This window comes from Streptomyces sp. BR1 (assembly GCF_052373795.1).
Taxonomy (GTDB): domain Bacteria; phylum Actinomycetota; class Actinomycetes; order Streptomycetales; family Streptomycetaceae; genus Streptomyces.
Genome location: NZ_CM126252.1, coordinates 5,706,882 through 5,819,633, shown reverse-complemented (window position 1 = coordinate 5,819,633; position 112,752 = coordinate 5,706,882). Strand labels below are relative to the sequence as shown.

General features: G+C 71.3%; 98 protein-coding genes and 2 pseudogenes (2 of these 100 running past the window's edge). 41 read left to right on the top strand and 59 right to left on the bottom strand.

The annotated features are described in order from the left end of the window. Window positions 1-904, top strand: the 3' portion of a protein-coding gene (locus ACT1U9_RS25405) for an acyl-CoA dehydrogenase family protein (RefSeq protein WP_444534962.1). The gene continues 311 nt to the left of window position 1, outside the view; the window shows 904 of its 1,215 coding nt (coding positions 312-1,215); its start codon lies beyond the left edge, outside the window; the stop codon is at window positions 902-904. A 5-nt stretch (window positions 905-909) separates the two neighbouring features. Here the strand turns inward: ACT1U9_RS25405 and ACT1U9_RS25400 are convergent, their stop codons facing one another. From ACT1U9_RS25400 to ACT1U9_RS25390, 3 genes are read right to left on the bottom strand one after another with little or no spacing between them, the layout of a single operon-like run. After that, window positions 910-1,503 (bottom strand): TetR/AcrR family transcriptional regulator, encoded by a 594-nt coding sequence (locus ACT1U9_RS25400; protein ID WP_188275151.1) that lies wholly within the window; start codon window positions 1,501-1,503, stop codon window positions 910-912. Between the two features lie 55 nt (window positions 1,504-1,558). Beyond that, window positions 1,559-3,211, bottom strand: coding sequence for a class I adenylate-forming enzyme family protein (locus tag ACT1U9_RS25395; RefSeq protein WP_444534961.1), 1,653 nt, complete (start codon window positions 3,209-3,211; stop codon window positions 1,559-1,561). Beyond that, window positions 3,208-3,972, bottom strand: coding sequence for an SDR family oxidoreductase (locus ACT1U9_RS25390; protein WP_444534960.1), 765 nt, complete (start codon window positions 3,970-3,972; stop codon window positions 3,208-3,210). The genes ACT1U9_RS25395 and ACT1U9_RS25390 overlap by 4 nt, the downstream gene beginning before the upstream one ends. A gap of 165 nt (window positions 3,973-4,137) precedes the next feature. On the opposite strand from ACT1U9_RS25390, the gene ACT1U9_RS25385 reads away from it, so the two are divergent. From ACT1U9_RS25385 to ACT1U9_RS25375, 3 genes are all read left to right on the top strand, one after another. Next, on the top strand, window positions 4,138-5,388 hold the full coding sequence (locus ACT1U9_RS25385) for an exo-beta-N-acetylmuramidase NamZ family protein (RefSeq protein WP_444534959.1): 1,251 nt from the start codon (window positions 4,138-4,140) through the stop codon (window positions 5,386-5,388). A 75-nt stretch (window positions 5,389-5,463) separates the two neighbouring features. Then, window positions 5,464-6,786: an erythromycin esterase family protein gene (locus tag ACT1U9_RS25380; protein ID WP_444534958.1), complete on the top strand. Its 1,323-nt coding sequence runs from the start codon at window positions 5,464-5,466 to the stop codon at window positions 6,784-6,786. A 119-nt stretch (window positions 6,787-6,905) separates the two neighbouring features. After that, complete coding sequence (locus ACT1U9_RS25375) at window positions 6,906-8,222, top strand: serine-threonine protein kinase (RefSeq protein ID WP_444534957.1); 1,317 nt, start codon at window positions 6,906-6,908, stop codon at window positions 8,220-8,222. Window positions 8,223-8,329: 107 nt separating this feature from the next. Here ACT1U9_RS25375 and ACT1U9_RS25370 read toward each other — a convergent pair whose 3' ends face one another. Beyond that, window positions 8,330-11,107, bottom strand: a complete 2,778-nt coding sequence (locus tag ACT1U9_RS25370) for a penicillin acylase family protein (protein WP_444534956.1) — start codon at window positions 11,105-11,107, stop codon at window positions 8,330-8,332. A gap of 278 nt (window positions 11,108-11,385) precedes the next feature. Between ACT1U9_RS25370 and ACT1U9_RS25365 the strand changes: the two genes are divergently transcribed. Beyond that, window positions 11,386-11,997, top strand: a complete 612-nt coding sequence (locus tag ACT1U9_RS25365) for a hypothetical protein (RefSeq protein WP_444534955.1) — start codon at window positions 11,386-11,388, stop codon at window positions 11,995-11,997. A gap of 48 nt (window positions 11,998-12,045) precedes the next feature. Here the strand turns inward: ACT1U9_RS25365 and soxR are convergent, their stop codons facing one another. Further along, window positions 12,046-12,546, bottom strand: coding sequence for a redox-sensitive transcriptional activator SoxR (soxR, locus tag ACT1U9_RS25360; RefSeq protein WP_444534954.1), 501 nt, complete (start codon window positions 12,544-12,546; stop codon window positions 12,046-12,048). A 128-nt stretch (window positions 12,547-12,674) separates the two neighbouring features. On the opposite strand from soxR, the gene ACT1U9_RS25355 reads away from it, so the two are divergent. After that, complete coding sequence (locus tag ACT1U9_RS25355) at window positions 12,675-13,136, top strand: MaoC family dehydratase (RefSeq protein ID WP_444534953.1); 462 nt, start codon at window positions 12,675-12,677, stop codon at window positions 13,134-13,136. 6 nt (window positions 13,137-13,142) lie between these two features. Here ACT1U9_RS25355 and ACT1U9_RS25350 read toward each other — a convergent pair whose 3' ends face one another. The 3 genes from ACT1U9_RS25350 to ACT1U9_RS25340 all read right to left on the bottom strand — a co-directional run bounded on the left by ACT1U9_RS25350 (window position 13,143) and on the right by ACT1U9_RS25340 (window position 15,359). Next, window positions 13,143-13,775, bottom strand: a complete 633-nt coding sequence (locus ACT1U9_RS25350) for a TetR/AcrR family transcriptional regulator (RefSeq protein ID WP_444534952.1) — start codon at window positions 13,773-13,775, stop codon at window positions 13,143-13,145. Between the two features lie 67 nt (window positions 13,776-13,842). Further along, complete coding sequence (locus ACT1U9_RS25345; protein ID WP_444534951.1) at window positions 13,843-14,130, bottom strand: YiaA/YiaB family inner membrane protein; 288 nt, start codon at window positions 14,128-14,130, stop codon at window positions 13,843-13,845. Between the two features lie 77 nt (window positions 14,131-14,207). Continuing rightward, window positions 14,208-15,359 carry an acyl-CoA dehydrogenase family protein gene (locus ACT1U9_RS25340; RefSeq protein ID WP_444534950.1) on the bottom strand — a complete coding sequence of 384 codons (1,152 nt, stop codon included), beginning with the start codon at window positions 15,357-15,359 and terminating at the stop codon, window positions 14,208-14,210. An 83-nt stretch (window positions 15,360-15,442) separates the two neighbouring features. Between ACT1U9_RS25340 and ACT1U9_RS25335 the strand changes: the two genes are divergently transcribed. The 3 genes from ACT1U9_RS25335 (at window position 15,443) to ACT1U9_RS25325 (ending at window position 17,963) form a co-directional block, all read left to right on the top strand. After that, window positions 15,443-16,138, top strand: a complete 696-nt coding sequence (locus tag ACT1U9_RS25335) for a TetR/AcrR family transcriptional regulator (protein WP_444534949.1) — start codon at window positions 15,443-15,445, stop codon at window positions 16,136-16,138. Window positions 16,139-16,156: 18 nt separating this feature from the next. Then, entirely contained in the window at window positions 16,157-16,882 is a 726-nt protein-coding gene (locus ACT1U9_RS25330) for an ArsR/SmtB family transcription factor (protein WP_444534948.1), read from the top strand. Window positions 16,883-17,003: 121 nt separating this feature from the next. Next, window positions 17,004-17,963: a DMT family transporter gene (locus ACT1U9_RS25325; RefSeq protein ID WP_444534947.1), complete on the top strand. Its 960-nt coding sequence runs from the start codon at window positions 17,004-17,006 to the stop codon at window positions 17,961-17,963. On the opposite strand, the gene ACT1U9_RS25320 is transcribed toward ACT1U9_RS25325, so the two are convergent. From ACT1U9_RS25320 to ACT1U9_RS25295, 6 genes are all read right to left on the bottom strand, one after another. Next, window positions 17,960-19,042, bottom strand: coding sequence for a zinc-binding dehydrogenase (locus ACT1U9_RS25320; RefSeq protein ID WP_444539244.1), 1,083 nt, complete (start codon window positions 19,040-19,042; stop codon window positions 17,960-17,962). The two genes, ACT1U9_RS25325 and ACT1U9_RS25320, sit on opposite strands and share 4 nt — an antisense overlap. 66 nt (window positions 19,043-19,108) lie before the next feature. After that, window positions 19,109-20,506: an aldehyde dehydrogenase family protein gene (locus ACT1U9_RS25315; protein WP_444539243.1), complete on the bottom strand. Its 1,398-nt coding sequence runs from the start codon at window positions 20,504-20,506 to the stop codon at window positions 19,109-19,111. A 115-nt stretch (window positions 20,507-20,621) separates the two neighbouring features. Continuing rightward, window positions 20,622-21,374, bottom strand: a complete 753-nt coding sequence (locus ACT1U9_RS25310; protein WP_444534946.1) for a class F sortase — start codon at window positions 21,372-21,374, stop codon at window positions 20,622-20,624. A 16-nt stretch (window positions 21,375-21,390) separates the two neighbouring features. Beyond that, the gene (locus ACT1U9_RS25305; RefSeq protein ID WP_444534945.1) at window positions 21,391-22,026 is read right to left on the bottom strand and encodes a hypothetical protein; all 636 of its coding nucleotides are present in this window, start codon (window positions 22,024-22,026) and stop codon (window positions 21,391-21,393) included. 127 nt (window positions 22,027-22,153) lie between these two features. Further along, on the bottom strand, window positions 22,154-24,379 hold the full coding sequence (locus ACT1U9_RS25300; protein WP_444534944.1) for a molybdopterin oxidoreductase family protein: 2,226 nt from the start codon (window positions 24,377-24,379) through the stop codon (window positions 22,154-22,156). 103 nt (window positions 24,380-24,482) lie between these two features. Continuing rightward, entirely contained in the window at window positions 24,483-25,097 is a 615-nt protein-coding gene (locus tag ACT1U9_RS25295) for a TetR/AcrR family transcriptional regulator (protein WP_188275250.1), read from the bottom strand. A 98-nt stretch (window positions 25,098-25,195) separates the two neighbouring features. Here ACT1U9_RS25295 and hmgA point away from each other — a divergent pair, with 98 nt between their 5' ends. From hmgA to ACT1U9_RS25280, 3 genes are all read left to right on the top strand, one after another. Beyond that, window positions 25,196-26,515 (top strand): homogentisate 1,2-dioxygenase, encoded by a 1,320-nt coding sequence (hmgA, locus tag ACT1U9_RS25290; protein WP_444534943.1) that lies wholly within the window; start codon window positions 25,196-25,198, stop codon window positions 26,513-26,515. 65 nt (window positions 26,516-26,580) lie between these two features. Further along, on the top strand, window positions 26,581-27,333 hold the full coding sequence (locus tag ACT1U9_RS25285; RefSeq protein WP_444534942.1) for a GntR family transcriptional regulator: 753 nt from the start codon (window positions 26,581-26,583) through the stop codon (window positions 27,331-27,333). Window positions 27,334-27,433: 100 nt separating this feature from the next. Next, a complete protein-coding gene (locus ACT1U9_RS25280; protein ID WP_444539242.1) occupies window positions 27,434-28,591 on the top strand; it encodes a type ISP restriction/modification enzyme in 1,158 nt (385 codons plus the stop codon). A gap of 154 nt (window positions 28,592-28,745) precedes the next feature. Here ACT1U9_RS25280 and ACT1U9_RS25275 read toward each other — a convergent pair whose 3' ends face one another. Further along, window positions 28,746-29,009, bottom strand: a complete 264-nt coding sequence (locus tag ACT1U9_RS25275; protein WP_361421320.1) for a hypothetical protein — start codon at window positions 29,007-29,009, stop codon at window positions 28,746-28,748. Between the two features lie 377 nt (window positions 29,010-29,386). On the opposite strand from ACT1U9_RS25275, the gene ACT1U9_RS25270 reads away from it, so the two are divergent. Further along, entirely contained in the window at window positions 29,387-31,063 is a 1,677-nt protein-coding gene (locus tag ACT1U9_RS25270) for a serine/threonine-protein kinase (RefSeq protein WP_444534941.1), read from the top strand. Between the two features lie 32 nt (window positions 31,064-31,095). Here the strand turns inward: ACT1U9_RS25270 and ACT1U9_RS25265 are convergent, their stop codons facing one another. Further along, a complete protein-coding gene (locus ACT1U9_RS25265; RefSeq protein ID WP_444534940.1) occupies window positions 31,096-31,905 on the bottom strand; it encodes an SGNH/GDSL hydrolase family protein in 810 nt (269 codons plus the stop codon). A gap of 249 nt (window positions 31,906-32,154) precedes the next feature. Here ACT1U9_RS25265 and ACT1U9_RS25260 point away from each other — a divergent pair, with 249 nt between their 5' ends. From ACT1U9_RS25260 to ACT1U9_RS25240, 5 genes and pseudogenes are all read left to right on the top strand, one after another. Next, a complete protein-coding gene (locus ACT1U9_RS25260) occupies window positions 32,155-32,583 on the top strand; it encodes a hypothetical protein (RefSeq protein WP_444534939.1) in 429 nt (142 codons plus the stop codon). A gap of 436 nt (window positions 32,584-33,019) precedes the next feature. Beyond that, window positions 33,020-33,799 (top strand): glycosyltransferase family 2 protein, encoded by a 780-nt coding sequence (locus ACT1U9_RS25255; RefSeq protein ID WP_444539241.1) that lies wholly within the window; start codon window positions 33,020-33,022, stop codon window positions 33,797-33,799. Then, a complete protein-coding gene (locus ACT1U9_RS25250; RefSeq protein ID WP_444534938.1) occupies window positions 33,796-34,923 on the top strand; it encodes a glycosyltransferase family 2 protein in 1,128 nt (375 codons plus the stop codon). The genes ACT1U9_RS25255 and ACT1U9_RS25250 overlap by 4 nt, the downstream gene beginning before the upstream one ends. Before the next feature lie 20 nt (window positions 34,924-34,943). Then, window positions 34,944-35,711 (top strand): polysaccharide deacetylase family protein, encoded by a 768-nt coding sequence (locus tag ACT1U9_RS25245; protein WP_444539240.1) that lies wholly within the window; start codon window positions 34,944-34,946, stop codon window positions 35,709-35,711. Between the two features lie 111 nt (window positions 35,712-35,822). Continuing rightward, window positions 35,823-37,037: pseudogene (locus tag ACT1U9_RS25240) on the top strand (lipopolysaccharide biosynthesis protein); the annotation flags it as partial. A 1-nt stretch (window position 37,038) separates the two neighbouring features. Here ACT1U9_RS25240 and ACT1U9_RS25235 read toward each other — a convergent pair. After that, window positions 37,039-38,412 (bottom strand): xylan 1,4-beta-xylosidase, encoded by a 1,374-nt coding sequence (locus tag ACT1U9_RS25235; protein WP_444534937.1) that lies wholly within the window; start codon window positions 38,410-38,412, stop codon window positions 37,039-37,041. A 161-nt stretch (window positions 38,413-38,573) separates the two neighbouring features. Here ACT1U9_RS25235 and ACT1U9_RS25230 point away from each other — a divergent pair, with 161 nt between their 5' ends. Next, window positions 38,574-39,668, top strand: a complete 1,095-nt coding sequence (locus ACT1U9_RS25230; protein ID WP_444534936.1) for a DUF5925 domain-containing protein — start codon at window positions 38,574-38,576, stop codon at window positions 39,666-39,668. A gap of 116 nt (window positions 39,669-39,784) precedes the next feature. On the opposite strand, the gene ACT1U9_RS25225 is transcribed toward ACT1U9_RS25230, so the two are convergent. Continuing rightward, window positions 39,785-40,159, bottom strand: a complete 375-nt coding sequence (locus ACT1U9_RS25225; RefSeq protein ID WP_444534935.1) for a GntR family transcriptional regulator — start codon at window positions 40,157-40,159, stop codon at window positions 39,785-39,787. 77 nt (window positions 40,160-40,236) lie between these two features. Here ACT1U9_RS25225 and ACT1U9_RS25220 point away from each other — a divergent pair, with 77 nt between their 5' ends. Next, window positions 40,237-41,175, top strand: a complete 939-nt coding sequence (locus ACT1U9_RS25220) for a GNAT family N-acetyltransferase (RefSeq protein WP_444534934.1) — start codon at window positions 40,237-40,239, stop codon at window positions 41,173-41,175. After that, the gene (locus ACT1U9_RS25215; RefSeq protein WP_444534933.1) at window positions 41,156-41,656 is read left to right on the top strand and encodes a DUF402 domain-containing protein; all 501 of its coding nucleotides are present in this window, start codon (window positions 41,156-41,158) and stop codon (window positions 41,654-41,656) included. Before ACT1U9_RS25220 ends, ACT1U9_RS25215 begins: the two co-directional genes overlap by 20 nt. Before the next feature lie 35 nt (window positions 41,657-41,691). Here the strand turns inward: ACT1U9_RS25215 and ACT1U9_RS25210 are convergent, their stop codons facing one another. Together ACT1U9_RS25210 and ACT1U9_RS25205 are read right to left on the bottom strand one after the other, a co-directional pair. Next, entirely contained in the window at window positions 41,692-42,372 is a 681-nt protein-coding gene (locus ACT1U9_RS25210; RefSeq protein ID WP_444534932.1) for a class I SAM-dependent methyltransferase, read from the bottom strand. Window positions 42,373-42,401: 29 nt separating this feature from the next. Continuing rightward, entirely contained in the window at window positions 42,402-42,980 is a 579-nt protein-coding gene (locus ACT1U9_RS25205; RefSeq protein ID WP_444534931.1) for a carboxymuconolactone decarboxylase family protein, read from the bottom strand. Window positions 42,981-43,137: 157 nt separating this feature from the next. Here ACT1U9_RS25205 and ACT1U9_RS25200 point away from each other — a divergent pair, with 157 nt between their 5' ends. Continuing rightward, complete coding sequence (locus ACT1U9_RS25200) at window positions 43,138-43,491, top strand: winged helix-turn-helix transcriptional regulator (protein WP_444534930.1); 354 nt, start codon at window positions 43,138-43,140, stop codon at window positions 43,489-43,491. Here ACT1U9_RS25200 and ACT1U9_RS25195 read toward each other — a convergent pair. Then, complete coding sequence (locus ACT1U9_RS25195) at window positions 43,434-43,949, bottom strand: GNAT family N-acetyltransferase (RefSeq protein ID WP_444534929.1); 516 nt, start codon at window positions 43,947-43,949, stop codon at window positions 43,434-43,436. The genes ACT1U9_RS25200 and ACT1U9_RS25195 overlap by 58 nt on opposite strands. 178 nt (window positions 43,950-44,127) lie before the next feature. On the opposite strand from ACT1U9_RS25195, the gene ACT1U9_RS25190 reads away from it, so the two are divergent. After that, window positions 44,128-45,180, top strand: a complete 1,053-nt coding sequence (locus ACT1U9_RS25190; protein ID WP_444534928.1) for a lytic polysaccharide monooxygenase auxiliary activity family 9 protein — start codon at window positions 44,128-44,130, stop codon at window positions 45,178-45,180. Between the two features lie 76 nt (window positions 45,181-45,256). Here the strand turns inward: ACT1U9_RS25190 and ACT1U9_RS25185 are convergent, their stop codons facing one another. Both ACT1U9_RS25185 and ACT1U9_RS25180 read right to left on the bottom strand, forming a co-directional pair. Continuing rightward, window positions 45,257-46,135, bottom strand: a complete 879-nt coding sequence (locus ACT1U9_RS25185) for an esterase/lipase family protein (RefSeq protein WP_444534927.1) — start codon at window positions 46,133-46,135, stop codon at window positions 45,257-45,259. A 264-nt stretch (window positions 46,136-46,399) separates the two neighbouring features. Beyond that, a complete protein-coding gene (locus ACT1U9_RS25180; protein WP_444534926.1) occupies window positions 46,400-47,074 on the bottom strand; it encodes a TetR/AcrR family transcriptional regulator in 675 nt (224 codons plus the stop codon). A gap of 87 nt (window positions 47,075-47,161) precedes the next feature. On the opposite strand from ACT1U9_RS25180, the gene ACT1U9_RS25175 reads away from it, so the two are divergent. Then, the gene (locus tag ACT1U9_RS25175) at window positions 47,162-47,899 is read left to right on the top strand and encodes an SDR family oxidoreductase (RefSeq protein ID WP_444534925.1); all 738 of its coding nucleotides are present in this window, start codon (window positions 47,162-47,164) and stop codon (window positions 47,897-47,899) included. A 41-nt stretch (window positions 47,900-47,940) separates the two neighbouring features. On the opposite strand, the gene ACT1U9_RS25170 is transcribed toward ACT1U9_RS25175, so the two are convergent. Together ACT1U9_RS25170 and ACT1U9_RS25165 are read right to left on the bottom strand one after the other, a co-directional pair. Continuing rightward, the gene (locus ACT1U9_RS25170) at window positions 47,941-49,134 is read right to left on the bottom strand and encodes a DNA polymerase Y family protein (RefSeq protein WP_444534924.1); all 1,194 of its coding nucleotides are present in this window, start codon (window positions 49,132-49,134) and stop codon (window positions 47,941-47,943) included. Then, window positions 49,131-52,640: a DNA polymerase III subunit alpha gene (locus tag ACT1U9_RS25165; RefSeq protein WP_444534923.1), complete on the bottom strand. Its 3,510-nt coding sequence runs from the start codon at window positions 52,638-52,640 to the stop codon at window positions 49,131-49,133. Before ACT1U9_RS25165 ends, ACT1U9_RS25170 begins: the two co-directional genes overlap by 4 nt. A gap of 171 nt (window positions 52,641-52,811) precedes the next feature. Between ACT1U9_RS25165 and ACT1U9_RS25160 the strand changes: the two genes are divergently transcribed. Then, window positions 52,812-53,849, top strand: a complete 1,038-nt coding sequence (locus tag ACT1U9_RS25160) for a DUF3533 domain-containing protein (protein ID WP_444534922.1) — start codon at window positions 52,812-52,814, stop codon at window positions 53,847-53,849. Window positions 53,850-53,905: 56 nt separating this feature from the next. On the opposite strand, the gene ACT1U9_RS25155 is transcribed toward ACT1U9_RS25160, so the two are convergent. Beyond that, entirely contained in the window at window positions 53,906-54,805 is a 900-nt protein-coding gene (locus ACT1U9_RS25155; RefSeq protein ID WP_444534921.1) for a slipin family protein, read from the bottom strand. 215 nt (window positions 54,806-55,020) lie between these two features. Here ACT1U9_RS25155 and ACT1U9_RS25150 point away from each other — a divergent pair, with 215 nt between their 5' ends. Continuing rightward, window positions 55,021-55,890: an alpha/beta fold hydrolase gene (locus ACT1U9_RS25150; RefSeq protein WP_444534920.1), complete on the top strand. Its 870-nt coding sequence runs from the start codon at window positions 55,021-55,023 to the stop codon at window positions 55,888-55,890. Between the two features lie 103 nt (window positions 55,891-55,993). Here the strand turns inward: ACT1U9_RS25150 and fxsT are convergent, their stop codons facing one another. From fxsT to fxsA, 5 genes are read right to left on the bottom strand one after another with little or no spacing between them, the layout of a single operon-like run. Then, window positions 55,994-59,929 (bottom strand): FxSxx-COOH system tetratricopeptide repeat protein, encoded by a 3,936-nt coding sequence (gene fxsT, locus ACT1U9_RS25145; protein WP_444534919.1) that lies wholly within the window; start codon window positions 59,927-59,929, stop codon window positions 55,994-55,996. After that, window positions 59,913-61,253 (bottom strand): FxsC protein, encoded by a 1,341-nt coding sequence (gene fsxC, locus ACT1U9_RS25140; protein ID WP_444534918.1) that lies wholly within the window; start codon window positions 61,251-61,253, stop codon window positions 59,913-59,915. The genes fxsT and fsxC overlap by 17 nt, the downstream gene beginning before the upstream one ends. A 60-nt stretch (window positions 61,254-61,313) precedes the next feature. Continuing rightward, window positions 61,314-62,129, bottom strand: a complete 816-nt coding sequence (locus ACT1U9_RS25135) for an aminoglycoside N(3)-acetyltransferase (protein WP_444534917.1) — start codon at window positions 62,127-62,129, stop codon at window positions 61,314-61,316. Further along, window positions 62,122-64,359 carry a radical SAM/SPASM protein FxsBH, inactivated beta-hydroxylase extension form gene (gene fxsBH / locus ACT1U9_RS25130; protein ID WP_444534916.1) on the bottom strand — a complete coding sequence of 746 codons (2,238 nt, stop codon included), beginning with the start codon at window positions 64,357-64,359 and terminating at the stop codon, window positions 62,122-62,124. Before fxsBH ends, ACT1U9_RS25135 begins: the two co-directional genes overlap by 8 nt. A 27-nt stretch (window positions 64,360-64,386) precedes the next feature. Next, window positions 64,387-64,542 carry an FxSxx-COOH cyclophane-containing RiPP peptide gene (fxsA, locus tag ACT1U9_RS25125; RefSeq protein WP_444534915.1) on the bottom strand — a complete coding sequence of 52 codons (156 nt, stop codon included), beginning with the start codon at window positions 64,540-64,542 and terminating at the stop codon, window positions 64,387-64,389. A 255-nt stretch (window positions 64,543-64,797) separates the two neighbouring features. Here fxsA and ACT1U9_RS25120 point away from each other — a divergent pair, with 255 nt between their 5' ends. After that, window positions 64,798-65,703: a DUF4231 domain-containing protein gene (locus tag ACT1U9_RS25120; protein WP_444534914.1), complete on the top strand. Its 906-nt coding sequence runs from the start codon at window positions 64,798-64,800 to the stop codon at window positions 65,701-65,703. A gap of 37 nt (window positions 65,704-65,740) precedes the next feature. On the opposite strand, the gene ACT1U9_RS25115 is transcribed toward ACT1U9_RS25120, so the two are convergent. The 7 genes from ACT1U9_RS25115 to ACT1U9_RS25085 all read right to left on the bottom strand — a co-directional run bounded on the left by ACT1U9_RS25115 (window position 65,741) and on the right by ACT1U9_RS25085 (window position 74,103). Then, window positions 65,741-66,220 carry a hypothetical protein gene (locus ACT1U9_RS25115; RefSeq protein WP_444534913.1) on the bottom strand — a complete coding sequence of 160 codons (480 nt, stop codon included), beginning with the start codon at window positions 66,218-66,220 and terminating at the stop codon, window positions 65,741-65,743. Window positions 66,221-66,383: 163 nt separating this feature from the next. Continuing rightward, window positions 66,384-67,289 (bottom strand): S1 family peptidase, encoded by a 906-nt coding sequence (locus ACT1U9_RS25110; protein WP_444534912.1) that lies wholly within the window; start codon window positions 67,287-67,289, stop codon window positions 66,384-66,386. Window positions 67,290-67,484: 195 nt separating this feature from the next. Next, window positions 67,485-68,273: a DUF1684 domain-containing protein gene (locus ACT1U9_RS25105; protein ID WP_444534911.1), complete on the bottom strand. Its 789-nt coding sequence runs from the start codon at window positions 68,271-68,273 to the stop codon at window positions 67,485-67,487. Continuing rightward, window positions 68,270-69,559 (bottom strand): NtaA/DmoA family FMN-dependent monooxygenase, encoded by a 1,290-nt coding sequence (locus ACT1U9_RS25100; protein ID WP_444539239.1) that lies wholly within the window; start codon window positions 69,557-69,559, stop codon window positions 68,270-68,272. The genes ACT1U9_RS25105 and ACT1U9_RS25100 overlap by 4 nt, the downstream gene beginning before the upstream one ends. An 8-nt stretch (window positions 69,560-69,567) precedes the next feature. Then, window positions 69,568-70,578, bottom strand: a complete 1,011-nt coding sequence (locus ACT1U9_RS25095) for an LLM class flavin-dependent oxidoreductase (protein WP_444534910.1) — start codon at window positions 70,576-70,578, stop codon at window positions 69,568-69,570. Window positions 70,579-70,625: 47 nt separating this feature from the next. After that, window positions 70,626-72,437: an FAD/NAD(P)-binding protein gene (locus ACT1U9_RS25090; RefSeq protein ID WP_444534909.1), complete on the bottom strand. Its 1,812-nt coding sequence runs from the start codon at window positions 72,435-72,437 to the stop codon at window positions 70,626-70,628. 373 nt (window positions 72,438-72,810) lie between these two features. Continuing rightward, complete coding sequence (locus tag ACT1U9_RS25085) at window positions 72,811-74,103, bottom strand: DUF5685 family protein (RefSeq protein WP_444534908.1); 1,293 nt, start codon at window positions 74,101-74,103, stop codon at window positions 72,811-72,813. 310 nt (window positions 74,104-74,413) lie between these two features. Between ACT1U9_RS25085 and ACT1U9_RS25080 the strand changes: the two genes are divergently transcribed. Beyond that, window positions 74,414-74,848, top strand: a complete 435-nt coding sequence (locus ACT1U9_RS25080; protein ID WP_444534907.1) for a cell division protein SepF — start codon at window positions 74,414-74,416, stop codon at window positions 74,846-74,848. Between the two features lie 26 nt (window positions 74,849-74,874). Here the strand turns inward: ACT1U9_RS25080 and ACT1U9_RS25075 are convergent, their stop codons facing one another. Next, complete coding sequence (locus ACT1U9_RS25075; protein WP_444534906.1) at window positions 74,875-76,065, bottom strand: acyl-CoA dehydrogenase family protein; 1,191 nt, start codon at window positions 76,063-76,065, stop codon at window positions 74,875-74,877. An 88-nt stretch (window positions 76,066-76,153) separates the two neighbouring features. Next, entirely contained in the window at window positions 76,154-77,800 is a 1,647-nt protein-coding gene (locus ACT1U9_RS25070) for an MFS transporter (protein ID WP_444534905.1), read from the bottom strand. Between the two features lie 583 nt (window positions 77,801-78,383). Here ACT1U9_RS25070 and ACT1U9_RS25065 point away from each other — a divergent pair. Continuing rightward, window positions 78,384-79,373 (top strand): phosphatase PAP2 family protein, encoded by a 990-nt coding sequence (locus ACT1U9_RS25065; protein WP_444534904.1) that lies wholly within the window; start codon window positions 78,384-78,386, stop codon window positions 79,371-79,373. 129 nt (window positions 79,374-79,502) lie between these two features. Here ACT1U9_RS25065 and ACT1U9_RS25060 read toward each other — a convergent pair whose 3' ends face one another. After that, window positions 79,503-79,718, bottom strand: coding sequence for an I78 family peptidase inhibitor (locus tag ACT1U9_RS25060; RefSeq protein ID WP_188275207.1), 216 nt, complete (start codon window positions 79,716-79,718; stop codon window positions 79,503-79,505). A gap of 487 nt (window positions 79,719-80,205) precedes the next feature. Here ACT1U9_RS25060 and ctaD point away from each other — a divergent pair, with 487 nt between their 5' ends. Then, a complete protein-coding gene (gene ctaD / locus ACT1U9_RS25055) occupies window positions 80,206-81,915 on the top strand; it encodes an aa3-type cytochrome oxidase subunit I (RefSeq protein ID WP_444534903.1) in 1,710 nt (569 codons plus the stop codon). 4 nt (window positions 81,916-81,919) lie between these two features. On the opposite strand, the gene ACT1U9_RS25050 is transcribed toward ctaD, so the two are convergent. Next, entirely contained in the window at window positions 81,920-83,194 is a 1,275-nt protein-coding gene (locus ACT1U9_RS25050; RefSeq protein WP_444534902.1) for an ABC transporter substrate-binding protein, read from the bottom strand. Next, window positions 83,172-83,690: a hypothetical protein gene (locus ACT1U9_RS25045; protein ID WP_444534901.1), complete on the bottom strand. Its 519-nt coding sequence runs from the start codon at window positions 83,688-83,690 to the stop codon at window positions 83,172-83,174. Before ACT1U9_RS25045 ends, ACT1U9_RS25050 begins: the two co-directional genes overlap by 23 nt. A gap of 104 nt (window positions 83,691-83,794) precedes the next feature. On the opposite strand from ACT1U9_RS25045, the gene ACT1U9_RS25040 reads away from it, so the two are divergent. The 3 genes from ACT1U9_RS25040 to ACT1U9_RS25030 are packed head-to-tail and all read left to right on the top strand — an operon-like array spanning window position 83,795 to window position 87,320. Then, window positions 83,795-84,178 carry a hypothetical protein gene (locus ACT1U9_RS25040; RefSeq protein ID WP_444534900.1) on the top strand — a complete coding sequence of 128 codons (384 nt, stop codon included), beginning with the start codon at window positions 83,795-83,797 and terminating at the stop codon, window positions 84,176-84,178. Between the two features lie 3 nt (window positions 84,179-84,181). Further along, complete coding sequence (locus ACT1U9_RS25035; RefSeq protein ID WP_444534899.1) at window positions 84,182-86,638, top strand: ABC transporter permease subunit; 2,457 nt, start codon at window positions 84,182-84,184, stop codon at window positions 86,636-86,638. Window positions 86,639-86,660: 22 nt separating this feature from the next. Further along, complete coding sequence (locus tag ACT1U9_RS25030) at window positions 86,661-87,320, top strand: ABC transporter ATP-binding protein (protein ID WP_444534898.1); 660 nt, start codon at window positions 86,661-86,663, stop codon at window positions 87,318-87,320. Window positions 87,321-87,371: 51 nt separating this feature from the next. Here ACT1U9_RS25030 and ACT1U9_RS25025 read toward each other — a convergent pair whose 3' ends face one another. Further along, window positions 87,372-88,085, bottom strand: a complete 714-nt coding sequence (locus ACT1U9_RS25025) for a transglycosylase family protein (RefSeq protein WP_444534897.1) — start codon at window positions 88,083-88,085, stop codon at window positions 87,372-87,374. A gap of 530 nt (window positions 88,086-88,615) precedes the next feature. Here ACT1U9_RS25025 and ACT1U9_RS25020 point away from each other — a divergent pair. Both ACT1U9_RS25020 and ACT1U9_RS25015 read left to right on the top strand, forming a co-directional pair. Further along, entirely contained in the window at window positions 88,616-89,389 is a 774-nt protein-coding gene (locus ACT1U9_RS25020) for a hypothetical protein (RefSeq protein WP_188275215.1), read from the top strand. Between the two features lie 320 nt (window positions 89,390-89,709). Then, on the top strand, window positions 89,710-90,120 hold the full coding sequence (locus ACT1U9_RS25015; protein ID WP_444534896.1) for a hypothetical protein: 411 nt from the start codon (window positions 89,710-89,712) through the stop codon (window positions 90,118-90,120). Window positions 90,121-90,152: 32 nt separating this feature from the next. Here the strand turns inward: ACT1U9_RS25015 and der are convergent, their stop codons facing one another. The 4 genes from der to ACT1U9_RS24995 form a co-directional block, all read right to left on the bottom strand. Next, entirely contained in the window at window positions 90,153-91,610 is a 1,458-nt protein-coding gene (der, locus tag ACT1U9_RS25010) for a ribosome biogenesis GTPase Der (RefSeq protein WP_444534895.1), read from the bottom strand. 71 nt (window positions 91,611-91,681) lie between these two features. Further along, entirely contained in the window at window positions 91,682-92,365 is a 684-nt protein-coding gene (locus ACT1U9_RS25005) for a lysophospholipid acyltransferase family protein (RefSeq protein ID WP_444534894.1), read from the bottom strand. Beyond that, entirely contained in the window at window positions 92,323-93,030 is a 708-nt protein-coding gene (gene cmk, locus ACT1U9_RS25000; RefSeq protein WP_444534893.1) for a (d)CMP kinase, read from the bottom strand. Before cmk ends, ACT1U9_RS25005 begins: the two co-directional genes overlap by 43 nt. Before the next feature lie 85 nt (window positions 93,031-93,115). Then, window positions 93,116-94,201: a prephenate dehydrogenase gene (locus tag ACT1U9_RS24995; RefSeq protein WP_444534892.1), complete on the bottom strand. Its 1,086-nt coding sequence runs from the start codon at window positions 94,199-94,201 to the stop codon at window positions 93,116-93,118. Between the two features lie 146 nt (window positions 94,202-94,347). Here ACT1U9_RS24995 and ACT1U9_RS24990 point away from each other — a divergent pair, with 146 nt between their 5' ends. From ACT1U9_RS24990 to ACT1U9_RS24980, 3 genes and pseudogenes are all read left to right on the top strand, one after another. After that, window positions 94,348-94,665: a DUF952 domain-containing protein gene (locus tag ACT1U9_RS24990; protein ID WP_444534891.1), complete on the top strand. Its 318-nt coding sequence runs from the start codon at window positions 94,348-94,350 to the stop codon at window positions 94,663-94,665. A gap of 94 nt (window positions 94,666-94,759) precedes the next feature. Next, window positions 94,760-95,173, top strand: coding sequence for a Rieske (2Fe-2S) protein (locus tag ACT1U9_RS24985; RefSeq protein WP_444534890.1), 414 nt, complete (start codon window positions 94,760-94,762; stop codon window positions 95,171-95,173). A gap of 66 nt (window positions 95,174-95,239) precedes the next feature. Continuing rightward, window positions 95,240-95,707: pseudogene (locus tag ACT1U9_RS24980) on the top strand (nucleotidyltransferase domain-containing protein); the annotation flags it as partial. On the opposite strand, the gene ACT1U9_RS24975 reads toward ACT1U9_RS24980, so the two are convergent. The 11 genes from ACT1U9_RS24975 to ACT1U9_RS24925 form a co-directional block, all read right to left on the bottom strand. Further along, on the bottom strand, window positions 95,676-96,689 hold the full coding sequence (locus ACT1U9_RS24975; RefSeq protein ID WP_444534889.1) for an ADP-ribosylglycohydrolase family protein: 1,014 nt from the start codon (window positions 96,687-96,689) through the stop codon (window positions 95,676-95,678). The pseudogene ACT1U9_RS24980 and the gene ACT1U9_RS24975 overlap by 32 nt on opposite strands. Next, window positions 96,686-97,426, bottom strand: coding sequence for an NUDIX domain-containing protein (locus tag ACT1U9_RS24970; protein WP_444534888.1), 741 nt, complete (start codon window positions 97,424-97,426; stop codon window positions 96,686-96,688). The genes ACT1U9_RS24975 and ACT1U9_RS24970 overlap by 4 nt, the downstream gene beginning before the upstream one ends. Before the next feature lie 144 nt (window positions 97,427-97,570). Then, window positions 97,571-98,740, bottom strand: coding sequence for a pseudouridine synthase (locus tag ACT1U9_RS24965; protein ID WP_444534887.1), 1,170 nt, complete (start codon window positions 98,738-98,740; stop codon window positions 97,571-97,573). Next, on the bottom strand, window positions 98,740-99,459 hold the full coding sequence (scpB, locus tag ACT1U9_RS24960) for an SMC-Scp complex subunit ScpB (RefSeq protein ID WP_444534886.1): 720 nt from the start codon (window positions 99,457-99,459) through the stop codon (window positions 98,740-98,742). Before scpB ends, ACT1U9_RS24965 begins: the two co-directional genes overlap by 1 nt. Continuing rightward, entirely contained in the window at window positions 99,384-100,412 is a 1,029-nt protein-coding gene (locus ACT1U9_RS24955) for a segregation and condensation protein A (protein WP_444534885.1), read from the bottom strand. The genes scpB and ACT1U9_RS24955 overlap by 76 nt, the downstream gene beginning before the upstream one ends. A gap of 66 nt (window positions 100,413-100,478) precedes the next feature. Beyond that, window positions 100,479-101,003, bottom strand: coding sequence for a hypothetical protein (locus tag ACT1U9_RS24950; protein WP_444534884.1), 525 nt, complete (start codon window positions 101,001-101,003; stop codon window positions 100,479-100,481). Next, the gene (locus ACT1U9_RS24945) at window positions 100,988-102,109 is read right to left on the bottom strand and encodes a ParA family protein (RefSeq protein WP_188275230.1); all 1,122 of its coding nucleotides are present in this window, start codon (window positions 102,107-102,109) and stop codon (window positions 100,988-100,990) included. The genes ACT1U9_RS24950 and ACT1U9_RS24945 overlap by 16 nt, the downstream gene beginning before the upstream one ends. A gap of 402 nt (window positions 102,110-102,511) precedes the next feature. Further along, a complete protein-coding gene (ald, locus tag ACT1U9_RS24940; RefSeq protein ID WP_444539238.1) occupies window positions 102,512-103,627 on the bottom strand; it encodes an alanine dehydrogenase in 1,116 nt (371 codons plus the stop codon). Window positions 103,628-103,772: 145 nt separating this feature from the next. Continuing rightward, complete coding sequence (locus tag ACT1U9_RS24935) at window positions 103,773-105,848, bottom strand: tetratricopeptide repeat protein (RefSeq protein ID WP_444534883.1); 2,076 nt, start codon at window positions 105,846-105,848, stop codon at window positions 103,773-103,775. A gap of 142 nt (window positions 105,849-105,990) precedes the next feature. Further along, window positions 105,991-106,617 carry an NUDIX domain-containing protein gene (locus ACT1U9_RS24930; protein ID WP_444534882.1) on the bottom strand — a complete coding sequence of 209 codons (627 nt, stop codon included), beginning with the start codon at window positions 106,615-106,617 and terminating at the stop codon, window positions 105,991-105,993. A gap of 76 nt (window positions 106,618-106,693) precedes the next feature. After that, complete coding sequence (locus tag ACT1U9_RS24925; RefSeq protein WP_188275233.1) at window positions 106,694-108,355, bottom strand: CTP synthase; 1,662 nt, start codon at window positions 108,353-108,355, stop codon at window positions 106,694-106,696. A gap of 419 nt (window positions 108,356-108,774) precedes the next feature. Between ACT1U9_RS24925 and ACT1U9_RS24920 the strand changes: the two genes are divergently transcribed. The 3 genes from ACT1U9_RS24920 to ACT1U9_RS24910 all read left to right on the top strand — a co-directional run. Then, window positions 108,775-110,577 carry a glycoside hydrolase family 15 protein gene (locus ACT1U9_RS24920; RefSeq protein ID WP_444534881.1) on the top strand — a complete coding sequence of 601 codons (1,803 nt, stop codon included), beginning with the start codon at window positions 108,775-108,777 and terminating at the stop codon, window positions 110,575-110,577. A 121-nt stretch (window positions 110,578-110,698) separates the two neighbouring features. Next, window positions 110,699-112,078 (top strand): FAD-binding oxidoreductase, encoded by a 1,380-nt coding sequence (locus ACT1U9_RS24915; protein WP_444534880.1) that lies wholly within the window; start codon window positions 110,699-110,701, stop codon window positions 112,076-112,078. 70 nt (window positions 112,079-112,148) lie between these two features. Beyond that, window positions 112,149-112,752: the beginning of a PucR family transcriptional regulator gene (locus ACT1U9_RS24910; protein ID WP_444534879.1), read on the top strand. Its footprint extends 1,028 nt past the window's final position; the window shows 604 of its 1,632 coding nt (coding positions 1-604); its start codon is at window positions 112,149-112,151; its stop codon lies beyond the right edge, outside the window.

The window sequence follows — 112,752 nt, the reverse complement described above, 5'->3', positions numbered from 1 at the left end:
CGGCAACATGGAGGTGCTCGCCCAGTTCGGCACCGACGAGCAGAAGAAGCAGTGGCTGGAGCCGCTGCTCGCCGGGGAGATCCGTTCGGCGTTCGCGATGACCGAGCCCGAGGTCGCCTCCTCGGACGCGACGAACATCGAGACCCGTATCCGGCGCGATGGCGACGAATACGTCCTCACCGGCCGCAAGTGGTATATCTCCGGCGCGATGAACCCCGACTGCAAGGTCTTCATCGTGATGGGCAAGACCGACCCGGACAACGAGGACGTGCGCCGCCAGCAGTCGATGGTCCTGGTGCCGCGCGACACCGACGGCGTCGAGGTCCGGCGCGCCATGCAGGTGTACGGCTACGAGGACCACGCGCACGGCGGCCACGCCGAGGTCGTCTTCCACGGCGCGCGCGTGCCGGCCGCCAACCTGATCGGCGAGGAGGGCGGCGGCTTCGCCATCGCCCAGGCGCGGCTCGGGCCCGGCCGGATCCACCACTGCATGCGGCTGATCGGCATGGCCGAGCGGGCCATCGAGCTGATGTGCCGACGGGCGGTCGGGCGTACCGCGTTCGGCAAGGCGATCGCCCAGCAGGGCGTGGTCCAGGAGTGGATCGCGGACGCGCGCGTGGCCGTCGAGCAGCTGCGCCTGCTGGTGCTGAAGACGGCGTGGCTGATGGACACCGTCGGCAACCGCGGCGCCCACACCGAGATCCAGGCCATCAAGATCGCGACGCCCCGTACGGTCGTCGACATCATCGACAAGGCCGTACAGCTGCACGGCGCCGGCGGTGTCGGCCAGGACTTCCCGCTGGCCGAGCTGTGGGCGGGCGCCCGCACCCTGCGCATCGCGGACGGCCCCGACGAGGTCCACCAGCGCTCGCTGGCGCGGCGCGAGCTGAAGAAGTACCTGTAAGCGGCTTACGGGCGCAGCGCCCTCAGCAGCAGGTCGGCGAGGTGGTCGGCGACCTGCTGCGGGGTGAGCGGGCCGTCCGGCCGGTACCAGGTGGACAGGTGGTGGACCGAGCCGAAGTGGTAGTCCACCACCAGGTCCGCGGGGGTGGCCGTGGAGAAGACGCCCGCGGCCTGGCCCTCCTCGATCAGGGCCCGGAACCGCTCGTGGTAGCGCCGCCGTTCGACCCGTACCTGCTTGTTCTTCTCGGGGCTCAGATGGTGCATCGAGCGGAAGAAGATGGCCGCGTCGTCCAGGTTCTCGATGGTGGTGACGACGACGTCGGCGGCCGCGTCGCGCAGCCGCCGCTCGACGGGCGCGTCCGCGTCCGCGAAGGCGTCGAGCCGCTCCTGCTGGAGGCGGAGCACGCGCGCGTACACCTCCTGGAGCAGGTCCTCCTTGGAGCCGAAGTAGTGGTAGAGCGCGCCCTTGGTCACGCCCGCCGCCTCGACGATCTCCTGGACCGAGGTCCGGTCGTAGCCGTTCTCGGCGAAGAGGCGGGTGGCGGCGGCCAGCAGCCTCTGGGGGACGGGGGTGCCGTTCCCGTCCGTCGTCCTGGCCATGCCGTCGCCACCTCTCCTGTCGTTGAAGGCGCTCTTTTGCGCCGTTCTCGTCGCTCTAGTGGCGGGAACGCAGTTCCCGCCTCAGGATCTTCCCACTCGCCGTCTTGGGAAGTTCCGGCAGGATCTCGACCACCCGGGGATATTTGTACGCCGCGAGCCGCTCCTCGCAGTACGCGGAGAGCTCCTCGGGCGCGGCTTCGCAGCCGGGGCGCAGACTCACGTACGCCTTGACGTTCTCGCCCCGGTAGGCGTCCGGGACGCCGACGACGGCCGCCTCGCGCACCGCCGGGTGGGTGTAGAGGACGTCCTCCACCTCGCGCGGCCAGACCTTGAAGCCCGACGCGTTGATCATGTCCTTCTTGCGGTCGACCACATAGAGCCAGCCGTCGCGGTCCATGAACCCGATGTCGCCGGTGCGCAGTTCACCGTCCGGGAAGGTCTCGGCGGTGGCCTCCGGGCGGCGCCAGTACCCGGGCACGACCTGCGGCCCGCGCACCAGGATCTCGCCCGGCTCGCCGAAGTCCACCTCCTTGCCCTCCTCGTCGACGATCCGTACGACCGTCTCGGGACCGGGCAGACCGACCGACAACGTGCCCGAGACCGGGTCGACCGGGGCCTCCTTCTCGGGCGGCACGGCGGCGCAGGGCGCGGTGCACTCGGTGAGTCCGTAGCCGTTGCGGATGTACGGGCCGAACGCCTCGCGGAACTTCTCCACCAGCGCGGGCGGCACCGGCGCGCCGCCCGAGGAGATCACCCGGAAGGAGGCGAAGTGGTCGCGGGTGACGCCGGGGGTCGCCGCCAGCGCCATGAAGGCGGTGGACGGGCCGACGGTGTACGCGGGCCGGTGCTCGGCGAAGGCGTCCAGGACGACGCCGGGGTGGAAGCGGTAGGCGAGGACCAGCGTGCCCGCGTTGGCCACGCACGCCGCCAACTGGCAGACCATTCCGGTGATGTGGAAGAGCGGGGCCAGCGCGAAATAGCTCGCGCCCTCGGGGACGGGCAGGCCGGTGCGCTGGCGCTCGGCGTTGTAGGTGATCCCCCGGTGGGTGTTCATGGCGCCCTTGGGGGTGCCACTGGTCCCGGAGGTGTAGCTGATCAACGCCGTGTCGTCCGGATGGAGTTCCCGGTCCTCGGGGGCGGCCAGGCCCTGGCGGGCGACGGCCAGCAGGTCCTCGGTGTCTCCCGGCACCGGCAGCCGCTCGAAGGCGAGCACGCGCGCGTCGTCGCGGCTCTGCAGGTCCAGCTCGCAGGCGGTGAGCGCGATCTTGACCGGCGAGGCGGCGGCGGTGTCCCGCAGATACGCCTCCCACGCCCGGTCGGCGCAGATCAGCGCGGTGACCTCGGCGTCCCCCAGGACATGACCGACCTCGGCCGACTTGTACATCGGGTTGAGCGGGACGACGGTCGCGCCCGCCTTCCAGGCGCCGAGCAGCGCGATCACGAAGTGCGGGGTGTTCTGGAGCATGATCGCGACCCGGTCGCCGCGCCGCAGCCCCCGGGCGGCGAGATGGCCCGCCACCGAGTCGGAGAGCGCGTCCGTCTCGCGGTAGCCGAGCCGCCCGTCGAAGTAGGCGAGCGCGGTGCGGTCGGGGGCGCGCAGCACGGCGGCGCGGAAGGCGTGCACCACGCTCGCGGGCGGGTCAATGGGAGCCCGCTGCGCCTCGCTCAGCTGCCCGAGCCACGGCTTAGCCGCGTATATGGAGGTCATTCGCCGACCGCCTCCCACTTCTGCTGAAGGTGGTTCATCGAGGTCAGCCAGCGGTCCGGGGCGGACGCGCGGGCCGTGTAGTACTCGGCGACCTCCGGGTGCGGCAGCACCAGGAAGCGCTCCTTCGCCATCGCGTCGAACAGCGCGTCCGCGACGGCCGGCGGCTCGATCGCGGTCGGGACCAGGACGAGGTCCCCGGCCGAGCCGGTCGCCTCCAGCATGTCCGTGCGCACGCCCTGCGGGCAGATCGCGTGGACCTGGACACCCCGGTGGCGGTAGGTGAGCGACAGCCACTCGGCGAACGCCAGCGCGCCGTGCTTGGTGACGCTGTACGGGGCCGCGCCGATCATGGTCAGCAGCCCGGCCGCCGAGACGGTCGAGACGAACCGCCCGCTGCCGCGCTCCAGCCACTCGGGCAGCAGCTCATGGGCCGCGCGGACATGGGCCATCACATTGACGTCCCAGGCGGCCGCCCACACGTCCTCGGACGCGGCCTCCGAACCGGCCGAGGCCAGGCCCGCGTTGGCGCAGTAGATGTCGATGGCGCCGCCGAGCGCCTCGCGGGCCGCCGGTACGACGCCGGACGCGTCGCCCGGGACGGCGATCGCGCCGATCTCCTCGGCCGTCGCGCGCGCCTTGGCCGCGTCGAGGTCGTTCACGACGACGCGGGCACCCTCCGCCGCGAATCTACGGGCGAGGGCCGCGCCGATACCGCCGCCCGCCCCGGTGACCACCACTGCCGCGCCCTGGACCGTACCCATCGAGAATCCACCTCTCCGCATGCCGACTGCTGAGCAGACTAACCAGTCGGTATGTACGGACGGAAGGGGCCGTGCACAACCGTCCCGTGCGGCGCGTTCCCCGCTGACGGCTCGCGCGCTAGCGTGCGTGGCCATGACACCCGCAGCGGTCCGGGAGGTACGCCGATGAGCCTGTCCCGACGCGGCCTGCTGGCGGGGACGGGGACGGCGGCGGCGATCAGCGCCATGCCGGCCTCTGCCTCGGCCACCTCCCGCCGCCGCGACCCCCGACCGGTCCGTACCGGCTTCGACCGGCTCGCCGCCGACGGCTACCGGGCGCTGGCGGGCCGCAAGGTCGGCGTGGTCACCAACCCGACCGGCGTGACCCGGGACGTCCGCCACATCGTGGACGTCATGCACGCCGACGCGCGCGTGCGGCTCGTCGCGGCGTTCGGCCCCGAGCACGGCTTCCGGGGCACGGCCCAGGCGGGCGGCTCCGAGGGCCGCACCACGGACCCGGCGACCGGCCTTCCGGTCTACGACACATACGGCATCAGCGGGCAGGCGCTGGCCGACATCTTCACCGCGTCCGGGGTGGACACGGTCGTCTTCGACATCCAGGACGTGGGCGCGCGCTTCTACACGTACATCTGGACGCTCTACGACTGCATGGAGGCCGCCGCCCTCGCCGGAAAGCGGTTCCTCGTGCTCGACCGGCCGAACCCGATGACCGGGCGGGCAGCGTCAGGCCCGGTCCTGGACAAGGCGTTCGCGACGTTCGTGGGGCGCGAGCCGATCGCGCAGGCGCACGGGATGACGGTGGCCGAGCTGGCGCGGCTCTTCAACGCAGAATTCCTGGGCGAACGCGTGGAGTTGGCGACCATGACGATGTCCGGCTGGCGGCGCGAGGACTTCTACGACGCCACCGCGCTTCCCTGGGTCCCGCCGAGCCCGAACATGCCGACCCCCGACACCGCTCTGGCGTACGCGGGCACGTGCATGTTCGAGGGGACCAACCTCTCCGAGGGGCGCGGCACCACCCGGCCGTTCGAACTCCTCGGGGCCGAGGGCGTCGACGCACGATGGGCCGCCGCCGCCAACGCCCTCAACCTCCCCGGCGTCCGCTTCCGCGAGGCGTACTTCACGCCCACCTTCTCCAAGTTCCAGGGCAAGACGGTCGGCGGCGTCCAACTCCACGTACATCAAAGGGAGTTGTACGACCCGGTACGTACCGGCATCGCGCTGCTCGTGACCGCGAAACGGGTGTGGAGCGGGTTCGCCTGGCGGTCCGACCACTGGATCGACAAGCTCACGGGGTCGGCGACGGTCCGCACGATGATCGACGCGGGCGCGGACACCGATGAAGTCGTGCACGCCTGGCAGGACAAGCTCGCCGCCTTCCACGAGACGCGCGGGAAATACCTGCTCTACCGCTGAACGGGGGTAAACCCCCGCTACGGAAGGTGGCTGGCGGGATGGGCAAGTCCCCCGGCCGTTCGACACGCTGGCCCCATGCACCTGTTCACCGACACCCACCGCCGTTTACGGCAATCCCTGCTCCTCCTGCTCGGCCTGACCCTGGGCGTCTTCACCGCAGCGATCCCGGGGGCACGGGCGCAAACCCCCACACCTGACGGGCAGTTGGCACGATCGGCCCAGCCGTTCACCGATCTGGGCCCGCTCGGACGGATGACCGGCTCGGCGAAGATCGTGGGTCTGGGCGAGGCGACGCACAACTCGCACGAGTTCTTCGCGGCCAAGCACCGCGTCTTCCAGTACCTCGTCGAGAAGAAGGGCTTCACCACCTTCGCCCTGGAGACGTCCTGGTCGTCGGGGATGCGGATCAACGATTACGTACGCCACGGCAAGGGCGACCCCGAGCGGATCGTGCGCGAGGAGTTCCAGAGCTCGTACGCGATATGGGACACCCGGGAGTATCTGGACCTGATCCGCTGGATGCGCGGGTACAACCTGCACCACACCCGCCAACTCCAGTTCATGGGCGACGACATGGGGTACGCGGGCACGGAGCTGTTCGACAAGGTGACCGCGTACACGGCCCGGCAGTACCCCGCGGTGCTCCCCCGCGTCACCGCGCTCTACAAGGAGTCCCGGCCCACGGCGGGCGTCGGCGACACCATGTCGGTCCGACTGACGCAGCCGCTCGACCAGCGCCGGCGGCAGGCCGACGACGTCCGCAAGGCCTACGACCTGCTGAGCGAGCAGCGGCCGGGCCCCGACCGCGCGGAACACGACCGGGTTCTCCAGTACGCGCGGACCATCGCGCAGACCGGCACCATGTGGTCGTACGACTTCTTCGACGACGCCCAGCTGCGCGAGTCGCGGCGCTACCGGGACGAGACGATGGCATGGAACACGGTGTGGTGGCAGCGCCACACCGGCGACAAGATGCTGCTCTCGGCGCACAACGGCCATGTCGGGTACGCGCCGACGCTGAGCGCCGAGTACCCCAAGACCCAGGGCGCGTACATCCGCGAGCTGGTCGGCACGGCGTACACGACGATCGGATTCACTTTCGGCCAGGGCTCGTTCAACGCCATGGACCTGAACGACCCGGCGGAGCCTATCCGTAAGTTCACGGTCGGCCCGATGGCACGGGGCAGCAACGAGGAGGTTCTGGAACGGGTTTCACCGCGCGACTACTACCTCGACATGCGTACGGTTCCGGCCGCCGCGAAGAAGTGGTTGGACGCGTTCCGCCCGACGCGGTTCATCGGCAACTCCTGGCCGGAGCCCATCGATCAGGTCCGGCTCGGAGCCTCGTTCGACGTACTGGTGCACCTGCACCGGGTGACGGCCGCGCACCGGCTCTGACCTCCCCGGATCACCTCGTTCCTGTTTCTGTCCAACCCCTGGTCACCCCTCCGGTCCGGCGGGACCATATGAGGCCCAGCGTGTCTCATTGCCGTCCGAACGGACCGGAGGCCCCAGCCATGGTGGACATCGGAATCGAGCCGTACCGCGAGATCACCTTCGACGCGGACGGCGACGCCGATCCCGCCGAGCGCGCGGCCCTCGCGGATCTGGACGTCACGGACCTGGTGATGTTCTCGCACGGCTGGAACAACACCCCGTCGGTCGCGACAGCCCTGTACGCCCACTTCTTCCAGCCGTTCCCGGGGCTGCTCGCGGCCTCGGGGGCGGCGGCCGCGGAGGTGCGGCTCGGGTACGCGGGCATCGTCTGGCCGTCGATCCGGTTCACGGACGAGGAGATCCCGGACTTCCCGCACACGGTGGCCGCGGATCCGGGCCCGGGCCTGGACGCGGCGACGGTGGAGGCCCTGAAGGGAACGTTCCCGGGCCGGGACGACACGATCGACCAGCTGGCGGCACTCCTCGCCCAACAGCCGGACTCCGAGGACGAGTTGCGCCACTTCGGCGAGCTGACCCGGGACCTCGTGGCACACGACGACGGGGCGGCGGGCTTCGGCGCCGACACCCTCGACGACGGCTCGGACGGCGTCGCCGCGCTCCTCACCCAGGACACCCTCGGCCTGTGCCGGGAGTTCATCCTGGCCCTGTCCGACACCGGGATGGACGTCGAACCCGGCCCGGCCGGGCCGTCGTTCTCGATCGGCGACTCCCTCAAGCACCTCTGGGACGGCGCGAAGGAGGTCCTGCGCCAGACGACGTACTACGAGATGAAGCGCCGCTCCGGCAAGGTCGGCCAGCTGGGTCTCGGCCCGCTGATCGGCGAACTCGCCCGTACGAAGCCGTCGATGCGGATCCATCTCGTCGGCCACAGCCAGGGCGGCCGACTGGTCGCGTTCGCCCTGAAGGGCCTCCCGGACGGCGCCCGCAACGTCAAGTCGGTGACCCTGCTGGAAGGAGCCTTCTCGCATTACGCATTCGCCGAACAGCTGCCGTCCGGGCTGAGCGGCGCGGGCGCACTGGCCGCACTCCAGAGCCGAGTCGACGGCCCGGTGGTCTCCTGCTACTCCCGCTTCGACACAGCACTCGGGGTGATCTACCCCCTGGCATCGAAGCTGGCCTGCGACTACCAGGGCCTCCTGGAACTCGACCGCCGCTGGTGGGCGATCGGCCACGACGGCATCCAGTCGGTGACGCCCTGCACCGAACTGACCCTGGCGGAGGTACTACGAGACGGCGTCCCGGACTCCGGCTGCGTCAGCGTGAACGCGGAAGCAGTGGTCCGATCAGGCGGCCCCCCATCGGGCGCCCACAGCGACATCTGCCACCCGGAACTGGCGAGGGTGGTACTGGCGGCTGGACGTATCGGCTGCGTATGACGGGAACCCCGCGCCCCTAGGAGGGCCCGAAGGGCCCACTAAGGGGCGCGGGGAACTGCGCGACCAGCCCAAGACGGCCCGCAGTCAAACCACTTCCAGCGCAGCTGCTATCGATGCGAAGCGAATTCGACCACCTGCTGATAGGTAGGCCGATTCTGCCAATTGATCGAATTCTGGCTGATCCCACCCAGCGGCCGCTGAACAACAGAGTCGGCACACCACTGATCCCCGGCGGAGCACACCGCATCGCCGGGATACACCTGCGCCGCAGTCTTGCCCGCGGCCTGCCCCAGCGAAGCCAGCAGCACATCGCGGCACGCGGACAACCGCCCGCCCCCGCAATACGCCCGCGCGAGCGGACCCTGCACCGGCTGACCGAGAACCGTCCGCAGATCCTTGTCCGCGTAACTCCACCACCCGTACTGGAACGAGGACCCGGCATGCGCCCCGGTAGGCCCGTGCCCGGCCGAGGGCGCCTCGTCGGTGGACAGGTTCGCGGTCAGAGAGGAGTACAGACCATCCCCGAGCCCCGGCTTGAACTCGGCCTCGACGAGCAGCGGCCACCACGCATCCATCAGCCGCACAGCCTCGGGATGGGTGTAGGTGTGCGACCCTTGCGCGGTCTCCCGCCGCTGCGCACCATCCGCCTTCCAGGACTCCAACTGCTGTACGGCGGTGGCCAGTTGCGGATCGGTGACAGGCGCACTGCGGATCACCTGAAGCAACTCCGGCAGCACATCCTCCCCCCGCAGATCGGTGACGGCGGCCTGCGCCATCGCCCGGGTGAGCGCGGAACGCGTCACCCCGCCCTGCGCGACCAGCGCCTTCACCCGGTCGTCGAGAAGGTTGGCCCGGTGCACCGAGCCGTTGCCGAACCCGGCCGCCGTATACCCCTTGGCCTGCTTGTTGTTCCAGGAGATGTAGTAGTCCTGCCCGACCGACTGCGGGTGCTGGGCGGGCGGCGTGTAGTCGGCGGTGTTGTACGCCGGGTCGAACCCCTGCCACTCATACACGCGGTCGGCCGTGATCGGCAGTGACGGATCGACATCGGGGTTCCGCACCGGGTTCTTGCCGCTGTTGTAATACGCGGCCGTACGGGAGTCCGCGTAGAACCAGTTGAACGCGTAGTCGACGTGCTGCGCGGCCTGCTGGAAGGTGGCCGCGTCCTTGACGTACGTCGGGTCGTTGAACATCTGGAAGCCGATGATCGAGTCGGCCTCGTGGCGGTAGGTCGAGCGCAGTGAGGTGTACGCGACCTGCTTGCCGCCGACCGTGGCGCGGGCGGTGACGATGCCGTAGTTCGTACGCCAGACCTGCATCCGGTAGGACCCGGCTGCCGTGTTGTCGGCCGTGGTCGGCTTCCAGGCGTTGGTCTTCTCCAGCTTCTCCATCGGGGTGCAGACGCCCCGGTAGAGATAGTGGGCCGCGTCCTGGCAGAGCTCGACGGCGTACGTGTCGGTGATGTCCTGCCCCGCGGAGGTGGCGGACCAGGCGTAGTCCTGGCCCCGGCCGAGCTGCACGTACATCCCGACCCCGGCGAAGGAGGCGCCGCGCGCGCTGATGCCCGGGCCCTGGATCTCCTGGAGCATCAGCAGCTGTGGCGCGAAGTAGCCGGTCTGCGGGCCGAAGACGGCCACCGGGTTTCCACTGGCGGTGCGGCTGCCCGAGACGACCAGGGCGTTGGACATGCCGCGCGGCTTGCCGATGTCGAAGCCGGGCATCGCACCGTTGTTGAAGATGCCCTTGAGCGGCTTGAGTTGCGCGGGGACGCGCACATCGGCCTTGGCCTTGGTGAGCGCCGAGCCGGTGCGGTCGTAGACGAGCTGCTCGGGGACGACCGTGCCCGGGTCGGGCATGGCCGTGCCCTGCGCGTTCACGGGCTTGGTCGCGTACGGGAAGCTCGTGCCGTCGTGGACGGTGAGCGCGGCCTCGGGGTCGTCGCGCTCGCGGAACGACTCCCACACCTTGGTGCCCTCGGCGACGCCGTACTTGGCCTGCGCGGCCTGGAGCGACAGTGCGGCCTGCACTTCGCCGCCACCGCCTCCGCCGAACAGTCCGCCGACGACGGAGGCCAGCGCGATCAGGTCGGTGAGCTTGAAGGGCTGGATCTCGCCGATGTTGGTGATGGCGTCGATCTTGCCGGTGAGGACGTACTCACCGGGGAAGTAGCGGCCGTCCTTGGACTGCTTGGCGTAGGCGTTGATGCCGTCGACGTACGCCTGGGCGTCCGCCATGGCCTGTTCGCCGCGTGCGCCGTTGGTGGTGCGGATGCGGTCGACCTGCGCCTGGAGGTCGGCCTCGGTGTACGGGGCCTGCGGCCAGAACTCCTGCTCAAGGCCCTGGTTGGCGAGCGCGCCGCCCGCGAACGAGGTGAGCTCGCCGCGCCCGATGTGCCGGAACAGATCCATCAGCCAGAGCCGGTCCTGGCCCGCCGCGTACCCGGCGCCGTACTCCGTTCCGTACCGGGTGGTCCCCTTGATGTGGGGGACGCCGGTGGCCTTGTCGCGGGTGATGGTGACGTCGGGGCGCGGGGAGCTGGTGGACGCGACCTGGCCGCCGGGGACCCCGAAGGAGGCGTCGTTGAAGAACGAGTTGAGCTTGTCGTCGGTGAGCGAGGACTGTCCGGCCACCAGCGCGTCGTACTTGCCGAGCTGGTCGTCGCTGTGCGCGGGATGGGTGCCGAACATCTTGTTGCCGAGGATGTCGACGAGGGTCGCGTTGCCGTTCTCGCCGGGCGGGAGGATGTCGCCGCACTGGCCGAGGCAGTAGTCGTCGTTGGGCACCTCCGCCGCGCCGGCCTGGCCGACGGGGGCCAACAGGGCTGCGGACAGGGCGATCACAGTGGCGGCGGTGGCGGTTCTGAGCCGTGCGGTGGGTCGTCGCATGCGTGCTCCTAGTGAGGACCGATGCGGCGGAGGTTACTGAGGGGTACCCGACGAGGGAAGATGAGCATGCGTCACCTTTCCCGAATCATCACAGAGTCGGGTCCGTACGCCCGTGGATCCGTGCGCCCGGAGTGCGGCGGGGGGCGCGCGGCACGGTCCCGGACGCGCCACCTGATGGCCGCCATCGAATTTTCGATGGAGCCGGATTGGGTAGTCGTACGTCCATTCCTCGACGCCGAAGCATTCACCGAAGTACGAGCGACGGAGGTGGCAGGGCCATGGCTGGTTTCCGCAGTCTGGCGAGACAGGTGCGCGATCCGGGGAACGATCTCGCGCTGCGCCGGTATTCACTGCGCAAGTGCCTTGAGCGGTTCGCCCCATACGGGCACCGGGCGACCTGGGACCATCTGTGCGCGAGGCACAGCATCGGGCCCGAGGACCGGGCCCCCGATCCGGCGCGGCTGGTGGCCGCGCTCGACGAGCTGGAGGCGGCACGGGCCGTCTGGCTCGCCTACGAAGCGGAGTTCGCGGCCCGCAGGAAGCGCGAGAAGCACGCCGGCCTGCGGATCCCCGGCTCCTTCGACGACTGGCACCGGCGCACCTGGGGCGGGTTCGGGGTGGCCTGGTGCGAGGACCCGTCGGTGCACCCGGCGCGGCCCCTGGCCGAGGTGCTCGGGCGCATCATCGCGGCCCTGCGGACCGTACCGGGCACGGACTGCCCGGTGTGCGACGGGCAGCGGCTCGTCTGGCGACAGGACCTGGCCCACGACCCCTGGTGCGGCCCGGTCTGCACGGCCTGCGGAATCCTGGTCCCGCAGCCGGTACTGACCACCGAGGCCCTGACCCGGTCCAAATCACTACGGCGCGGAGCACTGGCATCAGCGGCATGAGACGCGCGGGGGCGGCACGGCCCCGCCCCCGCGACGTCGGGTTTCTGCTCAGCAATCCGCGCACGACGCCACGTTGGTCGCGCCCCGCTTCTTCTTGCGCTCCGGCAGCAGCCGGGACCCGGTGAGGATGTCGCCCGAGATGTCGTCCGGGTTGGACAGCACGCACGTCTCAAGCGACAGACACCCGCACCCGATGCAGTCCGTCAGATGGTTCCGCAGCCGGTCCAACTGCCGTATCCGCTCGTCGAGTTCGGACCGCCACGTCTCGGAGAGCCGGGCCCAGTCCTCCCGAGTGGGCGTGCGCTCCTCGGGCAGCTCCGCGAGCGCGTCCCGGATCGTGGCGAGCGGGATGCCGACCCGCTGGGCGGCCCGTACGAACGCGACGCGGCGCAGCACGTCACGGCTGTAGCGGCGCTGGTTGCCCGAGGTACGGCGACTGCTGATGAGGCCCTTGGACTCGTAGAAGTGCAGCGCGGACACGGCCGCCCCGCTGCGCGCGGACAGCTGCCCGACCGTGAGTTCATGGACCTTCTCTGGAATCTGCGGCACCCCTCGAACCCTACTGCTCAGGACCCCTCACCGTTGACAGCGGGCACCGCCCCCAGCATGCTGAGCAAGCGCTTGGAAACCATGAGCCGCAGAGCAGCGGGAGCATGCGAGAGAGGCAGGAACCGGGCATGGCAGAGCCGAGGATCTTCACATCCGCCGAGGAGCTGAGGGCCGGGGTGGGCGAGCCGCTCGGGCACAGCGACTGGCTGGAGATCGAGCAGAAGCGCATCGATCTGTTCGCCGACGCCACCGGGGACCACCAGTGGATCCACGTCGACCCGGAGCGCGCCGCGAGCGGGCCGTTCGGGACGACCATCGCGCACGGCTATCTGACGCTCTCCCTGCTGCCGACGTTCGTCCCGCAGATCCTGCGCGTCGAGGGCATGCGGATGGGCATCAACTACGGCACCAACAAGGTCCGTTTCCCCGCACCCGTGCCGGTCGGCTCACGGCTGCGCGCCACCGCCGTACTGACCGAGGTCGAGGAGGTCGGCGGCGGTGTGCAGGTGACCGCGAAGGTGACGGTCGAGCGCGAGGGCGCCGACAAGCCGGTGTGCGTGGCCGAGTCGGTGTCGCGCTACTTCTTCTGAGGCGCGCTACTTCGCCGGGGGCTGGGCCCCCACCATCCGCAGCACGAGGTCGGCGTAGAGCGCGCCGACCTCGTCCGGCGTGCGGCGCCCCTGCGCGTTGAACCAGCGCGCCACGTCGATGCAGAGCGAGAGCACGGCGAGCGTGGTGCCCGGCACGTCCGGCACGTCGAACTCGCCCGCCGCCACGCCCTCGTTGAGGATGCGCCGCACGGCGGCGTCGCTGCGGCGGCGCAGCTCCACGATCTCGGCGCGGTGCTCGTCGCCGAGCGCGTCGAGTTCGTACTGGACCACGCGCGCGGTCATGTGGTGCCCGGCGTGCCAGCGTACGAAGGAGCGTACGGCGTCGGTGAGGCGCTCGGCGGCGGTGCCGTCGGCGCCCGCCGCCGTCTCCAGGATCTCCAGGGCCTTGTCGTGGCCGATCCGGCTGATCCGGTGGAGCAGCTCTTCCTTGGTCTTGTAGTGGATGTAGAGCGCGGCGGGGCTCATCCCGGCGCGGCCCGCGATGTCCCGGGTCGTCGTCGCGTGGTAGCCGCGCTCGGCGAAGGCCTCCACGGCGGCGAGGAGCAGCCTCCGGGCGGCCTCGGGCGTGACCTCGCCCCACGGCTTCTCGTCGCCCGCCATCTCGTCAGCCGCACCCATCGCCCGCTCCTTCTTCCTTCGGACGAACACCATACCCCGAAGGTGAGCAAGCGCTTAGAGCCTGCGGCTAGAGCTTCTGGAAGGGGTCGTGCTCGGCGAGGATCTTCTCCAGGCGGGCCTGGTCGACCCGGCTGGCGATCTGCCCGGCCTCCTGGCGGTCGCGGACCACCTTGGCGAGGGTGAAGGCGGAGGTGACGAGGTAGAGGACGGCGATGCCGAGGAAGGCGCGGACCCAGGCGTCGGCGTGCAGGCGGGTGATGCCGATCGCCGTGGCGCCCAGGGCGATCGAGAAGGACGCGACGGCCTGCCCGTAGTACGCGGCCGTGTTCTGCTGCTTGACCGGTGTCTCACTCATGCCGGACAGCATGCGGCCGATATGGTGCGGCCCACATCCGCTCGCGTACTCAGTACGTACTCAGGTTCTGCATGCGCTCAGAAGGCCGAGACACCCGTCTCGGCGCGGCCGATGATCAGCTTCTGGATCTGGCTGGTGCCCTCGTACAGCGTCATCACGCGCGCGTCGCGGAGCAGCTTGCCGACCGGGTACTCGTCGATGTAGCCGTAACCCCCGTACACCTGAAGGGCGTTGTTCGCCGCGCGCACGGCGGCCTCGGAGGCGAAGAGCTTCGCCTTGGAGGCGGCGGTGGCGAACTCCTGGCCGCGGTCGATCAGATCGGCGACCCGCCAGGTCAGCAGCCGCGCCGCGTCCACGTCCACCGAGATGTCGCTGATCAGCTCCTGCACCAGCTGGTAGTGGGCGATGGAGCGGCCGAACTGCTCGCGCTGCCCGGCGTATCCGACGGCCGCGTCCAGGGCCGCCTGCGCGATACCGACGCAGCCCGCCGCGACCGACATCCGGCCCTTGGCCAGCGCGGACATCGCGATCGAGAAGCCCTTGCCCTCCGGGCCGAGCATGGCGCCCGCCGGTACGCGCACATCCTGGAGGACGAGTTCGGCGGTCGCCTGGCCGCGCAGGCCGAGCTTGCCGTGGATGGGGCGGCGGGTGAGGCCGGGGGAATCGGTGGGCACCAGGAACGCGGAGACACCGCGATGGCCCGGGGTGTCGTTGGTGCGGGCGAAGAGGAGCACCACATCGGCCCAGGTGCCGTTGGTGATGAACATCTTGGAACCGTTGACCACGTAGTCGCCGCCGTCGCGGACGGCCCGGGTCGCCAGGTTCCCGGCGTCCGAGCCGGTGCCGGGTTCGGTGAGACCGAAGCATCCCAGGGCCTCGCCGGAGGTGAGCCGGGGCAGCCACTCGCGCTTCTGCTCCTCGCTCCCCCAGTGCGCGAGGGTCTTGGCGACCAGGCCGAGCGAGACCGAGACGATGCCGCGCACGGAGGAGTCGCCGCGTCCCAGCTCCTCGGTGACCAGGCAGTACGCGAGATGGTCGCCACCGGAGCCGCCGTACTCCTCGGGGATCGTGAGCCCGAGGAAGCCGAGCGCGCCCAGCTTCTTCACGATTGACCGGTCGACGCTCTCGGCGCGGTCCCATGCGACGGCGTTCGGGGTGACCTCGCGGGCGACGAAGTCCTCGGCGAGCCGCCGGACGGCGGCCTGCTCCTCACTCAGCTCCAGGTTCACACGGACTCCAGGTTCCTCATGGGGGTCGCACCCCGGTCGCAGCTTTAATTACCACTGCTAGTTTTACGGGCGCAGGCCCTACTATGTGCCGCATGGCCCGACCGCGCAAGCCCCTCCTGAACACCGACCGCATCGTGGCGGCGGCGAGCGCGCTGGTGGACTCCGAAGGGCTCGCGGCCGTCTCGACCCGGCGTCTCGCCGCCGAGCTGGGGGTGAGCGGGCCGTCCCTCTACAACCACTTCCGCACCAAGGACGAGATCCTGGAGGCGGTGGCCGACGCGACCTCCGCCCAGGTCGACCTGTCGATGTTCGAGGCGGCCGACTCCCGCGACTGGCGCACCGCGCTGCACGACTGGGCCGTCGCCTACCGCGCGGTCCTCACCCGGCACCCCAACATCGTCCCGGTCCTGGCCCAGGGCCCGGGCCGGCGCCCGGCCGGACTGCGCCTGGCCGACGCGGTCTTCGGTGCGATGGTCGCGGCGGGCTGGCCGCCCGCGCAGGCCACCCATATCGGCGCCCTGATGCGGTACTTCATCATGGGCTCGGCCCTCGGCTCCTTCGCGGGCGGCTTCGTGGACGACGAGAGCGCGTACGACCCGGCCGACTATCCGCATCTCGGCCAGGCGCACCTCCTCGCCGAACGCCAGGAGAAGATCGACGAGGGCGCCTTCGAGACGGGGCTGCGGGCGCTGCTCGACGGCCTTGCGGCGCAGTACGACGCCCTGCCCGCCGACGTACGCCACAGCACCGCCCATGGTTCGGTACCGGCCGAACGGTGATCGCGGCATGCTGGAGGCATGACCACCGCATCGGGTTCCGGCACATCACGGTCCGGCACATCGGGTTCCGGGCTCGCCGCGTTCGCCTCGCTGCTCGCCGACGAGACCCGGGCCGCCTTCTGCCTGGCGCTCCTCGACGGGCGGGCCTGGACGGCCGGAGAGCTCGCGCGGTACGCGGGGGTCGCGCCGTCGACGGCCAGTGAGCATCTGGGCAAGCTCGTCGCGGGCGGGCTGCTCGGCGAGGAGCGGCAGGGCCGGCACCGGTATCTGCGCCTCGCCGACGCCGGGGTCGCCCACCTCGTGGAGGAGTTGGCGGCCCACACCGCGCCCGCCCGCCCCCGCACCCTGCGGGCCGCGTCCGCGAGCAGCGCGATGGCGCGCGGGCGGACCTGCTACGACCATCTCGCGGGCCGGCTCGGCATCGCGATCACGGACGCGATGACCGTACGGGGGCTGCTCAGCCAGGACGCCGGTTTCGCGCTGACCGCTCAGGGCATCGGCTGGTACGGGGAGTTGGGGATCCCGCTCGAACCTCGTGGCAGGCGCCCGCTGGTGCGCTCCTGCCTGGACTGGACCGAGCGCCGCCCCCACCTGGCGGGCACGGCCGGAGCCGCACTGTGCGCGCACGCGCTGGACGAGAAGTGGTGCGTACGGATCGGATCCGAGCGGGCGGTACGGGTGACGCCGACGGGGGTGGAGGCGCTGGGCGAGCTGCTGGGGATCGAGAAGTCGAGTTTGCGGTGAACGCGGCGGCGGGGCGGGGAGGCTTGCAGCTGAGTGCCGGGACCCGCCCCGGCCCCGCCCCTCCCATGAGGCCCCCGATAATTCGGTGAACGACGAACTGTTTCGCGCTTACCTTCACCTCATGACCAACTCCTCGCACCCCGCCCGCAGTTCGCAGCGGCTCGCCCTCGGCGCCGTCGGAATCTCCGTCGTGCTGTGGGCCTCGGCGTTCGTGTCGATCCGCAGCGCCGGTGCCGCCTACTCCCCCGGCGCGCTCGCGCTCGGGCGGCTGCTCGCGGGCACGGCGGTGCTCGGCGCGGTCCTGGTGTTCCGCCGTGAAGGGCTGCCGCCGCGCGCGGCCTGGCCGGGGATCGCCGTTTCGGGGCTGCTCTGGTTCGGCCTGTACATGGTCGTGCTCAACTGGGGCGAGCAGCAGGTCGACGCGGGTACGGCCGCGATGGTCGTCAACATCGGCCCGATCCTCATCGCGCTGCTCAGCGCCCGGTTCCTCGGCGAGCGGCTGCCGCCCCGGCTGGTGGCGGGCATGGGCGTCTCGTTCACGGGGGCGGTGGCGGTCGGCCTGTCGATGTCCGGCGACGGCGGCGCGTCCGTGCTCGGCGTGGCGCTGTGCCTGCTGGCGGCCGTGACGTACGCGGCCGGTGTCGTCGCGCAGAAGCCCGCGCTGCACCACGGCAGCGCGCTCCAAGTCACCTTCTTCGGCTGCCTGGTGGGCGCGGTGGCCTGTCTGCCGTTCACCGGACAGCTGGTGTCCGACGCCGCCGACGCACCGCTCAAGGCCACCCTGAACATGGTGTACCTGGGCGTGTTCCCGACCGCGCTCGCCTTCACGACCTGGGCGTACGCCCTTGCCCGTACGACGGCGGGACGGATGGGCGCGACCACCTATGTGGTGCCCGCGCTCGTCGTCCTGATGTCCTGGCTGATCCTGGACGAGGTGCCGGGCTGGCTCACCCTCGTCGGCGGCGCCCTGTGCCTGACGGGCGTGGCGGTCTCGCGCTCCCGCCCCCGTACGACATCAGGGAGCGGATGCGTCTCGGCACCCGCCGACGGGCCGACCGTGGAACCGGAGTCGGTCGGTTAGAAGACCACCAGCGCCCGGCCGCCCTTGCCCGCCACCATGTTGTCGAATGCCGCCGGGATTCCGTCGAGCCCGATCCGCTCCGAGACCAGTGCGCTCAGGTCGAGGCGGCCGGCCCGGATGTGGTCGGCCAGGACCGGCAGGTCGCGGGCCGGGTCGCTGTTGCCGTACACGCAGCCGGAGAGCGTACGGCCCCAGTGGAAGATCTCCAGGGCGTTGAACGAGACCTGCTGGTCCTTGCCGCCGATGCCGACGACCGTGGTGCGGCCGCCGCGCCGGGTGGACTCCCAGGCGGTACGGATGGTGACCGCGCGGCCGACGCACTCGACGGCCACATCGACACCGTTTCCGCCGGTCAGCTTGCGGATGTCCTTCGCGGTCGTCTCCGAGGCGATCACGAAGTCGGTGGCGCCCGCCCGGCGGGCCAGCTCCTCCTTGGCCGGGGAGACGTCCACCGCCACGATCCGCGCGGCGCCAGCGATCCGGGCCGCCTGGAGCGTGGCGAGGCCGACGCCGCCGACGCCGAACACCGCGACCGTCTCGCCCTCGCGGACCTTCGCCGAGTGGTGGACGGCCCCGTAACCGGTGAGGACCGCGCAGCCGAGCAGCGCGGCCTCCGCCAGCGGGATGCCCTCGGGCAGCGGCAGCAGGCAGTTCTCGGCGACGACCGTCTCCTCGGCGAACGCGGCGACGTTCAGACCGGGGTGCAGGTCGCGCCCGTCGGCGGTGCGCGCGTACACGGAGGTCGCGCCGCCCAGCGCGTTGAGGCAGAGCCACACCTCGCCGAGCGAGCAGGGGTGGCAACCGCCGCACGAGGGCGCCCAGTTGAGGACGACGCCGTCGCCGGGTGCCACCGAGGTGACGCCCTCACCGACGGCGACCACGGTGCCCGCGCCCTCGTGACCGAGGACGGCCGGGACCGGGACCCGCATGGTGCCGTTGGAGAGCGACAGGTCCGAGTGGCAGACCCCGGCGGCGGCGATACGGACCCGCACCTGACCGGGGCCGGGCTCGGGGAGCTCTATCTCGGTGACCTCCAGCGGGGACCCGATGGCGGGAAGGACTGCGGCGCGGACCACGATGATGCTCCTGGGCTGGGAGTGACGGAACGGGAACGTCAGGACTGCTCAGAACGGCTCAGAAACGGCTCAGAACTGCAGGGACTTCGTCTGGAGGTACTCGGTCAGGCCGTGCGGGCCGAGCTCGCGGCCCACGCCCGACTGCTTGTAACCGCCGAACGGGGCAAGGGGGTTGAAGCGGCCGCCGTTGATGTCGACCTGGCCGGTCTCCATCCGCCGCGCGAACGCCACCGCCTCGGCGTCGTCCCCGGCCCAGACCGCGCCCGCGAGCCCGTACACCGTGCCGTTGGCGATCCGCAGCGCGTCGTCCTCGTCCGCGTACGCGATGAGCGAGACGACCGGGCCGAAGATCTCCTCCTGGGCGATGGTCATCTCGGGGGTGACGTCCGCGAAGACGGTGGGCGCCACGTAGTACCCCTCGGCCAGCGGCGCCTCGGGGCCGCCCGCGACGAGCCGGGCACCCTCCTCCACCCCCTTCTCGATGTAACCGCGCACGCGTGCCTGCTGCTTGGCGCTGACCAGCGGGCCCACCCGGTCGCCCGCCGGGTACTTGGCGACAGCGGCCTTGGCGAGCTCGACCGCCTCCTCGTACCGGTCGGCGTGGACCAGCATCCGGGTCCAGGCGCTGCACGTCTGGCCCGAGTTGCTCATCACATTCGCGATGCCGACGTTGACCGCCTTGGCCAGGTCGGCGCCGGGCAGGACGACGTTGGCGGACTTGCCGCCCAGTTCCAGGGCGACCCGCTTGACGGCTCCGCCCGCCGTCGCGCCGATCTGGCGGCCCACGGCCGTCGAGCCGGTGAAGGAGACCAGGTCGACCCCCTCGTGCGCGGCGAGCGCCTGGCCCGCGACCGGGCCGAGGCCGGTGACCAGGTTGAACACACCGGCGGGCACACCGGCGTCGTGCACCGCCTCGGCGAAGAGCTGCGCGGTCAGCGGGGTGTCCTCGGCGGGCTTGAGGACGACCGTGCAGCCCGCCGCGAGAGCGGGTGCCACCTTGGCAACGATCTGGTGCAGCGGGTAGTTCCAGGGCGTGATCGCGCCGACCACACCGACCGGCTCGTGGAAGACCGTCGAGTTCCCGATCCGCTCCTCGAAGGCGTACGCGGCGGCGAGTTCGGCGTACGAACCGGCGACCGCGATCGGCAGGCCCACGTGCACCTGCTGCGCGAACTGCTCGGGCGCCCCGAGCTCGGCGGTGACCGTGCGGGCGATCTCGTCCTTGCGCTCGGCCAGCCGGTCGCGCAGCGCGGCGATGTGCGCGGCGCGCTCGGCGGGCGCGGTCGCGGCCCAGCCCGGCAGCGCCGCGCGGGCCGCGCGCACCGCCGCGTCCACGTCCTCGGCGGTACCGGCCGGGATGTGCGCGATGACCCGCTCGTCGGCCGGGTTCACGACCGGAAACGTGTCGCCGCCGGCGGCGGACGTCCACCGACCGCCTATGTACATCCCGTCCTGGGCCGCGTACATCCCGTGGGCGTCCATCGCACTCCTCCTGAGCCTCGGCTTCCGGGGACCCAAACTAGCGCCGGTAGTTTTCCGGCACCAGGGGCCCCGGCGTCAGGAGGAGGTTAAAGGCTCGCGATTACGGACTGGATCCCGGACCGCGTACGGCGGTCAGGTGGGCGAAGACGACGATGTTGCTCTCGTAGCCCGCCTTGCGGTCGAACTTGCCGCCGCAGGTGATCAGCCGCAGCTCCGGCCGGCTGCGTCGGCCGTACACCTCTTCGTTGGGGAAGTGCGCCTTGTCGTACTTCTTGACCTCGTCGACCGTGTACACCGCGACCTTGCCGTCCGCGCGCCGGGCCTCCACCAGGCGGCCGGGCTTCAGCGCGTACAGGCCCGCGAAGACGGCGGGCCCGGTGCGGGTGTCGCGGTGGCCGACGGCGACGGCGGTGCCGTTCTCGCCCGGCGTGGGACCGCCCGCGTACCAGCCGACCGGCTTCGGGTCGTCGACCGGCGGCGTGGCGAGATGGTGCGACGGGTCGAGCCCGAGGCCGACGACCGGCGCCTTCAGACTCAGATACGGGATGGCGAGACCGATCGCCCTGGACGGCGGCAGCGGCGCGGGCGGCCGGGCGGCGGGCGCGCCCCGGCCGCCCCGGGCCGAACGGCCGCCGGGGCCGGGCGACTTGGCGCCCCCGGCCGCCCCCGGGGCCTGCTTGTCCCCGTCGGCCCCCGTGGGGGCCGAGGGCGCCACCGCGCCCCCGGTCCCCGTGGCGCCCATCGCGACCGGTGCGACCGACCCGTCGTCCTGGGACCACCAGACGCCGCCGACGACCAGGGTCACGGCGAGCGCCGCCGTCCGCGCCAGCCGGTAGCCGCGCGTACGGTGCAAGGGCCTGGGGGAGCCGTTACGCGGCGCCATGGGGGCGACGGCGCAGCCGGCGCAGGAAGAAGATCCCGGAGGCTCCGACCAGGCCGAGGGCCGCGAGACCGCCGACGGGCGGGATGCCGTCTGTGAGGCCGCCGCCGGTCCCGGCCAGGCCGCCGCCACCCGCGGGCACCCCGCCGTTGGGGCCGCCGGTGCCGCCGCCCGCCGCACCGCCGGACGCGGTGCCGACCGGGGCGCAGTCGACCTTGAAGACCTTGTGCTTGTCCGCGCCCTTGCCACCGGTGATGTTCCAGGTGAGCTTGTACTGCCCGTCCGGCAGCGTCAGCGGCACGGTGTGGCCGATACCGGTGGCGAGCGTGATGGAGCCGTTGAGCGCGGCGCCGCCCGCGCGGAGCGGCTGGGTCTGGATGGACCAGGTGATGCCCTGCGCGACGTCGAAGTTGAAGGCGTCGAGGTAGAAGCTGCAGACCTTGGGCTCGTTGCGCTGGTCGGTGAAGGCGGTGCCGACGTTGTGGATCTTCACGTCGCCGTTGTCGCCGGGCGCGGCGTGGGCGGCCGGGGCCCCGGCCAGGAAGGCTCCCGCGAGGACCAGGGCCGCACCGGCGGTGACGGCCGGGCGGTGGAGGGCGGGGTGCGGGGGTGGTGAGGCAGGCATGCGCGTTCCTTTGTGTCAGATTGTCATATAAATCGACCTTTCCTCTGACTCTCTGTCATACCTGTACGGGAAAACGGCGGCGCAGCGCCGAAGGGGCGACCGGATACCGCCCGTCCGGCGCAACGCGTCAGCGCAGCGCGACCAGCTCGACCGGGAAGCCGTTGAGCACCGCCGTCCCCGACAGCGGGTCCAGGCGGGAGCCGTCGAGCAGCTGGTTGACGTTGACGCCGGGCTGTTCGGCGGCGACCCCGAGCCGGGTGCCGGGACGGCTGTGGCCCCATCCGTGCGGCAGGCTGACCACGCCCGCGCGGACCGCGTCGGTGATCTCCACGGGCGCCGCCACCTCCCCGCCGTCGGCCTTGACGCGTACGGGGTCGCCGTCGGCGAGTCCGAGCCGGGCCGCGTCCTCGGGGTGCACATGGAGGGTGCAGCGGTTGGAACCGCCGTTCAGGGACGGGATGTTGTGCAGCCAGCTGTTGTTGGAGCGCAGATGGCGCCGCCCCACCAGGACGAGACCGGCCGGGCGCTCGTCCAGGGCCGCGCGCAGCCGGGGCAGATCGTCGGCGATCGGCCCGGGCAGCAGCTCGACCCGTCCGCTGCGGGTCCTGACCACCTGCGCCAGGCGCGGCCGCAGCGGCCCCAGGTCGATGCCGTGCGGATGGTCGAGCACGCGCTCCAGGGTCAGCCCGTCCGGGTCGGCGCCGAAGCCGTCGCCGTACGGCCCTAGCCGCAGCATCATGTCGAGCCGCTGCTCCGGGCCGTTCTCGCCGGTCAGCCGCGCGGCGAGCGCCTTGGGGTCCTGTCCGTACACCGCCGCGTGCGGATCGGCGACGGCCTTGCCGAGGGTGCGCTCGACGACCAGCGCGTCGACGGCGTCCGCCGGGGCGCCGTGCATCCCGGTCGCGGCGAGCACGAGGCGGGCATGGATCTCGCACTCGTCGAGCCTGCCCTCGGCGAGCGGGACGGCGGCCCGGGTGTAGCGGACCTGGTTGCGTACGGCGAAGGTGTTGAAGGCGAAGTCGAAGTGCGCGCTCTGCGAGGGCGGCGGCGGGGGCAGCACCACATCGGCGTGGCGCGAGGTCTCATTGAGATACGGGTCGACGCTGACCATGAAGTCGAGCCCGGCCAGCGCCCGGTCGAGCCGGTCGCCGTCGGGGGCCGAGAGCACGGGGTTGGCGGCGCTGACGAGCAGCGCCCGGATCTGCCCCTCCCCCGGTGTCTCGATCTCCTCGGCGAGCGCGGCGATGGGCAGTTCGGACTTGGCCTCCGCGTGTCCGCCGACCCGGCTGTGCCAGCGGCCGATCGCGAACCCCTTGCCGGGGCCGGGCGGATGGGGCGCCTTGTCGGTGGCGGAGAGCGGGAAGAGCGCGCCGCCGGGCCGGTCGAGGTTGCCGGTGAGGATGTTCAGCACATCGACGAACCAACTGGCGAGGGTGCCGTGCTCGACCGTGCAGCTGCCGATGCGGCCGTAGACGGCGGCACTCGGCGCGGCCGCGAGCTCCCGGGCGAGGGTACGGATCTCGTCCGGGTCGAGCCCGCAGGCCGCCCCGGCCGCCTCGGGCGTGAACTCACGTACGGCGTCCCGCACTTCGGACAGTCCGTCGACCTGTTCCGCGAGGTCCCCGAGCGAGGTCAGCTTCTCCTCGAAGAGTACGTGCGTGAGCGCGGCCAGCAGCAGCGCGTCCGTGCCGGGGCGCGGGGCCACGTGCCGGTCGGCCAGCTTGGCGGTCCGGGTGCGGCGCGGGTCGACGACGGTGAGGGTGCCGCCGCGCCTGCGCAGGGCTTTCAGCCGCCCCGGGAAGTCGGGCGCGGTGCACAGACTCCCGTTGGACTCCAGCGGGTTGGCCCCGAGCAGCAGCAGATGGTCCGTACGGTCCAGATCCGGCACCGGGATCGCGAACGGGTCGCCGAAGAGCAGCCCGCTGGAGACATGCTTGGGCATCTGGTCGAGGGTGCTCGCGGTGAACAGGTTCCTGGTCCGCAGCCCGCCGAGCAGTACGGGCGGATAGAGCGCCCCGGCCATCGTGTGGACATTGGGGTTGCCGAGCACGACCCCGACCGCGTTCGCCCCGTACTCCTCGACGAGCGGTCGCAGCCGGGCGGCGACCAGGTCGAACGCCTCGTCCCAACTCGCCTGCTCAAGCACGCCGTTGCGGCGCACCAGCGGTGCGGTGAGCCGGTCGGGGTCGCCGTCGACCTCGCCGAAGGAGGCGCCCTTGGGGCAGATGAAGCCCTGGCTGAACACATCGTCCCGGTCGCCGCGGGCACCGGTGACCCGCGTCCCCTCGACGGTCAGGGTCAGCCCGCAGGTGGCTTCGCAGAGCGGGCAGATGCGGAGGGCTGTGCGGGACATTCGTCCTCCCCAGGGCGGCGGTGGCGCACGGGCGGTCCCGAGCATACCGACCGGTAGGCATGGAGGCCAGAGAGGTGCCGGGCCAGGAATACGCGGGGTGCGCTCAGCCCAGCGTCCGCGCCAGATACGCGTGCAGCAGCTCCCGCGTCTCGGCCACGATCCCGGGATCCCCTTCCGGATCCGTACGGAAGGCGAGCCGCAGCAACGCGTCGGCGGCCTCCACCGCGACCAGGATGGTGCGGCGCAGCTCCGCGTCGGGGGCGCGGCCGAACTGGGCCGGGAGCAGCTCGGCGAGGCGGTCGGCGAGCAGGTGGTTGGCGTCGGAGGCCGGGTCGGCGACCGGCTGCGGCCCGCCGAAGTCGACGAGGTTGAAGCCGGGCACGGTCTTCTTCAGGACCAGGTACTCGTCGAGCACCGCGTCGATCGCCCCGCGCCAGTCCTCGGCCTCGAACGCGGCGAGCCGGGCGCCGACGATCTCGGCGAACCGATCCAGATTGCGCGCGGCCAGGGCCTCCGCCATGGCGCGCTTGTTGCTGAAGAAGCGGTATACGGAACCGATGGGCACCCCGGCCCGCTGGGCCACGGCCCGGGTGGACAGCTCTTCGTATCCGGTCTCGTCCAGGAGCTCGGCGCAGGCGTCGAGGATGCGGCTGAGGCGCTGGGCGCTGCGCTGCTGCACCGGTGCGCGGCGGAGGTTCGCATGGGGCACGGGGCCCATCATGCCGCGCCCGGCCGATTTTGCCGTTGACGTGGTCGAATCGGAATCCTACGGTGGCCCATAGGATTCCAGGATTCCTTCGGCGGCGGGAGCGGACGATGACCACCAGCAGCGAGCAGGCCAGGAAGACGGCGGAGGCGCTCGCGTACTCCTCCGGGTTCGGCAACGAGCACAGCTCGGAGGCGGTTCCCGGCGCCCTTCCGGAAGGCCGGAACTCGCCGCAGCGCGCCCCGCTCGGCCTGTACGCGGAACAGCTCAGCGGTTCGGCGTTCACCGAGCCGAGGGCGCACAACCGCCGCTCCTGGCTCTACCGGATCACGCCGTCGGCCGCGCACCCCGCGTTCGTACGGACCGACAACGGCAACCTGCGCAGCGCGCCCTTCACGGAGTCGACGCCCGACCCCAACCGGCTGCGCTGGAACCCGCTGCCGGAGCCCGCGGCCGGGACGGACTGGCTGGCGGGCCTGTGGACGCTCGGCGGCAACGGCGACGCCACCCAGCGCACGGGCATGGCCGTGCACCTCTACCACGCCAACACCCCCATGGACCGGGTCTTCAGCGACGCGGACGGCGAGCTGCTGATCGTCCCCGAGCGCGGCGGACTTCTGCTCCGCACCGAACTCGGCCTGCTCGCCGCCCGCCCCGGCGAGGTCGCGCTGATCCCGCGCGGCGTGCGCTTCCGGGTGGAGCTCCTGGACGAGACGGCCCGCGGTTACGTCTGCGAGAACTACGGCCAGCCCTTCCAGCTCCCCGACCTCGGCCCGATCGGCGCCAACGGCCTCGCCAACGCACGCGACTTCCGGGCGCCGGTGGCGGCGTACGAGGAGGTCGAGGGCCCGGTCGAGGTGGTCAACAAGTTCTGCGGCAACCTGTGGAGCGCGCAGTACGACCACACTCCGCTCGACGTGGTCGCGTGGCACGGCAACCACGTCCCGTACGTCTACGACCTGCACCGATTCAACGTCATCGGCACCATCTCGTACGACCACCCGGACCCTTCGATCTTCACGGTCCTCACCTCCCCGTCGGACACTCCGGGCCTTGCGGGCGTGGACTTCGTGGTGTTCGCGCCGCGCTGGCTGGTGGGCGAGGACACGTTCCGGCCGCCGTACTTCCACCGCAATGTGATGAGCGAGTACATGGGCCTGATCGAGGGCGCGTACGACGCGAAGGCGGAGGGATTCGTCCCGGGCGGCGGCTCGCTCCACAACATGATGTCGGCCCACGGCCCCGACTGTGAGACGTTCGACAAGGCGAGCGCCGCCGAGCTGAAGCCGCAGAAGATCGACGACGGCCTCGCGTTCATGTTCGAGACGCGCTGGCCGGTCACGGCGACGGAGCAGGCGGCGTCGGCGGATCACTTGCAACGGGGGTACGACGAGGTGTGGCGGGGCATGGAGCGCCACTTCCGCCCCTGACGTTCCGGCGCCCCACCCCTGAGCAGCGTCTTCCGCTTCCGCCCTTTGCCTGATAGGGAGCCACTGTGACCTCCTCCTTCGCTCCCGACTCGCTGGTCCTGAACCGCAAGCTGCCGCTGTGGTACCAGGTCTCGCAGTCCCTGCGCGCCTCGATACTCGGCCGCACCCCGGACGCCTCGCTGCGGCTGCCCACCGAGGAGCAGCTGGCCGCGCACTACGGGGTGAGCGTGCTGACCATGCGGCAGGCGCTGAAGGAGCTGGAGGAGGAGGGGCTGATCACCCGGCACCGGCGGCGCGGCACGTTCATCGAGCCCGCCGCCCGGCGCGGGGCGCCCGTCCGGCTGCTCGGCTCGATCGACGCGATCGTGGCCCAGCAGTCGGGCGAGCCGACGACGGTCCTGGGCCACGGTCCCGAGCCGGTGGCGGGGGAACTCGCGGAGTACTTCCCCGACTGCGCCTCCGTCGTCACCTACCGCCGCCTGCGCCGCGACGGCAAGACCGGCGAGCCCACGAACTGGGCGGAGAACGCGGTCCGCCCCGAACTGGCGGCATCCATCGAGGTGTCCGACCTCGAACGCTGGCCGATGACCAAGGTCCTGCGGGACGCGGTGGGAGTCCGCATCAGCCGCATCACGGACACGGTGGAAGCCCGCCTGGCGGACCCGGCCACGGCGGAACTCCTCCAAGTCCCGCTCCTGTCCCCGATCCTGCACTACACGGGCGTCACGTACGACGAGACGGGCCGCGTCGTGGACGTCGCCCGGATCCGCTACCGCGGCGACCGGTTCTCGTTCTCGGTGACGGTGGAGGCGCGGTGAGGTGGTGTATCGGCCGCTGCCGGTGACACTGTCTTCACCCACCCCCGGCCGCCTACCATGACCCCCCGTGAGTGACGACTTGCATCTGCTCGATGATCTGATGCCCTGGGCCGTCGCGCCGCTGCGGACCGGGCGGGCGTGGGTGGTCGGTCCGGACGAGCGCGCGCTCAGGGCCCGTTGGGACGCCCTCGTCCGAGCAGAGGGCGACGAGCGCGAACGCCTCTTCCGCCCCAGCCGCACCCGCACACTCCGCACCACCACCCCCGCCCTCCCCGGCGCTCCCGCCAACACCGGCCCCCTCGGCCGCGAGACGGGCCCCTGCCCGGCACCCCGCCGCATCACCCACGGCCCCTTCGACCACCAGTGGCTGATACCGGACCACCGCCTCCTCGACGCCGCCCGCCCCGAACTGTGGCGCGTCGCCGACGAACGGCAGCTGTTCGCGGTCGAGCAGGGCCATGTGCCCCAACCGGCCGGGACGGGACCGGCCCTCACCGTCTCCGCCCTGCTCCCCGACGGCCGCTCCCCCGCCGGCCGCCCCGGCCGCATCCGCCCCCTCTACCGCCGCCCCAACGCGACCGAGCCCAACATCGCCCCCGGCCTGCTCGCCTTCCTCGGCAAGGCGTACGGACACGACGTCGACCCCGAGGACCTGCTCGCCTGGACCGTCGCCACCGCCCGTGCCACACCCGCCGGCTGCGCACTCCCCCTCACCGCCGACCCCCAACTCTGGGCCAGCGGAGTCGAGTTGGGCCACCGCGCCATCGCCCTGATGCTGCGCGGCACACGCGGCGGCGAGAAACCCCGGCTGCCCGGCGGACGCAGGCCCTACGTACGGGCCGCGATCCCGGCCCGCCCGGACGAGCTGCGTTACGACGCGGAGGAAGAGGCGCTGTACCTCGGCGAGGGCCGCATCTCGCCCGTACCGTCCGGCGCCTGGGAGTACCGGGTCAGCGGCGTACGCGTACTGGAGCTGTGGTTCGAACGGCGTACGGAGAGCGGTGAGCCGGGCACTCTGGAGGCGATCCGGCCCGCGTCCTGGCCGCAGGAGTGGACCTCCGAGCTCCTGGAGCTGATCACCGCGCTTGCCCTGCTGAGCGAACTCACCGCAGGGCAGGACGCGTGGGAGGGCGACCGCCTCACCCCCGCCGACCTCATCGACGCGCGCGTGCTGCCCGTACCGCCCTCGGCCCGCCGCCCCGCATCCGTACTGGACCAGCCCGAGGAAGGCCCCGACGGCCAGCTGTCCCTGCTGTGACATCACGGGCCGCTGACGGCGATTGCGTCCGGGCACACCGAAGCGCTGCTGTGAGCCCTGGGGATGACAGAGGAGCTGACAGCAGCGCTGCGCCGGGACGGCGTGAACGCCTGCGCGCGTTTAGGAAGTCACTGGTCGTGAGCTGTCGTGGGATTCAGCCGCGGCTGCCGAAGAGCGAGCGGCGCAGGCGCCGCAGCGGGGCGAAGAGCGAGACGCGGGCGCTCTTGCTCCTCCGGCTGTGCGCGAGGTCACGCGAGGTCAGTTCGCGCATCAGCAACGTCGCCTCGGCCGCCTCGCGCTGCGGGACGGCAGGACCGCCCAGCACCGAGAGGTGGCGGTCGAGCCGCGAGCTGGTCGCACTGCTCCCGCAGGTGATGGCAGGCACTCTCGCCCTGCTGCGCATTGTTATCTGTTCCATGTCACTCCCCACCCATACGAGGGCACCCGGCCCCGGGCAGGGTAACCCTATCGCCCTCGCATCACACTCGTGTATCCCGGTCGCGGGATTCACCTCTCCCGGGGAATGTTGACGATTGACCGATGGCTACTCTCCGAATACGCATGGTTCCAGGGCGAGTTGGACAAGAGGCAGATGGGCACGCTCCCACCGCGCCAAGTGCCGGGCGGGGCGGGCCCGGTGATCCCGCGTCCGGTTCTCACAGGCCGTCACACGCTCACCGAGCGTGACCGATCGGCATCACAGGTCGGTACGCAGGGGGCTGCGGATGCGGTCACCTGAGCTAATTTGGAATGGATTCGCCGTTGTGGTCTCGCCGTCATGGAGGAGGCTCGCCAGTGAGCGAAGTGCCGGGCAGTGAGCAGCGCGTTGTCGCGGGTCGCTACCGACTGCTGTCCCCGCTCGGCCGTGGCGGCATGGGCGAGGTGTGGCGGGCGCGCGACGAAATTCTGGGGCGCGAAGTAGCGGTGAAGGAAGTGCGCGCGCCGGTCGGGCTCGATACGACGGACGAGCACCGGCTGTACAGCCGTCTGGAACGCGAGGCCTGGGCGGCCGCCCGCATCTCGCACCGCAATGTGGTGACGGTCTACGACGTGGCGACCGAGGACGGGCGTCCCTGGATCGTGATGGAGCTGGTACGCGGGCTCGCGCTCTCCGACGTACTGGAAGCGGAAGGACCGATGCCGCCGCAGCGGGCCGGGCACATCGGCGCCGAGGTCATCGCCGCCCTGCGCGCCGCACATGAGGCGGGGGTGCTGCACCGCGATGTGAAACCCGCGAATGTCCTGCTCGCCAACGACGGCCGGGTGGTGCTCACCGACTTCGGGATCGCGACGGTGGCGGGGACGTCCACGCTCACCATGACCGGCGAGGTCGTCGGATCGCCCGAATTCCTCGCCCCGGAGCGGGCCTTGGGGCGCACGCCGGGACCCGCCTCGGACCTCTGGTCGCTCGGCGTCCTCCTGTACGCGGCGGTCGAGGGGAATTCACCGTTCCGGCACGACACCCCGCTCTCCACCCTGCGGGCGGTGGTCGACGAGGAGCTGCCGCCGCCGCGCCGCGCGGGCCCGCTGACCCCGGTGATCGAGGGCCTGCTGCGCAAGGACCCGGCCGAACGGCTCTCCGCCGAGCAGGCCGAGCATCAACTGCGGGTGGTGGGCGCGGGCGGCTCCGTGTACGGCCCTCCCCCGCCGACTCCCGGCTCGTACGGCAGCCCGTACAACAGGACGACGATCATGGCCGGAGCCCCGGACGCGGGCCGGACGCCGCCGCTGCCGAACCCGGTGCCCTCGGGTCCGTACGGCTCGGACACCTCGACGACGACCCAGGAGCCACCGGAACGCAAACGGCATCCGGGGGCCGTGCTGTTGGCGGGCGTCGTGGTCCTGCTGCTCGCGCTCGGCGGGCTCGCGTGGGCGCTGGCGCGCAGCGACGGCTCCAGCGGGTCGGGCTCGAACACACCGCCTGCCACCGGTCAGGGCACGATTACCGCGAGCCGCAGCGACACGGCCACCGCGAGCCACGGCGGCGCGGGCGCCACCACGGCCACCACCAACACCACTGCTCCCACCAGCCACAGCCCCACCACATCGGCACCGCCCGCGCAGTCCGTGAAGGTCTCCCTCCAGTCCGTACGCGGGAGTTACTCGGGCAGCTGCCCGCCACCGGACGGATCGGCTCCGGCCGTGCTCGCCGTGTTCACCGTGGGGCGTACGCCGGTGGACGTCCAGTACCGCTGGGTAACGGCGAGCGGCGAGTCCTCCGACCCGGGCTGGAAGACGCTGAGCTTCGGGTCGGGCGACGCGAAGACCAAGCAGGTGTCGCACATCGAGTCGGGGTACCAGGCGGGGAAGACGGTCCACAACGCGGTGCAGCTGGAGGTCCGCTCCCCGGTCTCGGCGAGCTCCAACTCGGTTTCGTACACGGTCACTTGCACGGAGGAGACCCCGACGGGCGGGGCCTCCTCGTCGTACTCGGCGCCGGCGGGTGGCGGCTCCGCCTCACCCGCCGGCTGAGATGCGCTCGTACCGAAGTGCGCCCGTACGGATCAGGCCGCGGACGCGAAGGTGGGCAGATAGCCGCCCGACTGCCCGGCGGCGGTCGGGTGGTAGGACTCGCCTATGTTGGTCCAGACCAAACTGTTCAGCCACGGGCTGCCGGAGCAGATCTCATGACCGGTGAAGGCCGGGACGACCGAGGCGAAGGTGAAGCCGTGGTCGGCCGCGCGCTTGGCGGTGACCGTGTTGAGCTCGTCCGCCGCACCGTTGATCGCGGCGCGCGAGGTGTCGCTCAGACCGAAGAAGCAGTTGCCACCGATCTTGTAGAAGTGCGGGTAGCCGATGACCACGACGTGCGCGTTCGGGGCCTTGGCTCTGATCGAGTCGTAGACGGAGTCGAGCTTTGCGGGCAGGACGTTGTCGGCGTAGTCGCGCGCCTGGTTGATGCGGTTGATGCAGGTGGACTGCGAGTTCAGCACGCAGGTGGTCATGACGTCGGAGAACCCGGCGTCATTGCCGCCGATGGTGATCGAGACGAGGTCGGTGGCGTCACTGAGCGGGCCGAGCTGATTTGCCGTCACATCGTCGGTCGTCGCGCCCGAACAGGCGGTGAAGGCGAACGAGGCGGGAGCGTTGGCCGCCGCCCACAAGGACGGGTACGCCTTGGGTGAGCGCTTGCAGGAACCACTGGAGCTGTCGTACGTACCGGTTCCCACTCCCGAGGAGTAGGAGTCGCCGAGCGCCACATAGTCGGTGCCTGTGGCCTGGGTCGCGGCGTTGGCCACGCCTGCCCCGGTGAGGGCGAAGGCTGCGGCCAGGAAGATCGACGACACATAGGCCGTCATACGGGAGAGCTTCATGTGGGGGCCTCCTAGTGCGGGGTATCCGCCACAGATGTGGTACCAGCGAGTAGGGATCACCGGAAGTGGACATGCCAAGAACTTTCAGAAATCCGCTCCATCGGGGGAAACCCTGACTCCGAGATCCCGTCAATTGACCTTCACCGCAGGGAACTTCACTGCACGAGTCTTGTCTTGACGACCCCGATGGGCTGCGCCACATTGGAGCCCCGCCGCACGCGGAGGCTCCAGTGCACGCGGAGGAACGACGTGGCCAGTAGGCCGACAACCCCATTCCGCCCAGGAGATGACGGACCGTCGGCTCGCGACGACCTCGCGGCCGCGCTGAGCGGCGCCGCGCTCACCGTCTCGACGGTCGGCGCCGTCATCGCCTACATCCCGGTCGAATCCCCGCTGCGCGCACCGCTCGGGCTCTTCTTCTTGATCGCCGCACCGGCCGAGGCATTGGCTTTCGCTTTGCGCCGGTGGGAACCGCTCACGCGCGCGGTGGCGTCTTTCTCAGGCACGGTACTCATCAATCTGTTGATCGCCGAAACAATGGCGATCTCTGAAGTCCGGTCCGTACGCGGCGAGATCATGACGGTCGCAGTGATCAGCTTTCTTCTTTTCCTTACGGGAACGGGAGTAAAACGCTCCGCAACCGACCGGTCGAGAATGGTCAAAAACCCAAAAACGTGAGGCCACGTTCCAGGTCTTGCCATACAGGCCCAATCATCAATACCGTCTTACATCCGCCCGCATCGGCCCATCATGCAAAGCGGCTCTAGGGGAGGGCTCAAGCGCCGCGAGGGGCGGCCGGGGCGGGACGCGCTAGGGGGGTACCGTGCTCGGTCTTCGTGCGTTCTCGACCGGTCACGGGCCGCGCGGCCAGCAAAGCCAGCTCACCTCAGCACGGAATGCCAGACCGTCATGACCGGGGTGAGGACCCCCCTTTCGTAACCGGAAACCATCCGGACCGCCCGGGGGCGGGCGGTCCACCGGACGAGAGGGACAGAGACTCGTGAGCTCTTCTGTGCGCCCGGCGAGCCGGGAGCAAGATCTATTCATCGTGCCACCGGACGGTGGTACGAACAGCCCGTCGGACGGCCCGGCCGCCGACGGCGAGGCCACTCGAATACCGGCCGATTCCGCGCGCTACCGCGCGGTCTCGCCGAATCTCGCGATCGCGCCGCCGGTGAGCGTCGTGATCCCCGCCATGAACGAGGCGGAAAACCTCCCGTACGTCTTCAAGACACTTCCGGAGTGGATCCACGAAGTCGTCCTGGTCGACGGGAATTCCACCGACGACACCGTACGCGTGGCCCGCGAACTGTGGCCCGAGGTCAAGGTCGTCAAACAGGTCGGCAAGGGCAAGGGAGACGCCCTCATCAGCGGATTCGCCGCCTGCACCGGAGACATCATCGTGATGGTCGACGCGGACGGCTCGGCCGACGGCGAGGAGATCGTCAGCTATGTCTCCGCGCTGGTCGGCGGCGCCGACTTCGCCAAGGGCTCCCGCTTCGCCAACGGCGGTGGCACCGACGACATGACGCCGATCCGCAAGCTCGGCAACTGGGCGCTGTGCTCCATCGTCAACCGCAAGTTCGGCGCCCGCTACACCGACCTCTGCTACGGCTACAACGCCTTCTGGAAGCACTGCCTCGACAAGATCGTCCTCGACTGCAGCGGCTTCGAGATAGAGACCCTGATCAACATCCGGATCGTCAAGGCCGGACTGCGGGTCCAGGAGGTGCCCAGCCATGAGTACAACCGGATCCACGGCGTCTCCAACCTGAGCGCCGTGCGCGACGGCATCCGGGTGCTCAAGGTGATCGTCAAGGAGAAGTCCGTGCCCCGGGCGCACCGCCGCCCGCAGATGACCGGCCTCAATGCCCGCCGGGGGGAACTCTCTTGACCGACCGTCACAGCCGTGAGTTCTCCGTGGTGATCTGCGTGTACACCCAGGACCGCTGGGAGGACATCCTCGCGGCGGTCTCCTCCGTACGCCATCAGTCACGGTCGGCCCTGGAGACGCTGCTGGTCGTGGACCACAACCGGCCGCTGCTCGAACGGCTCGGCGAGGAGTTCAAGGAGTACGCGGCCGACGGGGAGGTACGGGTGCTCGCCAACGCGGGCCCCCGTGGCCTCTCGGCCGGACGCAACACCGGAATCGCCGCCGCCCGGGGCGAGTTCGTGGCGTTCCTCGACGACGACGCCGTGGCCGAACGCGACTGGCTGCGGTACTTCGCCTCGGGATACGACAACCCCCGGGTCATGGCGGTCGGCGGCCGCACCATGCCCGCCTGGTCCTCGGGCCGCCGGCCGGCCTGGTTCCCCGAGGAGTTCGACTGGGTGGTCGGCTGTACGTACCGGGGCCTGCCGCCCGGACGGGTGCGGGTCCGCAACGTCCTCGGCGGCAACGCCTCGTTCCGCCGCACCGCCTTCGACGCGGCCGGCGGATTCGCCACCGGCATCGGCCGCGACGGCGACAAACGGCCGCTGGGCTGCGAGGAGACCGAACTCTGCATCCGGCTCGCCCGCGCCCTGCCCGACGCGGTCCTGTTGATCGACGACCGCGCGGTGATCCACCACCGCGTCCCACCCGCCCGCGAACACTTCGCCTACTTCCGCACCCGGACCTACGCCGAAGGCCTGTCCAAGGCCCTTGTGTCCCGAAGTGTCGGCGCGGACAAGGGCCTTGAATCCGAACGCCGCTACACGACCCGGGTGCTTCCGGCCGGTGTCGTACGAGGAGTACGGGACGCGGCGCTCGGGCGGCCGGACGGGGCGGGGCGCGCGGGAGCGGTCGGGCGAGCGGGCGCGATCGTGGCGGGTGTCGCGATGGCTACCTGCGGCTATCTGCTCGGCACGCTCCGGGCGCGCCGGGGCGGGGTCGTGTTCGAGGTGGCGCCGATCGCTGCTGGTGGGGAGCGGCCGGGCGGGGACGAGTCGGGCGGGCAGCGGCCGGGCGGCGAACCTTCGCGCCAGCAGCAGCCGGGCGGGTCACCTTCGGATGCGGAGGAGGGGGAGGCCGCGTGAGCGCGCCCGTACCGATCCTGATGTATCACGCGGTGGGCCACCGCCCGGCCAGGGCGGCCTACGGCCTCTCCGTCTCGCCGGACGCCTTCGCCGACCAGATGGCCCTGCTCGCCGACCGGGGCTTCACCCCGCTGACCACCTCCCAACTGGCCCACGCCTGGCGTACGGCGGGAGCGCTTCCACTGCGGCCCGTCCTGATCACCTTCGACGACGGATACGAGGGCGTGCACCGCCACGCGCTCCCCGTCCTCACCAAACACGGCTTCGCCTCCACCCTCTTCGTCTCGACCGGCTGGCTGCGCGGCGCCCACGAGGAGAGCGGCGCTCTCGACACCATGCTCGACTGGGACCAGGTACGGGAACTGGCCGCCGCCGGTACGGAGATCGGCGGCCACAGCCACACCCACCCGCAACTGGACCAACTCCCCGACGAACAGCTCTGGTTCGAGACCCTGCGCTGCAAGGAGATCGTCGCCGAGGAGCTCGGCGCCCGCCCGGTCTCCTTCGCCTATCCCTACGGCTACTCCAGCCGCCGGGTACGCCGAACCGTCCGGGCGGCAGGCTTCACCCAGGCGCTGGCGGTCGGCAACGCACTCGCCCGCCGCCACCAGGGCCCGTACGCCCTGGAGCGGGTGACCGTCCGACGCGGTACCGGTATCGACGAGTTCGCGCGACTCGTCGATGGCCGTGCCATCGCCCGCATCTTCGCCCGGGACCGCGCGCTCACCAAGGGATACGCCCTGGTCCGCAGGGGACGCCAGGCCGGGCGCGCACTGGCCGGAAGGTGAGCGGTGACGGTGACCGAGACGACGTCCGGGGCGACCACCGCGCGGGAGCGAAGAGCGCAGGCCCGGCAGAAACGTGACGGCACGCCGCTCTTCCGCAACGCCTATGCGTTGATGGTCAACACCGGTATCAGCGCGGTCCTCGGCCTCGGGTTCTGGCTGGTGGCCGCGCGGTACTACTCGGCGGACGCGGTCGGGCAGGGCTCGGCGGCCATCGCGGCGATGAAGTTCCTCGCCGGGATCACCGCACTCACCCTGACCGGCGCGCTCTCCCGCTTCATCCCGGTCTCCGGCGCCGGAACCGGCCGACTGGTCTTCCGTACGTACGCGGCCAGCGCCGTCGTCGTCGCTCTCGCAGCCGTGGTCTTCCTCCTCACTCTGAACGTCTGGGGTCCCTCCTACCGCTTCCTGCACGGCCCGCTGCACGGCCTGGGCTTCATCACCTCCGTCATCGCCTGGGCGATCCTCACCCTTCAGGACGGGGTGCTGACCGGGCTGCGCAGCGCGTTCTGGGTCCCGATCGGCAACACCGTCTTCTCCACGGTGAAGCTGCTGCTCCTGGTCGCCATCGCCACCTCTCTGCCCACCACGGGCGTCTTCGTCTCCTGGGTCGCGGCCATCGCCGTCTCCGTACTGCCACTGGGATGGCTGGTCTTCCGACGCCTTGTCCCCCGCCATATCGAGCTGACCGCAGGGTCGGCGCGCCCGCCCGGCTACCGCGAGCTCGGCCGGTTCCTGGCCGGCGACTACACGGGCTCGCTCTTCGCCCTGGCCGTCGTCTATCTCGTACCGGTGATCGTCGCCTCCCAGGTGAGCTCGTCGGACAACGCGTACTTCTACATCACCGCCACCATCGGCGGCACGGTCGAACTCCTCGCCATCAACATGGGCGCCTCCCTGACCGTCGAGGGCGCCCACGACCCGAGCCGCCTCGGCCGCAACGCGCGCGCCGCGCTGATCCGGATGACCAAGATCGTGGTGCCGATCTGCGCCACGCTCTTCGTCCTCGCACCGCTGGTCCTGCGCGTCTTCGGCCAGGGTTACGCGGACCACGCCACGCCCCTGCTGCGCCTGCTGGTGACCGGAGCACTGCTGCGGGTGGTGATCGAGCTGTACTTCGCGGTCCTGCGCGCACAGAGCCGTACGGCCGGACTCGCCTACCTCCAGGGCGCGTTGTGCGCCCTGGTCCTCGGCTCGACCCTCGCCCTGCTCCCGCCGATGGGCCTGACGGGCGTCGGCATCGCCGAAGCGTCCAGCCTCGCCGTGATCGCAGCGATCGCGGCGCCGAGGCTTTACGGGGTGCTGCGGGGGTCGGCGGCGGATGCAGTCGTCAACGGTTGAGCCAGCGCACCTCGTACGCGGTCATCGGGAACGACTGGCCGTCGACCCGTGCCCGGGTGGCATGGTCCAGCGTGTTGACGACGAGGACGGTCCTGTCGCTCGCCAGCACCCGCAGGTCGGGTATGTCCTCGGCGGTCGAACCGAGGGATGCGTACCGGGTGCCGGGCGGGAACTCCTTGGCGAACCGGGAGATCAGCCCGTACATCGGCAACGGGGTTCCCCCGTCGGGGAGTTGTGTGGCATTCCACAGGCAGCCGGCGCACTGGGCGGTGGTCTGCTGCGGGCTCCAGTAGAACCCCGTGGTCGCCCCGCCCCGGACCATGGCGATCATCGCGGCGGCCTGCGCAGCGACCCGGCGGTCCTCGCCCCACCCGGAGCTCTCGGGCTCCACGTAGTACTCCGACCACCACAGCGGCAGCCCGCCTGACTCCTTGCGCAGCCAGCGGCCGACATCGGTGAACTTGTCGAGTGCGGTGAAGGGATCGGGCAGCATCTGGTTGTCACGGGTGAAACCGGCACCGTCGACCGCCACGAAGTCGGCGCCCTTCTTGTGTGCGTTCCAGTACCGGAAGGCGTCGAGCACCCGCTGGTCGACCGATCCCCAGGGCCCCTTGAGGTCGGAGGCGAACTGTTTGTCCTGCGGCCCGTAGCTGTCCATCACCAGATAGGGCCCGCCGACCTGGTTGTCCCTGTTCACCTTCTTCACTTCGTCGTAGACGAGGTTGTAGAGCCGGGTGTACCCCTCGTAGTTCCACCGCTGACTGCTGTCGTCGAAGAACCCCTTGAACTCGTTCCACACCACGAAGTGCCGTACGTCCGGATAGCGCTTGGCGACCGTCGCGGCGAGGTCGGCGAAGTCCTGGTAGTGGGTCGGAAGGGGCGCCGACTCGAAGGACTTGAGGCTCCAGTCGGTGTTCTGCTCGCCCGGCTTGCCGCCCTTCATCCAGTCCGGCGCGCAGCAGAGCGTGATCACGGGCGTGGAACCGGTCGACCGGATGAACGCGATGCGCCGGTCGAGATCCCCGAAGTCGTACCTACCCGGCGACGGCTCCGGGTTGCCCGCGCCCCACCCCATGATGGCCTGGTCCTGCGGCATGGGCTGCCCCGCGAGGAGCTTGCGGGCGCGCACGACGGCGTCGGGCAATCCGCTGTCCGCGCTGTACTGCGTGTGCGTGAAGCCCCAGCCGAGCTCGGTGTCACTACGGGCGGGACCGGTGGGCCCGCCGGAGGTGGCGCCGTCCTTGCCTTCGGCGGCATTGCCGTCGGACGAGCCGGTCGTACCGCCGCTCATGGCGAGGACCACCGTGAGCGCGGCCGCGACCAGGCCGAGCAGCACGATGGAAGCCCCCACATGACGACGCATCACGATCCAGCCTATCTACGAGAGTTGCCTTTCGAGTCTTTTTCAACCGAACACTGATGGAACGTCCCACACCCCGCCCCGGTTCCCGGTTCCGTCGACGGCCCGGTCCAACGGGACAAAACACCGTGCGCGGAGGGGAATGTTGCCGGATCATGGGCGCCATGTCCGCGAACCCTGAAGCCACGCTGCCCATCCGGCTGAATGTGGACGACAGCGATTCCCCGTCCGATGTCGTCGACGCGCTGTTCCTCGGGCGATTCGCCACGGGCGAGCAGCCGTTCTCGCACAGTTCTTCCATAGACCGGGTCAAGAAGGGCGTCAGCCTGCTGCCCCCGGGCGCCAAGGTGCTGCGCGCCGCCCGGGACGACGACCGCAGCGCCACGCTCGCCGAGGGCGACGGCTGGACGCTGCTCGTCTCGCGCTGGAACCGGGGCGCGGACGTCACGGTGACCGCGACCAGCGAAGACCTGGCCGAACGCGTTCTGAAGCAGGCCACGGAAGGCGCCGAGGACGAACCTGCACCGGTGCCGGAGAACGTCACGATGGGCTTCTGGTACGTCTCCCCGCGCCGGGGCCCGCACCGCACCACCCGTCAGATCGCCGCCGGTACCTGGGACGAGGTGCGCCCCAACTACACGGCGCCGGTCGCCGAGGCGATGGACCGCCTGATGAAGGTGACCCCCGACGACATCGCGGGCCGCCTCCTGCTGCTCCACGGCCCGCCGGGCACCGGCAAGACCTCGGCCCTGCGCACCCTGGCCCGCTCCTGGCGCGACTGGTGCCAGGTGGACTGCGTCCTGGACCCGGAGCGCCTGTTCAACGACGTCGGCTATCTGATGGACATCGCGATCGGCGAGGACGACGGCACCGCGAAGGGCCGCTGGCGGCTGCTGTTGCTGGAGGACTGCGACGAGCTGATCCGGGGCGAGGCCAAGCACACGGCGGGCCAGGCCCTTTCGCGTCTGCTCAACCTGACGGACGGCCTGCTCGGCCAGGGCCGCAACGTTCTGGTCGGCGTCACCACCAACGAAGACCTCGAACGCCTCCACCCGGCCGTCGTCCGCCCCGGCCGCTGCCTGGCCCGTATCTCCGTGGGCCCCATGACCCGCCGCGAGGCCGTGACTTGGCTCGGCACGGAGGAAGGCGTCGGCCGCGAGGGCGCGACCCTGGCCGAACTCTTCGCCCTCCGCCGCGGCTCCGCACCCCCCAGCGTCCCGGACCCCCGGGAGGACGTGGACGCGGGGCTGTATTTGTAGTTCGCGGGGCGGAACGGGCGGAGCGCGTTGGTGGGGCGAACACTCCTGGCCGGATCGGGGTTGTGGGGGTGAAGCGAGCACTCCTGGCCCCAGGCGCCCGCCCACGCGGGGGCGATTCAGTCGCCGTATGCCGCCCGTACCGCGTCCTCCACCGCCGCCAGCGCCGCGTCACGGCTGAGTCCCAGCCGTCGTACCTCCTCCGTGTAGGCCTGCGCGGCTGCTGAGGCACGGCGTTCCGCCGCGTCGCCCGCCGCCGCGACGAACGTCCCGTTGCGGCCGCGCGTCTCGATCACCCCGTCCGCCTCCAGCGCGCGGTAGGCCTTGGCCACGGTGTTGGCGGCGAGCCCGAGGTCCTCGGCGAGACCGCGCACCGTGGGCAACTTGTATCCCACGGGCAGCACCCCCGCCCGCGCCCGCTCGGCGATCTGGGCCCGCAGCTGCTCGTACGGCGCGCTCGCGGCTTCCTGGTCAATGGCGATCTTCAGGGTCACAGCCCGATTCTCCCCCTCCCCCGCGCCCGGCGAAAATGGGAGGCACCCGCCTCGCCGCGCGCGTAGCGTGCGACCACATGACTGTGACCGTCCGAGCTTTCCGGCCCGAGGACCCCCTCGACGCCGAATCCGTGGTCCGGATACGCCGTGCGGTGGCCCCGCATCTGGTGACGACCCCGCAAGCCGTCGCGTTCAACGTGGCCCGGGCCAACCCGGCCCAGCACTACCTCCTCCTGGTCGCCGAGGAGAACGCCACCGTCATCGGCACGGCCCGTATGGGCATCGTCTACGACAGCCCGCTCCCCGGGCAGGCGTTCCTCTCGCTCCAGGTCCACCCCGACCACCGGGGCCGTGGCGCCGGCACCCTGCTCACCCGCAGCGCCGAGGAACACCTGGCGACCGCGGGCGCCACCAGGGTGCATTCCACGGTGGACGACACACCGGCCACCCGCGCCTTCGCCGAACACCGTGGCTACCGCCCCTCGCGGACCGCCCACTGGCAGCGCGTCGACCTCACCAACGGCGCCCTCCCTTCTCGCCTCCCGCCCGAGGACCTGCCCCCTGGCGTCGAACTGCGCACCGCCGCCCACTACATCGACGACCCTCGCCCTGTCTTCGAAGCCGACGCCGAGGTCACCGCCGATGAACCCGGCGATGTCGACGTCGACTTGACGGACTACGACGACTGGCTCGGCCACACCTGGCACCATCCCTGCCTGGACCGCGACCTCACCATGGTCGTGGTGGCCGACGGCAGGGTCGCCGCCTTCACCGCCGCCCACACCGACGGCGCCACCCGCTATCTGTCCGGCATGACGGGCACCCTGCGGGAGTTCCGCGGCCGGGGCCTGGCGAAGCTCGCCAAGAACGAATCCCTGCACCGCGCCCGCACCGCCGGCTACACCGATGCCTTCACCGCCAATGACGCGGAGAACGCCCCGATGCTGGCGATCAACCAATGGTTCGGCTACGAAATCTGCGCCACGGAGATACAGCATGTCCGCGAACTCGATTGACCCCGGCACCCTCCTCTCAGTCACTCTGGTCAAGTCAGGCCGTACGAAGATCAGTTACCCGGCGTCGGCGGTGTCCGACGACGGCACCCGCCTGACGGTGCAAGCGGCCTGGGCGGGAGACGGCGTCCGCGACTTCGGCTTCGTCCGGTTCGAGCCGGGCGACGTCTTCACCGAGCACTACTGGCGGGACCGGTGGTACTCCGTGAAGGAAGTACGGGCAGCCGACTCGTCCCTCAAGGGCTGGTACTGCGACATCGCCCGCCCCGCCGTGGTCCGCGACGACGAAGTGGTCTCCGACGACCTCGACCTGGACCTCTGGGTCTCCGCCGACGGCGCCACCGTGCTCCGCCTGGACGAGGACGAGTTCCTCGCGAGCGGCCTCGCCGCCCGCGACCCGGACGCGGCATCCCGCGCCGAGGAGGCCCTGGACGAGCTCGAACTCCTGGCCAGGCTGGGCAAGTTCACGGCATTGATCGACTGACAGCTGGCCGTTTCCGGCCGACTGGCTGCTCCCGGTCAGCCGATCTCTGCCTCCCCCGCGACGGCCACCACCGCGTACCGCTCGTCGTCCACCTCGCGCCCCCACAGCCGGGCGTCCCCGGACAGCCGCTCGTACCGCACCTGTCCACCCAGCGGTGCGAGCACGTCCGTGAGCCGCCCGGCGGGTATGCCGACGGATCCCCAGACCCCCTCGACCAGGATGAGGCGCCCGCCGGGCCGCAGCATGGACCACCAGTGCCGCAGCGCCCCGGCCGGGTCGGGCAGCGCCCACACCACATGCCGGGCCAGCACCACGTCGAAGCTCCGCCCGTCCACCGGCGGCCGGGCCGCATCCCCGGTCAGCACCTCGGCGCCGGTCCCGGCGAGCTTGGCGCGGGCGCGCTCGACCATCCTGGGCGCGAGGTCGACGGCGGTCACCCGGTGCCCGCGCCCGGCCGCGAGCAGCGAGAGGCTTCCGGTGCCGCACCCGAGATCGAGCAGGTCCCCGGGGCTTTCCGGCAGCCACGCGGCCAGCCGCTCGGCCCACGCCGCGCGCACGACCGGATCGAGCAGCCCGTGGTCGGGCTCCTCGTCGAAGGCGTCCGCGGCCTCGTCCCAGTCGATATCGATGGTGTCGCAGGCGTCGTTGGCAGGGGTCGAGTCGACGGCGTCGTTGACGTCGTTGGCAGGGGTCGCGTCGATGCGGTCGATGTTCATGCACCGATCGTGACACCCACCACTGACAGTCACCCCTGCGAGCCGCCCGACGGGCGGTCCGCCAAGGCTGGAGCCCCCGGCTCCGGTTCCAGCCGACTGGCCCGCGCCACAAAGCTCACGGCGTGGTACCAACCGCAGAGCACCAGCAGGTCGAGAAGCTGCTCATCGCCGAAGTGCCCGGTCAGCCGTGCCCACAGCGCGTCGTCGACGTCGGCGGTGTCGCACAGCGAGTCGACGAGCTCGATGAGCAGCCGGTCGCGCTCGCCGGTCCAGCACACGTCGTCCACCCCACCCCCGGCGAGGGAGGCCACTTGCCCTTCGTCGAGCCCGACGCGGTCCGCGAAGTGCGCGACATGGACGCCCCATTCGTACGCGCAGCCGCGCCGCGCACAGGTACGGAGGATCACGATCTCCCGCTCGCGCCGCCCGACGCTCAGGCCGCGCCCCAGCACGTACGAACCCCACTCCTGCATGGCTTCGGCGAGCGGGACATTGCGTACGAGCGCGCGGAAGAGGCCGATGGGCTCGGAGCCCGGCATCATCCGGTGCAGCAGAGCGGCGGTCTCCGGCTCGTACGGCGGTTCAAGTGGCGTGATGCGGGCGGTCATTGCTCCTCCAGGCAGGCCAGCACAGCAGTGGCGAAGGATGCTTCTAATTCAGAAGCACCGAGATACCACGGTACTGTTTCTGAATCCGAAGCGCCAGAGAGGCGGGCGGCGAGTGGTGAACAGTCAGCGACGAACGGCCGGTGCCGGGGAGGAAGCCATGACCACACCCATGCCGGGGCGCGAGGTTCGCGGCTCGACTACCGGCCGGCCACTGATGGCCGCGCTCGACCTCTTCGGCCGCCGGTGGATCCTGCGCATCCTGTGGGAGCTGCACGAAGCGGGCCCCCTCGGCTTCCGGCCGCTCCAGCAGCGGTGCGACGGAATGTCCTCCAGCGTGCTGCACCAGCGGCTCGCCGAGCTGCGCGAGGCCCGCCTCGTCGAACAGGCCCCGGGCACCGACTACCGGCTCGCGCCGCTCGGCCGCCAGGCCTGGGCCGCGCTCGCCGGACTGAGTCAGTGGTCCGAGGCCTGGGCCGCCGAACTCGACGGCGAGGAGAGCACCTTGCGGTAGTGGAACCGGTCGTACGGCCCTTCCACCCGCCGCTCCACCACCTCGTATCCGTATCGGGGATACATCCGCCGGTTCTCCCACATCTTGGCGTTGGTGTAGAGCCGCACCTCGGCGAGACCCAGCCGTCGGGCATGCTCCTCTACGTAGTAGAGGAGCCTCTTGCCGAGGCCCGAGCCCTTGGCGTCCGGGTGCACGGCGATGGAATCCAGGAAGAGATGGCCGACCTCCGGGACCAGCACCAGGACACCGACGACCGGCTCGCCCGTCACGAACACCAGCCCCGCCGCCACGTTCGCCGCATGGTCGGCCTCCATGGGCGCGGGCACGAGCCCGATGCGCTCGATGTAGTGGTAGTAGGCCGCGTCGGTGACCGCCTTCACGCGCGCGACGTCGGCGTCAGTGGCGGGCCTGATGTCATCGAACACATCGTCATGGATGTCGTTGTTCCTGAGGATCATGGCCCCACCGTACGGCCGGTGCGGCCCGTTCTTAATCGCCTCTCAGTGGCCCCTTAACAGCGCCATAAGGATCACCGTCACCCGTCCTCAGCAGGCGATTTCGCGGTTTCGGACGGCTAGCGTGCTGCACGCCCACCCCCGTGGCACCACCCTCGTGCAGCACCGAAGGAGAACCCCGATGACCTTCCCCAAGCTCTCCGCCGCGTACGAGCAGGGGGCATCCCGTCGTCGCAAGGCCGTCACCGTCACCTCCCTTGCGGTGGCGCCGCTCGCGCTGACCGGGCTCGCGGCCGGTTCGGCGGCCGCCCACGGCTCGATGACGGACCCGGTCAGCCGGGTCTCCGCCTGCTATGCCGAGGGTCCGGAGAGCCCGCGTTCGGCCGCGTGCAAGGCGGCCGTCGCCGCGAGCGGCACCCAGGCCTTCTACGACTGGAACGCGGTCAACATCGCCAACGCGGCGGGCAAGTCGAAGCAGATCATCCCCGACGGCAAGCTCTGCAGCGCGGGCAACGACAAGTACAAAGGCCTCGACCTGGCGCGCGCGGACTGGCCGTCCACCAAGCTGACCGCCGGCCACCACACGTTCCACTACAAGGGCACCGCACCCCACAAGGGCACTTTCGAGCTGTACATCACCAAGGACGGCTACGACCCCACCAAGCCACTGAAGTGGTCGGACCTGGAGTCCACGCCCTTCGCCAAGGTGACGAACCCGGCGATGCGGAACGGCGATTACGTCTTCGACGGCACCCTCCCCGCCAAGTCCGGCCGCCATCTCGTCTATTCGATCTGGCAGCGCTCGGACAGCCCCGAGGCCTTCTACACCTGCTCGGACGTGGTGTTCGGCAAGGACAACGCCGGTTCCGCCCCGGCCCCGACGGCCTCCGCGCCGACCGAGCAGCAGGTCGAGGACGGCGCCGCCAAGTCGACCGTGGAGCACCACGGCCACGGGGGCGACGACGCGAAGACGGGCGCGGGCGCACCGGCTCGGCCGGCCTCCGAGAAGTCCGGCGACACGGCCCGCCCCGGCAACCAGCCGCAGCCGGACGGCGTGGCCGCCGCTCCCGCCGGGGCGGACTCGGGCAGGACCGAGAACCTCGCCGAGACGGGCGGGGACGGCTCCACCACGTATCTCGCGATCGGCGGCGCGGGCGCCCTGACCGCCGGTGCCGCGGTCCTCTTCGCCACCGTTCGCCGGAAGGCCGCCATGGGCAGCCGCCACAGCGGCTGATCCCGCGCGACAACAACGCGGCTCCCTCACCTACTTACGTAGTAAGTGAGAGAGCCGCGTTGTGTTCAGAAGGAACTCAGCCGATGACGGACGCGCAGGTCGTGGGCGTCGCGTGCGCGGGGTCGAGCGCGTTCCCCACTTCGTGATAGGTGATGCGGTCCACCAGCCCCATCGCCACATGCTCGGAGAGGTCGAGGACGCACTTGTCCTGGATGAGGACGTTGTTGACGTCGGGCCCGTTCAGGAACTGCGAGCGGTACGGGGTGACGACCTCGTCGAACTTGCTGGAGATGACGGTGTAGTGCACCCCGGGGACGGTGTCGCCGCCCTCGTTGAGCTTGGTCAGGAAGGGCGACCCGGCGATCTGGTCGGCGAGGCCGGGAGTGGTGGCCTTGAGCAGGTCGCCGGCGCCGGGGAAGTAGGGCAGCAGCGCCGTGAGGCCGTCCAGGGTGGTGCCGTGGTTGTCGGGCGCGATGCCCACCAGGGTGTTCACCTTGTCGGCGCCGCCGAGGAACTTCAGATACCAGCGCGGCATCATGCCGCCCTGGGAGTGACCCACCAGATCGGCCTTGGGGGCGCCGGTCGCGGCGAGCACTTTGTCTACGAAACCGTCGAGCTGTCCGGCCGATTTCTCGATCGGGCCGAGCCCGTTGAAGAGCGGCACGCCCGGCAGTTGCCCGTAGTCGAGCGAGAAGACGCAGTACCCGCGCTGGACCAGGTACGGGGCGAGGGCCAGCCAGTTGTCGACGGAGTTCCCGAAGGTCCCGTGGACGAGCACGACGGGGCGGGGGTGGGCGGCGGAGGGCTTGCACGAGTAGTCGTTCCAGCCGCTGCTGGGGGCGGACTGGGCATGCGCGGCGGTGGCGGGAAGGGCGGTGACCGAGGCGGCGAGCAACACCGCGGCCAGCGGTCTGATCACACGTTTCCGGGGATGGCGGGGCTTCCAGGGCAGCATCGGGCGATCTCCTTGCGGCTCAAGGGGAGTTGCGATGACACGCATCCTGTGATCCGGACCACAAGTGCAGTTCGCCCGCCAAATTACGCACCAGTAGCCTGAGAGTGAAGTTACGCGTCAGTAAAAACTGTCGTGTCGGCACTCACGACCACTACGCGCAGCACTACGGCGACCATTGGCCACCACCGCAACCGCCCGTCGAGCCCACCTCATGGCCCGCAACCGCCTGCCGCGCCCCACCCAGCGGCTCGCAATCACCCCTGATCAGCCGTGATCGACCGAGGCGACCTCCCCGCGACTCCGATCACCCCCGTCAGCCGAGAGCAGCCTGCACACCGCCACGGCGAGCTCGGCCGCGAGCGCGTCGTCGACCGGGGCATGGCGGCTGAGCAGCCGATACCACATCACGCCGAACGCGAAGTCGACCGCGAGGTCCAGCGAGGCTCCGCCGGTCTCGCTCAATTCGCCGCGCCGCACCCCGCGTTCGAGGATCCGGCGCAGCACCTCCCGGCGCGGGCCGATCACCGACTCCTGCAACCGCCGGGAGAGCTCGACGTCGCCCTGCGCGTCGGCCATCAGCCCGACGAGGGCCCGGCCGGTGACGCCCTGGGTCAACTGGAAGGTGTAGCGGAGCAGTTCCTCGACGTCGTGGCGGACGCTGCCGGTGTCGGGGAACAGCCGGTCCGGGGTGCGGTGCGGGAGCTCGACCAGGACTTCGAGCAGAACGTCCTGCTTGGTCGGCCACCAGCGGTAGACGGTCTGGCGCCCGACACCGGCGACGTCGGCGATCCCCTTCATCGTCAGTTCCTGGTAGCCGTCGCGCTGGCACAGCTCCAGCGCGGCGTCCAGCACGGCACGGCGGGCGGTCTCGCTGCGGGGCCGCCCGCGGGGCGCAGACCCCTCGCCCGCCTTCTTCGAGGAATTTTCCGGATTCTCCATGAGGCCACTTTACAAGACACCGTGCATCGGAATACTCTTTACGAGACACGGAGCACCGGAAATCATTCAAAGCGTGGAAGGCACGTCATGAACGAGCGAGTTGTGATCATCGGCGGCACGTCCGGCATCGGCCTGGCCACCGCCCGGCGCCAGCTGACCGAGGGCCGGGACGTGGTCGTCACCGGCCGCTCCCCTGAGCGGCTGGAGGCCGCGCTGGCCGAGCTGAGCGCCCTGGAGGGGGCGGTAGGCACAGCGACGGGCGAGGTCGTGGACGCCCGGGACGAGGCGGCCACCCTGCGGTTCTTCACCGACCTGGGGCGAGCCGACCATGTGGTCGTGGCCGCCACGGGTTCCACGGCGGCGGGACCGTTCCGGTCGGTGACCACAGATGCCTTGCGCGAGGCGTCCGAGGGCAAGTTGATCTCGCACAGCCTCACGGCCCGGGCCGCCCTTGAGGTCCTCTCCCCCGGCGGGTCCCTCACCTTCCTGACAGCCGCGTCGGCAGGCGCCGCGATGCCCGGCACGGCGGGTCTCGCCGCGGTCAACGCCGCGGTGGCGGCGATGGTTCCCGTCCTCGCGGTCGAGCTGGGCCCGGTCCGGGTCAACGCGGTCTCGCCGGGCATCGTGGACACGCCGTGGTGGGACTGGATGGATGCGGACACCAAGGCCGAGACCTTTGCCTCGTACGCCAAGTCCACCCCGGCCGGCCGCTGCGGCGCCCCCGAGGACATCGCGGACGCGATCGCGTTCCTCATAGGCAACAGCTTCACCACGGGCGTGGTCCTCACCGTGGACGGCGGCGCGCGACTCTCGTCCGGCGCGTAGGGCGTAGTACGCGAGGGGGAACGGGGTGAGGCCGGGGCGGGTCAGGCGGCGTCGGCCAGCCCCGACTCGGCCACCACGTCGAGCTCAGCCACCACACCCGGTTCGGCTACCGCAGCCACGCCCGGCTCGGCCACCGCGTCGGGCTCGGCCACCACGCCCAATTCGGCCCGCGTGCGTGGCTCGGCAGCCACGCCCGGCTCCGCCAACGCCCCCGGGACGACCGCGTTCTGGCCGAACTTGGCTCGGGCCCGGTCGGCCACCGCCTCGATGCGGCGTACCCGGTCGTCCGTCGGGTCGAACGTCAGCTGCCGGGAGGCGCGTCGGGCGGGCATCAGCCCCTCGGCCCGCAGGGAGATGCCCCGGACGCGGGCGCGTTGGAGGCCGAGCGAGTCGTGGATGGCGTACGCCAGCGCGGTGAGCGCGGGCGAGTGGGCCGTGGGTTCGCGCAGGGTGCGGCCGCGTGTGGTGCTGGACCGGTCGGCGTACCGCACGGTCAGGGTCAGGGAGCGGCACACCTGCCCGTCCCGGCGCATCCGGACGCCCAGTTCCTCGGTGAGGGAGAGCAGCGCACGGCGTCGGCGCTCCGGGTCCACCTCGTCGCGGGGGAAGGAGCGTTCGGCGCCGAGGGCGGGGGCGCCTCCCGGTGACAGCCAGGGGTGCGCGGCGGTGCTGGGTACGACAGTTGTGCGGTCGATGCCCAGGGCCCGCTCGTGGAGCTCGCGCCCGGCCCGCGCGCCCACGATCCGCTGGAGGGTGGCGAGCGGCGCGGCGGCGACCTTGCCGACCGAGTCGAGCCCGTACGAGCACAGGGTGCGGGCGGTCGCGGGGCCGACCCCGTCCAGCGCGACGACGGGCTTCTCCGCGAGGAACTCCGTCACCTCGTCCGGGGACAGCACCAGGGTCGTGCCCGGCCGGGCGGCGCGGGCGGCCATCCTGGCCAGCATGGGGTTGGGCCCGGCGCCAATGGTGCAGCCCACTCCGCAGTGCGCGAGCGCCCTGACCCGTAGGACGGAGGCGAGTTGGGCCGCGCTCCATCCGAAGTACCGCTCGGCGCCCCGCACATCGACGAGTGCGGAGTCCGGCGGGAGGGCCTGAACGGCGGGGGTGAGGCCGTCGAGCAGCCCGAACAGCGCGGGAAGCACGGCTTCGACCCCACTGCCGCCCGCACGCGGGGCGCCCTCCCGTGCCGCACCACCATCACCAGGAGGTATATGGAATCGCACGCAGAGGATCATCCCGCGCTCCCCGGGCTCTGATGCCACAACTTCCGTCCGGTGGCGGCTCGTTCGCCGGCGGGCTGGAGGTCGGCCCAGGGGTTCAGTTGGTACCCCGTGGACAACTCGATACGACGGCCGTCGCCCCGATCGGTCCGGCTCCCTTCCTTGTTGTCCTCCCGGTCACCGCTCCCCTCATCGGACGACGCTTCGGATGACGGTTCCGACGGCTTCGACGGGGTCGACAGGCGGGCGGAGACCGCGTCCAGGCCGCCCTCGCGGCGCAGTTCGACCAGTTCGGCCAGGTTCCAGGCCGCGGCGCCCACCACGCTGAGGCTGCGTGGGCCTCGGCGCTGCACCACCCCTCGTACCAGCAGGAGCCAGGAATGGAAGACAGTGTGAGCACAGGCGGCGTGGCTGTCGCCGAAGAAGGCGAGGTCGACCAGGCCGGTGCCGTCGTCGAGCGTGGTGAAGATGACCCGCTGGCCGGACCGGATCGGCGGGGTCTGGGTGGCCGCCTTGGCGCCCGCGACCAGGACGGTCTCACCATGCACGGCGTCCCGCAGCCGCTCGGCCGAGACCACGCCGAGCTCCTTCAGGAACGTCTCGTGATCCACCATCAGATGGCGGGAGGTGTCCATGCCGAGGACACCCAGCTCGGCGCTGAGCCGTTCCGCGTCGTCGAGGTCGGGCAGTCCGGCGCGGGCCGTCCGCCGCCCGTCTGCGAGCGGGAGCTGGCCGCCGCCGGACCCGACCGCCCGCTGGGCGCGGTGGAGTTCGGCCAGGTGCAGCAGCAGGTCGCGCCGGTTGGCGCCAAACGCGTCGAGCGCACCGACCTGGGCGAGCCGCTCGGCGACGGGGCGGCTCGGCCTGGCCCGCTGCCAGAAGTCGAGCAACGAGGCGTAGGGCTGCCCCTGTTCGATACGGGACGCCTCGGCCTCGCTGATTCCCTGGACGTCCGCGAGGGCGAGCCGGAGTCCCCAGACCCGAGTATTGGACACCAGTTCGATTTGATGAGCGACCGCGGACCGGTTCACATCGACCGGCAGGATGGGCACCCCTCGGCGGCGCGCGTCCGCCAGGAGCAGCCGCTTGGGGTACATCCCGGGGTCGTGGGTGAGCAGTCCGGCGTAGAAGGCGGCCGGGTGGTGGGCCTTGAGCCAGGCGGACTGGTAGGTCGGCACGGCGAAGGCGACGGCGTGCGCCTTGCAGAAGCCGTACGAGCCGAACGCCTTGATGATCTCCCAGGTGCGGTCGACCACTTCGGGCGAGTACTTGCGCAACGCGTGCTCGGCGAACCAGACGCGGGCCTTCTCCTGCGACTCGGGGTCGGAGAGCCCGCGCCGCAACCGGTCGGCCTCGCCGCGGCCGCAGCCGGTCATGAGGTTCACCATCTCGATGATCTGCTCATGGAAGACGACCACTCCGTAGGTCTCGCCCAGGACGTCCGCCAGGTGCTCGTGCGGGTAGCGCACCGGGGCGCGGCCGTGCCGGGCCTCGATGAACGGCCGGACCATGTCGGCGGCGACCGGGCCGGGCCGGAAGAGCGAGATGTCCACGACCAGGTCGTGGAAGGTCGAGGGCTGCAGCCGCCCGATCAGATCGCGCTGGCCCGGCGACTCGATCTGGAAGCAGCCGAGCGTCTCGGTGGACCTGATGAGCCGGTAGGTCGGCAGGTCTCCCTGCGGCACCTGGCGCGGGTCGTCGAGGTCGAGGCGGCGGCCGGTGGTGCGGCCGATCTCGGCTACCGCGTGCGCCATCGCCGACTGCATCCGCACCCCGAGGACGTCGAGTTTGAGCAGCCCGAGGTCCTCCACGTCCTCCTTGTCGAACTGGGACATGGGGAACCCCTCGCCACTGGTCGGCACCACGGGGGTGCGGCGCAGCAGCGAGGCGTCCGAGAGCAGCACTCCGCAGGGGTGCATGGCGATCCCGCGCGGCAGCGAGTCCAGCGCCTCGACCAGCTCCCACAGCCGCCCGTGCCGTCCCTGCTCCGCCGCGACCTCGCGCAGCTCGGGCAGTTCGGCCATCGCGGCGCGGGCGTCGCGGGCCCGGATGTGCGGGAAGGACTTGGCGATCCGGTCGATCTCGGCCGGGTCCATGGACAGGGCGGCGCCGACGTCCCGTACGGCGTGGCGGACCCGGTAGGTCTCGGGCATGGAGACGGTGGCGACCCGTTCGGCGCCGAAGCGGTCGATGATCGCGCGGTAGACGTCGAGGCGGCGGGCGGACTCGACGTCGATGTCGATGTCGGGCAGCACGAAGCGCCGGGTGGAGAGGAAGCGCTCCATCAGCAGGCCGTGTTCGACGGGGTCGGCGTGGGCGATGCCGAGGAGGTGGTTGACGAGCGAGCCCGCGCTGGAGCCGCGCGCGGCCACCCGGATGCCCATCTTCCGTATGTCGTCGACGACTTGGGCGACGGTGAGGAAGTACGAGGCGAAGCCGTGGTGGGCGATGATGTCCAGCTCGTGGTGCATCCGCTCCCAGTACGCGCGGTCGTGGTCGTGGCCGCGCAGCACCATGCCGGCGGCGGCCCGGGAGGCCAGGACCCGCTGCGGGGTGCGGTTCGCCGCGCCGACGAGGTACGGCTCCGGGAAGTAGCTGTACTTCTCGATGCCCAGTTCCTCCGCGGGGTCGACCAGGCACGCGGCGGCGGTGTCCTCGGTCTCGGCGAGCAGCCGGTGCGCGGCGTCGCGGCGCAGCCCGGCGGCCTCGGCGACCAGTTCGGCGGTGTGCGCCATGGCGGCCGGGTCCTTGAGCCAGCGCTCGCCGCTGTCCAGACCCTTGCTCGGGTCGACGGGGAGGAGCCGACGGGCCGCGTCCAGGACGTCGGCGACCGGGCCGAGCCCGGCGTCCGCGTACCGTACGGCGTTGGTCAGCACGGCTCGTACGCCCTGTTCGGCGGCGAAGCCGAGCGTGCGGGCGGCGAGGCGCAGCGAGCCGGGGCCGGTGCCCTGGAGGCCGTGGTGGACGACCTCCAGACGCAGGGCGTCACCGTAGAGCTCGCGCCAGGGCGCGAGGAGGTGCGCGGCGCGGTCCGGGCGGCCTCCGGCGAGTGCCCGGCCGACCTCGGAGTCGGGTCCGAGCAGCACGGTGAGCCCGTCGGCGGGCAGCGCGGACCAGGACAGCACGGGCCGGTCGGCGGTCGTGTGGGCGGCGGTGATCAGCCGGCAGAGTTCCGCCCAGCCGGTCGCGCCGTCACGGACGAGGAAGGTGGCGCGCGGCGCCGACTCGTCGACGAAGGCGCCGCCCCGGACCGGGGTGCGCTGCCGCTGGGCACGGGGGGTTTGCCGGGTGCCTTCGAGGAGGTGTTCCGGGACGGCGAGGTCGGCTCCGAAGAGCGGGCGCACCCCCGCCTTCGCGCATGCCTTGGCGAAGCGCACGGCACCGGCGAGGGTGTCCCGGTCGGTGAGAGCGAGTGCGTCCATCCCCCGTTCGGCGGCGCGTTCGGCCAACCGTTCCGGGTGGGAAGCCCCGTACCGCAGGGAGTACCCCGAAACGGTGCGCAGATGCGTGAAACCGGGCATCCGCACCTCCTGGACCAGTCGTTCTCACGTTCCCCCTCCTTCACCATAAACCATTTTTCGAACATGCGTACGACATCCGTTCGAGCGACTTGTTCGAACGGCCGGGACGGCTGTCAGCCATTCGGCCCACCCCTGACTGCGCGAGCCCCGCCCGCCCCGGAGCGTGAGGGCATGACCTTCCTCGACGAGGTGAAGAACGCCGTCACCGTGCGGGCCGCGCTGCTGGTCATCGGGGTGCTCGGGCTGATGGTCGCGTTCATCACGTCCTACGCGGGGGCCTTCCACAGCCCCAAGCCGAAGGATGTCGCGTTCGGGGTGGTCGCACCCCCGCCGATCAGTGCCCAGGCCGTGCAGCGACTGAACGCGGTGCCCGGCGGCGCCCTCGACGCCCGTGCGGTCGCCGACCGGGCCGCGGCGGTCAAGAAGCTGCGCGAGCGCGACCTCGACGCCGCACTGATCGTCGACCCGGCCTCCACCACCGACACCCTGCTCGTCGCGAGCGGCGGCGGGGCGTCCCTCTCGGGAGCCGTCGAGCTGGTCATGACGGCGATCGAGAAGGCCGAGCAGCGCACCCTGAAGGTGGAGGACGTCGCCCCGGCCGATCCTAAGGACACCCGTGGCCTGTCGTCGTTCTACCTGATCGTCGGCTGGTGCGTGGGCGGCTACCTCTGTGCCGCGATCCTGGCGATCAGCCATGGCGCACGGCCCGCCAACACCCAGCGGGCGGTGATCCGCCTCGCCGCGCTCGCGGTGTACGCGATCGCCGCCGGGCTGCTCGGCGCGCTGATCATCGGGCCGGTGCTCGGCGCGCTGCCCGGCAGCTACCTCGGGCTCGCGGGGCTGGGCGCGCTGGTGGTGTTCGCCGTCGGTGCCACGACCCTGGCCTTCCAGGGGCTCGCCGGGATCGTCGGCATCGGGCTCGCGATCCTGGTCATCGTGGTCCTGGGCAACCCGAGCGCGGGCGGCGCCTATCCATATCCGCTGCTGCCGCCGTTCTGGAAGGCGATCGGGCCCGCGCTGCCGCCGGGCGCCGGTACCTGGACGGCGCGCTCCATCGCGTACTTCAGGGGCAACGCGGTCACCGGGCCGCTCCTGGTGCTCTCCGCCTGGGCCGTGGGCGGCGCCCTGGTCACGATGGTCATGGCCGTGCTGCGCCAGCGGGGCGAGCATCCCGAGGACGAGGCACTGGAGGTCGGAGCGAGGACGTAACGACCCATCCAGCATACGGCAATTGACATGCCGTCAGCGAAATCGCACTCCGGCACTCACGGCCCCTCGGGTCCCTCGGGCCCCTCGATGGAAGGCGGCTCGCCGGCCGGGCCCTCCACCTGCTCCTCGACCTCGAACTCCAGGCTCGAATGCGCCTGCGCCGCCGGGGGTTCGGGGGCGGTGGGCTGCACGCCCTGCGGAGCCGCGCGTTCCAGGAAGCGCAGCAGTTCCACCGGGAACGGCAGGACCAGCGTCGAGTTCTTCTCGGCCGCGACCGCCACCACCGTCTGGAGCAGGCGCAGTTGAAGCGCTGCGGGCTGCTGCGACATCACGCCGGCCGCCTCGGCCAGCTTCTTCGACGCCTGGAGCTCCGCGTCCGCGTTGATGACCCGGGCCCGGCGCTCCCGGTCTGCCTCGGCCTGGCGGGCCATCGAGCGCTTCATCGTCTCCGGGAGCGAGACGTCCTTGATCTCCACCCGGTCGATCTGCACGCCCCAGCCCATGGCCGGGCTGTCGATCATCAGCTCCAGGCCCTGGTTGAGCTTCTCGCGGTTGGAGAGCAGGTCGTCGAGGTCGCTCTTGCCGATGATCGAGCGCAGTGAGGTCTGGGCCATCTGGGAGACGGCGAAGCGGTAGTCCTCGACCTGGATGACCGCGTCGGCCGGGTCGACCACCTTGAAATAGATCACCGCGTCCACCCGGACCGTGACGTTGTCGCGCGTAATGCCGTCCTGCGCCGGGACCGGCATCGTCACAATCTGCATGTTCACCTTGTGGAGCCGGTCGGCGAAGGGAAGGATCAACGTGAACCCGGGGCCGCGCACCCCGTCCCTGAGCTTTCCCAGCCGGAAGACCACACCGCGTTCGTACTGTTTGACGACCCGGGCCGCCGCCAGTACGTACACGAGCCCGGCGGATCCGGCAGCCACTGCCGCCGCCACCAATGCCTCGACCATCACGGCCCCCAAGGGTCCGAATCGGACGTGTACTTCGACGGTAACTCCGCTTCCGCCCCGGGGGGAGTCCCGGTCACACTCCACTGAATGGGTAAAGCACGGGCGGGAGGGGAATGCCGCAACAGTCAATGCCTGCATACGGCAATCGATACGGCCGGTGGGACGAGGGGCCAGCCGGCGGCCGGTATCGCGATCCACGACCGGAGGGGGCACGAGTGCGCGGTCGGGTGCGCGCGGCCGACGGGCGGCATCTGATGGTGGAGCGCTTCGGTGACCCGCGGGGCAGGCCGGTGTTCCTGCTGCACGGCACCCCCGGCAGCCGCCTGGGCCCCGCGCCGCGCGGCATGGTGCTCTACCAGCGCCGGATGCAGCTGATCGCCTACGACCGGCCCGGCTACGGCGGCTCCGACCGGCTGGAGGGCCGCAGCGTCGCCGATGTCGTCCAGGACGTACGGACGATCGCGGACAGTTACGGGCTGGAGCGCTTCGCGGTCGTCGGGCGGTCCGGCGGCGCCCCGCACGCGCTGGCCTGCGCCGCTCTGCTGCCCGAGCGGGTCACCCGCACCGCGGCCCTGGTCACCCTTGCACCCCGGGACGCGCCCGGGCTCGACTGGTTCGAGGGGATGACGGCGTACAACGTCGAGGAGTACACCACCGCGAGCGTCGACCCCGAGGAGTTCGCCGCCCGGCTCATCCCGCGCTCCGACGAGATCCGCAGAAACCCGATCCAGCTCCTGGACGAGCTGCGCCGCGATCTCACCCACGCCGACCGGATGGTGGTCAAGGACGCGGGCGTGCGCTCGATGCTGCTGCGCAACTACCAGGAGGCGCTGCGGAATTCGGCGTACGGATGGATCGACGACGCGCTCGCGCTGAGCAGCCCCTGGGGGTTCGACCCCGCCGACATCACCGGTGAGGTGCTGCTCTGGCACGGTGTGAAGGACGTGTTCTCGCCCGTCGGCCACTCGCGCTGGCTCGCCGAGCGCATCCCGGGCGCGACGGCCGTACTGGAGCCGACCGCCGCCCACTTCGACGCCCTGCACGCGCTCCCCGACATCCTCACCTGGCTGATCGAGGAGGACTGACCGCGAGGAACGGCTGGCCGGACGGCGGGAACCGGTGCGATCACTCCAGTCGCACCGGCCGTCCCGTCACTCCGGTCGCCGCCTCACCCGGCAGCCGCCCGGTTCACACCGCCAGCGGCTCCAGGTCACGTTGTACTCTGCGCTGTTCCCTGGCGATCCGTACGAACGCGTGCTCGTCGCCGAGGAGCCGCTGGAGCTCGTCCACGGTCTCCGCCCGCAGCTGGGTGGCCTCCTCCTTGCGGCCGAGCCCGTCCAGCGTCACCGACAGGTTCGAGGCGCAGGCCAGCGTCTCGGGGTGATGCGCGCCAAGGACCTCGCGCAGCCGCGCGACCGCGTTGCGCTCGATCTCCAGCGCGGCCTCCAGATCGCCCATGTCGGCCTTCACATTGGCGAGGTTGACCGTGGCGAACAACGCGTGCGGATGGTTCTCGCCGAGTATGTCGCGCATGGTCCGTATGGTGTTCTCCAGCATCGAGTCGGCGGCGTCCAGCGCCCCGCAGCCCCACTGGTAGATGCCCAGGTTGTTCACGGCCGCCAGCGTGTACGGATGCCGCTCCCCCGGCACCTTTATGTACTGGTCGACGACCTCCTGCGCGGTCTCCCGCGCCGCCGTCGAGTCCCCGGCCGCGAACAGGTCGGCGGCCATGTTGAGGTCACAGGCCAGCCAGTCCGGGTTGGCGGAGGTGTACTTGGCGCGGTAGCGGTTGCGGGTGGCCGTGGTCAGCCGCCGCGCGTCGTCGAGCCGGCCCGCCCGGCGCAGCGACACGGCGAGGCTCTTGGCCGCGGCGAGCGTGCCCGGGAAGGCCCGGCCCAACTGCTCCTTGTACAGGTCGTAGGTGCGGCTGAGCAGCGCCACCGAGTCCTCGTACCGGCCCACCTCGCGCAGGTCGCGCGCCAGGTTCATGGCCGAGGACAGGGTGTACGGGTGCTCCGGGCCCAGCACCTCGGTGCGCCGGTCGTAGACGTCCTGGTCGAGCTCGCGGGCCCGGGCGTACTGGCCGAGCATGCGCATGTTCAGGGCGAGGTTGTTGGCGGCGGCCAGCGTACGGGGGTGCGACTCGTCGAAGATCTGCCGGAACCCCTCGTGCGCCTCGGTCGCCAGCTCCATCGCCTTGCTGTACTGGCCGACCGCGCCGAGGTCCATCGCCAGGGCGCTGGTGGTCATGTACGTGTGCGGATGCGAGGCACCGAGCACTTCCGTCTGGCGGGCCAGAGTCTCCTCGTCCAGCTCCATCGCCTCCACGTAACGGCCGCGCGAGCGAAGGATGTTGGAGAGATGGAAGCGCAGGTACAGATACTGGAGGTCGTTGGGCCCCAGCTTCTCGCGCCACTCCTCGCGCAGGTCCTCGGCGAGGTTGGCGGCCGCGTTGAAGTCACCGCGCTTCCAGAGGTAGCGTACCCGGTCGATGAGGAGCCGACGGGTCTCCGGGTCGTCGCAGAGCCGGGCTCCCGACGGGGTGAGATGCGGCCAGATGGTGCCGAACTGCGGCCAGGTCTCCGGGTTGTCGATCGGCTCGTCGGCGTCGGGCCGGGCGCCCGCCAGGATGCGGTGGACGGCGTGCCGCGCGTCCATCTGCTCCTGGTCGCTCAACTGCGCCCGGATCACGGCCTGGACGAGCCGGTGCACCTGGATGGAGGAGCCGACCTGGTCGACCTTGGCGAGGGCGAACCGGCCGATCTCGCGGATGACCCGGCCGAGCACCAGCTTCTCCTGGAGCGTGGCGTCGTACGGCTTGAGCGCGTCGATCATCTCCTTGCTGTAGAGGAGATTGGCCGAAATCGGCTCCGGCGCGAAGAAGGCGCACAGTTGGAGCAGCCGCACTGCCGCCGGTGAGCGCTGCTTCAGCCGTTCGATGGAGACGTTCCAGGTGGCGGCGACCGGCTCCGGATATCCGGCGGGCTGGTTGAGCGCGAGGACGGTGGGCGCCTGCTGGGCCAGCTGCTCCAGATAGGCGGCGACCGGCGTCGCGGTTTCGGCGATCCACGCCGCCGCCTGCTCGACGGCGAGCGGCAGGTCACCGACCGCCATCGCGACCTGATCGGCGTCGTCCGCGGAGAGCCCGGGGGCACGCCGCTGGAGGTGCTCGACCGACTCCTCGCGCAGGAACACGTCGACCGGCAGCGCGTCGCCGTACTGCGACCAGGTCTGGTTCCTGGAGGTCACCAGGACGTGGCCCGGGCCGCCCGGCGGGAAGAACCGCTTGATCTGCTCGGGGTCGTCCGCGTTGTCGAAGACCAGCAGCCAGCGCGAGGTGGGCACCCCGCGCCGCAGCCGGTCGATGGCCTCGCGGGAGGCCGCGTTCATGTCGTCGCCGCCCTGGACGCCCAGCCGTACGCCGAGTTCGGCGAGGCCGGCCACCACGTCGTCCTGCTGCTCGGCGGACATCCACCAGACCAGGTCGTAGTCGGCCATGAACCGGTGGACGTATTCGAGCGCGACCTGGGTCTTGCCGACGCCGCCGAGTCCGTACAGGGTCTGCGGCTGCGGCAGGACGACGGCGAGGCCGCCGCCGAGCTGGTCGCGCATCCGCTCCAGGACCAGCGAGCGGCCGGTGAAGCCCGGGTTGCGCGGCGGCGCGTTCCAGATCTTCGGCACGGTGCCGGGGAACCTGGGGCCGGGCGCCACCCCGTCGCTGATCTGCACCGGCCGCTCAAGAGCGCGCAGCAGCGAGGTCGTCGCGTGCACCTCGTCCAGGCGGAACAGGTCCACCGGGTTGCGGTCGATGTAGGGCGCGGTGAGGCGGACGTCGCCGACCCGCAGCGGCAGCAGCTGGCGGCGCGCGCCCGAGGGGTCCTCGGCGGCGGCACGGGACCATATCTCCACGGCCCGGGCCGACTTGAGGTAGGCGCTGGAGAGCAGCACCACGGTACGGGCCGCGCTCTCGGCGGCGACCGCCTCCCCGTCGGCGGCGCTGGGCCCGGCCGACACGTCGCGCGGTACGACCCGGAATCCGGCCCTGGTCAGGACGGACTCGATCCAGTCGGCCCACATCCGGTTCTCGGCCACATAGCTGAGGAACAGATCGGCCGGCAGGGCGGGCCTGCGGCGGGTGAAGGCGTCCCGGATCCGCAGCCTGATCTCCTCGTTGACGGCCGGCATCGCGGTGATCCGGCCCTCGGTGACGACGGAGGCGAGGCGTTCGAAGGCGGAGAGCAGCGAGTTGGAGAGCCCGGCCTCGTCGCCGAAGGTCGCCAGCGTCTCCTCGTAGGCGTAGTACGGCTTGTACGGGATCTCCACCGCGCCCCAGTAGGAGGTGAGTTCCTCGCCCGAGAGCCCGGCCGGGAAGCGGTCGAACTTCAGCCGGGCGAGCCCCCGGCCGGCGTCCGCCTTCTCCTTCTCGCCCTCGTCGATGCGCATCGGCACCGGCAGGATGCGGATGTTCTGGCCGCTGTAGCGCTCGTCGATCTGGCGGGCCACGGAGGCCGCGCCGTCGATGGACTGGTCGCTCAGGGTGAAGCAGTCCACCAGGATGTCGGGCAGGTGGACGGTGCAGATGTCGGCGATGTCGCTGAGGCCGGTGCGGCTGTCGATCAGGACGTAGTCGTAGTTCTCCTTCATGTCGTCGCGCAGCGCGTCGAAGAAGTGGCCGCCGCCGAGCCGGTCGTAGAAGTTGTCCCAGTCGAAGGTGGAGACGGTCGCCGAGTACTCGCGGTTCTGCCGGCCGGCGGAGACGAAGTCGAGCGTGCCGCCGTCGGGGAACTGCCAGCCCAGCGCCTCCGGGGTGAGGGAGACGGCGTGCGGCTGGATGCGCGCGTAGTCCCGGTGCCACTCGTCGGAGCGGGGCACGGGGCTGGTCGCGGCCCAGGCGTACTCGGTGATCAGGTCGATGACCCCGGTGGTGGCGCCGAGCGTCGAGGGGTCCAGGAACGGGTGGAAGAAGCGGTGCAGACCCGGGGCCTCCAGGTCCCAGTCCACCGCGAGGACGCGCTTGCCGTTGGCGGCAAGGATCCAGGCCGTGTTGGCCAGGGCCATGGTTCGGCCCGTACCACCCTTGTACGAGTAGAACGTGACGATGCGTCCGTCACGACTGGCTGTCATCCGTCTCCTCCGCATCGGGCGCGTGATCGAGCCTGTCGGGGATGTACTGCGTGATGCCGAAATCGGTGCCCATCGGCCCGACCAGGCGCGGCCGTTCGGTGTGCCCGCCCCCCGCCGGCGGATAAACCGTCGCGTGTCTCAGATACTGCTGTGCGGCCGCCTCCACTACCTGGGGCAGGATCTGCCCGAAGGCCTCCATGCTGGGGACGCCCTTGGCGGCGGCCCGGCAGGCGGCCCGTCCCTGGCGCATCTTGGACGGCATGGTCGACTCCAGACGCTCCGACAACTCTCCTTCCGCCGCTCTGCTCTGCTGGTCGTCGCGGTTCCAGGGGACGACCACGCTCACCCAGGGCCGGTGTTCCGCGTCGAAGGCCGCGAGCCGGGCCCGGCGGTCCGGGTCCTCAAGCGCCCAGCGGTCCACCAGCAGGACCTCGGGCCGCGACGGCGGCTGTTTGCCGTCGAGGTGCAGCACCTCCTCGTCGAAGGAGGAGACCGTGGTCTGGTAGTTGAGCGAGCGCACCATGTCCTCGGCGACGAGCGCCAACGGCCGTGCGGAGACGGGGTGGTAGGGGTTCCAGTCCAGCGGACTGTCCCCGTAGTACACGTCGTCGCGGCCCTCGGGCAGCTCATGGCGGGTGGGTGCGGCGACCGTGACGTGCATGGGGCGGGGACCTTCACTGGCGGCCGCGCCGAAGGCGCTGGGGGCCAGCCGGTAGTCGACGTGCCGGCCGGGGCGCACCGCGGTGGCGTCGGCGACGCTCACGATCCGTTTGGCCAGTTCGTAGACCGCCCGCTCGTACTCCTCGGCGAAGATCCTGAGCTTGATCAGTCCGTAGAGCCCGTCGGTGACGTAACGGTCGCCGAAGGCCCGGTGGTTGAACTGCAACCGCTCGGCCGGACCGGGTAACTGCTCGGGCGGGACCGGTACCCACAGCGCCGGCACGATCGCCTCGGCCGGGCGGTTGGTGTACGCCTGGTGCTGGATGGTGCGCTGCTCGAACGCGTACCACTCACGTCCGCACATCTCGCTCGCGAAGTAGCGCGGCGAGAACAGCGGCACGAACACCCGGGTGGAGGCCAGGACTTCGCCCAGGCGCTCCGACCAGCCCTCGCCCGAGCGTATCTCCCGGTCCATGAAGCCGGCGGGCGCACCGGCGGGCAGGTCGGTCATGGCCATCACATGGCCGCAGAGATCACGGAAGAGCCGCTCCACCCACATGTCGGGGTCCGGGCCGCCCGCCCCGTACCTCGGCGTGTGCGCGTAACTCAGAAAGAAGTAGGGCCGATGTTGGTCGGCCGGACGCGGCTGCGCTGATGCGTGCACACGACCCCCGTCCTGCAGGATTGAAGAACATCATTCCGGAGCGAGCTGCGCTCCATCCCCTCACCGTTCGGTCAAACAAGGCCGCTTTTCGGTCATCCAGTCCACCGCATGGTCCACCGCACCCCTGATCGAAAACAACCGGGCGGTTCTTGGCCCCAGCTGCCACTCTTTGCGCACTTCCTCCGGAAGGTCCGCCCCCACCGCCTCGAAGTCGCCGTCGTCGAGAACCACATCGGGATAGTGGAACCAGGCCCGCCGGCCGTTCGCATCCCGCACCACACAGCTGTACAACTTCTTCGGCGGATCGGCGAGATAACGGTATTCGGCGAGGTGAAAGGCGGTGCAGACGGAGAATCCCACATTGATCATGAGCACTTTGGCGTCTTTGATCCCATAGAGCACCCCGAGCGGCGACTTCTCGCCCAGATGACAATCCCTCGCGTGTCCCTGTGTCAGCTCCAGGGCGCGGCAGCCCCAGGCCGCGAAGGACGTCTGCGGATGGTCGCTGCGCACCGCGTCGTCCCTTGTGCGGATCCATTCCGCCAAGCGGCCGATTCCCTGGCTGCGGCTGGTCTCCCGGTCGAAGGGCTCCATGGTGTTCTTGAAGTCCCGGTACGCGGCGGGATCGCGCAGATTTCTGATACGGGCCCGATGGGCCGGTGAGGTGAGCGAGTTGGCCGGGGTGAACGCCGGGACCACAAGCGTGCCCTTCAGCGGCCCGCCGACCGCCGCCATCAGCGCCTGCCCCAGCACCCTCGGGGGCCCCAGACCGCTCATCGAGGCGTGCACGAGCAGGGTGTCCCCCCGCTCCACGCCCATCGCCGTCAAGTCGTCGAGTAACGCGCTCCCCAGCGCTGCCTCGGCTCGTTCATCCACGGGCTGCCTCTTCCCACTCCAGCCGGACGGCGGCGACCAGGCTCTTCCCGCTCACGGTGAGTTCGGCCGCCTCCTCAAGAGCTTCCAGCGCGCGCCGGGTCTCCGCCAGAGTGCGCGCACTCCTGTCGTACGCGGCGAGGGCCACCCGCTCATGGGTTTCGGCCAGCAGGACCGACACCGGAACGGGCTCGTCCCGCCAGCCGACCGCATGGTGCCAGGCGCCGTCGAGCGCGTACAGGTCCGCGACATCGAGCAGGGCCCGCAGTTTCGCCCGACGGAAGCCCTTCAGCAGCCCCAGCGCCAACGCGTCCCCCCTGAGCCCCACCGGCACCCCCAGTGCCCCGTAGCCGTGCCGCCCGACCACCGGCTCGCCGTCCCCGGCCAGCGGAGTGAGCGTGGTCAGCACCGCGGCCGCCTCGGCGGCGTGGCCGGGCACGGCGGCCGAGAGCAGCCCCCAGGCCTCGCCGAGCCGCCCGCTCCACTCGTCCGCCTCGCCGAGACCGAGGCGCGGCAGCACGGCCGTCCCGAAGCAGTCGCGGTACGGGTCAAGGTCGTCCAGGGCCGGATCGGGCGCCCCGTCCCGGCCCAGGCCCCGCACCGGCAGCCAGTCGCCGCACGGCTCGCGCGGGCACTCCACGTCGAGCTCGCAGCCGTCCCCCCGGGCCCGGAAGCCCTTCTCGGCGGCGGTCACCACGACGCGGCCGCGCTCACCCGGGGCGCCGACGCGGAGCTGGCCGAGGCCCGGCAGGAGCAGCCGGCCGTCCTCGTACCCGACGGATACGGGCAGTTCGAGCCGGGCGCGCACGGCGGCCGCGGCGGTGTAGGCGGCCAGGCGGTGGGCGTGCGCCACGACGTCCGCGCGCCCCGCCCGCAGCGCCTCCAGGGTGGTGAGCAGCCAGCTGCGCGCGTACGGCTGGGCCAGCACCTCGTCGAGCGCCGGGCCGTCGACGAGCGCGGTCAGCCGCCACGCCTCGTCCCACTCGGGGCCGCCGCGCCCGGCGAGGTCGGCGTTCAGGCGGGCCAGCAGGGTGCGGGTCAGCTCGTGCTGGGACGCGACGAGTTCACCGGGGTCGGTGACCGCCTCCGGGACCATCCGGGCGGCCGTGCGCGCCTCGATGCCGCGCACGATGGCCTCCAGGTCCTGGCAGTAGACCGACGGCCCGGCGAAGGCGTCCGTGCCCCGCTCTGCGTTGGCCGAGCTGTAGCGGTGCGTATAGAGCCCGCCGCCGCAGGAGCGCACCACCGGGCACTCGCGGCACTCGGGCCCCACTCCCGCGAGGCCGAGCTGGCGCACCCGTACGCCCGGGTGGGCGGCGACCTCGTCGAAGGAGTGCCGGAAGACGTCGAATCCGGTGGCGGCGGCCCCGTCGTAGGCGCTCTTGAGCGAGTCGACCTGCTCCAGCGTCCCGTCCGTCTCGACCACGACGAGGTCAGTGGGGGCAAGGCCCAGGGACTCGGTGAGGCTGGGGCCGCCGTTCAACGTCGACAGTACGGACTCGAACAGCCGGACCGGCACCGGTCTGCCCTGCTGCTCCCAGCGGTCGAAGACGGTGAGGATCCACTCGGCGTACTCGGTGGGCGAACCCTTGGGCCGGGCCGGGGGCGCGTCCCAGGTGGCGTGCGGCAGCAGATAGTCGATACGCGGCGGATCCAGGGCGATGAGCGCGTCATGCACGGCGACGGGGTCGTTGGCCACGTCGATGGTGCAGAGCAGCCCGAGGAAGAGATGGCGGTAGCGCTCGCTCTGGAGCAGTTCGACGGCCTTGAGGACCAGGGGATGGCTGGTGCGGCCGTCGGCGAAGCGGCGGTGGCGGTCGTTGGCCGATTTGTCCCCATCGAGGGAGATGCCGACACGCACACCGAACTCGTCGAAGAGATCGAGGTAGCGGGGGCTCAACTGGAGGCCGTTGGTGTGGATGCGCAGATCGAGCGCCGCGACGCCGTCGAGGGCGGCGGTCAGCTCCTCGCAGACGCGGCGCAGCCGTGCGGGCCCTGCCAGCAGCGGCTCCCCTCCGTGCAGGATCACTGACACGGAGGGCAGTACGTGTTTCTCGGCGTGCTCGGCCAGTCGCCGGGCCGTCCAGGAGATCGCCTCGTCAGAGATTGCCTTGGGGCGGGTGCGCCAACTCTGATCAGGGGCTTCGTAGATATAGCAGTGATCACAAGCAAGATCGCATCTGCTGTGAACCTTGAGCACGATCTCGCGGAATGGGACCACGGGTCCAGTCATTCCGCCAGTCTAGAGCTCCGAGCGTGGCTAGAGCGCCGAGTTGAAGGTCGATGCCTGCACAGGCCGGCCGAGGGACGAGGGCAGCACGCGGCCGAGCTTCCTGGCGGCATCGGCGCCACGGACGTCGATCTCTGCCAGGGGCACACGGCTCTTCTTCGCAGGGGCGAAGGAGAGAGAATTCACGGAGGTCTTCACGGCCGTCCTTGATGGGTAATTCCTGCATGTGGACAGTGGTACCGACGACATGCACCGTTGCAGTGTCGGCGGGACGACTTTACTCTCTTGGCCACTGTTGGCAACTGAGCACGACCACCTGAAACGAACAGGTGGCACAGCCTTAGCGGAAGATGTACGGAACGGGTCGTTCCATCGAAAGAGTGATGGATAAAACCGCAGACAGGGGTGGATGTGACGGCGATTCCCGGTCCTCTGCAAAGCATGGTCTTCCGCAACAACGACCTGCCGGGTCTCTTCCATCACGCGGACTCTCTCGCGATAGGGCGTCAGCGGGCCGCGGTGAACGTCACGCGCTGGCAGTTGTGCCTGCTGGTCGCGGGTGCGGCGCTGGCGGCGCTGCCGTGGAAGATGACGCTCGGTGGCGGCTTCCGGCTGACGAGCGCGCTCAGCGCACTGGCGTACGCGGGGGTGCTCGCGGTGAGCTTCCGCGCCGCCCGGGGGCACGCCAAATCGCATTGGCAACTGAATCGTTCGGCGGCCGAGTTCATCAAATCCATGTGCTGGCGCTATGCGGTGCACGGGGCTCCGTTCGACTCCCACGCGGCTTCCCCCGAAGGTCTGTTCACCCTCCGTCTGGAGGAGGGACTGCGGGAGTTGCGGAAAGTGGGCTGGCAGGACCCGCGCGAAGAGCGGTCGTCCACGCTGGCCGACGCGGATCTCATCACCGCGCCCATGCGGGAGTTACGGGCGAAGGCCTTCACCGTACGCAAGGAGACGTACGTACGGGACCGTCTGATCGAGCAGCGCAACTGGTACCGGCGCCGCCAGGAGGCGTCCCGGCGGGCCACCGCGCTGTGGACCTCCGCGATCACCCTGCTCACGCTTCTCGCGTTGCTCTTCGCGACGCTGCACACGTTCGGTGCGGCCGAGGGCGTGAAGCCGACCGGACTGCTCTCGGCCGCGGCCGCCGCATGCCTGGCCTGGAGCGAGATCCGCCGCCATCAGCCGCTGATATCGGCCCACTCGCTGGTGGAGCAGGATCTGATGGAGATGCATGTGGCCATGGAGAACACGGTCAGCGAGCGGGAGTGGCCGGGGGCGGTGTACGAGACCGAGCGGGTCGTCTCGCCGCAGCACACCGACTGGCTTGCCAGGCTCCGCAGTTGACATACCGTTAGACATACGTAACCTGCCTGACGATCCGTCAGGGGCGGGTGAGCCCGTCGCGCCACACCACCGTGACCGTCTTGCCCAGGCTGCGGGCGTACTCGACGATGTCGCCCGTGCCGCCGAGCCCCCGCGCGGGCCGGCCGTCCCATACCGCCACCAGACGGTCGCAGTTGTCCGCGATATAGGCACCCGCCGCGTAGTAGGCCTCGTCCGTGGAGTGCGGGAAGTCCATCCGGATCTCTTGCGTGGCCTGCCGTTTGAGGCCCCGGTAGCGGGCGAGTTCGACGGCGTCGGTGAAGCCCGTCTCATAGTCGCCACTGGGAATGACCACGGTCAGGGACGCGCCGCATTCCAGGGCGACGGCCGCGAAGAGCTGGTCGGCGCCGGCGGCGAGGCTGGACAGCGCCTCCAGCGAACCCTCGTGGCCGCACAGCAGGGTGCGCAGACAGCCGCGGATCTCCTCTAACGCCTCGGAGGGAATGTCTCGGTGACCGGTCACTCCGATGCGTTTCACTGGCTCACCCCGTGTGTCCGCTCGCCTCTCCGCCGTGAACATCCTCCCAAAAAGGCGCAACGCGTCCAGTCGTACGCACCCGGCCCCGGCCAGCGGGGACGAGCCCCCGCCCGGTGCTCGGGCGGGGGCTCGCCTCCGCTTTACGCAGCTAGGTGATCAGCCGTCAGAAAAGGCTGACTCCATAGGCGCTCATGGCCGCGACCACGGGCTGGAAGAAGGTCGTGCCGCCCGACGAGCAGTTGCCGCTGCCGCCGGAGGTGAGACCGAGGGCCGTCGATCCGGAGTAGAGCGGACCGCCGGAGTCGCCGGGCTCGGCGCAGACGGTGGTCTGGATCAGGCCGCGCACGATGTCACCGTTGCCGTAGTTGACGGTGGCGTTGAGCGCGGTGACCCGGCCGCTGTGGATGCCGGTGGTGGAGCCGCGCCGGGTGACGCTCTGGCCGACCGTGGGGTTGGCCGCGCTGGTGATGGGCTGGCTGCCCACGGCGCTCGGGTGGGAGAGCGAGGTGTTGGTGTACTGCACCAGACCGTAGTCGTGGCCCGGGAAGGTGGTGCCGACCGTCGGGCCGATGCTCGTCGAGTGCGAGGAGCTCGTGTAGTAGTTCGGGTAGCCCTGGGTGCAGTGGCCGGCCGTCAGGAAGTAATAGGTGCTGCCCTTCTTGACGTTGAAGCCCAGCGAGCAGCGCCAGCTCGTCGTGTAGATGGGGTCGCCGCCGGAGAGCAGCTTGCTGATCTTCCCATTGGTCCGCTCGACGCGTATCGCGGACGCGTTGGATCCGGCCTGCTGCTTGATCCTGGCTATGTCGGCCTGGGTGACGCCGGGGTCGGCGGTCACGACCAGCGTGTGGGTGGCGGGGTCGACGTGCCAGGCGGTGCCCGCGACATCGGCGCCGAGCACGGCGTCGCTGACGGCGGAGAGCTGGGTGGCGCTGAACACATGGGCCGGGCTGGCGCTGGCGGTGGGGACCGCGAGAGCGGCGGCGGCGACGAGCCCGGTGGTGATGGCGGCTGCCTTGGTGCGTCTCGCGAAAGCGCCGTGACGCCGGGGGATGGTGCGCTTGATCCTCACTTCTGTTCCTCCCGAGGGAAGTCGAGGGGCCCGGTTTGGGTGGGGGGACCCCGTGAGGCGCGGCCAAGGGCCGACGGCAGCACAATGAAGCGCCGCCGTGCTCCTGACAAGCGCTGGGAGGGAGTATTCGGCGGCCCGGCCGTCGGGCGCAAGGGCGCCTTTCGGCCGGGCGGTTGGGGTACGGCGACGCGCGGGTCAGCCGGAGAGCACGGTCCGCTCCCCCGCCGGGACGGCGATGTCCAGCGTGTTGCCCGGGGGCGGGAAGGGGCAGATGAAGTGGTCGGCGAAGGCGCACGGGGGCAGCAGTGCGCGGTTGAGGTCCACCGTCACGCTGCCGTCCGCCGCGGGTGCGCCGGGGCGCAGGAAACGGAACCGGAAGGTCGAATCCCCGCTGGTCGCATCGGCGAAGACCGCCCAGAGCCGGCCGTCGCCCTCGACCGCCACCTGAAGGGTGTGGTTTCGGCCGTCGAGGGTGAAGGCGAGCTCGCCGCCGAGCCCCAGTCCGCGCTCCACCCCGTCGGCGTTCGCCACTTGGACGGTCCGCGCTTCGTCGTACGGGCGGAACGTGCCGGGCACCGCCCAGCGTGCGTCGTACGGCGTCGCCTCGATGCCCTTGAAGGAACGTCTGCGCTCGGCTTCGGGGTCCCAGACCCGCACCGCCCACAGCCCCTCGCGGCGCAGCACCACGAGCCGCTTCGCACCCTGGGCCAGCCGCGACTGCCCGATCGGGGCGTGGTCGGCGGTGAGCCGGACCTCGCCGGTGAACTCCTCGCCGTCCAGGCTGATCCCGTCCCCGGCGCCCGCCGATAGCACCACTTCGTCGCCCTCTTCGCGCCAGTGGCCCGGCACGGCCGGAATTCGCCCCTCCACCGCATCGGCGAGCCAGTGGGTGCCGGTCAGCGCGAGGGGGCCGTAGGGCGAGGAGACGGTCGCGATGCGCCGTTCGTGCCAGCGGTCCCACTCCTGTGCCGCGTCCGTGCTCATGCCGGTCCATCCTTCCGTACGGGGGTGCGCAGCCCCAGATGCGAGCGCAGTGTCGGCCCGGAGTATTCCGAACGGAACACCCCGCGCTCCTGCAACAGCGGCACCACATCGTCGACGAAGTCGTCGAGCCCGCCCGGCGTCAGCTGCGGGACGAGGATGAAACCGTCGGCGGCGTCGGTGCGTACGAACTCGTCCAGCTGGGCGGCGACGGACCCTGGCGTGCCGATGAACGACTGGCGGGAGGTGGACTCGATGACCGTCTGCCGGATGGAGAGCCCCTTCGCCTCCGACAGCGCCCGCCACTTGGCCGCGACCGCGAAGGGGTCACCGACCTTCACCCGCCCCTGCACCAGCGTCGATTCCGGGTCCGGGTCGATGTCCGGGAGCGGCCCGTCAGGGTCGTACGCGGAGAGGTCGCGGCCCCAGATCTGCTCCAGGGCGACGATCGCGTTCTGCGGGGAGACCTGGCGGCGGCGGATCTCGGCGGCCTTCTCCTGCGCCTCGGCGTCGCTGTCGCCGAGCACGAAGGTCACCCCCGGCATGATCTTCAGGTCCTCGGGCTGCCTGCCGTACTTGGCGAGCCGTCCCTTCACATCGGCGTAGAACGCCCGCCCGGCCTCCAGGCTGCCGTGCCGGGTGAAGACGACGTCGGCGGCCGACGCGGCGAACTCGCGCCCCTCGCCGGAGTCCCCGGCCTGGATGACGACCGGATGCCCCTGCGGGGAGCGCGGAAGCGTGAACTCCCCGGATATCGCGAAGTGTTGACCCTGGTGGGAGAAGGGACGGGGAGTGCCATCCGGCGTCCAGGAATCCCACAACTCCCGTGCGGTGGCGACGAATTCGGCGGCCCGGGTGTAGCGGTCGGCCCGGTCCAGATAGCCGCCGCGCCGGAAGTTCTCGCCGGTGAACGCGTCGAACGAGGTGACCACGTTCCAGGCCGCGCGGCCGCCGCTGAGGTGGTCGAGCGAGGCGAGCCGGCGGGCGAGTTCGTACGGCTCGTTGAAGGTGGCGTTGACCGTGGCGGCAAGCCCCAGGTGCTCGGTGACGGCCGCGAGGGCGTTCAGGACGGTGATGGACTCCGGGCGGCCCACCACGTCCAGGTCGTGGATACGCCCCTTGTGCTCGCGCAGCCGCAGCCCCTCGGCGAGGAAGAAGAAGTCGAACCGGCCGCGCTCGGCGGTGCGGGCCAGATGCTCGAAGGAGGCGAAGTCGATCTGACTGCCCGAGCGCGGATCGGTCCAGACGGTGGTGTTGTTGACGCCCGGAAAGTGGGCGGCGAGGTGCATCGGCTTGGTCAAGACGCCCTCCCGGCGTACTGGTTGACGGCCCGGGTCAGGCCCAGGTGTTCGCGGAGTGTGGCGCCGGGATAGAAGCGGCGCAGTAAGCCACGGTGCTGGAGCACGGGCACCGTCCCGTCGACGACGAGCGCGAGATCGCGTCCGGGGTCGGCCGGGCGCAGATGGAAGCCGTCGGCGGCGCCCTGCTCGCACCAGTCGCCGATCAGCCCGGCGAGGCCGACCGCGTCGGCCGTGGTGTGCAGTTCGACCGGGATCGAGACGAGCACCCGAAGGCGTCCGGGGTCGCGGCCGTGCGCCCGGACCCGGTCGCGCAGCTCCTCGCGGGCCTCGCGCGCGGTGGTGGGGTCCTCGGCCCGTACGAGGGCGATGCCGGCGTGCCGGACGGCGGCGGCGCGGGCCTCGGGATCGGTCGCGTCGATCACGGTGACGGGGTGGCCCTGCGGCGGCCGGGGCACGATGGCGGGGCCGCGCACCGAGAACGTACGGCCTTCGAAGTCGACGTAGTGCAGTTTGCCGCGGTCGATGAAGCGGCCGGTCGGCTCGTCGCGGATCTCGGCGCCGTCCTCCCAGCTGTCCCACAACTTGGCTGCCACATCGGCGACTTCGCGCGCCTCGTGCCACAGCTCGGCCACGGGCGCGGCCGGTCGGCGGCCGAAGAGCCGGGCCTCGGCCTCGGTGGTCGACACCTGCGGGCTCCAGCCCGCCCGGCCCCGGCTCACCCAGTCGAGGGTGGCCACGGCCGAGGAGACATGGAACGGCTCGGTGTGGGTGGTGGTCACGGTGGGGACGAGCCCGATCCGCCCGGTGGCGGGCGCGACCCGGGCGAGCACGGCGAGCGCGTCCGGGCCCGGCCGGGCGAAGGAGTCCCCGAGGGTGACGAAGTCCAGCCTGCCGCGCTCGGCGAGCCGGGCGAGCCGGATGTAGTGCGGGGCGTCGTAGTGCGGTGGGCCGCCGAGGTCGACGGCGAGATGGAGCGGCCGGGTGGCCGACCTGTCGGAGGCGCTCATGGGGCGGTCCCTTTCGGACGGAGTACGGGGTGGGCGGTGCCCAGTGGTCAGGCGCTGAGGCGGTGGCACGCGAGGTCGCGCAGGAAGGCAAGGGCGGCGCGCGCGGTCGCGTCGTTCTGGCGGAACGCGGGGCCGCCGGTGCGGGGCCGGGTGAAGGCCCCGGACGCCCGCGCGGTGGTGTGCGGGCCGAGCGCGAAAAGGCGTGGGTACGGGCGGGCTTCGCGGTCCAGGACGCGCCCGTCGGCGGGGTCCACGCTGAGCAGCCCCGCCTCGGTCGCCCCCGCCCCGTCCCGGTACAGCGCGCGCAGCAGCGGGCTGCGGGTGCGGTCGAGCGACGGCTCCGGCAACCGTGCCTCGACCAGGGCACGCGCCTCGATCCACTCCCCGGGCACACTGGCGCTGCCCGCACGGAAGACGCCCGCGTCCCCGTCGCTCTCGACGGTGATCCCCGCGCCGAGGAAGCGCACGATCCCGGCGTCGGACAGCGCGAGCAGTTGCCGCAGCCGGGGGCCGGGCGGGCCGGAGGCGAGATAGCTGAAGAACCCGTGCCACCAGCGGCCCACATCACCGAGCCGGGACAGCTGCCCGTATACGGAGAGCAGTCCCAGGAACACCGCCAAGTCGACGCTGTTCGCGGCATCATGACGTCTCGTCATGTCGTGGGTGATGTATCCCCGCAGACCCTCCTGAAGTGCTTCGTACGACGGGAAGCGCACCCCGTCCAGGGGATGGTCAAGCGCCTCCAGGTCGAGGCGGTCTGCCGGGTCGGGGACGGCTGCGGCGATCAGGGCGTGCAGTTCGGGGCTGCCGGGGTCTGCGGCCGCGTACTTCTCCTCGAAGTCCGGCCAGTTGACGACGACGCGCTCGGGATGGGCGCTGAACAGCCGGCGGTAGTGGGCGAAGCCGAGCTCCTTGTCGATGAGCGGCCATACGTCCCGGCGGAAATCGGGGCGCCCCGGCCGACTCAGCAGTTCGTCGACCGCCTCCGGCCCGAAGAAGCGCGGCAGCGGCGGCCGTTCGCCCTGCCAGGTGTATCCGATCTTCGAGTGGTACGGGACTCCGCGCCGCGACCCGACGTACAGCACCGGCTCCCGGCCCGACGGGAGGTAGCTCCCGTCCGCCGCGTACCGCCCGCCGCGCCCCTCGGTCAGGAGCACCATCAGGTCGATGAAGGCGAGCCCGAAGCCGCGTACGATCACCGGTTCGCCGGGGCGCAGGGCCGACAGATCCGAGTCGGCGGTGAAGTCGGGCGGCAGATGGACGAGGTCGTGGCGGGCCGCGAAGGCCGCCGACTCCCGCTGCTCGTCGTCGAGTTCGGCGTCGAGGTGGCCGATGGCGAGCACCACGAGATCGGCGGCCAGCGGTGCGGCGCGGCCCTCCAGGTGGACGTGCCGGCGGCCCTCGCGCGGTCCGCCGATCCGCAGCGCGCGCGTGCGGTGCTCGTGCACGGTGACCGTCGGGCCGAGCGCGGCCACCGCCTGCTCGTACACCCACCGCAGATACGCGCCCTGCGCCCGCCGACTCGGAAAGCTCTGCCCGTCGATCCCGGCCCATTCGGCGAGGGTCGGTCCGGGGCGGACCGGGCCCTCCTGCTGGACGGTGTCGTCGGTGAACATGGTGACGTCCTCGGCCATGGAGTTCATCCACAGCAGCGGCGACTGCTCCGCGCGCCAGATCCGACCGCCGCCCGGTGGGTACGGGTCGACCAGATGGACGTCCAGCGGCTGATCCCCGTACAGCTCAGGGAGGTTGGCGGCCAGCCGTTCCAGGAATCCGGTCCCCCTCGGACCGGCTCCGACGACGACCAGGGACGGCCGGTGAAGCGGGAGCTTGAGGAGTTTCGAGCGGGCAAGGGGCATACGAAGGCTCCGTGGATGCAGAGATCGAACACGGTGATGCCTTCACGAACACGGCGCGGACCAGCCCCTCAGCACGGTCCGTTGCCGAGGCTAAGCGGTGCGTACGGCCGCTTGTCAAGCCTGTCCAGAGTGTGAGCCGTACGTCTCAGGTCGGTTGACGCGGATACGGATGCCTGTTCCACTTGGGCCATGCATCCGCAGCAGTGGCTGGTCACGCGCTCCCACATCGACTTCGGTCGAGTGTGGTCCTGTTCCTGTTGAGCCGACCCTCTGCACGGCCTCGCATTCTGTTTTCTCCTTCCGCGCCTTCACACGCCTGACACCGCGCACCCCTCCCCTCGTACCACCGCGCAAGCAGCATGACGGAGCGTCATCAGTTGCACCCGCAGTCGCATCCGTCGCAGCAGCAGCCTTCACAGCTACAGCAGTCCGCACAGCTGCTGCAGTTGCTACAGCAGTCGCAGACGTCACAGCAGTCGCAGTCGCAGTCCCGGCAGAAGCCCTCGCGCTTCTTCCGGGACCAGGGGCCCTCGTACTCCTCGGCGCAGCACATCCGGCAGGTGCAGCAGAGCCCGACGAAGACACCGCACCCGGCGATCAGCCCGCGCCGACGCGGCGGCTCGGGCGGCCCGAACGGCGGCCCGAACGGGCCTCCGGGACCGGGCGCGTAAGGGTTGCCCGGGTTCGCGTACGGGTTGCCCGGGTTCGGCGCGTAAGGGTTGCCCGGCGGCGGCGTGCCGTAGGGGCCGTACGGTCCCGGCTGATGCGAAGCGTGCGCCGACCCGCCACCGTGACCGGCGTGCCCGCAGCTCACCGTTTTGAACGACCGGTTCACGGACTGGCCGAGCTCATGGGCGAGGAGTACGTGCGCGAGCTTGCCGTCGACGAAGTCGACCTCGCGCAGGGCCAGCCGGATGCCGTGCACGGCGTCGTCGGCGAGGCGGCGGGCCTCGACGAGGTCGGTGCCGGTCGCCGTGAGCGGGTTCCAGGCACCCGACGCGGCGTCAGATGCCTGGTCCTCCACGGCGTCCAGCAGATGCGCGAGCCGGCCGAAGAGGCGGCCCGCCTCCGCCAGCGGCTCCGCGTTGTGCGGGCGGTCGGCGAGGACGGCGGTGTGCGCGAAGGCGGCGGCCGTGGCCGTCTCGGTCGGCTCGGTGACGGTCAGCAGAGAGGTGCCGGGCCCGGCGAGCGCCTCGATCGCCGTCTGCCGGTCGACCGCGTCGACCAGGACCGCCGTGTCGAAGCCGAGCGACGCACCCGTACGGGCGCCCGCCTTGTCCCAGCGCGCGGCGACCCGGCGGGCGGCGAGCGCCACGGGCCTGCGCTTCAACAGGCCGTCCCGGTCGGCCACGTGGTCGCGGACCTTCGCCGAGGCCAGGACCAGGGAGACGGCGGCAGCGAGGCGGGCGCCCTCACCCTTGGCGACGGGGGCGGTTCGCATCGCGCGCAGCGGACATGGCCCGGCCGTGCGCCGCCACCCGGTGGTCCGCTCGACCTGAGCCTCCGTCAGAACCGAGACGATCAGGCCGTCGTAGTTGGTGACGACCCTGGCGAGCTGTCCGTGGTCCGAGCGAAGTGCCAGGCAGAGCCCGCACAGATGGGCCATCCACTCGGTCTTCAGCCCTTCCGTGAGCCGATGCGAGCAGGGCCTGACGATTCCGAACACGAAGCTCCCCCGGTGACGTAGGACACACGCCCTACGCTTCGTTCAACAGTGCGCCAGGCATCGTATCGAGCCATCCGTTCACTCGTACGCCCCCTCCGTCACCCGTCTGGACGGAAGTTCATATTTTGTATCCGTTACCCGTCATACAGCGGAAGAAAGCTGACGATTCGCCACATCTTCTGCACCAGTACCGTCACGAATCCCCTGCACGGCGGCTATCCACTTGGCGCGGTATCCGCATCATGGACGACCATAGGGATGCGGAACGCAAGAAGTGGCAAGAAGAAGTCCGCTGTGAGAGGAGGCGTCCATGGGATCGGTGCGCAAGGCGAGTGCCTGGCTGGGACTTGTCGAGGACAACGACGACCGCTACTACGACGACGAGTACACCGAGGAAGCCGGGTCGTCCGGCGAGGCCTGGGTGACGGACCCGCGGGTGCGGGTGGCCTCCGAGGCGGCCGAGGAGCAGGGCCGCCGGATCGCCACCGTCACCCCCGACGGCTTCCGGGACGCGCGCGGTATCGGCGAGCTCTTCCGGGAAGGCGTCCCGGTCATCGTGAACCTCACGTCCATGGAGCCCGGTGACGCCAAGCGCGTCGTCGACTTCGCGGCCGGGCTGACCTTCGGGCTGCGCGGCTCCATCGAGCGGGTGGCGACGAGGGTCTTCCTGCTGACCCCCGCCGACACCGAGATCGTCAGCGGCGAGGCGGGCCGCACCGCGGGCGGCTTCTTCAATCAGAGCTGAGCAGGGCGCTCACCGGATCCGCGGTCCTAGCGGAACGCGTCGAGTCCGGTGAGCGCCTTGCCCAGCACCAGCTGGTGCATCTCGACGGTGCCCTCGTACGTCAGCACCGATTCGAGGTTGGTGGCGTGCCGCATCACCGGGTATTCGAGCGAGATCCCGTTCGCCCCGAGGATCGTGCGCGAGGTGCGGCAGATCTCGATCGCCTCCCGCACATTGTTGAGCTTTCCGAAGCTGACCTGTTCCGGGCGGAGCCGCCCCGCGTCCATGCGCATCCCCAGGTGATGGGCGAGCAGGATGCCCTTGTGCAGCTCGACCGCCATGTCGGCGAGCTTGGCCTGGGTGAGCTGGAAGCCGCCGATGGGCCTGCCGAACTGCTCCCGGCTCTTGGCGTACTCCACGGCCGCCTCGAAGGAGGACCGGGCCGCGCCCATCGCGCCCCAGACGATGCCGTAGCGCGCGTGCGAGAGACAGCTGAGCGGGCCCTTGAGGCCGGTGACGTCGGGCAGCACGGCGTCGGCGGGCAGTCGCACGTCGTCCATGACCAGCTCACTGGTGACGGACGCCCGCAGCGACCACTTGTGCTTGATCTCCGGCGCCGAGAAGCCGGGGGTGTCGGTGGGGACGGCGAAGCCGCGAATTCCCTCGTCGGTCTGCGCCCAGACCACCGCGACCCCGGCCACCGAGCCATTGGTGATCCACATCTTGCGCCCGTTGAGCACCCAGTCGGTGCCGTCCTTCTTGGCGTACGTGCGCATACCGGCCGGGTCGGAGCCGTGGTCGGGCTCGGTGAGGCCGAAGCAGCCGATGATCTCGCCCGCCGCCATACCGGGCAGCCAGCGCTGCTTCTGCTCCTCGGAGCCGTACTTCCAGATCGCGTACATCGCGAGCGAGCCCTGGACGGAGACGAGCGAGCGGATGCCCGAGTCGGCGGCCTCCAGCTCCAGACAGGCCAGGCCGTACTGGACGGCACTGGCGCCCGCGCAGCCATAACCGGTCAGGGACATGCCGAGCGCCCCGATCGAGCCGAGCTCGCGGGCGAGTTCGCGGATGCCGGGGAGCTCGCCGTTCTCGTACCACTCGGCGATGTGCGGCAGGACCCGGTCGGCGGCCCAGGAGCGGACGGTGTCGCGGACCGCGAGGTCCTCGGCGCTCAGCAGATCGTCGATGCCGAGGGGGTCGGCCGGGTCGAAGGGGGGCAGCTTGGCGGGTGCGGACATGAGGGATGCCTCCGGCGGCTCGCTCAGAACCTGTGCGGCTCAGCTAAAACTAGCAGTGGTAGTTATTGCTGAGCGCTGACGTTACGGGTCAGTGTCCCGCGCGTCCAGACCCCGCGGCCTCGGCGGCGGGGACCATCGGCCGGTCGGCCATCGCGAGCGGCGCGTCGGTGCGCTGGGCGGGCAGTTCCGCGTGCTGCGCGGGGCATTCCATCGCGCGCGGCAGCCGCAGCGCGGCCACCGCGCCGAGGACCAGCAGACCCGCGCTGACCAGCAGCGTCACATGCAGACCGTGCACGAAGGAGTGCTGGGCCGCGCTGCGCAGGGCGTCCCCCGCGGGCCCCCCGAGCCGGGCCGCGATGTCGTACGCCTCGCCCAGCGAGTTGGCCGCGCCCGTCGACGCGGTGTCCGGCACCCCGGGGACGTCGGCGACGCCGGGGGCGTAGGCCGCGTTCATCACACTGCCGAGCAGGGCGATCCCCATCCCGGCGCCGAGCTGGTACGAGGTCTCGCCGATCGCGGCGGCGCCGCCCGCGCAGTCGGCGGGCGCCTCGCTGAGCATCGATTCGTACGCCCCGAAGAGCGTCGTCTGCAGGCCGAAGCCCAGGACTATGAAGGCGCAGGTCAGCAGGGCCGGGCGGTCGTGCTGGCCCATCATGACGAGGAGGAGGACGGCCCCGGCCGTGAGCGCGAAGCCGCAGGCGACCATCGTGCGCGGGCCGAACCGGCGCAGGGTGTGCGAGCCGGTGGCGCCCGCGGCCATCGCGGCGAAGGTGAGCGGCAGCAGCCGAAGGCCCGTCTCCAGCGGGCTGAGCCCGAGGACCAGCTGGAGGTACTGGACCGCGATCAGCTCCAGGCCGACCAGCGCCAGCATGGCGAGCACGATGCACCCCACCGAGGTGGAGAAGGTGGGCCGGGAGAACATCCGCATGTCGACGAGCGGATGCGTACGGCGCTTCTGGCGGCGTACGAAGAGGACGATCAGGGCCGTGCCCACGCACAGCGGCGCCAGCGTCCAGACGTCCATGACGCCGTGACCGGCGCCGAGGCGCTTCACGCCGAGCACCAGGGTGAGCACCCCGGCCGCCGCCATCAGCGCGCCGAGCACGTCCCACGGCCCGTCGGCCGATCCCTTCGACTCGGGCAGCAGCTTGCGGCCGAGCGGCAGGATCAGCGCCATCAGCGGGATGTTGATCAGGAAGACCGAGCCCCACCAGAAGTGCTGGACCAGGAAACCGCCGAGCACGGGTCCGGTGGCGGCGCCGATCGCGGCGGTCGCGGTCCACACACCGATGGCGGTGGCGCGTTCACGGCGGTCGGGGAAGACCGCGCGCAGGATCGAGAGGGTGGCGGGCATGATCATCGCGCCGCCGACGCCGAGCAGCGCGCGGGCGACGATCAATAGCTCCGCCGAACCGGCGAGGGCGGCGACCGCGGAGGCCGCGCCGAATATGCCGTAGCCGAGCAGCAGCACCCGGCGGCGGCCGACGCGGTCGCCGAGGGTGCCGAAGAGGATGAGGAGCGCGGCGCAGACCAGCGGGTAGGCGTCGACGATCCAGAGCAGCGCGGTGGCGCTGGGGCGCAGGTCCTCGGTGACCGAGGGGACCGCGACATGCAGAACGGTCGCGTCGAGCGCGACGAGCAGCAGGCTCACACAGAGGACGACGAGGACGACCCAGCGGTTGGCGCCGCCGGCGGTGGCACGCGCGCGTGCGGCGTCCGTGGTCGTTCCTGCCATGTGTGTGCCTCCTGTACGGCGGCCCCTGCCGGGGTCCCGGGACGCGCCGGCCTCGCGGTGGCGCGTCGTCCCTCGCTCTCGGCGGCCCCTGACCTGGTCTCGGCGGGCCCGGCATCGACGATGCGAGTGATCCGTCAGCGTACGCGAGTTCAAGCCAGCGGCACGTGGTGCACCTCTCACCCCGTACGCCCCACGGGTGTGGCGTACGCCACTCCGTCACGCCCCCGTGCGCTCCGCTTCGCCCCTCGTTCACCCCGCGACTCACCGCGCGGCGCCACAAGTGCGGCGGGGCCCGAGGCCGGGCCACGATAAATGATCTTGGCACGCCGTGCCGCGATTGCCCGGCACACCGTGCCAGGTCCGATGACCGAACGATGAATTCCGCCCCGCTTCCCGGCGAACCAATTCACCGCGTCCAAAGCGCGTTCCCGAACCGGCCCGAACGGAATAGACCCCAAGGTCATCACCGTATTTTCCGGGCCCGGGAATAATCCGGCGCGTGAGACCTACTCCACATCACATCGTCATCACAAACCCGCCGGATCGGCCTGGGCCGTCACTCACTCGCTGTAACGTCGATTGAGTGCGTACCGACCTAATCTTCGCCCGTCTGGACCGGGAGCCCGAACCGCCGAAGATAGCGATCCCGCGGATGAGCCGTCACCGCGTGATCCTCTTCGCCGCGACGATGGCGTTCTACCTCGCCATCGTCGTCGCCGTGCTCGCCTCGTCCTGGCTCGTCGAGCTGGACTGGAAGGTCATGCTGTACCGGCCGTACGAGCAGTGGCCGCAGCTGCACGCCTTCCTCGACTACTTCGTGGTCCTCGGCCAGCGCGGTCCGACGGCGGTGATGGTCGCGGCCTGGCTGGGCTGGCGATCCTGGCGGCAGCACACCCTGCGCCCACTGCTCGCGCTCGGCGCCTCCCTGCTGCTCCTGAACATCACGGTCGGCGCGGTCAAGCTGGGCCTGGGGCGGCTCGGCCCGCACTACGCGACCCAGATCGGCTCCGCCGAGCTCTTCGCGGGCGGCGATATATTCCCCTCCGGCCACACCGCCAACGCGGTGGTGACGTGGGGCATCCTCGCCTATCTGGCCACCACCCCGAGGGCCAGGCGCTGGCTGTCGGTGATCTCGGCCATGGTCGCCCTCGGCGTCGGCGCCACCACGGTCTACCTCGGTACGCACTGGGTGAGCGATGTGCTCCTCGGCTGGGCGGCCGGTCTCCTCATCCTGCTCATGCTGCCCTGGTGCGAGCCGGTGATCGCCCGCGCCGAGGCTCTGATCTTCGCCCTGCGCGCCAAGTGGCGTGCACGCGGAACTGCCGCTCCCGCGCTGCCCGTTCCGGCCGGTGCGCTGCCCGCGATGTTCGCCCAGCGCAGCGCCAACGAGGACGACACTCCGGTGCGCGAGCCGGTCGGCGTGGCCTCCGGCACCCGCGCGGCCCGGGGCGCCACCCGGCCCCCGTCCGGCTCCCGCCCGGAGCGGCCCCCGGTGCCCCCGGCGGCCAGCAGGCGCCCGCAGCACTCCGAGCGCGGCCCGCGCCCGGCCCCGGCGCGCCCGATCGGCGGCTGACCCGGCGCCTGCCGGTCGGCACACTGGACGGCGGGGGACCGGTACGCACAACCACCCCCGCAAGGCGAAGGCCCCGCGGCTCCACTCCGGAGCGGCCGGGGCCTTCGTCGTACAGGTAAGGAGCCGCTTTCAGCCGCGCCAGCAGCGGATCACCGTGCCGTCGGCCACCTCGAAGTTCAGCCGCCCTTCGAGGTACTCCATGGTAATGATCGAGCCGGGCGGGAGCGACCTGACGGTGGTCCAGCCACGCGCGCGTGCCAGCCGCTCGGCGGCCTCGCCGGCCAGGCCCACATAGGCGTCGGGGGCGTCGTCGGGCTGTGCGGAAGGGGTCGGTATGGGTGCCATGCCAGCCACCGTAGGCGGCCCCGGGCGGCGACGGAAGCCGGGGCCGCGCCCGGTCCGCCGCCCGGCCCCCTGCCCTGCCCGTGTCCGCACCACGTCCCCCTCCGGTCACACTTGTGTCACAGGATCTTGCGCGGGGTTTACCTCGAACTTGGTCACTCGTACGGGGAGTTCCGCGCGGCCCGACGCGAAATACGGCACCCTTCGACAGATGGTTCGGATCCATTACGGAATTCGCCTGACGGTGCCTCGCAAACACGCGCCGGAATTACTTCCCCGGCGCCCAGCGTGGGAAATTGACGGGCCATAGGGAATTCACGGCATCCTTACAGAATCCGCACCGGCGGCGGTTCCGCTTCGCCGTCGGCTGCGTCCGGCCCGTTTGGCTCGTATGCACCCGTCCCGGTCACGTACGCACCCTGTCGGACCGGGTACCAGCGCGAGCATCATGGCTACCGGCCTGATGCCTGACACCTGAGTGGGGGCGGCGATGGGTACGGAGACGGCGACCGCGGACGCGGAACCGGTGGAGGCCCGGCAGTCGGGCCGGGTGATCGTGGACTGGCTGACCACCACGGATCACAAGAAGATCGGGCATCTCTACCTGGTCACGTCGTTCGTGTTCTTCCTGGCCGCCGGGGTCATGGCCCTGCTCATGCGGGCCGAGCTGGCCCGACCGGGCCTGCAGATCATGACCAACCAGGAGTACAACCAGCTCTTCACCATGCACGGCACGATCATGCTGCTGCTCTTCGCCACCCCGACCTTCGCCGGGTTCGCCAACGAGATCATGCCGCTCCAGATCGGCTCGCCGGACGTCGCCTTCCCCCGGCTGAACATGCTCTCGTACTGGCTGTTCCTCTTCGGCGGGCTCATCGTCCTCGGCTCGTTCTTCGTCACCGGGGGCCCGGCCGCCTTCGGTTGGTTCGCCTACGCGCCGCTCAACTCCTCGGTCCACTCCCCCGGTGTCGGCCCGGACCTGTGGATCATGGGGCTCGCGCTCGCCGGTTTCGGCACGATCCTGGGTGCCGTCAACTTCCTGACCACCATCATCGGGATGCGCGCGCCCGGCATGACGATGTTCCGGATGCCGGTCTTCACCTGGAACGTGCTGTTCACCTCGATCCTGGTGCTGATCGCCTTCCCGGTGCTGGCGGCGGCGCTGCTCGTCCTGGAGGCGGACCGCAGGTTCGGCGCGGTGGTGTTCGAGCCGCAGTGGGGAGGCGCGCTGCTGTGGCAGCACCTCTTCTGGTTCTTCGGCCATCCCGAGGTCTACATCATCGCGCTGCCGTTCTTCGGCATCATCACCGAGATCATCCCGGTCTTCGCCCGCAAGCCGATCTTCGGCTATCTCACCCTGGTCGGCGCCACCATGGCCATCACGGGCCTGTCCGTCGTGGTGTGGGCGCACCACATGTTCGCGACCGGCGCGGTGCTGCTGCCCTTCTTCTCGTTCGTGTCGTTCCTCATCGCGGTGCCGACGGGGGTGAAGTTCTTCAACTGGACCGGCACGATGCTGCGCGGCTCGCTGAGTTTCGAGACACCGATGCTCTGGGCGGTCGGCTTCCTGGTGAGCTTCCTCTTCGGCGGCCTCACCGGTGTCATCCTCGCCTCGCCGCCGCTCGACTTCCATGTCACCGACTCGTACTTCGTGGTGGCCCACTTCCACTACGTGGTCTTCGGCACGGTCGTCTTCGCGACGTTCGGCGGCTTCTACTTCTGGTGGCCCAAGTTCACCGGCAAGATGCTCGACGAACGCCTCGGCAAAATCCACTTCTGGACGCTCTTCATCGGCTTCCACACCACGTTCCTGGTCCAGCACTGGCTGGGCGCCGAGGGTATGCCCCGGCGGTACGCGGACTATCTGGCCGCCGACGGCTTCACCGCCCTCAACACGGTCTCCTCCATCGGCGCCTTCCTGCTCGGCATGTCCACGCTGCCGTTCCTCTACAACGTCTGGAAGACCGCGAAGTACGGGGAGTTGGTGGGCGTCGACGACCCATGGGGGTTCGGGCGCTCGCTGGAGTGGGCGACCTCCTGCCCGCCGCCGCGCCACAACTTCGTGACCATCCCGCGCATCCGCACCGAGTCCCCCGCGTTCGACCTGCACCACCCCGAGTTCGCGCCGTTCCGCGACGACCTGGTCCTCGACAGCCGCAAGGAGAAGGAGCCGGTGGGTCCGGAAGCATCGGAGGACTGAGGGTTCAGGGCCGGTAGGCCAGCTGCGGGACGGTGAAGCAGTTGGTGGTCATCTCGCCCTGCGAGACCCACCCCTTGCCGTCCTGCCAGCGGGCCACCGACAGACAGGTGCGGCGCTCTTCGGGCGGCCGGGCGAGATGCGCGTACGACACCGGAAGGAGCAGGCCGCGTGCGGTGTACGGCTGCGGGCGGCCCAGGAAGTCCTCCACGCACGCGCGCGTGAGCGCGGTCGGCGGGCAGGAGCGGGCCGCGTCCGTGAACCACATGGCGGCCGCCCAGCCCTCCAGCTGCCACTGGGAGAGCGCCTTGCCCTTCAGCGCCGCGCGGAACGCGGCCACTTCCGGATGGTCCTTGTCGTCGTAGTCGCGCGACGAGCCGGTCACCCACAGGGCGTTGCGGCAGCGCGGCGCGTCCCGGTAGTCGTCGCCGACGGCCGAGTTCCAGTTCTGCACATTGGTGACCTTGGCGGTGACCTTCACGCCGAGCGCGTCCATGGCCTCGCACAGCTGCACATTGCCGTGAGTGTCCAGCGCGTCGAAGACCAGATCGGCGCCCCGGCTCTTCAGGTCGGCGGCGACGGCACGGAAGTTCGGCAGTACGAAGTCGACCTGTTCGCCGACCACTTGATAGCCCTCGGCCTTCAGCCCGGCGGTCACCAGACGGGCGTACGCGGCGGACGCGGCCTGGTTGTAGGAGACGACGGCGGCCGTGCGCGCGCCCTGCTCGTTCTTGAAGTACCGGTAGACCTCGGTGCCGCCGTAGAGGCTGCCGCCCCAGCCGGGGGTGCCCTCGCGCGGGGCGTCGCTGCCGTAGATCCCGTACAGATGCGGGTAGGTGTCATAGGCCGCGCCGATCGGCTGGCCGCCGATGTCGGGGACTCCGGCGGCGGAGACCAGGGGCGCGCCCGCGTAGTCGAGCGCGGTCGTGGCGACGAGCGCGAACACCTTCTTCTCGTCCACGAGCCGGTGCACGCACTCGGTGTTGCCGACCCCGCTGCCGCCGTCGTCGCAGGTCAGCACCTCGATCTTGTGTCCGCCCAGGCCGCCTTGGGCGTTGAGCGCGGCGAAGTAGGCGCGGGCGCCGTCACGCGGCCCGGTGAAGGCGGCGCCGCCGACCGGGCTGGTCTCGCTGGCGATGATGCCGATCCGGATCGGCTCGGTGGCCGCCGACCGGCTGGGCCCGCCCTCGAAGTCCCGCTCGGGAAGCCGACTGCCGCAGCCGGCGCCGAGCAGGAGCAGCGCCGTCAGCAGCAGCCTCTCAGCAGCCCGGCGCGGCCGCATTGCCGCTCAGCTTGACGAGCGCGCAGAGCGTCTTCACCGAGACCTTCCATGTCTGGTCCTGGAGCACCGCGGTGCCCTTGGCGCCGGGCAGCGCCGGGTTGCCGCCGACCAGCAGGTCGTACGTCACGGCAGCGGCGGTCGGCGAGATGAACGTGACGGCGGTGACCTTCGCGGAGGACTGCGCCGCGTTCTTGTCGCCGCCGAACGCGGCGAGCAGCGGCCGCAGCATGTCGCCGTTCTCCAGCACCTTCACCTTGGCCTCGGTGGAGGCCTTGGAGTCGAAGAAGGTCGCCCAGTTCTTCTCGATCTGCGCCTTGGCCGCGGCCGGGTCGCCCGGCTGGTTCAGCGCCGGGGAGTTGGCGGGCGCGGTCGCGGAGGGCGAGGGGGACTTCGCGGAGCCGCCTGTGCTGTCCGAGCACGCTGACGCGACCGGGACCAGGACGAGGACCGCCGCGGCCGCCCAGGCCGCAGGTCGAACACGAGTGCCGAGACTCATCTGGCTCACCACCAAGACCGAATGCTTCCAGGGTCTGCCGCTTCAGGGCATAGTGCAAGGAATCGCCTTCCACCACCAGACGCGACGCGGGACCTGGGGGCCTGATGCGGACTTCCCGGCTGCTGTGGGCGGGCCTCGCGGCCGTCGCCTGCGGCGCGGTCCTGTGCGTGGCGGGCTGGTACGGCGTGTCGGGCGAGCGGTTCGCCGCGCGCCAGATCCCCTATCTGGCCTCCTGCACGGTGCCGGGCGCCGCCCTCCTGGTGGCGGGCGCGGTGCTCCTCGCGCGCGTGGAGGCCGTCCCGGAGGTACGGCCCCGCCCGGCCGAGGCACCCGAGGAACCCGGGCCGCCCTCCTCGGACGGCCCCCTGCTGTGCGTACCGGGCGGAACGCTGGCACACCGGCCCGACTGCCCGCTGGTCGCCGCGCGCCCGGATGCACAGCCCGCCGGCGACAAGCTGCTCGACCCCTGCCCCGTGTGCGAGCCCTGACCCGTGGCGTCCCTGACGTACGACCTGACCCTCGCCGGGCTCACGGTCGGCAGCGCGGCCGCCCTCACCGGCATGGGCCTCGTCGTCACCTTCCGGACGACCGGCGTGCTCAATCTGGCGCACGGCGCGATCGCCATGGTGTGCGCCTATGTACTGCGCCAGTTGGTCGTCGACTGGCACTGGCCGCTCGTGCTCGCGGCCATCGTGACCCTGGTGGTGATCGCCCCGGCCATCGGCGTGCTGCTCGACGTGCTGGTCTTCCGCCGACTCTCGGTCGAGGGCAACGACCCCACCCGGACCCTGGTCGCCTCGATCGGTGTGTTCGTGCTGCTCGTCGGCGGCGCCGCGCTGATCTGGGGCCCGGGCGCGCGGCCCGACGCCCCGGCGCTGGTCACGGACGAGCCGTGGGGCCAGCTGGCGGTGGTCGCGGCGCTCGCCGCACTGGTGGTGACGGTGACCCGCTGGACGCGGTTCGGCGGCGAGGTGCGCGCGGTCGTCGACAACCGCGAACTGGCCGCGCTCGGCGGCATCGACACGGACCGGGTGGCGTCGGTGGGCTGGGCGTTCGGCGCGTTCACGGCGGGACTCACGGGCGTCCTGCTCGCGCCTTACGTACGACTCGACCCGTACGGGCTGCCCCTGCTCGTCGTCGAGGTCATCGCGGTCGCGGTGATCGCCAGGATGCGCAGTGTCGTGGTCGCGGTGGCTGCGGCGCTGCTGATCGGCGTCGCCCAGGCCCAGCTGACCCGGCTGCACCCGTCGGGCCGCGCCGAACCGCTGGTCCAGGCGGTGGGGGCGAACCTGTTCGTGGTGGCGCTGCTGGTGGCCGCGTTGGTGCTGCCGGGGGTCGGCGGACGGGACGCGCTGTCGCGTACGACGGTGGCTGCGGTGCGGATACCGTCGGTCGCCTGGCTGGTGGCGGGCGTACTGTTCCTGCTGCCGCTCGGCTTCGCGGGCTCGGATCTGCACACCTCCGTGCAGGTCCCGGCGCTGGCGATCATCCTGCTGTCGCTGGTCGTGGTGACCGGCCGGGGCGGCCAGATCTCGCTGGGCCAGACGGCGTACGCCGGTCTGGGCGCGCTCTTCACGGCGTGGCTCGCGCGGTCGGTGCCGGAGCTGGTCGCGCTGGGTGTCGCGGTGGTCCTGGTCGCCCCGCTCGGCCTGCTGACCGGCCGACCTGCGATCCGCCGGCACGGCCTGGCGCTGGCTCTGGCGACGCTCGCGGTCGGCGTCGCCGCGAGCCGTTTCGTCTTCGCCCAGCCGTACGCCACCTCGGGCCTGACCGTGTCGCGCCCGGCGGGTCTGAGCGACGACCGCGCGTACTACAGCGTCGAACTCGCCCTGCTGCTCTGCTCGTTGCTCGCGGTCGCCGCGCTGCGCCGGGGGCGCCCGGGCCGTGCGCTGGCGGCCATGCGCGACCACGAGGAGGGCGCGGCGGCCTCGGGCGTGCCCGTTCCCGCGCTCAAGCTCCTCGCGTTCGTCACCGGCGCCGCGCTGGCCGCGCTCGGCGGCGGGCTGCTCTCGATGGGGCTGCGCACCTTCGATCCCGGCGCATACGACCCGGTGCGCGGGCTGCTCTGGTTCGCGGCGGTGGTGGTCCTGGGCGCCGACAACCCGCTGGGCGCGCTCGCCGGGGCGGCGCTCCTGGTCGGCCTGGACGCGGGCACGCAGGGCGGGGTGGCGGCGGCCGTCGTCGGTCTGCTCGCGCTGCTGATCGGCCGCTTCCCGCAGGTCCACGAGCTCCTTTCGCGATGGCGGCGGCCCGCGCGCGTGCAGCCTCCCCCTCCGCCGCCCCGCAAGGCGCTTCCGGCAGGCCCGCCCCCGCAGCTCACCGCGCACGGAGTACGGCTCTCGTACGGCCCGTACACCGTCCTGGCCGGGATCGACCTGACCGTGCCGCCGGGCGAGGTCACCGCGCTGATCGGCGGCAACGGGGCGGGCAAGACCACCCTGTTCCACTGCCTCTGCGGAACCCTGCGCCCCGACGCGGGCCGGGTCGTGCTCGGCGGGGACGACATCACCCGCCGCCCCGCCCACGCCCGCACCCGGCTCGGTATCGCCCGGACCTTCCAGCAGATCGCGGTGTTCCCGTCGCTGACCGTGGAGGAGAACGTACGTGTGGGGGCCGAGCAGGGCCGGGTGCGGGACCCGGCCGCCGTGGAGCAGGCGCTGCGGCTCATGGGCCTGGCGGGCGGGGTGCGGCGGCTGCCCGCGGCCGGACTGCCGACCGGCACGCTGCGCCGCGTCGAGCTCGGCCGGGCCCTCGCGGGCCGCCCGCACACCCTGCTGCTCGACGAGCCCGCGGCCGGTCTGGACGCCGCCGAGATCCGCGAACTGGCCCGGGTGCTGCGCGCGCTGGCCGCCGACGGCATGGCCGTCCTCGTCGTCGAGCACGACCTCGACCTGGTCGCGGACATCGCCGACCGGGTCCATGTGATGCGGGCGGGACGGATCGAATGAGCGCGCGGCGCGGAGGCGGGTCATGGGCGTCGAGATCGAGTTGAGCGCGGCGCGGGTGCGGTACGGGCCGCTGGAGGCGCTGCACGGGATCGACCTGGCCGTGCCCGCCCGCGCCCTCACCGTCCTGCTCGGCCGCAACGGCTCCGGGCGCACCACCGCCCTGCGCGCCCTGGCGGGCACGGTGCCGCTGACCGCCGGGCGGGTGGTGTGGCGGGGCGCCGACGTCACCCGGCTGCCCGCCCACGTACGGGCCCGGTGCGGCCTCTGCCTCGTTCCCGACACCCGGGCCGTGCACGCGGGGCTCACGGTCGCCGAGAACCTCGAACTGGCCGCCCCCGACGCCGACTTCGCGGTCGCGCTCGACGGATACCCGGAGCTGCGCCCCCTGTTCCCCCGCCGGGCGGGCACCCTGTCCGGCGGCGAGCAGCGGATGCTCGCCGTCTCGCGCGCGCTGCTGCGCGGCGCCCGCCTCGTCCTGCTCGACGAGCCCACGCAGGGCATGTCCCCGCCGGTCGCGGACCGTACGTACGACCTGCTCGCGGAGCTGGCCCGGGACGCGGCCGTCGTCGTCGCGGAACAGCGGCTGCCGCCCGGCCGGACGGCGATCGTGCATCAACTGCGGCGCGGGCGCGTGGTGTTCAGCGGCGAGAGCGCGGAGTTCGGCGACGGCCCACCGGACTGAGCCCCACCCGGCCGGACGACCGGGTGGGGCTCACGTACCTCGCCCGACCGCCTACAGCGCGAGCGTCTGCCCGGGCAGGATCAGGTCCGGGTCGGCGCCGATGACGGCCTTGTTGGCCTCGTACAGCGCCTGCCAGCCCGTGCCGTGGGCCGCCGCGATGGCCGAGAGCGTGTCGCCGTCACGCACGGTGTACTGGCCGCCGCGCGCGGAGCGGTCGGCCTGGACGGCCGGCCGCTCGGCCGAGGTGGCCCTCCTCGGCTCAGCCTGGCGCGTTTCGGCCTTGCCCGATTCCGCCTTGTGCGGCAGGGACTTGGGCGCGTGGAACGGCTTCGACACGGTCTTGGGCGCGGAGTGCTTCGGCGCCGAAGGCTTGGGCACCGAGGGCGCGTCCCCGTACGCGCCCGCGCTGACCGAGCAGGACGGCCACGCACCCCAGCCCTGCGCGTGCTGGAGCCGGGTGGCGACGGCTATCTGCTGCGCCCGGCTGGCCCCGTCGGCGGTGGACGCGTACGCCCCGCCGCCGTACGCCCGCCAGGAGCCGGCGGAGAACTGGAGCCCGCCGTAGTAGCCGTTGCCGGTGCTGATGTGCCAGTTTCCTCCGCTCTCGCACTGGGCGATGCGGTCCCACACCGCACCGTCCGCCGCGCCCGCCGGGCCGGCGGATACCGCGAGCAGGGCCAACGGTGCCGCCACCACGGCGGCTCCGATCAGCGCCGCTGTGCCACGACCGCGCCTGGAGCCGGAACGACTGGTACCAACAGACATGAAGTCCCTCTTCCGAAGGACCCGGGGTTCCCCCTGACGGCAGGGCCCTCGACGCGTCCGGCGTCTCGGTCCGTGCCGCCCCGCCCGCCGGGGTCGTGCGCTTGCCTGTGGTGCGGTCGTACGAGTCGTACTCGTTCGTGCGGCCGTACGGGGCGGGCTGCCCGGGCGGTGCTCGATGCACACGGCGTGGAATGTAGGGACCGGATCACCCTGGTATCAACCAATGCCTTGTCATTCCAGGCCAGTTGACCATTACCCAGGGTAACGGCTATTTCCAGACACCCACTTGATTGAGGGATTTCAGGATTTGTCGACCTGCTGTCGAGCTGATCTGTGACTCAGCTCACCGGGTCAACTTCCGTGCAACTGCCACCTGTTGACGTGGAGTAAGGAGTTCCGGGGGCGCGCTCACGCTGTGCGCCCGCCGGTTCGATTCCGTTCGCCTGTGGGCGTGACCCCTGCCACAGATCCGCCGTTGTCCTTTCAGGAGCCGGGAACCACCCGGCGCACGCATCCAGTAGGAGCCACCCGTGCCGCGCATGCTCGACGTCAGCGAGGACGTCCGCGCCGAGATCGGCGACGAAGAAGCCGACCGGCTGCTCGCCGGCGAGAACGCCCCGGGCAGCTACGACTGCACCTCCTGCCGCACCCCGGGCGACTCCGAGCACGAGGCGACCAGCACCGTGCTCTTCGTCGGCGACGAGACCGCCGTCCTCGCCTTCGCCCACGCCTCCTGCATCCCCTCCCAGGTCGTCCAGGTCTCCGAGGAGCAGCTCCAGGGGGCCGTGCGGTCCATCACCGGCGACGAGTTCGGCGGCGCCGCGCCCGAGCAGGCCGTGCTCGGCATCACCAGCGGCCTCATCCTCATCGAGGGCGCGCTGCACCCCGCGCTCGTCGTGGAGCCGACCGCCCCGATCGCCCGCCCCGGCTCGGGCGGCACCGTGGACGAGTTCCTGCCGCTCCTCATCGAGCAGGGCTTCGTGCCGGTCACCGAGGTCGGCCGGATGCCGTCGGTCCTCAACGGCTGGTCGGTGCTGCTCGCGATGGGCCAGCTGCACGCGATCCTCCAGCCGGGCACGGGAGGCGGCGGCAGCCCGGTCTCGTGGTGGCAGGCCCACCAGCCGCTCCAGGTGACCGAGGGCTGGCGCGCGGCCGCCAACCGCACCCAGCGCGTCCTGGTCTTCGCGGCCCCGGTCGGCTCGATCGGCCAGCAGCCCCGCGAGGACCTGCTGCGCGACGCGCTGGAGAAGGCGGCCTCCGACGGCACGCTGGTGTCGGCCGCGATGCCACTGGCGGGCACGTGAGCTGAGACGGCCCCGCACCCCGGGGCCCGGGCCTCGTAACGGGCCCGGGCCCCGGGGTGCGTTGGGGCGCCGAGCCGATTCAGCCGAGCTGTTCCGTCGGGGCGTCCGGGGTGGATTCAGCGGGGCCTTCGGGTCACCCGTTTCGCCGGTACGACGGCCGCCGCCGCGTGAGCGCCCCGCGTGCGCCGGGATGCCCCGGTGCATCCGCTCGCACGCGATATCCGCGTTTCGGCCCGCATCCGACGGCCCTCGGGGTCGTTGGCACATACGTGCACTCATACGAGCCCTCACGCCAGCCGTACCAGTCGCAGATCCCCGCCATGCGCCCCGCGCATGATCTGTTCGGCGGGCTCTCCGCCACCCCGATCTACGACGCGCTGTACTCCGAGTACCGCCGGTCCTTCCGGGCGCTGCCGGGCGATCGCAGCGGCGAGGACGACCTCGGCTTCCGCGGCTTCGCGGCCCTGGCCCACGCCGGGGCGCACGGCTTCCGCGGCGGCCACCAGCACCACGCCCAGCCGTTCCACCCGCAGGGCCCGCACCCCCAGACCGTGGCGAGCCTGACCGCGTACCCCGCGCACAGCGGTGTCACCTGGCAGATGAGCGGCATGGCCACGGGCGGCATGCCGACCGGTGTCGGCGCGGGCACCGCCCATATGACAGGGCGGCAGCACACCGGGCTCCATCAGCTCCCGGCCGCACTGCCGCCCGCCCCGCGCAGAGGGCTCTGAGGCCGTAGCCCCACAGCACCCCAGCGACGGGGTTACTTCTTCTTGTTGGCGCCGCGCTTCTCGCGCACCCGCACCGAGATGTGGATCGGGGTGCCCTCGAAGCCGAACTCCTCGCGCAGACGGCGCTCGACGAAGCGGCGGTAGCCGTGCTCCAGGAAGCCGGAGGCGAAGAGCACGAACCGCGGCGGCTTGGTGCCCGCCTGCGTACCGAACAGGATGCGCGGCTGCTTGCCGCCCCGGATCGGGTGCGGGTGGGCGGCGACGATCTCACCGAGGAAGGCGTTCAGCCGCCCAGTCGGGACGCGCGTCTCCCAGCCCGCAAGGGCGGTCTCGATCGCCGGGACCAGCTTCTCCATGTGGCGGCCGGTCAGCGCCGAGACGTTGACGCGCGGTGCCCAGGACACCTGCTGCATCTCGGTCTCGATCTCGCGCTCCAGGTAGTAGCGGCGCTCCTCGTCGAGGTCGTCCCACTTGTTGTACGCGATGACGACGGCACGGCCCGACTCGACGGCCATGGTGATGATGCGCTGGTCCTGGACGCTGATGTTCTCGGTCGCGTCGATCAGGATGACCGCGACCTCGGCCTTCTCGACGGCGGCGGCCGTGCGCAGCGAGGCGTAGTAGTCGGCGCCCTGCTGGAGGTGGACGCGCTTGCGGATGCCCGCGGTGTCGATGAACTTCCAGGTCACGCCGCCGAGCTCGATCAGCTCGTCGACCGGGTCGCGGGTGGTGCCGGCCAGCTCGTTGACGACGACGCGGTCCTCCTTCGCCACCTTGTTCAGGAGCGAGGACTTGCCGACGTTCGGGCGGCCGATGAGCGCGATACGGCGGGGGCCGCCGGGGGCGGCGGTGCCGAAGGTCTGCGCGGGCGCCTCGGGCAGCGCCTCCAGGACGGCGTCCAGCATGTCGCCGGTGCCGCGGCCGTGCAGCGAGGAGACGGGGTGCGGCATGCCGAGGCCGAGCGACCACAGCGCGGCGGCGTCCGCCTCGCCCGACTGGCCGTCCACCTTGTTGGCGCACAGCACGACGGGCTTGCCGGCCCGGCGCAGCAGCTTGACGACGGCCTCGTCGGTGTCGGTGGCGCCGACCTTGGCGTCCACGACGAAGACACACGCGTCGGCGGCCTCGATCGCGTACTCCGCCTGGGCGGCCACGGACGCGTCGATGCCGAGCACGTCCTGCTCCCAGCCGCCGGTGTCGACGACCTTGAAGCGGCGGCCCGCCCACTCCGCCTCGTAGGTGACGCGGTCGCGGGTGACACCCGGCTTGTCCTCGACGACCGCCTCGCGGCGGCCGATGATGCGGTTCACCAGGGTCGACTTGCCGACGTTCGGGCGGCCGACGACGGCGAGGACGGGCAGCGGGCCGTGGCCCGCCTCCTCGATCGCGCCCTCGACGTCCTCGATGTCGAAGCCCTCTTCCGCGGCGAGCTCCATGAACTCCGCGTACTCGGCGTCGCCAAGCGCTCCGTGGTCGTGCTGGTCGTTCATGAAGTCCGTTCCTCGTTCTGCGTCATCGATGGACCGGGCGTCCGGTCCACTACTCAAGTCTCAAGTCTCGCTCAGCGCCCGGTGAGGCGCCTGGCGTTTTCCAGGTGGCCGGTGAGCCGCTCCTGGATCCGTACGGTCGCCTCGTCCAGCGCCGTACGGGTCCGCCGTCCGCTGCCGTCCCCGGCCTGGAAGGCGTCGCCGAAGACGACGTCGACCCGGCTGCGCAGGGGCGGCAGCGCCTTTATCAGCCGCCCCGGGCGCTCGGTGCTGCCCAGGACCGCCACGGGGACGATGGGCGCCCCCGACCGTACGGCGAAGTAGGCGAGCCCGGCCCGCAGCGAGGCGAAGTCGCCGTCGCCCCGGGTGCCCTCGGGGAAGATCCCGAGCACCCCGCCGTTGTCGAGCACGGCCAGCGCGTCGGTGATCGCTGTGCGGTCGGTGGCCGCGCGGTCGACCTTCAGCTGGCCGATCCCCTCCAGGAAGGGTCCCAGAGGCCCGACGAAGGCCTCCTTCTTGATCAGGAAGTGGGTGCCGCGCGGGGCGGTGCCCATGACCATCGGGCCGTCGATGTTGTGCGAGTGGTTGACGGCGAGGATCACCGGGCCGCTCGCCGGAACCCGCCAGGAGCCGAGCACCCGGGGCTTCCACAGCCCGTACATGAGCCCGACGCCGATCCGGCGCCCGATCTCGGCGCCCCGCTCGGTGGGAGCTGTCACTTGGCGGCCTGCTTCTCCTCGATGAGGGTGACCACGCACTCGATGACCTGGTCGAGGGTGAGCTCGGTGGTGTCCACCTCGACCGCGTCGTCGGCCTTGGCCAGCGGGGAGGTCTTACGGCTGGAGTCCGCCGCGTCCCGCTTGATCAGGGCTTCCTTCGTGGTGGCCACGTCGACGCCCTTCAGCTCACCGCTGCGCCGGGCGGCACGCGCCTCCGGGGACGCGGTGAGGAACACCTTCAGGTCGGCGTCCGGCAGCACCGTCGTACCGATGTCGCGGCCCTCGACCACGATGCCCGCCTCGGCGGCGGCCGCCGTGTCCCGCTGGAGCTGGGTGATGAGCGCCCGCACCTCCGGGACGGCGCTGACCGCGCTGACCTTGGCGGTGACCTCCTGCGTACGGATCGGACCGGACGCGTCGAGGCCGTCCACCGTGATGGTCGGCGCCGAGGGGTCGGTGCCGGAGACGATGACGGGCTTGGCGGCCGCGGTGGCGATCGCCGCCGGGTCGTCGGTGTCGACGTCGTTGCTCAGCATCCACCAGGTGATCGCCCGGTACTGGGCGCCGGTGTCCAGGTAGCTCAGCCCCAGCTTGGCGGCGACCGCCTTGGAGGTGCTGGACTTGCCGGTGCCGGAAGGGCCGTCGATGGCGACGATCACAGCTGCCGGAGCGGTCCGGGCGGCGCTTTCCACGGTGACGGACACCTTCCTGGTACGGAGACGGGGTGGGCGGGCACACTTCCGCCCCGCACCAAGGTTACTGGCTCATACGTGCGGCCCGTTCCGGCGCCTACTGCCGGATCGCCCAGCCCCGCTCCCGCAGGGACGCGGTGAGGCCCGGCGCGGCGGCCGGCTCCACCATCAGCTGGACCAGACCGGCCTGCTGGGCGGTGGCGTGGTCGATGCGCACGTCCTCGATGTTGACCCCGGCCCGGCCGGCGTCCGCGAAGATCCGGGCCAGCTCGCCCGGCTGGTCGCTGATGAGCACCGCGACGACCTCGTACGCCGTGGGAGCCGCGCCGTGCTTGCCGGGCACCCGCTCGCGGCCCGCGTTGCCGCGCCGCAGTACGTCCTCGACATCGGCCGCGCCGCCGCGCCGCTTCTGCTCGTCCGAGGACTCCAGGGAGCGCAGCGCCCGTACCGTCTCGTCCAGGTCGGCGGCGATGCCGGACAGCACGTCCGCGACCGGCCCCGGGTTGGCGGAGAGGATCTCCACCCACATCCGGGGGTCGGAGGCGGCGATCCGGGTCACGTCCCGGATGCCCTGGCCGCACAGCCGTACCGCCGTCTCGTCCGCCTCCGCGAGCCGGGCCGCGACCATCGAGGAGACCAGCTGCGGGGTGTGCGAGACGAGGGCGACCGCGCGGTCGTGCGCGTCCGCGTCCATCACCACGGGCACCGCGCGGCAGAGCGCGACCAGCTCCAGGGCGAGGTTCAGCACCTCGGTGTCGGTGTCCCGGGTCGGGGTGAGCACCCAGGGGCGGCCCTCGAAGAGGTCGGCGGTGGCGGCCAGCGGACCCGAGCGCTCCTTGCCGGACATCGGGTGCGTACCGATGTACGTGGAGAGGTCGCAGCCCAGCGCCTCCAGCTCGCGGCGCGGGCCGCCCTTGACGCTGGCGACGTCTATGTACGCCCGGGCCGCGCCCGTACGGATCGCCTCGGCCAGCGTGGCCGCGACATGGGCGGGCGGCACCGCCACCACCGCCAGGTCCACCTGACCCTGGGGCGGTTCGTCCGTCCCCGCGCCGAGCGCGGCCGCGGTCCGGGCCTGGGCCGGGTCGTGGTCGACGAGGTGGACGGTGACCCCGCGCCCGGCGAGGGCGAGCGCGGCGGAGGTACCGATCAGGCCGGTACCGATGACGAGTGCGGTCCTCACTGGGCGATGTCCTTGCGACGTGCGGCGCCAAGGTGGCGTGAACTCCCTGGCCCGGGAGTCCGGACCTGAGACCTAAAGCCTAGTCAGCCCCACTGACACCCGGGCACGGCCTCCGCCGTACGGGCGGCATGGGGTAGAACGAGGGGATGATCTTCCATGTGGTCCCGCTGTCCGACTGGAACGCTGCCGGGACGGCCCCGTACGCCCCGTCCTCCCTCGCGGCCGAGGGCTTCGTGCACTGCTCCGGCGACCGCGCGACCGCGCTCGCGATCGCGGACGCGTGCTACGGGGACGAGTCGGCCCCGCTCCTGGTCCTATCCATCGACGAGGCCGCGCTGGGCGCCGAGGTCCGCTGGGAGGGCCGGGACGACGCCTTCCCGCATGTGTACGGCCCGATCGAGCGGGCGGCGGTCACGGGCGTCGAACAGCTGCACCGGGCCGCGGGGAAGTGGACCGCGCCATAACAGTGGACCCCGCCCTGACGAGGGCTGGGCCATACGGCGTACGCCACGCGCGCGTCGCCGCCGTCGCGGCGGGGGTGCACCAAGATGGCACCCCATGGAGACGGCAACCACCCGCCGCGCGGTGCTCGCGGCGGCCGCGGGCTCGGCCGCGCTGGCGGGCTGCGGCAAGAGCGACAACACGAGCGGCGGAACGGGCAGTACGCAGCAGGGAGCCGGGGGCGGTGGCGTACTGGCGAAGACGTCCGACATCCCGGTGGGCGGCGGGAAGGTCTTCGCGGCCGAGAAGGTCGTGGTGACCCAGCCGGAGTCCGGCACCTTCAAGGCGTTCTCGGCGATCTGCACCCACATGGGCTGCACGGTGAAGGACGTCTCGAACGGCACGATCAACTGCCCCTGCCACGGCAGCAAGTACCGCGTGGCCGACGCCTCGGTGGCGTCCGGCCCGGCCCCGCGCCCGCTCCCGTCCGAGCGCATCACGGTCGAAAACAACTCGATCCGCCTGGCCTGACCGGCCACAACGCCCGACCTGCCCGACCTGCCCGACCTGCCCGACCTGCCCGACCTGCTCGTCCGTCTGGAGTGCCTGCACTCACCGCTCGTCGAGCGGATCGACGACACCAGCCGGGAACTTCTCGCCCTGCGCGAGGCGTTCCTCTCCCGACGGGCCCACGAGACGTTCACGGGCTACGCGGTGAGCCAACACCGGAAGCTGGAGGCGGACGTCCGGGTGCACGGCGCGCCGCGCTGGAAGCACGCCATGCACCTCCTGCGCCTGCTGACAAGCTGCCGCGATCTGCTGCGCACCGGCGCCCTCACGATCGACGTCGGCGACGAGCGCGACCGTCTGCCGGCCGTCAGGCGCGGCGAAGTGCCGTGGCCGCAGGTCGAGTCCTGGATGACCCGGCTGGCCGAGGAGTGCGGGCGGGCGGCGGACCGCACTCCCCTGCCGGCCGAGCCGGACCGCACCCGGGTGGCGGACTTCCTGTTCCGGGTGCGGCGCGAGTCGGCGCTCACGCGTCCCAGAGCGCTCCAAGGGCGATGAGCTCACCGCGGTACTCGATCCGCTCCGCCCACTCCTTCGGCCAGGCGGCAACGCCCAGGTGGGCGCCCGCGAACGCGCCCGCGAGGCAGGCGATGGAGTCCGAGTCGCCCTTGGTGCAGGCGGCCCGGCGCAGCGCCGTGAGCGGCTCGGCGGGGAAGAGCAGGAAGCAGACCAGTGCGGTGGCCAGCGCCTCCTCGGCGATCCAGCCGTCCCCGGTCTCCAGGCACGGGTCGGTCTCCGGCGACGGGTTGTGCAGCGCCTTGAGAACCCGGTCGAGCGCGTCCAGGCACTCGTCCCAGCCGCGCGCCATGAAGGCCGCCGGACTCTCGTCGTGCGCGTGCGTCCACAGGTCGCCCAGCCACCGGTCGTGGTAGCGGGTGCGGTTCTCGTACGCGTAGGAGCGCAGCTGGCCGACCAGGCCCACCGGGTCGGCGCCCTGGGCGAGCAGGAAGACCGCGCGGGCGGTCAGATCGCTCGCCGCCAGCGCCGTCGGGTGGCCGTGGGTGAGCGCCGCCTGGAGCTGGGCCGCCCCCGCCCGCTGCTCCTCGCTCAGCCCCGGCGCCAGACCTACGGGCGCGACCCGCATGTTCGCGCCGCAGCCCTTGGAGCCGACCTGGCTCGCCTGCTGCCAGGGCCGTTCGCTGTCGAGGAGCTGGCAGGCGACCAGGCAGGTGCGCCCGGGCGCCCGGTTGTTCTCCGGGGAGTGGTACCAGTCCACGAACTCCTCGCGCACCGGCCGCTCCAGGCGGCGCGGGCCGAGCAGACCGCGGTCCATGGCGGCCCGTATGCCCCGACCGACCGCCAGCGTCATCTGGGTGTCGTCGGTGACGATCGCGGGCTTGGGCAGCCGCATCCCGCGCCACGGGCCGCACTTGGCCAGGATCGCGGGCACGTCGCTGAACTCGGTCGGGAAGCCGAGGGCGTCCCCGAGCGCGAGTCCGATCAGCGACCCGGTGGCCGCCTGTTTGGCTCGACTGTTCATGAGGGTCGTCCTTCCGGGCGCAGTAGCGGCGGGTGCAGCGCGGTCGCCACGCCCGCCCGGTACAGCGCGGCCGGCTTGCCCCGGCCGCCGGTCAGACGCGCGGCGCCCGCCACCGGCTCCACGAAGCCGGGGGTGGCGAGGACCTTGCGTCGGAAGTTGGGCCGGTCCAGGGCGGTGCCCCAGACCGTCTCGTAGACCTGTTGCAGCTCGCCGAGGGTGAACTCGGGCGGGCAGAAGGCCGTGGCGAGGCAGCTGTATTCGAGCTTGGCGCCGACGCGGTCGCGCGCGTCGGCGAGGATCCGCTCGTGGTCGAAGGCGAGAGTTCCGTACGTGCCGAAGGGCACCCACTGCGCGTGCGCCGCGTCCCCGCCGCCGCGCGGCTCGGGCAGGTCCGGCACCAGGGCGGTGTACGCGACCGACACCACCCGCATCCGGGGGTCGCGGTCCGGGTCGCTGTACGTCCGCAGCTGCTCCAGATGCAGGCCCGCCACGACCGGATCGCTGAGCCCGGTCTCCTCGGCCAGCTCGCGCCGCGCCGCCTGCCCCGCGCTCTCCCGGGGCAGCACGAACCCGCCCGGCAGCGCCCATTCGCCCTTGTACGGCTCCTCGCCGCGCCGGATGAGCAGTACATGCAGCCCGCCGTCCCGGACCGTCCAGACCGCGAGGTCGACGGTGACCGCGAACGGCACGAAGGCGTACGGGTCGTAGCCCTCCGGCACCCTGGCCGCGCTCGCCATCACCCACCGCCTCCAACAGCTTTATAGTCATCATGACTATAAAGCTGTCGCGGGGGCGCGCACAACCGGCGCGCGCGGACAGCACGAAGCCCGGCCCCCATGGATCGGGGACCGGGCTTCGTCGAGCAGCGGCTACTGGACGCCTTACAGGCCGACCTCGCGCATCAGCATGCCCACCTCGGTGTTGGTGAGGCGGCGCAGCCAGCCGGACTTCTGGTCGCCGAGCGCGATCGGGCCGAAGGAGACCCGGACGAGCTTCTCCACCGGGAAGCCCGCCTCGGCCATCATGCGGCGCACGATGTGCTTGCGGCCCTCGTGGAGCTCGATCTCGACCAGGTAGTTCTTGCCGGTCTGCTGGACGACCCGGAACGCGTCCGCGCGCGCGTAGCCGTCCTCCAGCTGGATGCCCTCCTTGAGCCGCTTGCCGATCTCGCGCGGCAGCGGACCGGTGATGGCCGCCAGGTAGGTCTTCTTCACGCCGTACTTGGGGTGGGTCAGACGGTGGGCCAGCTCGCCGTGGTTGGTGAGCAGGATGATGCCCTCGGTCTCGGTGTCGAGACGACCCACGTGGAAGAGCCGCGTCTCGCGGTTCGTCACGTAGTCGCCGAGGCACTGACGGCCGTCCGGGTCCTCCATCGTGGAGACGACACCGGCCGGCTTGTTGAGCGCGAAGAACAGGTACGACTGGGTGGCGACGGTCAGGCCGTCCACCTTGATCTCGTCCTTCTCCGGGTCGACCCGGAGGCCCTGCTCAAGGACGATCTCGCCGTTGACCTCGACACGGGCCTGCTCGATCAGCTCCTCGCAGGCGCGCCGCGAGCCCATACCGGCCCGGGCGAGCACCTTCTGCAGCCGCTCGCCCTCCTGCTCGGCGCCCGGGAAGGTCTTGGGGGTCTTGATCTGCGGCTTGTCCGCGTACCGGTCGCGGTTGCGCTGCTCGATCTTCGCGTCGAGCTCACGCGGGCGGGACTGGCCCATCCGCTGGCCGTGCGGGCCACGGCGGACCGGGGTGCCGCCCTGCGGCGCCTTGGGGCCGCCCTTGGCGCCACCGCGCGCGGACGCGCCGCGCCCGCTGCGGGGGGCGTCGCCGCCTACGTCGTACGTGCGCTCCTCGGGGCGCGGCGGGCGCTGCTTGCCGCTGCCGCTCTGGCGCGGGCCGCCGCCCTGGCGCTGGCCACCACCCTGGCGCTGGCCGTCCCGGCCGCCGCCGGCGCCGCCCCGGCCACCGCCACCGCCGCTGCTGCCGCGGCCGCCGCTGTTGCCACCACGGCTCCCGCCGTTGTTTCCGCTGCTGTTCCTGCCGCTGCTTCGCATCAAAGTTCCGTCTTGTCGTCTCCGTGGGTTTCCGGGGCGTCCAGCGCGTCCGGATCGAACGACGGCACACCTTCCAGCGTCTCGGCCTCGATCGCGTCCGCCTCGGGGAGGAAGGGCGCGAGCTCCGGGAGCTCGTCCAGGCCGCGCAGGCCCATCCGCTCCAGAAAGTAGTTCGTCGTCCTGTACAGGATCGCACCTGTTTCGGGTTCCGTCCCCGCCTCGTCCACCAGACCCCGCTGGAGGAGGGTCCGCATGACGCCGTCGCAGTTGACCCCGCGTACGGCCGAGACCCGCGAACGGCTCACCGGCTGGCGGTACGCGACGACCGCCAGGGTCTCCAGGGCCGCCTGGGTGAGCCGCGCCTGCTGGCCGTCCAGGACGAACCCCTCGACGGCCTCCGCGTACTCCGCACGGCTGTAGAACCGCCAGCCGCCCGCCACGAGCCGCAGCTCGAAGCCGCGCCCCTGGACGGTGTACTCGTCCGCCAGCTCCCGCAGCGCGTCCGCGACGGCCCGCCGGGGCCGGTCGAGGACCTTCGCCAGGTGCTCCTCGGTGGCGGGCTCGTCGACGACCATCAGGACGGCTTCGAGGGCGGGCTTGAGCGCGACCTGCTCCGCTGCGCCGTCCTCCTCCGGTACGCCGTTCACGCGCTCTCCACCTCCACGACTTGGTCGAACTCGTCCGTGACGGCCGGCTGGTCCCCGTCGCCCCCGCTCCATCGCACCACGAGCTCCCCCAGCGCCTCGTCCTGGTCCAGGACGACCGCCTTCTCCCGGTAGAGCTCCAGCAGGGCGAGGAAGCGGGCGACGACGGTGAGGGTGTCGGCCGCGTCCAGCGTCAGCTCCCGGAAGCTGACGTCCCCGCGCTCTCGAAGCATCGCCACGACGACGGCTGCCTGCTCCCGTACGGAGACGAGCGGCGCGTGGATGTGATCGACGTACACCTGCGGCTTGGCCTTCGGCTGCATCGCCTTGACCGCGAGCTTGGCGAACCCCTCGGCGCCGATGCTGATGACGACCTCGGGCAGCAGCTCGGCGTGGTGCGCCTCAAGTCCGACGGTACGGGGGTAGCGGCGCGCCTCGTCGTCGAGCCGCGCGCTGAAGATGTCCGCGATGCGCTTGTACGCGCGGTACTGGAGCAGCCGCGCGAACAGCAGGTCCCGCGCCTCAAGGAGCGCGAGATCGCCCTCGTCCTCGACCTCGGCGACGGGCAGCAGCCGAGCGGCCTTGAGGTCGAGGAGGGTGGCCGCGACGACCAGGAACTCGGTGGTCTGATCGAGATCCCAGTCCGGCCCCATGGCCCGGATGTGCGCCATGAACTCATCGGTCACCTTCGACAGCGCGACCTCGGTCACGTCCATCTTGTGCTTCGAGATGAGCTGAAGCAGCAGATCGAAGGGCCCTTCGAAGTTGGCCAGCCGAACGGTGAACCGCCCGTCGCCGACCTCGGGCCGCGCCTCCGGGGGCGCAGCCTCCGAGGGGGTGCGGGGGCGCAGCCCCGCCGGGGGGTCCGGGGGCGGAGCCTCCGGGAGAACGTCTTCCTCCACCACTCCCCCGGCCGCCCGGCAAGGGCTTTCGGGAAGGGGCGGGGTGGGGGAAATCCCCGGTCCCCGCCCCAGCGCACGGCGAGCCCCCCGCGCAGCGGGAACGTTCGGGTCGTCGGCGGTGGGCAAGAGGCGGTCCAGGGGGTGCGGAGCGGGCGGTACAAGGCGCGGCGGGCCGCACGGCGCAGGCTAGTGCTACCGGCCCCGCAGACGCCGTACGAGAATGCTCGCGTCGCCCCGCGACTCCAGATCGGCCAGGACCACCGCGACGGCCTCGCGCACAATACGGCCGCGGTCGACCGCGAGCCCGTGCTCCCCGCGCAGGACCAGGCGCGCGTGCTCCAGGTCCATCAGCTCCTCCGCGGAGACGTACACCGTGATCTTCTCGTCGTGCCGCTCACGGCCGCTGGGGCGCCGGTTGGCCGCCCGGGCCCGCCGCCGCTGCTGCGCGGTGCTGGAGGCGGCGGGAGCGGCCGGACGGGCCCCCTTGGCGGCCTCGGCGGGCGCAGCCGTGCGGCTGCGCGGCTCGGCCGAGGCCGACTCCTCCTCGGCCGCCGAGTGCTCGGACGCGGACTCGCCCGCCCCGGCGTCGCTCTCGCCCGCCGGACCCGGTACCCGCGCCTCGCCGTTGGTCCGCCTCGGGGCGGAGGACTGGAGCGCCATCCCTCCGGTCGTACGGAACAGTTCGTCGGCCCCGGGCAGACTCACTCGGCGTGACACCGGGCGAGCACCTCCCTGGCGAGCTGGCGGTAGGCGGCGGCGCCGACGGAGTTGGACGCGTACGTGGTGATGGGCTCGCCCGCGACCGTGGTCTCCGGGAAGCGCACCGTGCGGCCGATCACCGTGTGGTACACGTGGTCGTCGAAGGCCTCGACCACGCGGGCCAGGACCTCGCGGCTGTGCACCGTGCGCGAGTCGTACATCGTCGCGAGGATGCCGTCGAGCTCCAGGTCGGGGTTGAGCCGCTCCTGGACCTTCTCGATCGTCTCGGTCAGCAGGGCGACACCGCGCAGCGCGAAGAACTCGCACTCCAGCGGCACGATCACCTTGTGAGCCGCCGTCAGGGCGTTGACGGTGAGCAGGCCGAGCGAGGGCTGACAGTCGATCACGATGTAGTCGTAGTCGGCCATCAGGGGCTTCAGGGCGCGCTGGAGCGTGGACTCGCGGGCCACCTCGCTCACCAACTGCACTTCGGCGGCGGAGAGGTCGATGTTGCTCGGCAGCAGGTCCATGTTGGGAACCGCGGTCTTGAGCAGGACCTCGTCGGCCGACATGCCCCGCTCCATGAGCAGGTTGTAGACCGTCAGGTCGAGCTCCATCGGGTTCACGCCCAGGCCCACCGAGAGGGCGCCCTGCGGGTCGAAGTCGACGAGCAGCACCCGGCGTCCGTACTCCGCGAGCGCGGCACCCAGGTTGATGGTCGACGTGGTCTTGCCGACGCCGCCCTTCTGGTTGCACATCGCGATGATCTTCGCGGGACCGTGGTCGGTCAGCGGACCCGGGATCGGGAAGTACGGCAGCGGCCGTCCGGTCGGGCCGATCCGCTCGCGGCGCTGGCGGGCAGCGTCGGGGGCGAGGGTGGCCGCGTACTCGGGGTCGGGCTCGTACTCGGCGTCGGGGTCGTAGAAGTGCCCCTGGGGCACCTCGTCGTAGTCGGCGAAAGCGGCGGTCTCGCGGCCGCTCTCGTTGCCGGCCATGGCGTTCACGTGTAGGCCGTCCATCATCCGTGGGGCTGTCGTCATGTGCGGGGTGGTTGCGAAGGCGCGGACCGCGACGGAGCCGACAGCCTCAGCAGGCCCCGAAGGGCCATGGCCCCGTGCGGGCATCCCTGGTTGACCACCTCCGGGAGTAAATGTCGACTCATTCACAAGTCGTCTTACCTCCTTGGAAGTGACCAGGAAACTTTATCGATAGGTCAGCGTGGCACCATGCCGACGGTTGGCGACTCTATGGCGTGTCACCGGTCCGCAGCAACACAATCCGCCGGACCCGGCCGGATGTGTCGGCAATGGAACACCACTCTGTCAAGGGCGTACAGGCGTCAGAGCGCACGTTTCGGGGGTGCGCGAAACGGTTAAACAGTTACGTTCGAGGCGAGTTGAGCGAGCCTGTCACACTCCGGTGGAAGTGTCGTGATACACACCCGGCCGGACCTTGGTCGACAAGGTCCGGCCGGGTGTGCGAGGTTGACGGCCCGCGTTGACGAACCGTTTTTTTAGAGCGTCGGATCAGCCGATCAGCGTGCTGAGCTCAAGGGTCTCCAGGCCGTGGGCCTCGGCGACCGGGCCGTAAACGACCTGGCCGTCATGGGTGTTGAGGCCCAGGGCGAGCGCCGGGTCGCGGCGCAGCGCCTCGACCCAGCCGTTGTTCGCCAGCGACACGATGTAGGGCAGCGTGGCGTTGGTGAGCGCGTACGTGGAGGTGTTCGGCACCGCGCCCGGCATGTTGGCGACGCAGTAGAAGACCGAGTTGTGGACCGTGAAGGTCGGCTCGGCGTGCGTGGTCGGACGGGAGTCCTCGAAGCAGCCGCCCTGGTCGATCGCAATGTCGACAAGGACACTTCCGGGCTTCATCTTGGCGACGAGCTCGTTGGTGACCAGCTTCGGGGCCTTGGCACCCGGGATGAGGACCGCGCCGATGACGAGGTCGGCCTCGATGACGGCCTTCTCCAGCTCGTAGGCGTTGGAGACGATCGTCTTGATCTTCGTGCCGAAGATCTTGTCGGCCTCGCGGAGCTTGTTGATGTCCTTGTCGAGCAGGGTCACGTGGAAGCCCATGCCGACGGCGATCTGCACGGCGTTCCAGCCGGAGACGCCGCCGCCGATGACCACGCACTCACCGGCGTGGGTGCCGGGGACGCCGCCGGGGAGGACGCCGCGGCCGCCGACCGAGCGCATCAGGTGGTAGGCGCCGACCTGCGGGGCGAGGCGGCCCGCGACCTCGGACATCGGGGCGAGCAGCGGCAGCGCGCGGCCCGCGGTCTCGACCGTCTCGTACGCGATGGCGGTGGTGCCGGACTCCAGGAGGGCGTCCGTGCACTCGCGGGACGCGGCGAGGTGCAGGTAGGTGAAGAGCGTCTGGTCCTTGCGGAGGCGGTGGTACTCCTCGGCGATGGGCTCCTTGACCTTCAGCAGCAGGTCGGCGGCGGCCCACACCTCGTCGGCGGTACCGAGGATCTCGGCGCCGGCGGCGACGTACTCGGCGTCCGTGATCGACGAGCCGACACCGGCGTTCTGCTCGATGACGACCTGGTGGCCGTGGCGCACCAGCTCGTGGACGCCGGCGGGGGTGATGGCCACCCGGAACTCGTTGTTCTTGACCTCGCGGGGGATACCGACCTTCACGTCGATCACGGTCCTTGGCTCAGGGGATGAAGGGGGTCTAACACGTACATACCCGGATACACAGGGGCGCACCGGGAGACACCGCAAGAAGGTGCGGCGGAGCCAGTCTAATGAAGGTTTTCCAGCTGTCTACCCTTACAAACCATTAATCTTTGGCCGAAGCGCTGCGGATTTCGCAGGCCGGAGCGTCAGCTTCACCTTCGGGTCCCAGCAGCCTCTCGGCAGCACCCCGGTGCAGCCTGGCCCCGGCGGGGTCGCCGAGCCGGTCGAGGGTGTCCGCGAGCCGGAGCTGAAGGGCCGCCTGGAGACGCAGATCACCGGCCTGCCGTGCCCACTCGACGGCCTCGCGGCAGGTGCGCAGCGACTCCTCGGGCCGCCCCGCGTACTCCTGCACCCGGGCCGCCTCGCTCAGCGCCCGCGCCTGGCCCGGCAGATCGCCGAGACGTCGGTATCCGGCCACGGCGGCGCGCCAACTGCGCAGCGCCTCGCCGTACCGGCCCGCGTAGGTGTGCACCGCGCCGAGCCGTCCGTAGAGCCGGACCTCGTCCTCGCGCTCGTCGCGCGCGAGCCGCTGGGCGAGCGCCCTGCCGTACCAGTCGGCGGCCCGCTGCCAGTCGCCGAGCTCCTGGTGGGCGCCGCCTACGGATTCCATCGCGCGGCCGGTCGCGTACGGGTCGTTGGCGGCCCGGCCCGCGTCCAGCGCCGCCCGGTAGCGCACAAGGGCGTCGGCCGTACGCCCGGTTCCCGCGTCCAGATCGCCCAGATTGAGCAGGGCCGCGGCCTTCTCGCGGTGCAGATTCCGTCGCTCGGCCACATCGAGGACCAGCTGGTGCAGCCCGTAGAGCTCGGGCGCGGCGGCCTCGGTGCCCTGGTGCGCGGCCAGCGCCCGCACCAGGGCCGCGACCAGGCGCCGGGCCAGCGTGTCCAGGTCGCCGTCCCCGACCGCGAGCCGGGCCGCCGCGAGCAGCGCGGGGCGGCGGGTGCGCAGCCACTCGGCCGCGAGCGGGGCGCTGGGGAAGCGCAGGGCGCGGGGCAGTCCGGCGAGCTTCTTGCGGGCCGGGGAGCCGTCCGGCTCGGTGACCGCGCGACAGGACTGGAGCAGCCGTACGGTCCGCTCCAGCATCCGGGCCCGGGCCAGCTGCACCTCCGCCACCCGGTCGGTCGCGGCCAGCTTCACGAGCAGCGGCGCGAGCCAGCCGGGCACCGCGTACTGGGCGGGCCGCTCGTGCGGCTCCCCCACCGTCCGGAGCAGCCCGTACGCGACGAAGTCCTCCAGCGTGTTCTGCGCCGCCGACACCGAGCACCCGGCGAGCGCCGAGGCGGTCTGGGCGTCGACGAATCCGGCCGGGGCGAGCGAGAGGAGGCGCAGCAGCCGGGCGTTGGGCTGCGGCAGCGACTCGTACACCAGGCGGAAGACGCGCACCAACGGCCGCTCGGCGACGGGGAGTTGACCGGTGAGGACGCCGCCGTCGTCGGGCAGCGCGTGCAGTCGCTTGGCCACGTCGGCGACGGCCGCCTGGGGGCGGATCGAGAGCCAGCCGCCGGCCAGCGCGAGCGCGGCGGGCTGGCCCGCGCACTCCTCGGCCAGGTTCTCGGCCGCGCGCGGGTCCACGGTGATCCGTACGGAACCCGCGAAGCTCTCCAGGAACTCCACGGACGCCTTGGGGTGGAGGCCGCCGAGGGTGCACGGGCGTACGTCCGGGATGCCGGTGAGCGGGCCGCGCGCGGTCGCGACCACCAGGCAGTCGGCGTTCTGGGGCAGCAGCGGGTCGACCTGCTCGGCGCTCGCCGCGTCGTCGAGGAGCAGCAGCACCCGGCGGTCGGCGAGGGCCTCGCGCACCAGCTGCGTCAGCTCGTCCTCGCCGCCGCCGGGCGGTACCGGCACGTCCAGTACGTCGAGGAGTTCGCGGGCCGCCCGCTCGGCGGGGACGGGGGTGCCGCCGGGCTCGGTGAGGGCGGCCCGGAGCACTCCGTCGGGGTAGTCGTCGGCGAGCTGGTGGGCCAGCTCCTCGGCGAGCGCGGTCCGGCCGGAACCGGGCCGTCCGGCGATGAGCAGCACGCGCGCGCGGGGCGACTTGCGGCCGGACAGGGTGTCGAGCCCGGCCCGCTCGACGTCCTCGCGCAGCTCCTTCAACTCCCGCTGGCGGCCGAAGAACTGACGATCACCGCACTCCTGCGGATCAGCGGCAGAGCCGCCCGAGTCCACCGCCTGATCCGTCACGGGGCCACGCTCCGTCCGCTGCGCACGAGCCTCCCCGGCGGGGCTCCGCACGGGCGTTCCGAGCGTAGTTCACCCCCTGCGACTGCCCTGGTCGAGCGCGGCTGTCAGGTCGCCCGATCGGATCAGCAGATCGTCGGACCGGCTACTTCTCGAACGGCCTCGCCGGCCACGGGGCCTCGGCCGGGCGCAGCGACTCAAGTCCCGGTCCCGACTGCGCGGCCGTCAGTGCGAGGACGCCCACCACCAGGCAGTTGTTGTGGAGCTCGCCCGCGAGCACGCCGCGTACGAGCTCGGGCAGGGGGACCCGGGCGAGCTCCATGTCGGCCTCCTCCTCGGAGACCTCGAAGCGCTCGCCCTCCGCCTCGGAGAGGTCACGGGCGAGGAAGATCCGTACGGCCTCGTCGCAGCCGCCGGGGGTGGTGTAGACGTCGGTGAGGACCCGCCAGTCCTCGGCCTTGACGTGCGCCTCCTCGTACAGCTCGCGCTGGGCGGCGTGCAGCGGGTTCTCGCCGGGCACGTCGAGGAGCCCGGCCGGGATCTCCCACAGCTTGTGGCGCACGGGGTGGCGGTACTGGCGCAGCACCAGGACCCGGCCCGCGCCGTCGAGGGCGAGGACGGCGACCGAGCCCGGGTGGACCTGGTAGTCGCGGCACGCGACCGTGCCGTCGGGCATGACCACGTCGTCGGTGCGCACGCTGGTCTTGTTGCCCTCGAACGGGGTCGTGGTGGCGACGACCCGCCACTCCTCGGGGGTGTCCTGGAGCCGCATCGATGTCCTCCCGTACAACAGAAACCGGGGTACGCGTCCGATGAAGGACCCGTACCCCGGCAACCGTATCGTCTGGTTACTTCTTGCCGGTCTTCCGCTCCACAGCGGCCTTCACCAGGCCGGCGAAGAGCGGGTGCGGGCGGGTCGGGCGGGAGCGCAGCTCCGGGTGCGCCTGGGTGGCGACCAGGTAGGGGTGCACCTCGCGCGGGTACTCGACGTACTCGACGAGCTTGTTGTCGGGGGACGTGCCCGAGAAGAGGATGCCCGCCTTCTTCTCCAGCTCCGCGCGGTAGGAGTTGTTGACCTCGTAGCGGTGGCGGTGGCGCTCCTCCACGTACGGCTGGTCGCCGTAGACCTCGCGCACGATCGAGCCCTCGGCGAGCTTCGCCGGGTACATGCCGAGCCGCATGGTGCCGCCCAGGTCGCCCGCGCCCTCGACGTACGCCAGCTGCTCCTCCATCGTCGAGATGACGGGGTGGGCGGTGGCGGCGTCGAACTCGGTGGAGTTGGCGTCCGGGATCCCGGCCAGGTTGCGCGCGGCCTCGATCACGATGCACTGCAGGCCCAGGCAGATGCCGAGCAGCGGCACCTTGTTCTCACGGGCGTACTGGATCGCGCCGATCTTGCCGTTGACACCGCGGTCGCCGAAGCCGCCGGGCACCAGGATCGCGTCCACGTCGCCGAGGTTCTTCTTGGCGCCGGCCGGGGTCTTGCAGTCGTCCGAGGTGACCCACTTGACCTTGACGCGGGCCTTGTTGGCGAAGCCGCCGGCGCGCATGGCCTCGGTGATCGAGAGGTACGCGTCCGGCAGGTCGATGTACTTGCCGACCAGCGCGACCGTGACCTCGTGCTCCGGGTTGTGGACGCGGTCCAGCAGGTCGTCCCAGGTCGTCCAGTCCACGTCGCGGAACGGCAGGTCGAGCTTGCGCACGACGTAGGCGTCCAGGCCCTCGGTGTGCAGGACCTTCGGGATGTCGTAGATCGACTTGGCGTCGATGGCGGCGACCACCGCGGCCTCGTCGACGTCGCACATCAGCGAGATCTTGCGCTTGATCGACAGCGGCACCTCGCGGTCGGCGCGCAGCACGATCGCGTCGGGCTGGATGCCGATGTTGCGCAGGGCCGCGACCGAGTGCTGGGTCGGCTTGGTCTTCAGCTCGCCGGAGGGGCCGATGTAGGGCAGCAGCGAGATGTGCACGACGAAGACGTTGTCGCGGCCGACCTCGTGGCGGACCTGGCGGACGGTCTCCAGGAACGGCAGCGACTCGATGTCGCCGACCGTGCCGCCGACCTCGGTGATGACGACGTCGACGTCGTCGGTCGCCATCCGGCGGATGCGGTGCTTGATCTCGTTGGTGATGTGCGGGATGACCTGGACGGTGTCGCCCAGGTACTCGCCGCGCCGCTCCTTGGCGATGACCTGCGAGTAGACCTGGCCGGTGGTGACGTTGGCCGAGCCGTCGAGGTCCACGTCGAGGAAGCGCTCGTAGTGGCCGATGTCCAGGTCGGTCTCGGCGCCGTCGTTGGTGACGAACACCTCGCCGTGCTGGAACGGGTTCATCGTGCCCGGGTCGACGTTCAGGTACGGGTCGAGCTTCTGCATGGTGACGCGCAGGCCGCGCGCCTTGAGGAGCGCACCCAGGCTGGAGGCAGTCAGACCCTTGCCGAGGGAAGAGGCGACACCCCCGGTGACGAAGATGTGCTTGGTCGTCGAGGACGCAGAGGATCGAGTCTGCATGGCCAAGAGGGGGCTCCCGTGGTCGCGGTCTGGAAGTGCGTGCCGGCTGCCCGGTGCCGGATCCTGTCGGGATTCCGGGGGGCGCCGTCGCTGCGGTTCGGGGGTTCTTGCACCACCCGGCCACGGGCTACCAGGGTATCAGCGAGTGCGGCTCATCGCTTCCGGCCACGCTCCGCACACCCCCCGGCAACCCTGCGTACTCCACTCACCCGGACGGCCCAGCGGCGTTGCCGGAAGGCCTCGGCGGATCACCCACGTGCGTCGTATCCTGCTCGGACACTCGCCGCCGAGCCGCTGGTAACACGGCACCACCCCGGCCGTCACCCGCAACATGCGCTCGTTGGCTGTCCCTTGACCGCAGTCGCAGTAGCAGTAAGCGCCCCGCGGGGCGGACGTGGCCGTTCGACTGGAGATTGCACGTGGCCGGGCGCATCGAGGATTACGCACTCATCGGAGACATGCAGACCGCCGCGCTGGTCTGCCGGGACGGCACGACCGACTGGTTGTGCCTGCCACGCTTCGACTCGCACGCCGTCTTCGCCGGACTGCTCGGCACCGATGAACACGGCTTCTGGCGGATCGGCCCGGCCCACGCGGCCGACGCCGCGCCACCCCGGGCGGACCGGCGCCGCTACCGGGGCGACTCGCTGATCCTGGAGTCGGAGTGGGACACCCCGCGCGGCACGGTCCGGGTGACCGACTTCATGCCGCCGCGCGACGGCGCGCCGCAGCTGATCCGGATCGTGGAGGGCGTCACCGGCCGGGTGCCGATGCGCAGCGCCCTGCGGATGCGTTTCAGCTACGGGCGTGTCGTGCCCTGGGTGCACAAGGTGGACGGCCGCACGGTCGCGGTCGCGGGCCCCGACTCGGTCTGGCTGGACACGCCGGTCGACACATACGGCAAGAACCTCACCACGTACTCCGATTTCACCGTCTCCCCCGGCGAGCGCATCGCGTTCACGATCAGCTGGCAGCCCTCCCACAAGGAGCCGCCCGCGCTCTCCGAGCCGGAGGCGGCGCTTGAGGCGACCGAGGACTTCTGGCGGGAGTGGGTCGAGCACTGCACGTACCACGGGCCCTACCGCGAGGCCGTGGTCCGCTCGCTGATCACCCTGAAGGCCCTGACCTACGCCCCCACCGGCGGCATCGTCGCCGCGCCCACCACCTCGCTGCCCGAGGACATCGGCGGCTCGCGCAACTGGGACTACCGCTACACCTGGCTGCGCGACGCGGCGATCACCCTGTCCTCGCTGCTGCGCACCGGCTACCGCGAGGAGGCCCGCGCCTGGCGTGAGTGGCTGCTGCGGGCGGTCGCGGGCGACCCCGAGAACCTGCAGATCATGTACGGGATCGCGGGCGAGCGGGAACTCGGCGAGGCCGAGCTGGACTGGCTGCCCGGATACGAGAACTCGGCCCCGGTCCGGGTCGGCAACGGCGCCGCCCACCAGCTCCAGCTGGACGTGTACGGCGAGGTCACCGAGGCCCTGCACCTGGCGCACATGACGGGCCTGGCCCGCAACGACTACGCCTCCCTGCTCCAGCTCAAGCTCATCCGCTACCTGGAGGACCACTGGGACCAGCCCGACGAGGGCATCTGGGAGGTGCGCGGCCCGCGCCGCCACTTCGTGCACTCCAAGGTGATGGCCTGGGTCGCCGTCGACCGCACGATCAAGCTGATCGAGTCGGGCGACGCGGACGGGCCGCTGGAGAAGTGGCGCGAGCTGCGCGACGACATCCACCGCGATGTCTGCGAGAAGGGCTACGACAAGGAACGCAACACGTTCACGCAGTCGTACGGCTCCAAGGAGCTGGACGCCTCGCTGCTGCTGATCCCGCAGATGGGCTTCCTGCCGCCGGACGACAAGCGCGTCATCGGCACCATCGAGGCGATCCAGCGCGAGCTGTCCACGCCCGACGGGTTCATCCTGCGCTACCCCACGGCGGGCGAGGAGGCGGGCTGCGACGGCCTGGAGGGCGACGAGGGCGCGTTCCTGGCCTGCTCGTTCTGGCTGGCGGACGACCTGGCCATGATCGGCCGGGTCGACGAGGCCCGGAAGCTCTTCGAGAAGCTGCTGTCGCTGCGGAACGACGTCGGGCTGCTCGCCGAGGAGTGGGATCCGCGGTTGCAGCGGCAGGTGGGGAACTTTCCTCAGGCGTTCAGCCATGTTCCGCTGATCGATACGGCGCTGCGGCTGACCGCTTCGGGTGCGTACGGGGGGTAGGAGTTCGGGGCCATCTCTTTCGGGTGCGGACCGTGCTGGGCTTGTCGCGCAGTTCCCCGCGCCCCTAGCGGGGTTGCCCCTTAGGGTGGAAATGTCCTGTTCCCTCCGAAAGGGGGGCGTCATGACCTCCCCCTCCAAGGCGGGCACGGCCCTCGCCGAGCTTCGCGAAGATCTCTCCGGTGATGTGTACGCGCCGGGTGATCCGGGCTACGACGAAGCCCGGCAGGTCTTCAATGTCATGATCGACCGCCGCCCCGCCGTCATCGCGCAGTGCGAGTCCGACGCGGATGTGGCGACCGCCGTGCGCTTCGGCCGTGAGCTCGATCTGAAGATCGCCGTGCGGGGCGCCGGCCACAGCGTCGCGGGGCAGGCCGTCAACGACAACGGCCTGGTCGTCGATCTGCGCCGGATGCACGAGGTCACCGTCCACCCCGCCGCCCACGCCGTACGGGTCCAGGGCGGCGCCACCATGAGCCAGCTGGACCTCGCCACCACGGAGTACGGGCTCGCCACGACCGGCGGCCGGGCCTCCACGACGGGCGTCGGCGGCTTCGTCCTCGGCGGCGGCACGGGGTGGCTGGACCGCGCCTTCGGGCTCGCGGTCGACAACCTCCTCGGCGTCGAGCTGGTCACGGCGGACGGCACGGCCCTGACCGCGAGCGCGGAGGAGAACCCCGAGCTGTTCTGGGCGCTGCACGGCGGCGGCGGCAACTTCGGCGTCGCCACCTCGATCACCCTGCGCCTGCACGATCTGCCGGCCTTCTCCATCGCGATGCTGATGTACCGGCCGGAGCTCGGCCCCGAGGTGATCCGCACCTACCGCGAGCTGATCGGGACCGCCCCGCCCGAGGCGGGCGGCGGGGTCCTCTATCTGACCGGCCCGCCCGAGGAGTTCATCCCCCCGGAGCTGGTCGGCAAGCTGCTCTGCGGCGCGCTCCTGACGTACGCGGGCCCGGCCGACCGGCTCACCAAGCTCGCCCAGCCGCTGCTCGCGCTGCCGCACGAGGTCGAGATCGTGGGCGACATGCCGTACCCGCAGGTGCAGACCATGTTCGACGACCCGCCGGGAATGCGGAACTACTGGTCGGCCGAGTATCTGACCGGCCTGCCGGACGAGCTGATCGATGTCTTCTGCGCCCGGGCCGACAGCCTCCCGGCGCCCACGGTCCAGCATGTGGTCTTCCCGCAGGGCGGCGCGATCGCGTCCGGCCCCGCCGAGTTCCCGGTGCCGTACCGGGACGCGCCGTGGGCGGTGCACCCGTTCGCGATCTGGGAGGACGCGGCGGACGACGAGCGCTGCAAGCAGTGGGTCAAGGACGTGCGCGCCGACGTGCGGCCCTGGTCGACCGGTGCGGTCTACCTCAACTTCATCGGCGACGAGGGCCAGGACCGGGTGGTCGCGGGCCTCGGCGCCGAGAACACCGCACGGCTCGCCGCCGTCAAGCGGCAGTACGACCCCGACAACGTCTTCCGCTACAACCACAACATCGCCCCGGGCTGACCACCGCCGCCGTCCGTGTCGTACCGTGACCCGCATCACGTCCGTACGACAAAACACGAGGTGAACCCCATTGGACACCCAGGGCGGGATCACCGTGCGGCGGGCGCTGGAGCTGCCGGGGCTGCGCGGCGGGCTCCCCGAGGTGGTGGCGGGCGCGGAACGCCTCGGCCGGACCGTGCGCTGGGTGCACGCGGGCGAGGTGCCCAACATCGCGTCACTGCTCAAGGGCGGCGAGCTGCTGCTGACCACGGGCCTGGGCCTGGGCACCCGCCCCGCCGAACAGCGCGCCTTCGTACGGCGGCTCGCCGACCGGGGCATCGCCGCGCTGGTCGTGGAGCTCGGCCCGCGCTTCAGCAGGCTGCCCGCGACGATCGTGGACACCGCCCGCGCGGCGGGCCTGCCGCTGGTGGCGCTGCACCGCGAGGTCGCGTTCGTGACGGTCACCGAGGAGATCCACACCGAGATCGTCAACGGCCATTACGCCCTGCTCCAGCGTGCCGAGGAAGTCCACCGGCGCTGCACGGAAGCGCTGCTCTCGGGCGGCGGGGTGCCGCAGGTCCTGTCGATCCTGGCCGACTTCACCGCCAACCCCGTGTTCCTGGAGACCCCGGACGGCCAGCTCCTCTACGCGGCCGCGGGCTCCGGCGAGGCGGGCGCGGATCCGCTCCAGGTGT

Excerpts from the sequence above, each read along its gene's own strand:
- ACT1U9_RS25400 (WP_188275151.1), bottom strand. The coding sequence starts at position 1,503 with ATGGCCAGGACGACGGACGGGAACGGCACCCCCGTCCCCCAGAGGCTG.
- ACT1U9_RS25395 (WP_444534961.1), bottom strand. The coding sequence starts at position 3,211 with ATGACCTCCATATACGCGGCTAAGCCGTGGCTCGGGCAGCTGAGCGAG.
- ACT1U9_RS25390 (WP_444534960.1), bottom strand. The coding sequence starts at position 3,972 with ATGGGTACGGTCCAGGGCGCGGCAGTGGTGGTCACCGGGGCGGGCGGC.
- ACT1U9_RS25385 (WP_444534959.1), top strand. The coding sequence starts at position 4,138 with ATGAGCCTGTCCCGACGCGGCCTGCTGGCGGGGACGGGGACGGCGGCG.
- ACT1U9_RS25380 (WP_444534958.1), top strand. The coding sequence starts at position 5,464 with ATGCACCTGTTCACCGACACCCACCGCCGTTTACGGCAATCCCTGCTC.
- ACT1U9_RS25375 (WP_444534957.1), top strand. The coding sequence starts at position 6,906 with ATGGTGGACATCGGAATCGAGCCGTACCGCGAGATCACCTTCGACGCG.
- ACT1U9_RS25370 (WP_444534956.1), bottom strand. The coding sequence starts at position 11,107 with ATGCGACGACCCACCGCACGGCTCAGAACCGCCACCGCCGCCACTGTG.
- ACT1U9_RS25365 (WP_444534955.1), top strand. The coding sequence starts at position 11,386 with ATGGCTGGTTTCCGCAGTCTGGCGAGACAGGTGCGCGATCCGGGGAAC.
- ACT1U9_RS25355 (WP_444534953.1), top strand. The coding sequence starts at position 12,675 with ATGGCAGAGCCGAGGATCTTCACATCCGCCGAGGAGCTGAGGGCCGGG.
- ACT1U9_RS25350 (WP_444534952.1), bottom strand. The coding sequence starts at position 13,775 with ATGGGTGCGGCTGACGAGATGGCGGGCGACGAGAAGCCGTGGGGCGAG.
- ACT1U9_RS25345 (WP_444534951.1), bottom strand. The coding sequence starts at position 14,130 with ATGAGTGAGACACCGGTCAAGCAGCAGAACACGGCCGCGTACTACGGG.
- ACT1U9_RS25335 (WP_444534949.1), top strand. The coding sequence starts at position 15,443 with ATGTGCCGCATGGCCCGACCGCGCAAGCCCCTCCTGAACACCGACCGC.
- ACT1U9_RS25330 (WP_444534948.1), top strand. The coding sequence starts at position 16,157 with ATGACCACCGCATCGGGTTCCGGCACATCACGGTCCGGCACATCGGGT.
- ACT1U9_RS25325 (WP_444534947.1), top strand. The coding sequence starts at position 17,004 with ATGACCAACTCCTCGCACCCCGCCCGCAGTTCGCAGCGGCTCGCCCTC.
- ACT1U9_RS25315 (WP_444539243.1), bottom strand. The coding sequence starts at position 20,506 with ATGTACGCGGCCCAGGACGGGATGTACATAGGCGGTCGGTGGACGTCC.
- ACT1U9_RS25305 (WP_444534945.1), bottom strand. The coding sequence starts at position 22,026 with ATGCCTGCCTCACCACCCCCGCACCCCGCCCTCCACCGCCCGGCCGTC.
- ACT1U9_RS25300 (WP_444534944.1), bottom strand. The coding sequence starts at position 24,379 with ATGTCCCGCACAGCCCTCCGCATCTGCCCGCTCTGCGAAGCCACCTGC.
- ACT1U9_RS25295 (WP_188275250.1), bottom strand. The coding sequence starts at position 25,097 with ATGGGCCCCGTGCCCCATGCGAACCTCCGCCGCGCACCGGTGCAGCAG.
- hmgA (WP_444534943.1), top strand. The coding sequence starts at position 25,196 with ATGACCACCAGCAGCGAGCAGGCCAGGAAGACGGCGGAGGCGCTCGCG.
- ACT1U9_RS25280 (WP_444539242.1), top strand. The coding sequence starts at position 27,434 with ATGCCCTGGGCCGTCGCGCCGCTGCGGACCGGGCGGGCGTGGGTGGTC.
- ACT1U9_RS25275 (WP_361421320.1), bottom strand. The coding sequence starts at position 29,009 with ATGGAACAGATAACAATGCGCAGCAGGGCGAGAGTGCCTGCCATCACC.
- ACT1U9_RS25265 (WP_444534940.1), bottom strand. The coding sequence starts at position 31,905 with ATGAAGCTCTCCCGTATGACGGCCTATGTGTCGTCGATCTTCCTGGCC.
- ACT1U9_RS25245 (WP_444539240.1), top strand. The coding sequence starts at position 34,944 with ATGTATCACGCGGTGGGCCACCGCCCGGCCAGGGCGGCCTACGGCCTC.
- ACT1U9_RS25235 (WP_444534937.1), bottom strand. The coding sequence starts at position 38,412 with ATGCGTCGTCATGTGGGGGCTTCCATCGTGCTGCTCGGCCTGGTCGCG.
- ACT1U9_RS25230 (WP_444534936.1), top strand. The coding sequence starts at position 38,574 with ATGTCCGCGAACCCTGAAGCCACGCTGCCCATCCGGCTGAATGTGGAC.
- ACT1U9_RS25220 (WP_444534934.1), top strand. The coding sequence starts at position 40,237 with ATGACTGTGACCGTCCGAGCTTTCCGGCCCGAGGACCCCCTCGACGCC.
- ACT1U9_RS25215 (WP_444534933.1), top strand. The coding sequence starts at position 41,156 with ATGTCCGCGAACTCGATTGACCCCGGCACCCTCCTCTCAGTCACTCTG.
- ACT1U9_RS25210 (WP_444534932.1), bottom strand. The coding sequence starts at position 42,372 with ATGAACATCGACCGCATCGACGCGACCCCTGCCAACGACGTCAACGAC.
- ACT1U9_RS25205 (WP_444534931.1), bottom strand. The coding sequence starts at position 42,980 with ATGACCGCCCGCATCACGCCACTTGAACCGCCGTACGAGCCGGAGACC.
- ACT1U9_RS25200 (WP_444534930.1), top strand. The coding sequence starts at position 43,138 with ATGACCACACCCATGCCGGGGCGCGAGGTTCGCGGCTCGACTACCGGC.
- ACT1U9_RS25195 (WP_444534929.1), bottom strand. The coding sequence starts at position 43,949 with ATGATCCTCAGGAACAACGACATCCATGACGATGTGTTCGATGACATC.
- ACT1U9_RS25190 (WP_444534928.1), top strand. The coding sequence starts at position 44,128 with ATGACCTTCCCCAAGCTCTCCGCCGCGTACGAGCAGGGGGCATCCCGT.
- ACT1U9_RS25185 (WP_444534927.1), bottom strand. The coding sequence starts at position 46,135 with ATGCTGCCCTGGAAGCCCCGCCATCCCCGGAAACGTGTGATCAGACCG.
- ACT1U9_RS25180 (WP_444534926.1), bottom strand. The coding sequence starts at position 47,074 with ATGGAGAATCCGGAAAATTCCTCGAAGAAGGCGGGCGAGGGGTCTGCG.
- ACT1U9_RS25175 (WP_444534925.1), top strand. The coding sequence starts at position 47,162 with ATGAACGAGCGAGTTGTGATCATCGGCGGCACGTCCGGCATCGGCCTG.
- ACT1U9_RS25170 (WP_444534924.1), bottom strand. The coding sequence starts at position 49,134 with ATGATCCTCTGCGTGCGATTCCATATACCTCCTGGTGATGGTGGTGCG.
- ACT1U9_RS25165 (WP_444534923.1), bottom strand. The coding sequence starts at position 52,640 with ATGCCCGGTTTCACGCATCTGCGCACCGTTTCGGGGTACTCCCTGCGG.
- ACT1U9_RS25160 (WP_444534922.1), top strand. The coding sequence starts at position 52,812 with ATGACCTTCCTCGACGAGGTGAAGAACGCCGTCACCGTGCGGGCCGCG.
- ACT1U9_RS25155 (WP_444534921.1), bottom strand. The coding sequence starts at position 54,805 with ATGGTCGAGGCATTGGTGGCGGCGGCAGTGGCTGCCGGATCCGCCGGG.
- fxsT (WP_444534919.1), bottom strand. The coding sequence starts at position 59,929 with ATGACAGCCAGTCGTGACGGACGCATCGTCACGTTCTACTCGTACAAG.
- fxsBH (WP_444534916.1), bottom strand. The coding sequence starts at position 64,359 with ATGACTGGACCCGTGGTCCCATTCCGCGAGATCGTGCTCAAGGTTCAC.
- ACT1U9_RS25120 (WP_444534914.1), top strand. The coding sequence starts at position 64,798 with ATGGTCTTCCGCAACAACGACCTGCCGGGTCTCTTCCATCACGCGGAC.
- ACT1U9_RS25105 (WP_444534911.1), bottom strand. The coding sequence starts at position 68,273 with ATGAGCACGGACGCGGCACAGGAGTGGGACCGCTGGCACGAACGGCGC.
- ACT1U9_RS25100 (WP_444539239.1), bottom strand. The coding sequence starts at position 69,559 with ATGCACCTCGCCGCCCACTTTCCGGGCGTCAACAACACCACCGTCTGG.
- ACT1U9_RS25095 (WP_444534910.1), bottom strand. The coding sequence starts at position 70,578 with ATGAGCGCCTCCGACAGGTCGGCCACCCGGCCGCTCCATCTCGCCGTC.
- ACT1U9_RS25090 (WP_444534909.1), bottom strand. The coding sequence starts at position 72,437 with ATGCCCCTTGCCCGCTCGAAACTCCTCAAGCTCCCGCTTCACCGGCCG.
- ACT1U9_RS25080 (WP_444534907.1), top strand. The coding sequence starts at position 74,414 with ATGGGATCGGTGCGCAAGGCGAGTGCCTGGCTGGGACTTGTCGAGGAC.
- ACT1U9_RS25075 (WP_444534906.1), bottom strand. The coding sequence starts at position 76,065 with ATGTCCGCACCCGCCAAGCTGCCCCCCTTCGACCCGGCCGACCCCCTC.
- ACT1U9_RS25070 (WP_444534905.1), bottom strand. The coding sequence starts at position 77,800 with ATGGCAGGAACGACCACGGACGCCGCACGCGCGCGTGCCACCGCCGGC.
- ACT1U9_RS25060 (WP_188275207.1), bottom strand. The coding sequence starts at position 79,718 with ATGGCACCCATACCGACCCCTTCCGCACAGCCCGACGACGCCCCCGAC.
- ctaD (WP_444534903.1), top strand. The coding sequence starts at position 80,206 with ATGGGTACGGAGACGGCGACCGCGGACGCGGAACCGGTGGAGGCCCGG.
- ACT1U9_RS25050 (WP_444534902.1), bottom strand. The coding sequence starts at position 83,194 with ATGCGGCCGCGCCGGGCTGCTGAGAGGCTGCTGCTGACGGCGCTGCTC.
- ACT1U9_RS25045 (WP_444534901.1), bottom strand. The coding sequence starts at position 83,690 with ATGAGTCTCGGCACTCGTGTTCGACCTGCGGCCTGGGCGGCCGCGGCG.
- ACT1U9_RS25040 (WP_444534900.1), top strand. The coding sequence starts at position 83,795 with ATGCGGACTTCCCGGCTGCTGTGGGCGGGCCTCGCGGCCGTCGCCTGC.
- ACT1U9_RS25030 (WP_444534898.1), top strand. The coding sequence starts at position 86,661 with ATGGGCGTCGAGATCGAGTTGAGCGCGGCGCGGGTGCGGTACGGGCCG.
- ACT1U9_RS25025 (WP_444534897.1), bottom strand. The coding sequence starts at position 88,085 with ATGTCTGTTGGTACCAGTCGTTCCGGCTCCAGGCGCGGTCGTGGCACA.
- ACT1U9_RS25015 (WP_444534896.1), top strand. The coding sequence starts at position 89,710 with ATGCGCCCCGCGCATGATCTGTTCGGCGGGCTCTCCGCCACCCCGATC.
- der (WP_444534895.1), bottom strand. The coding sequence starts at position 91,610 with ATGAACGACCAGCACGACCACGGAGCGCTTGGCGACGCCGAGTACGCG.
- ACT1U9_RS24990 (WP_444534891.1), top strand. The coding sequence starts at position 94,348 with ATGATCTTCCATGTGGTCCCGCTGTCCGACTGGAACGCTGCCGGGACG.
- ACT1U9_RS24985 (WP_444534890.1), top strand. The coding sequence starts at position 94,760 with ATGGAGACGGCAACCACCCGCCGCGCGGTGCTCGCGGCGGCCGCGGGC.
- ACT1U9_RS24975 (WP_444534889.1), bottom strand. The coding sequence starts at position 96,689 with ATGAACAGTCGAGCCAAACAGGCGGCCACCGGGTCGCTGATCGGACTC.
- ACT1U9_RS24970 (WP_444534888.1), bottom strand. The coding sequence starts at position 97,426 with ATGGCGAGCGCGGCCAGGGTGCCGGAGGGCTACGACCCGTACGCCTTC.
- ACT1U9_RS24965 (WP_444534887.1), bottom strand. The coding sequence starts at position 98,740 with ATGCGAAGCAGCGGCAGGAACAGCAGCGGAAACAACGGCGGGAGCCGT.
- scpB (WP_444534886.1), bottom strand. The coding sequence starts at position 99,459 with ATGGAGCGGGGGCGACGGGGACCAGCCGGCCGTCACGGACGAGTTCGA.
- ACT1U9_RS24945 (WP_188275230.1), bottom strand. The coding sequence starts at position 102,109 with ATGCCCGCACGGGGCCATGGCCCTTCGGGGCCTGCTGAGGCTGTCGGC.
- ACT1U9_RS24930 (WP_444534882.1), bottom strand. The coding sequence starts at position 106,617 with ATGCGGCTCCAGGACACCCCCGAGGAGTGGCGGGTCGTCGCCACCACG.
- ACT1U9_RS24925 (WP_188275233.1), bottom strand. The coding sequence starts at position 108,355 with ATGCAGACTCGATCCTCTGCGTCCTCGACGACCAAGCACATCTTCGTC.
- ACT1U9_RS24915 (WP_444534880.1), top strand. The coding sequence starts at position 110,699 with ATGACCTCCCCCTCCAAGGCGGGCACGGCCCTCGCCGAGCTTCGCGAA.